The sequence below is a fragment of the Enterobacter cloacae complex sp. IR5403 genome (genome assembly GCF_049238705.1).
In the GTDB taxonomy this organism is placed as follows: Bacteria; Pseudomonadota; Gammaproteobacteria; order Enterobacterales; family Enterobacteriaceae; genus Enterobacter; species Enterobacter hormaechei_C.
In genome coordinates this window covers 1-115343 of the sequence record NZ_JBMKHP010000009.1, presented here as the reverse complement: position 1 = coordinate 115343, position 115343 = coordinate 1, and the positions used below count along the sequence as shown (strand labels likewise).

At 56.2% G+C, this 115343-nt stretch carries 95 protein-coding genes, 1 tRNA gene, 3 pseudogenes and 1 riboswitch (1 of these 100 running past the window's edge); of the genes and pseudogenes, 54 read left to right on the top strand and 45 right to left on the bottom strand.

Features of this window, described 5'->3' with window-relative positions:
* On the top strand, positions 1-710 hold the end of the coding sequence (locus ACOTW6_RS14310; RefSeq protein WP_015572372.1) for a TerC family protein. 874 nt of this gene lie to the left of the window's left edge; 710 of the gene's 1584 nt are visible here — the last part of the coding sequence; its start codon lies off the left edge, out of view; its stop codon occupies positions 708-710.
* 112 nt (positions 711-822) lie between these two features.
* Here the strand turns inward: ACOTW6_RS14310 and asmA are convergent, their stop codons facing one another.
* From asmA to udk, 3 genes are all read right to left on the bottom strand, one after another.
* The gene (gene asmA / locus ACOTW6_RS14305) at positions 823-2673 is read right to left on the bottom strand and encodes an outer membrane assembly protein AsmA (RefSeq protein ID WP_213789135.1); all 1851 of its coding nucleotides are present in this window, start codon (positions 2671-2673) and stop codon (positions 823-825) included.
* Positions 2674-2696: 23 nt separating this feature from the next.
* Positions 2697-3278 (bottom strand): dCTP deaminase, encoded by a 582-nt coding sequence (gene dcd / locus ACOTW6_RS14300; protein WP_006811250.1) that lies wholly within the window; start codon positions 3276-3278, stop codon positions 2697-2699.
* Between the two features lie 91 nt (positions 3279-3369).
* Positions 3370-4011 carry a uridine kinase gene (udk, locus tag ACOTW6_RS14295; RefSeq protein WP_000130320.1) on the bottom strand — a complete coding sequence of 214 codons (642 nt, stop codon included), beginning with the start codon at positions 4009-4011 and terminating at the stop codon, positions 3370-3372.
* A gap of 342 nt (positions 4012-4353) precedes the next feature.
* Here udk and ACOTW6_RS14290 point away from each other — a divergent pair, with 342 nt between their 5' ends.
* Positions 4354-7683 carry a diguanylate cyclase gene (locus ACOTW6_RS14290; protein ID WP_057056934.1) on the top strand — a complete coding sequence of 1110 codons (3330 nt, stop codon included), beginning with the start codon at positions 4354-4356 and terminating at the stop codon, positions 7681-7683.
* On the opposite strand, the gene alkA is transcribed toward ACOTW6_RS14290, so the two are convergent.
* Positions 7648-8520 carry a DNA-3-methyladenine glycosylase 2 gene (alkA, locus tag ACOTW6_RS14285; RefSeq protein ID WP_062932804.1) on the bottom strand — a complete coding sequence of 291 codons (873 nt, stop codon included), beginning with the start codon at positions 8518-8520 and terminating at the stop codon, positions 7648-7650. The genes ACOTW6_RS14290 and alkA overlap by 36 nt on opposite strands.
* Before the next feature lie 130 nt (positions 8521-8650).
* Here alkA and yegD point away from each other — a divergent pair.
* From yegD to yegS, 9 genes and pseudogenes are all read left to right on the top strand, one after another.
* A pseudogene (yegD, locus tag ACOTW6_RS14280) lies at positions 8651-9925 on the top strand (molecular chaperone); the annotation flags it as partial.
* 199 nt (positions 9926-10124) lie between these two features.
* The gene (locus tag ACOTW6_RS14275) at positions 10125-11324 is read left to right on the top strand and encodes an MdtA/MuxA family multidrug efflux RND transporter periplasmic adaptor subunit (RefSeq protein ID WP_062932802.1); all 1200 of its coding nucleotides are present in this window, start codon (positions 10125-10127) and stop codon (positions 11322-11324) included.
* Positions 11324-14446: an MdtB/MuxB family multidrug efflux RND transporter permease subunit gene (locus ACOTW6_RS14270; protein ID WP_032619335.1), complete on the top strand. Its 3123-nt coding sequence runs from the start codon at positions 11324-11326 to the stop codon at positions 14444-14446. The genes ACOTW6_RS14275 and ACOTW6_RS14270 overlap by 1 nt, the downstream gene beginning before the upstream one ends.
* A complete protein-coding gene (gene mdtC, locus ACOTW6_RS14265) occupies positions 14447-17524 on the top strand; it encodes a multidrug efflux RND transporter permease subunit MdtC (protein WP_121478780.1) in 3078 nt (1025 codons plus the stop codon).
* Positions 17525-18940 carry an MFS transporter gene (locus tag ACOTW6_RS14260; RefSeq protein WP_121478779.1) on the top strand — a complete coding sequence of 472 codons (1416 nt, stop codon included), beginning with the start codon at positions 17525-17527 and terminating at the stop codon, positions 18938-18940.
* Positions 18937-20340 (top strand): two-component system sensor histidine kinase BaeS, encoded by a 1404-nt coding sequence (gene baeS, locus ACOTW6_RS14255; RefSeq protein ID WP_062932799.1) that lies wholly within the window; start codon positions 18937-18939, stop codon positions 20338-20340. Before ACOTW6_RS14260 ends, baeS begins: the two co-directional genes overlap by 4 nt.
* Complete coding sequence (gene baeR / locus ACOTW6_RS14250; RefSeq protein WP_015572364.1) at positions 20337-21059, top strand: two-component system response regulator BaeR; 723 nt, start codon at positions 20337-20339, stop codon at positions 21057-21059. The genes baeS and baeR overlap by 4 nt, the downstream gene beginning before the upstream one ends.
* A gap of 211 nt (positions 21060-21270) precedes the next feature.
* Complete coding sequence (gene yegQ, locus ACOTW6_RS14245; RefSeq protein ID WP_022651495.1) at positions 21271-22632, top strand: tRNA 5-hydroxyuridine modification protein YegQ; 1362 nt, start codon at positions 21271-21273, stop codon at positions 22630-22632.
* A gap of 248 nt (positions 22633-22880) precedes the next feature.
* A complete protein-coding gene (yegS, locus tag ACOTW6_RS14240) occupies positions 22881-23780 on the top strand; it encodes a lipid kinase YegS (protein ID WP_062932798.1) in 900 nt (299 codons plus the stop codon).
* A 57-nt stretch (positions 23781-23837) separates the two neighbouring features.
* On the opposite strand, the gene fbaB is transcribed toward yegS, so the two are convergent.
* The gene (gene fbaB / locus ACOTW6_RS14235; RefSeq protein WP_000129585.1) at positions 23838-24890 is read right to left on the bottom strand and encodes a class I fructose-bisphosphate aldolase; all 1053 of its coding nucleotides are present in this window, start codon (positions 24888-24890) and stop codon (positions 23838-23840) included.
* A gap of 248 nt (positions 24891-25138) precedes the next feature.
* On the opposite strand from fbaB, the gene ACOTW6_RS14230 reads away from it, so the two are divergent.
* From ACOTW6_RS14230 to ACOTW6_RS14220, 3 genes are read left to right on the top strand one after another with little or no spacing between them, the layout of a single operon-like run.
* Positions 25139-26416: a nucleoside permease gene (locus ACOTW6_RS14230; protein WP_121478777.1), complete on the top strand. Its 1278-nt coding sequence runs from the start codon at positions 25139-25141 to the stop codon at positions 26414-26416.
* Positions 26413-27417, top strand: a complete 1005-nt coding sequence (locus ACOTW6_RS14225; protein WP_047053424.1) for an ADP-ribosylglycohydrolase family protein — start codon at positions 26413-26415, stop codon at positions 27415-27417. Before ACOTW6_RS14230 ends, ACOTW6_RS14225 begins: the two co-directional genes overlap by 4 nt.
* Positions 27414-28367, top strand: a complete 954-nt coding sequence (locus tag ACOTW6_RS14220; protein WP_121478776.1) for a PfkB family carbohydrate kinase — start codon at positions 27414-27416, stop codon at positions 28365-28367. The genes ACOTW6_RS14225 and ACOTW6_RS14220 overlap by 4 nt, the downstream gene beginning before the upstream one ends.
* Here the strand turns inward: ACOTW6_RS14220 and ACOTW6_RS14215 are convergent.
* From ACOTW6_RS14215 to thiM, 3 genes are read right to left on the bottom strand one after another with little or no spacing between them, the layout of a single operon-like run.
* A complete protein-coding gene (locus ACOTW6_RS14215; RefSeq protein WP_003859242.1) occupies positions 28341-29087 on the bottom strand; it encodes a GntR family transcriptional regulator in 747 nt (248 codons plus the stop codon). The genes ACOTW6_RS14220 and ACOTW6_RS14215 overlap by 27 nt on opposite strands.
* Positions 29088-29129: 42 nt before the next feature.
* On the bottom strand, positions 29130-29930 hold the full coding sequence (gene thiD, locus ACOTW6_RS14210) for a bifunctional hydroxymethylpyrimidine kinase/phosphomethylpyrimidine kinase (protein ID WP_045327814.1): 801 nt from the start codon (positions 29928-29930) through the stop codon (positions 29130-29132).
* Positions 29927-30697 (bottom strand): hydroxyethylthiazole kinase, encoded by a 771-nt coding sequence (gene thiM, locus ACOTW6_RS14205; RefSeq protein ID WP_121478775.1) that lies wholly within the window; start codon positions 30695-30697, stop codon positions 29927-29929. Before thiM ends, thiD begins: the two co-directional genes overlap by 4 nt.
* A gap of 35 nt (positions 30698-30732) precedes the next feature.
* Positions 30733-30829, bottom strand: a riboswitch (TPP riboswitch).
* A 377-nt stretch (positions 30830-31206) separates the two neighbouring features.
* On the opposite strand from thiM, the gene ACOTW6_RS14200 reads away from it, so the two are divergent.
* Complete coding sequence (locus ACOTW6_RS14200) at positions 31207-32334, top strand: PAAR domain-containing protein (protein ID WP_062932784.1); 1128 nt, start codon at positions 31207-31209, stop codon at positions 32332-32334.
* Positions 32324-32587, top strand: a complete 264-nt coding sequence (locus ACOTW6_RS14195; protein ID WP_062932783.1) for a hypothetical protein — start codon at positions 32324-32326, stop codon at positions 32585-32587. The genes ACOTW6_RS14200 and ACOTW6_RS14195 overlap by 11 nt, the downstream gene beginning before the upstream one ends.
* Before the next feature lie 143 nt (positions 32588-32730).
* Here the strand turns inward: ACOTW6_RS14195 and ACOTW6_RS14190 are convergent.
* Positions 32731-34059 (bottom strand): annotated as a pseudogene (locus tag ACOTW6_RS14190) (integrase).
* 805 nt (positions 34060-34864) lie between these two features.
* On the opposite strand from ACOTW6_RS14190, the gene ACOTW6_RS14185 reads away from it, so the two are divergent.
* The 4 genes from ACOTW6_RS14185 to ACOTW6_RS14170 all read left to right on the top strand — a co-directional run bounded on the left by ACOTW6_RS14185 (position 34865) and on the right by ACOTW6_RS14170 (position 39778).
* The gene (locus ACOTW6_RS14185) at positions 34865-35965 is read left to right on the top strand and encodes a YadA C-terminal domain-containing protein (protein ID WP_062932782.1); all 1101 of its coding nucleotides are present in this window, start codon (positions 34865-34867) and stop codon (positions 35963-35965) included.
* A gap of 196 nt (positions 35966-36161) precedes the next feature.
* Positions 36162-36605, top strand: coding sequence for a hypothetical protein (locus tag ACOTW6_RS14180; protein WP_062932781.1), 444 nt, complete (start codon positions 36162-36164; stop codon positions 36603-36605).
* Between the two features lie 311 nt (positions 36606-36916).
* Positions 36917-38293: a diaminobutyrate--2-oxoglutarate transaminase gene (locus ACOTW6_RS14175; protein WP_015572345.1), complete on the top strand. Its 1377-nt coding sequence runs from the start codon at positions 36917-36919 to the stop codon at positions 38291-38293.
* Positions 38294-38311: 18 nt separating this feature from the next.
* On the top strand, positions 38312-39778 hold the full coding sequence (locus ACOTW6_RS14170) for a pyridoxal phosphate-dependent decarboxylase family protein (RefSeq protein WP_062932780.1): 1467 nt from the start codon (positions 38312-38314) through the stop codon (positions 39776-39778).
* A gap of 44 nt (positions 39779-39822) precedes the next feature.
* On the opposite strand, the gene ACOTW6_RS14165 is transcribed toward ACOTW6_RS14170, so the two are convergent.
* Genes ACOTW6_RS14165 through ACOTW6_RS14155 form a run of 3 tightly spaced genes read right to left on the bottom strand, consistent with a single transcriptional unit; the run spans position 39823 to position 43609 of the window.
* A complete protein-coding gene (locus tag ACOTW6_RS14165) occupies positions 39823-42021 on the bottom strand; it encodes a polysaccharide biosynthesis tyrosine autokinase (protein WP_121478774.1) in 2199 nt (732 codons plus the stop codon).
* Positions 42021-42470: a protein tyrosine phosphatase gene (locus tag ACOTW6_RS14160; protein WP_062932778.1), complete on the bottom strand. Its 450-nt coding sequence runs from the start codon at positions 42468-42470 to the stop codon at positions 42021-42023. Before ACOTW6_RS14160 ends, ACOTW6_RS14165 begins: the two co-directional genes overlap by 1 nt.
* The gene (locus ACOTW6_RS14155) at positions 42470-43609 is read right to left on the bottom strand and encodes a polysaccharide export protein (protein ID WP_062932777.1); all 1140 of its coding nucleotides are present in this window, start codon (positions 43607-43609) and stop codon (positions 42470-42472) included. Before ACOTW6_RS14155 ends, ACOTW6_RS14160 begins: the two co-directional genes overlap by 1 nt.
* A gap of 480 nt (positions 43610-44089) precedes the next feature.
* Between ACOTW6_RS14155 and ACOTW6_RS14150 the strand changes: the two genes are divergently transcribed.
* Together ACOTW6_RS14150 and ACOTW6_RS14145 are read left to right on the top strand one after the other, a co-directional pair.
* Positions 44090-44422, top strand: coding sequence for an RcnB family protein (locus tag ACOTW6_RS14150; protein ID WP_003859260.1), 333 nt, complete (start codon positions 44090-44092; stop codon positions 44420-44422).
* Entirely contained in the window at positions 44373-44852 is a 480-nt protein-coding gene (locus ACOTW6_RS14145; RefSeq protein WP_047053607.1) for a GNAT family N-acetyltransferase, read from the top strand. Before ACOTW6_RS14150 ends, ACOTW6_RS14145 begins: the two co-directional genes overlap by 50 nt.
* 89 nt (positions 44853-44941) lie before the next feature.
* Here the strand turns inward: ACOTW6_RS14145 and apbC are convergent, their stop codons facing one another.
* A complete protein-coding gene (gene apbC, locus ACOTW6_RS14140; RefSeq protein WP_121478773.1) occupies positions 44942-46051 on the bottom strand; it encodes an iron-sulfur cluster carrier protein ApbC in 1110 nt (369 codons plus the stop codon).
* A gap of 137 nt (positions 46052-46188) precedes the next feature.
* Here apbC and metG point away from each other — a divergent pair, with 137 nt between their 5' ends.
* Entirely contained in the window at positions 46189-48222 is a 2034-nt protein-coding gene (gene metG, locus ACOTW6_RS14135) for a methionine--tRNA ligase (RefSeq protein ID WP_015572338.1), read from the top strand.
* A 47-nt stretch (positions 48223-48269) separates the two neighbouring features.
* On the opposite strand, the gene ACOTW6_RS14130 is transcribed toward metG, so the two are convergent.
* The 3 genes from ACOTW6_RS14130 to ACOTW6_RS14120 are packed head-to-tail and all read right to left on the bottom strand — an operon-like array spanning position 48270 to position 51185.
* Positions 48270-48740, bottom strand: coding sequence for a DUF1456 family protein (locus tag ACOTW6_RS14130; RefSeq protein ID WP_062932775.1), 471 nt, complete (start codon positions 48738-48740; stop codon positions 48270-48272).
* A gap of 46 nt (positions 48741-48786) precedes the next feature.
* On the bottom strand, positions 48787-49506 hold the full coding sequence (btsR, locus tag ACOTW6_RS14125; protein WP_022648676.1) for a two-component system response regulator BtsR: 720 nt from the start codon (positions 49504-49506) through the stop codon (positions 48787-48789).
* A complete protein-coding gene (locus tag ACOTW6_RS14120; protein WP_023314534.1) occupies positions 49500-51185 on the bottom strand; it encodes a sensor histidine kinase in 1686 nt (561 codons plus the stop codon). The genes btsR and ACOTW6_RS14120 overlap by 7 nt, the downstream gene beginning before the upstream one ends.
* 218 nt (positions 51186-51403) lie before the next feature.
* On the opposite strand from ACOTW6_RS14120, the gene mlrA reads away from it, so the two are divergent.
* Positions 51404-52144: an HTH-type transcriptional regulator MlrA gene (gene mlrA / locus ACOTW6_RS14115; protein WP_017693055.1), complete on the top strand. Its 741-nt coding sequence runs from the start codon at positions 51404-51406 to the stop codon at positions 52142-52144.
* A gap of 69 nt (positions 52145-52213) precedes the next feature.
* Positions 52214-52327, top strand: coding sequence for a protein YohO (locus tag ACOTW6_RS14110; RefSeq protein WP_017383372.1), 114 nt, complete (start codon positions 52214-52216; stop codon positions 52325-52327).
* Here ACOTW6_RS14110 and ACOTW6_RS14105 read toward each other — a convergent pair.
* The 5 genes from ACOTW6_RS14105 to bglX form a co-directional block, all read right to left on the bottom strand.
* Positions 52302-53039, bottom strand: a complete 738-nt coding sequence (locus tag ACOTW6_RS14105; protein ID WP_017383373.1) for an ABC transporter permease — start codon at positions 53037-53039, stop codon at positions 52302-52304. The two genes, ACOTW6_RS14110 and ACOTW6_RS14105, sit on opposite strands and share 26 nt — an antisense overlap.
* Positions 53023-53973 carry an ABC transporter ATP-binding protein gene (locus ACOTW6_RS14100; protein ID WP_039270368.1) on the bottom strand — a complete coding sequence of 317 codons (951 nt, stop codon included), beginning with the start codon at positions 53971-53973 and terminating at the stop codon, positions 53023-53025. The genes ACOTW6_RS14105 and ACOTW6_RS14100 overlap by 17 nt, the downstream gene beginning before the upstream one ends.
* Complete coding sequence (locus ACOTW6_RS14095; protein ID WP_219240911.1) at positions 53966-55123, bottom strand: ABC transporter permease; 1158 nt, start codon at positions 55121-55123, stop codon at positions 53966-53968. The genes ACOTW6_RS14100 and ACOTW6_RS14095 overlap by 8 nt, the downstream gene beginning before the upstream one ends.
* Before the next feature lie 12 nt (positions 55124-55135).
* Entirely contained in the window at positions 55136-56053 is a 918-nt protein-coding gene (gene osmF / locus ACOTW6_RS14090) for a glycine betaine ABC transporter substrate-binding protein OsmF (RefSeq protein ID WP_062932773.1), read from the bottom strand.
* 136 nt (positions 56054-56189) lie between these two features.
* Positions 56190-58487: a beta-glucosidase BglX gene (bglX, locus tag ACOTW6_RS14085; protein WP_062932772.1), complete on the bottom strand. Its 2298-nt coding sequence runs from the start codon at positions 58485-58487 to the stop codon at positions 56190-56192.
* Positions 58488-58676: 189 nt separating this feature from the next.
* Here bglX and dld point away from each other — a divergent pair, with 189 nt between their 5' ends.
* A complete protein-coding gene (dld, locus tag ACOTW6_RS14080; RefSeq protein ID WP_062932771.1) occupies positions 58677-60434 on the top strand; it encodes a D-lactate dehydrogenase in 1758 nt (585 codons plus the stop codon).
* Between the two features lie 102 nt (positions 60435-60536).
* The gene (locus ACOTW6_RS14075) at positions 60537-61091 is read left to right on the top strand and encodes a GNAT family N-acetyltransferase (protein ID WP_047053393.1); all 555 of its coding nucleotides are present in this window, start codon (positions 60537-60539) and stop codon (positions 61089-61091) included.
* Positions 61092-61187: 96 nt separating this feature from the next.
* Here the strand turns inward: ACOTW6_RS14075 and pbpG are convergent, their stop codons facing one another.
* Together pbpG and ACOTW6_RS14065 are read right to left on the bottom strand one after the other, a co-directional pair.
* Entirely contained in the window at positions 61188-62111 is a 924-nt protein-coding gene (gene pbpG / locus ACOTW6_RS14070) for a D-alanyl-D-alanine endopeptidase (RefSeq protein ID WP_015572329.1), read from the bottom strand.
* 167 nt (positions 62112-62278) lie between these two features.
* Positions 62279-62866, bottom strand: coding sequence for a Yip1 family protein (locus ACOTW6_RS14065; protein ID WP_003859296.1), 588 nt, complete (start codon positions 62864-62866; stop codon positions 62279-62281).
* Between the two features lie 157 nt (positions 62867-63023).
* Here ACOTW6_RS14065 and ACOTW6_RS14060 point away from each other — a divergent pair, with 157 nt between their 5' ends.
* Positions 63024-63596 carry a DedA family protein gene (locus ACOTW6_RS14060; protein WP_058648604.1) on the top strand — a complete coding sequence of 191 codons (573 nt, stop codon included), beginning with the start codon at positions 63024-63026 and terminating at the stop codon, positions 63594-63596.
* A gap of 44 nt (positions 63597-63640) precedes the next feature.
* Here ACOTW6_RS14060 and ACOTW6_RS14055 read toward each other — a convergent pair whose 3' ends face one another.
* The 3 genes and pseudogenes from ACOTW6_RS14055 to dusC form a co-directional block, all read right to left on the bottom strand.
* Positions 63641-64405 (bottom strand): SDR family oxidoreductase, encoded by a 765-nt coding sequence (locus ACOTW6_RS14055; protein WP_003859301.1) that lies wholly within the window; start codon positions 64403-64405, stop codon positions 63641-63643.
* 50 nt (positions 64406-64455) lie between these two features.
* Positions 64456-65873, bottom strand: a pseudogene (mdtQ, locus tag ACOTW6_RS14050) (multidrug resistance outer membrane protein MdtQ).
* A gap of 331 nt (positions 65874-66204) precedes the next feature.
* The gene (gene dusC, locus ACOTW6_RS14045) at positions 66205-67140 is read right to left on the bottom strand and encodes a tRNA dihydrouridine(16) synthase DusC (RefSeq protein WP_213789133.1); all 936 of its coding nucleotides are present in this window, start codon (positions 67138-67140) and stop codon (positions 66205-66207) included.
* A 168-nt stretch (positions 67141-67308) separates the two neighbouring features.
* Between dusC and ACOTW6_RS14040 the strand changes: the two genes are divergently transcribed.
* From ACOTW6_RS14040 to sanA, 4 genes are all read left to right on the top strand, one after another.
* The gene (locus tag ACOTW6_RS14040; protein ID WP_023295055.1) at positions 67309-67704 is read left to right on the top strand and encodes a CidA/LrgA family protein; all 396 of its coding nucleotides are present in this window, start codon (positions 67309-67311) and stop codon (positions 67702-67704) included.
* Positions 67701-68396: a CidB/LrgB family autolysis modulator gene (locus tag ACOTW6_RS14035; RefSeq protein ID WP_015572322.1), complete on the top strand. Its 696-nt coding sequence runs from the start codon at positions 67701-67703 to the stop codon at positions 68394-68396. The genes ACOTW6_RS14040 and ACOTW6_RS14035 overlap by 4 nt, the downstream gene beginning before the upstream one ends.
* A 128-nt stretch (positions 68397-68524) precedes the next feature.
* On the top strand, positions 68525-69409 hold the full coding sequence (gene cdd, locus ACOTW6_RS14030; RefSeq protein ID WP_121478771.1) for a cytidine deaminase: 885 nt from the start codon (positions 68525-68527) through the stop codon (positions 69407-69409).
* 127 nt (positions 69410-69536) lie between these two features.
* Positions 69537-70247 carry an outer membrane permeability protein SanA gene (gene sanA, locus ACOTW6_RS14025; protein ID WP_003859314.1) on the top strand — a complete coding sequence of 237 codons (711 nt, stop codon included), beginning with the start codon at positions 69537-69539 and terminating at the stop codon, positions 70245-70247.
* Between the two features lie 126 nt (positions 70248-70373).
* Here sanA and mglC read toward each other — a convergent pair whose 3' ends face one another.
* The 7 genes from mglC to ACOTW6_RS13990 all read right to left on the bottom strand — a co-directional run bounded on the left by mglC (position 70374) and on the right by ACOTW6_RS13990 (position 78567).
* Positions 70374-71384 carry a galactose/methyl galactoside ABC transporter permease MglC gene (mglC, locus tag ACOTW6_RS14020; protein ID WP_003859318.1) on the bottom strand — a complete coding sequence of 337 codons (1011 nt, stop codon included), beginning with the start codon at positions 71382-71384 and terminating at the stop codon, positions 70374-70376.
* A gap of 15 nt (positions 71385-71399) precedes the next feature.
* Positions 71400-72920, bottom strand: a complete 1521-nt coding sequence (gene mglA / locus ACOTW6_RS14015) for a galactose/methyl galactoside ABC transporter ATP-binding protein MglA (RefSeq protein WP_003859320.1) — start codon at positions 72918-72920, stop codon at positions 71400-71402.
* A gap of 79 nt (positions 72921-72999) precedes the next feature.
* Positions 73000-73998, bottom strand: coding sequence for a galactose/glucose ABC transporter substrate-binding protein MglB (gene mglB / locus ACOTW6_RS14010; protein ID WP_017383382.1), 999 nt, complete (start codon positions 73996-73998; stop codon positions 73000-73002).
* Between the two features lie 295 nt (positions 73999-74293).
* Positions 74294-75316, bottom strand: a complete 1023-nt coding sequence (gene galS, locus ACOTW6_RS14005; protein WP_121478770.1) for an HTH-type transcriptional regulator GalS — start codon at positions 75314-75316, stop codon at positions 74294-74296.
* A 155-nt stretch (positions 75317-75471) separates the two neighbouring features.
* Positions 75472-76629, bottom strand: coding sequence for a DUF418 domain-containing protein YeiB (gene yeiB / locus ACOTW6_RS14000; RefSeq protein WP_047053376.1), 1158 nt, complete (start codon positions 76627-76629; stop codon positions 75472-75474).
* A gap of 18 nt (positions 76630-76647) precedes the next feature.
* Positions 76648-77316, bottom strand: a complete 669-nt coding sequence (gene folE, locus ACOTW6_RS13995) for a GTP cyclohydrolase I FolE (RefSeq protein WP_047053374.1) — start codon at positions 77314-77316, stop codon at positions 76648-76650.
* Between the two features lie 102 nt (positions 77317-77418).
* Entirely contained in the window at positions 77419-78567 is a 1149-nt protein-coding gene (locus ACOTW6_RS13990; protein ID WP_121478769.1) for a YbfB/YjiJ family MFS transporter, read from the bottom strand.
* Between the two features lie 137 nt (positions 78568-78704).
* Here ACOTW6_RS13990 and fghA point away from each other — a divergent pair, with 137 nt between their 5' ends.
* Together fghA and ACOTW6_RS13980 are read left to right on the top strand one after the other, a co-directional pair.
* On the top strand, positions 78705-79532 hold the full coding sequence (gene fghA / locus ACOTW6_RS13985; protein ID WP_213789132.1) for an S-formylglutathione hydrolase: 828 nt from the start codon (positions 78705-78707) through the stop codon (positions 79530-79532).
* Between the two features lie 268 nt (positions 79533-79800).
* Positions 79801-81786, top strand: coding sequence for a ligand-gated channel protein (locus tag ACOTW6_RS13980; RefSeq protein ID WP_121478767.1), 1986 nt, complete (start codon positions 79801-79803; stop codon positions 81784-81786).
* 54 nt (positions 81787-81840) lie between these two features.
* On the opposite strand, the gene ACOTW6_RS13975 is transcribed toward ACOTW6_RS13980, so the two are convergent.
* Positions 81841-83310, bottom strand: a complete 1470-nt coding sequence (locus tag ACOTW6_RS13975) for an amino acid permease (RefSeq protein WP_006811308.1) — start codon at positions 83308-83310, stop codon at positions 81841-81843.
* 170 nt (positions 83311-83480) lie between these two features.
* Positions 83481-84347 carry a DNA-binding transcriptional regulator YeiE gene (gene yieE, locus ACOTW6_RS13970; protein WP_003859337.1) on the bottom strand — a complete coding sequence of 289 codons (867 nt, stop codon included), beginning with the start codon at positions 84345-84347 and terminating at the stop codon, positions 83481-83483.
* Between the two features lie 97 nt (positions 84348-84444).
* On the opposite strand from yieE, the gene ACOTW6_RS13965 reads away from it, so the two are divergent.
* Positions 84445-85491, top strand: a complete 1047-nt coding sequence (locus ACOTW6_RS13965; protein ID WP_121478766.1) for a YeiH family protein — start codon at positions 84445-84447, stop codon at positions 85489-85491.
* A gap of 64 nt (positions 85492-85555) precedes the next feature.
* Complete coding sequence (gene nfo / locus ACOTW6_RS13960) at positions 85556-86413, top strand: deoxyribonuclease IV (RefSeq protein ID WP_121478765.1); 858 nt, start codon at positions 85556-85558, stop codon at positions 86411-86413.
* Positions 86414-86488: 75 nt separating this feature from the next.
* On the opposite strand, the gene fruA is transcribed toward nfo, so the two are convergent.
* From fruA to fruB, 3 genes are read right to left on the bottom strand one after another with little or no spacing between them, the layout of a single operon-like run.
* Positions 86489-88174, bottom strand: coding sequence for a PTS fructose transporter subunit IIBC (fruA, locus tag ACOTW6_RS13955; protein WP_015572312.1), 1686 nt, complete (start codon positions 88172-88174; stop codon positions 86489-86491).
* A gap of 16 nt (positions 88175-88190) precedes the next feature.
* Entirely contained in the window at positions 88191-89129 is a 939-nt protein-coding gene (gene fruK, locus ACOTW6_RS13950; protein WP_006811313.1) for a 1-phosphofructokinase, read from the bottom strand.
* Entirely contained in the window at positions 89129-90259 is a 1131-nt protein-coding gene (gene fruB / locus ACOTW6_RS13945; protein ID WP_121478764.1) for a fused PTS fructose transporter subunit IIA/HPr protein, read from the bottom strand. The genes fruK and fruB overlap by 1 nt, the downstream gene beginning before the upstream one ends.
* Positions 90260-90334: 75 nt before the next feature.
* Here fruB and ACOTW6_RS13940 point away from each other — a divergent pair, with 75 nt between their 5' ends.
* Both ACOTW6_RS13940 and setB read left to right on the top strand, forming a co-directional pair.
* Entirely contained in the window at positions 90335-90514 is a 180-nt protein-coding gene (locus ACOTW6_RS13940) for a hypothetical protein (RefSeq protein WP_139152746.1), read from the top strand.
* A gap of 103 nt (positions 90515-90617) precedes the next feature.
* A complete protein-coding gene (gene setB / locus ACOTW6_RS13935) occupies positions 90618-91799 on the top strand; it encodes a sugar efflux transporter SetB (RefSeq protein WP_015572310.1) in 1182 nt (393 codons plus the stop codon).
* Here the strand turns inward: setB and ACOTW6_RS13930 are convergent.
* The gene (locus tag ACOTW6_RS13930; RefSeq protein ID WP_017693039.1) at positions 91796-92050 is read right to left on the bottom strand and encodes a YkgJ family cysteine cluster protein; all 255 of its coding nucleotides are present in this window, start codon (positions 92048-92050) and stop codon (positions 91796-91798) included. The genes setB and ACOTW6_RS13930 overlap by 4 nt on opposite strands.
* A gap of 164 nt (positions 92051-92214) precedes the next feature.
* On the opposite strand from ACOTW6_RS13930, the gene yeiP reads away from it, so the two are divergent.
* Entirely contained in the window at positions 92215-92787 is a 573-nt protein-coding gene (yeiP, locus tag ACOTW6_RS13925) for an elongation factor P-like protein YeiP (protein ID WP_003859355.1), read from the top strand.
* A gap of 116 nt (positions 92788-92903) precedes the next feature.
* Here the strand turns inward: yeiP and uxuA are convergent, their stop codons facing one another.
* Positions 92904-94094, bottom strand: a complete 1191-nt coding sequence (gene uxuA / locus ACOTW6_RS13920) for a mannonate dehydratase (protein WP_062932763.1) — start codon at positions 94092-94094, stop codon at positions 92904-92906.
* A gap of 205 nt (positions 94095-94299) precedes the next feature.
* Between uxuA and ACOTW6_RS13915 the strand changes: the two genes are divergently transcribed.
* From ACOTW6_RS13915 to yejF, 9 genes are all read left to right on the top strand, one after another.
* Positions 94300-95766 (top strand): mannitol dehydrogenase family protein, encoded by a 1467-nt coding sequence (locus tag ACOTW6_RS13915; RefSeq protein WP_062932762.1) that lies wholly within the window; start codon positions 94300-94302, stop codon positions 95764-95766.
* A 123-nt stretch (positions 95767-95889) separates the two neighbouring features.
* Complete coding sequence (locus ACOTW6_RS13910) at positions 95890-96876, top strand: CobW family GTP-binding protein (RefSeq protein WP_062932761.1); 987 nt, start codon at positions 95890-95892, stop codon at positions 96874-96876.
* 33 nt (positions 96877-96909) lie between these two features.
* Positions 96910-97623 carry a phosphatase PAP2 family protein gene (locus ACOTW6_RS13905; protein ID WP_062932760.1) on the top strand — a complete coding sequence of 238 codons (714 nt, stop codon included), beginning with the start codon at positions 96910-96912 and terminating at the stop codon, positions 97621-97623.
* Positions 97624-98038: 415 nt separating this feature from the next.
* Positions 98039-98608, top strand: a complete 570-nt coding sequence (mepS, locus tag ACOTW6_RS13900; protein ID WP_003859364.1) for a bifunctional murein DD-endopeptidase/murein LD-carboxypeptidase — start codon at positions 98039-98041, stop codon at positions 98606-98608.
* Positions 98609-98735: 127 nt separating this feature from the next.
* Positions 98736-100289 (top strand): cyclic di-GMP phosphodiesterase, encoded by a 1554-nt coding sequence (locus ACOTW6_RS13895; RefSeq protein WP_062932759.1) that lies wholly within the window; start codon positions 98736-98738, stop codon positions 100287-100289.
* Positions 100290-100364: 75 nt separating this feature from the next.
* Positions 100365-102170, top strand: a complete 1806-nt coding sequence (locus ACOTW6_RS13890) for an extracellular solute-binding protein (RefSeq protein ID WP_121478763.1) — start codon at positions 100365-100367, stop codon at positions 102168-102170.
* Positions 102171-102179: 9 nt separating this feature from the next.
* On the top strand, positions 102180-103274 hold the full coding sequence (locus tag ACOTW6_RS13885) for a microcin C ABC transporter permease YejB (protein WP_047732602.1): 1095 nt from the start codon (positions 102180-102182) through the stop codon (positions 103272-103274).
* Positions 103274-104299 (top strand): microcin C ABC transporter permease, encoded by a 1026-nt coding sequence (locus tag ACOTW6_RS13880; protein WP_023324979.1) that lies wholly within the window; start codon positions 103274-103276, stop codon positions 104297-104299. The genes ACOTW6_RS13885 and ACOTW6_RS13880 overlap by 1 nt, the downstream gene beginning before the upstream one ends.
* Position 104300: 1 nt before the next feature.
* Positions 104301-105890, top strand: coding sequence for a microcin C ABC transporter ATP-binding protein YejF (gene yejF / locus ACOTW6_RS13875; protein WP_121478761.1), 1590 nt, complete (start codon positions 104301-104303; stop codon positions 105888-105890).
* Between the two features lie 3 nt (positions 105891-105893).
* On the opposite strand, the gene ACOTW6_RS13870 is transcribed toward yejF, so the two are convergent.
* The 3 genes from ACOTW6_RS13870 to rsuA all read right to left on the bottom strand — a co-directional run bounded on the left by ACOTW6_RS13870 (position 105894) and on the right by rsuA (position 108437).
* Positions 105894-106238: a YejG family protein gene (locus ACOTW6_RS13870; RefSeq protein ID WP_017383399.1), complete on the bottom strand. Its 345-nt coding sequence runs from the start codon at positions 106236-106238 to the stop codon at positions 105894-105896.
* A 276-nt stretch (positions 106239-106514) separates the two neighbouring features.
* Entirely contained in the window at positions 106515-107714 is a 1200-nt protein-coding gene (locus ACOTW6_RS13865; protein WP_003859373.1) for a Bcr/CflA family multidrug efflux MFS transporter, read from the bottom strand.
* Between the two features lie 15 nt (positions 107715-107729).
* Positions 107730-108437: a 16S rRNA pseudouridine(516) synthase RsuA gene (gene rsuA, locus ACOTW6_RS13860; protein ID WP_045341042.1), complete on the bottom strand. Its 708-nt coding sequence runs from the start codon at positions 108435-108437 to the stop codon at positions 107730-107732.
* Positions 108438-108588: 151 nt separating this feature from the next.
* On the opposite strand from rsuA, the gene ACOTW6_RS13855 reads away from it, so the two are divergent.
* Together ACOTW6_RS13855 and rplY are read left to right on the top strand one after the other, a co-directional pair.
* Positions 108589-110349 (top strand): DEAD/DEAH box helicase, encoded by a 1761-nt coding sequence (locus tag ACOTW6_RS13855; protein ID WP_213789131.1) that lies wholly within the window; start codon positions 108589-108591, stop codon positions 110347-110349.
* Positions 110350-110474: 125 nt separating this feature from the next.
* The gene (gene rplY, locus ACOTW6_RS13850) at positions 110475-110759 is read left to right on the top strand and encodes a 50S ribosomal protein L25 (protein ID WP_003859376.1); all 285 of its coding nucleotides are present in this window, start codon (positions 110475-110477) and stop codon (positions 110757-110759) included.
* A 51-nt stretch (positions 110760-110810) separates the two neighbouring features.
* Here rplY and yejK read toward each other — a convergent pair whose 3' ends face one another.
* Positions 110811-111818, bottom strand: coding sequence for a nucleoid-associated protein YejK (gene yejK, locus ACOTW6_RS13845; RefSeq protein WP_017383403.1), 1008 nt, complete (start codon positions 111816-111818; stop codon positions 110811-110813).
* Between the two features lie 134 nt (positions 111819-111952).
* Here yejK and ACOTW6_RS13840 point away from each other — a divergent pair, with 134 nt between their 5' ends.
* The 3 genes from ACOTW6_RS13840 to ACOTW6_RS13830 all read left to right on the top strand — a co-directional run bounded on the left by ACOTW6_RS13840 (position 111953) and on the right by ACOTW6_RS13830 (position 114110).
* On the top strand, positions 111953-112180 hold the full coding sequence (locus tag ACOTW6_RS13840; RefSeq protein WP_001135586.1) for a YejL family protein: 228 nt from the start codon (positions 111953-111955) through the stop codon (positions 112178-112180).
* A 19-nt stretch (positions 112181-112199) separates the two neighbouring features.
* On the top strand, positions 112200-113960 hold the full coding sequence (gene yejM, locus ACOTW6_RS13835) for an LPS biosynthesis-modulating metalloenzyme YejM (protein WP_047719280.1): 1761 nt from the start codon (positions 112200-112202) through the stop codon (positions 113958-113960).
* A gap of 73 nt (positions 113961-114033) precedes the next feature.
* A tRNA-Pro gene (locus ACOTW6_RS13830) sits at positions 114034-114110 on the top strand.
* A gap of 66 nt (positions 114111-114176) precedes the next feature.
* On the opposite strand, the gene ACOTW6_RS13825 is transcribed toward ACOTW6_RS13830, so the two are convergent.
* Positions 114177-114437: a DUF2534 family protein gene (locus ACOTW6_RS13825; protein WP_006811332.1), complete on the bottom strand. Its 261-nt coding sequence runs from the start codon at positions 114435-114437 to the stop codon at positions 114177-114179.
* A gap of 202 nt (positions 114438-114639) precedes the next feature.
* Here ACOTW6_RS13825 and eco point away from each other — a divergent pair, with 202 nt between their 5' ends.
* Positions 114640-115149 (top strand): serine protease inhibitor ecotin, encoded by a 510-nt coding sequence (gene eco / locus ACOTW6_RS13820; RefSeq protein WP_063863634.1) that lies wholly within the window; start codon positions 114640-114642, stop codon positions 115147-115149.
* The last annotated feature ends 194 nt before the right edge of the window (positions 115150-115343 follow it).

Genomic DNA, 115343 nt, shown 5'->3' with positions numbered 1-115343 from the left:
AGCGCGTGCTTAACCTCAACCAGCGCTCGGTGAGCAGTATCATGACCTCCCGCCATGACATCGAGCATATTGACCTGACGGCGCCGGAAGAGCAGATCCGCGCCCTGCTGGATAAAAACCAGCACACCCGGGTGGTTGTCACCGGCGGTGAAGAGGAAGAAGAGCTGCTGGGCGTCGTACACGTGATTGACCTGCTTCAACAGCAGCTTCACGGCGAGCCGCTCAACCTGCGGGCGCTGGTGCGCCAGCCGCTGGTGTTCCCGGAAGCGCTGCCGCTGCTCTCCGCGCTGGAGCAGTTCCGCAACGCGCGTACCCACTTCGCGTTTGTCGTTGATGAGTTTGGTTCTGTGGAAGGGCTGGTGACGCTCAGCGACGTGATGGAAACCATCGCCGGTAATCTGCCTAATGAGGTGGATGAGATCGATGCGCGCCACGATATTCAGAAAAACGCCGACGGCAGCTGGACCGCCAACGGCCACATGCCGCTTGAAGATCTGGTGCAGTTCGTTCCGCTTCCGCTGGACGAGAAGCGCGAATACCACACCATTGCCGGTTTGCTGATGGAATATCTGCAACGTATTCCGCAGCCGGGCGAAGAGGTTCAGGTGGGGGATTACATGATCAAAACCTTGCAGGTAGAGAGCCATCGCGTGCAGAAGGTGCAGCTGATACCGCTGCGCGGTGAAGATGAGATGGATTTTGAGGTGTAGGTAAAAGCAAAACGGCAACCTCGTTGCCGTTTTTAGTGTTTGCGCCCTCTCCCCGTGGGAGAGGGCCGGGGTGAGGGCATCAGGCCGCACATGCCACCCGGCACAACAGCCATCACAGCTTATCGAGCAGCTTTTTCACGTCCTTACCTGACTGAGACTCTTTATTGCGGTCCGCCCAGTCATTCAGCCGACGTTTCGCTTCATCCTGAAGGTGCTTACGCAGGATCTGATCGACCTGTAAACTGTAATTCAACTCCTGCCATTTTCCGTACACGCGCAGCGGTATCGGCGTCTCTTTCAGGAACTCAACAAGCTGTCCTTCGCCTTCCCAGCCAGCCTTCACGCGGACGTTGAAGCGGGTGTCTGCCGTCTCTTTCACCAGATCCAGCGCGCCGGTTCCGGTCAGGGCCAGCAGTGACGACGTCCCCTGCATGTCGTCCAGCGAGAGCTGACCGTTGTCGAGGGCAAGCTCACTGGTAAAGCTGTCGAGACGGGTTGCGCTGTCGTAGTTTTCATTCGCTTTCACGCTGCTGCTGCGCTCTACCGCCTGCTGCACCAGCTGCTGGAAGTTCAGCCCTTCAATGCGCGAATCTTTCAGCTCAACGTGCGCCTGCCCCTGCCAGCTACGACGGAAGGCGTCCGCATCAATCTTCGTACCAGAGAAATCCCCTGCCAGCGACAGCTGCCCCGTGAGGGCAATCGGGTAATTAAAGGCTTTCAGGATGGAGCCAATCTCAACGTTTTCCAGACGCGGCTGGAACGCGGCGCTGGCAACGTCGTTGCGTACATCCAGCGTGCCCGGCAGGGAGAGGTTCCCTGCTCCCATTTTTCCGCTGAGCTCGGAGATGACCAGAAGGCCGTTGTGGTTGGACATCTGGCTGCTGACGTCAGTGAAATCAATTCCACGCCAGCGCACGCTGTTCGCTTTCAGCAGAATGTCGGCGGTAAATCCGCGCAGGCCATTGTAGTCAGGCAGATCGAGATTTGAGGAGATCACCGGACGCGACTGTGTGACCTGGCTTTGCCCCTCCTGCGCGACTCCCTCATCGGTCGCGTTCACCGGTTGGGGCGCAAGCAGGTTCTCGAGGTTCAGCTTGTCGAATTGCAGATCCAGCACCCACTTAGGTTTCTCATCAAGCGTGACGCTCGCCTGCCCCTTCAGGGCACTGTCGTTGGCCTGGAGGTTGAGCGCGTTCAGTTCGAGCTGTTTGCGCTCTTCATGCCACACCGCCTGCATCGTGCCCTGGCCGACAATCCCCTTCGCGGGTAAATCCGCGCCGGTCAGCTGCCAGTTGAGCTGCTGAACGTCCGCCGTCAGCTGGTGCGGATAGTCAGAGGCGTTCACGTTCGCGTTCATCGACAGGTTGAGATCGCGCTGATTGCGGTTGATCCGCCCGGAGAACTCCATGGTGGCGTGATGGTTGGCGTCCTGCTCCATTCTGAGGTTGATATTGCGTACGGTGATCTGTTCGTCATCCTCATGCTGGAAAACCAGCACGCTGTCAGCCACTTTCAGATTACCAATATCGAACGACCAGCCGGTGTCAGAGGGGACGTCAGGCAAGGTGTTTTCACGCGGTGCGACCGGCGCATCCGCCTGACGAACGGCTTCGGTTTGCGGCGTAAGCTGAATCACCGCCCCTTTCAGCATCACCTGTTCTACCTGGAGCTGATGGGATAAAAGCGGGATGAGCGCGACATCAAGACGCATGTTATCCGCCGTGACCAGCGGCTGCGCGGCGCCCGGCGCGGTGAGAGACATACGTCCGGAGAGAATGCTGAGCTGAGGCCAGACGTGCCAGCGCAGCGGCCCGTCCAGCTTGAGTTCATACCCGCTGCGCGCTTCCACCTGCCGCACCATATAGGCCCGGAAGTCATTCGGGTTAACCAGCAGCACCAACGCTGAAAGGCCAGCCACCAGCACCACCAGCAAAATCATCAGCGTTGTCAGAACTCTTCTCATGGCTTCCTCAGTGAACTCACAGATCAGTCTTTATCGATACGACTGGCAACCGCACCCTGCTGGTCGCGATATTTTGCGTCCTGACGGCGGTTATAAGGACGGTCTGCCGGGCCGGTCAGCGGTTCAAAGCTCAACGCACCGATCATCATTCCCGGACGAAGCGCCAGCGGCAGTTTACCGGCGTTAAAGAACTCCAGCACGATACGGCCAGACCAGCCCGGATCGATACGGTGCGCGGTGACGTGCACCATCAGGCCCAGACGCGCCAGGGAAGAGCGTCCATCAAGCCAGCCGACCAGATCCGCAGGCAGCGTGACCGATTCAAAGGTCACCGCCAGCGCCAGTTCGCCAGGATGGAGATAAAACGCCTCTCCTTCTTCGATGACGATTTCGTCGCTCATGACGCGATCCAGCGCCGCGCTGACTTCGTCTTTCGGCCCGCTGAGGTCGATAAACGGTGCCGTGTGGCCGCTGAAGGTGCGGAATTTATTCCCCAGACGCACATCGACGGTCACGCCGTTAATACGCTCAACCGGCGGACGCGGGGTGATAGACAGGCGGCCTTCATCCAGCCAGGCTTCTATATCGCGGTCACAAAGACGCATGGCACTTTCTCCTTTCGTACATCGCGCCCTGAAGCCTTACGGCGTCAGGGCAAAACCAGGTTATCTCTGAACGGTACACAATTCACACGGCTTATTCAAAAAACTGACTGATTTTCGCTTTTAAGATATCAATGGCAATCCGGTTTTTACCGCCGCGAGGCACGATAATATCGGCGTATTGTTTCGAAGGCTCAATAAATTGCAGGAACATCGGGCGAACGGTTTTCTGATATTGCGCCATTACGGAGTCCATGGAGCGGCCGCGTTCATTAACGTCGCGTTTAATACGCCGCATCAGGCAGATATCCAGCGGGGTATCGACGAAAATCGAGAAGTTCATTGATTCGCGCAGACGGGCGTCGGTGAGCAGCAAAATCCCTTCAAGGATAATCACCTTCTTGGGCTCGATGCGGATCGTTTCCTGAGTGCGGGTATGTTCCACGTAGCTGTAGACGGGCAGCTCAATCGCCTCGCCGCGCTTCAGCGCTTCCAGATGCTGGAACAGCAGGCTGTGATCCATCGCACTGGGATGGTCGTAGTTGGTTTTTACGCGCTCTTCCATCGAGAGATGGGATTGATCTTTGTAATAGCTATCTTCGGGAATAACACCGATATGCTCATCACCCACTTGTTCACGCAGTTCGCGATAAAGCGTACTGGCAATAAGACTTTTACCTGAAGCCGATGCGCCGGCGATGCCTATGATGACGCACTGATGAGACTTATCAGTCATAAATTTAGCGACCTGATTAACCTGGATGTAAGGAAGGACGACGCCGGAGCGTCAAACGCGGCAATTATAGGGATTTCGGGGACGTGATACCAGTCGAATGCGCAGGTTATGCGAGGCGGGCTGAAAAGCGCCGTTTCACGCCTTTAGCGAAATTTTTACGCGCGGTTTTTCGCCATTTCATCACCCTTCTTCGCAGAGTAACTATTTTATAAGTCTATGAAGTCAAAATCTGACCACTCAGCATATGAATTGTAAAATGTTTGTACTAGCATAAACCAAATTAATAATTTCACGCGTCCGGACCTGGCTCCTGACAACATGGCGTCCCTGGATAGAGCGGTAATGAATAAACAATACCAGCGGGTTTTGGTTACTACCCCACATCCTTTACTGCGGCTTGTCTGTCTGGGTCTGGTCACGTTCATCTTCACCTTATTTTCCCTCGAGCTGACTCGCTTCGGTACGCTGCTGGCGCCATTATGGTTCCCGACTTCAATTATGATGGTGGCGTTTTACCGCCACGCGGGAAAAATGTGGCCCGGGATTGCCCTCGCCTGCTCCTTTGGCAATATCTTTGCCTCGTGGATGCTCTTCTCATGGGCATCGCTCAACATCACCTACACGGCGATCAATATCATTGAGGCCACGGTTGGCGCGCTGTTACTGCGTAAACTGCTCCCCTGGTATAATCCGCTGCAAAACCTCAACGACTGGGTCCGGCTTGCCCTCGGCAGTGCCCTGGTGCCGCCGCTGGTGGGGGGCGTACTGGTTCATTTTCTGGTGCCGAGCGCGGAGCCGCTGCGTAATTTCCTTGTCTGGGTACTTTCAGAGGCCATTGGCGCGCTGGCGCTGGTGCCGTTAGGTCTGCTGTTTAAACCGCATTACCTGCTGCGCCACCGCAACCCGAAACTGCTGCTGGAAACGCTGGTGACCCTGGTCGTCACGCTGGTTCTTAGCTGGACGGCAATTACCTGGCTGCCGTGGCCATTCACCTGCATCATCGTTCTGCTGATGTGGAGCGCGGTACGTCTGCCGCGTATGGAAGCGTTCCTGATATTTTTATTCACCATCATGATGGTATCCCTGATGATGGCGCGAAATCCGCTCTCCATGACGCCCTCCACCATGATCGTCACCTTCAATGCGCCGTGGCTCCCCTTCCTGATGATGCTGCTCCCCGCCAACATTATGACGATGGTGATGTATGCCTTTCGGGCCGAGCGTAAACATATTACGGAAAGCGAAGAACGTTTTCGCAATGCGATGGAGTATTCCGCGATTGGTATGGCGCTGGTGGGCATTGAGGGCCAGTGGCTTCAGGCTAACAAGGCGCTGTGCAATTTCCTCGGTTACAGCCAGTCAGAGCTTCAGTCGCTCACGTTCCAGCAGTTAACCTGGCCGGAAGATTTAAATACCGACCTGGAGCAGTTGCAACAGCTGATTCACGGCGAGATCAACACCTACAGTCTCGAAAAACGCTACTACACCCGTAGCGGCGAGGTGGTGTGGGCGCTGCTGGCCGTCTCCGTTGTGCGCCATGCCGACGGCACGCCGCTCTACTTTATTGCCCAGATTGAAGACATCAACGATCTGAAACAGACCGAGTGGGTGAATAAGCGTCTGATGGAGCGTATCACCCTCGCTAACGAAGCCGGTGGCATCGGGATTTGGGAGTGGGATCTCGAGCCGGACGTGATCAGCTGGGATAAACGGATGTTTGAGCTGTACGAGATCCCCCCGCACATTAAACCCACCTGGCAGCTCTGGCATGCGGCCATGGTGCCTGAAGATCGTACGCACGCCGAACAGGTCCTGCGTGAGTCACTCCAGGCCAGGGTGCCTTTCAAGCTGGAATTTCGCATTCGCGTCAAGGATGGCATTCGCCACATTCGTTCGCTGGCGAACCGGGTGCTGAACAAACAGGGCGAAGTGGAGCGGCTGTTAGGCATCAACATGGATATGACCGAGGTGAAGCAGCTGAACGAGGCGCTGTTCCAGGAAAAAGAGCGCCTGCATATCACCCTCGACTCCATCGGCGAAGCGGTGCTGTGCACCGACATCGACATGAACATCACCTTTATGAACCCGGTCGCCGAGAAGATGAGCGGCTGGTCGCAAAGCGAAGCGCTGGGTCAGCCCGTTCTGAAGGTGCTGCACATTACCTTCGGCGAGAACGGTCCGTTAATGGAAAACATCCACAGCGGCGATATGTCCCGTACCGATATCGAACAGGATGTGGTGCTTAACTGCCGCAATGGCGGCAGTTTCGACATTCATTACAGCATTACCCCCCTCAGTACTCTGGAAGGGCACACCATCGGCTCGGTGCTGGTGATTCAGGACGTCACCGAGTCGCGCAAAATGCTGCGCCAGCTGAGCTACAGCGCTTCCCATGACGCCCTGACCCACCTGGCGAACCGCGTCAGCTTTGAAAACCATCTGAAGCGTCTGTTGCAGACGGTACAGGAGACCCATCAGCGTCACGCGCTGGTCTTTATCGATCTTGACCGTTTCAAGGCGGTGAACGATACGGCAGGCCACGCGGCGGGCGACGCTCTCCTGCGCGAACTCTCTTCACTGATGCTGACCATGCTGCGCTCCAGCGACGTGCTGGCGCGTCTGGGCGGCGACGAGTTTGGCCTGCTGCTGCCGGACTGCAACGTCGAAAGCGCACGCTATATTGCGGGCCGGTTGATCGACGCCATCAACAACTATCATTTTTCCTGGGAAGGACGCCTGCACCGCATTGGCGCCAGCGCGGGGATTACGCTGATTGACGACACCAATTACCAGGCTGCGGAAGTGATGTCGCAGGCTGATATCGCCTGCTACGCCTCGAAAAACAGCGGGCGCGGCGTGGTCACCGTCTACGAACCCCAGCAGGAGCGGATCCACAGCACGCGCAGCATGATGTCGCTGGATGAGCAGTGGCACATGATTAAAGATAACCATCTGCTGATGATCGCCCGCAGCGTCGCCTCGCCGCGCATTCCCGAGAGCAGTAGCTTCTGGCTGATTTCCTTGCGGCTGTGGACCAGCCAGGGGGAAGTGCTGGAAGAGCATGCCTTCCGCGCCGGGCTGGCGGAGCCGGAGCTGCTGCACGCCCTGGACCGACGGATATTCAGCGAATTTTTCCGTACCTATGCCGCACAGGTGGCGGCCAAAGGGATGGGCGTCGCGCTGCCGCTCTCAGAGGCGGGTTTAGCCAGCGTCACGCTGGTGGATGAGCTGCTTGACCTGATCACCAAAGGACCGCTGCCGGCGCGGCTGCTGCATCTGGCGATCGCCGCTGATGTGCTGAGCAATACGGATGAAAACGTGCAGCAGGGTCTGCAAAAGCTTCGTCAGGCTGGCTGTCGCGTGGTGCTGACCCGGGTCGGACGCGATATGAACGTCTTCAGCCAGCTCAGCGCCAACACCGCTGATTATCTGCTGCTGGATGCAGACGTGGTGACCAACGTCCACGGCAATCTGATGGATGAGATGATGGTGACAATCATTCAGGGCCACGCCCAGCGTCTGGGCATAAAAACCATTGCCGGGCCATGCCATCAGTCGATCATGATGGATACGCTATCGGGCATCGGCGTTGACTTCATTTACGGCGACACCATCGGGGAAGCGCAGCCGCTTGATCTACTGCTGAATACCAGCTATTTCGCCATCAACTGACGGCGACCAGCCGTCGGTGTACCAGATATGTAACAGCGCATACGAGCGCCACGGCTGCCAGCGCTCGGCGTAGCGACGGATCTGCGCGGGCGTCATACCGGCAAAGCGCTGTTTAATCAGATAGTCATCCGGCAGGAAAACATCCTTCGCCTGCCAGCCGCGCAGGGCCAGGTAATTCGCGGTCCAGCGCCCGATGCCGGGGCGCTGCTGTAGCGCCTTCATCCCGGCCTCAACGTTCTCAGGCGGGAACAGCGGGAATTCACCGTCCACCACCGACTGCGCCAGATGAATCAACGACTCCGCACGCCTGAGCGGCATCCCGAGGGCTTTCAACGCCAGCGGATCTGCCGCGGCCAGCACCTCTGGCGGAGGAAAGCAGAGATAGCCCGGCGCATCCTCAATGGGTTCACCGCACAGCGCCACCACCCGAGACGCCAGTTTTGCCGCCATCGCCACGCTCACCAGTTGTCCGAGAATGGCGCGCACGCCCTGCTCGTAGGCATCCATCGCGCCCGGCAAACGTAAGCCCGGCCGCGCCGCGCCGAGATCGCCCAGGGTCTGCGCAATGTGCAGCGGGTCGCAATCGAGGTCAAACAGGCGGGAGATGCGGTCGAGGCAGATATCCGCCACCGGGATCAGGCCAGGACTGAGCGACACCGCCAGCGTATGGGTTGCGCTGTCGGGCGTAGCCCGGAAAACGCCCTGGTGCCCGGCATAGCCAAAACTGCGCTCGTAGTAATCCGCCGTAACGGTCTCAACCCCCGTGACCGCACGCGCGGCAAGAAAGCCAAACATCCACGACCAGTCATAGGGCGGTTGCCAGTTCAGGGTGTACATTGTCTCTCCTTTTGTATTTACCTCAGCATAAACCGAAAGATCGCGTTGCGCCTTGCTTTCATATTCCTGTTGTCGCCTGGCAGACATTTCGCTAAAGTCTCGCCCCTTCTCACCGGCATGGGGATTTATTGTGTTTATTGGATTCGACTACGGCACCGCAAACTGCTCGGTTGCGATAATGCAAAACGGACAACCGCAGCTCCTGAAAATGGAAAACGGCAGTACGCTGTTGCCGTCAATGCTTTGTGCGCCCACGCGTGAAGCGGTGAGCGAGTGGCTGTTCCGCCATCATCAGGTTCCGGCCACGGCGGCAGAGACCCAGGCGCTGCTGCGCCGTGCGGTCAGCTTTAACCGCGAGGAAGATATCGACGTTACCCCGTCCAGCGTGCAGTTCGGCCTCTCTTCCCTCGGGCAGTACATTGACGATCCGGAAGAGGTCTACTTCGTTAAATCACCGAAATCATTCCTCGGCGCCAGCGGCCTGAAGCCGCAGCAGGTGGCGATGTTTGAAGATCTGGTCTGCGCAATGATGCTGCACATCCGCAATCAGGCGCAGTCCCAGGTGCCGGATGCCATCACCCAGGCGGTGATTGGCCGTCCGATTAACTTTCAGGGGCTGGGCGGCGACGAAGCCAACCAGCAGGCGCAGGGGATCCTTGAGCGTGCAGCGCACCGGGCAGGCTTCCGTGACGTGGTGTTCCAGTATGAGCCGGTTGCGGCGGGGCTGGATTTTGAGGCCACGCTGACGGAAGAACAACGGGTGCTGGTAGTGGACATCGGTGGCGGTACGACGGACTGTTCATTACTGCTGATGGGTCCCCAGTGGCATCACCGTCGCGATCGTGAAAACAGTCTGCTGGGGCACAGCGGCTGCCGCGTGGGCGGGAACGATCTGGATATTGCCCTGGCCTTCAAGAGCCTGATGCCGCTGCTCGGTATGGGCGGTCAAACCGAGAAAGGCATCGCCCTGCCGATCCTGCCGTGGTGGAACGCGATTGCCATCAACGATGTGCCTGCGCAGAGTGATTTTTACAGCACCGCGAATGGCCGTTTCCTCAACGATCTGGTGCGTGATGCGCAGGATGCAGAGAAGGTCGCGCTGCTGTATAAGGTGTGGCGTCAGCGCCTGAGCTACCGGGTCGTGCGCACCGCCGAAGAGAGCAAAATTGCCCTTTCCGATCGTCCAGAGCATGCGGTTTCGCTGCCGTTTATCAGTGACGATCTGGCTACGGCAATCACCCAGGAAGGGCTGGAAATGGCGCTGACTCAGCCGCTTCAGCGTATTCTGGAGCAGGTGCAGTTGGCGCTTGAGAACGGCAAAGTGAAGCCGGACGTGATTTACCTGACCGGCGGTAGCGCCCGTTCGCCGCTGATCAAGAAAGCGCTGGCAGAACAGCTGCCGGGTGGCGGCTTCGCCTTACCCGGCCTACAAGATCTTCCAACCGTAGGCCGGGTAAGCGCAGCGCCACCCGGCGAAGGCGAAACAGCGCGCCACACTCAGACAATTCCCGACAGTCTTCCATATTTCCTCCATTTTTCCGCTGTGTTAGCTGACTAAACTAGTATCATTCCCCGAAAGAGTTTCAGGATGAGAACGTATAACGATGAAAGGCAGTAACAAATCCCGCTGGGCAATCGCCGTTGGTCTGATTGTGGTGGTCCTGGCCGCCTGGTACTGGCACAGCCAGTCCGCGAACTCCACGGCACCTGCTGGCGCTAATAGCCCCTCACAACGCTCAACGGGCGGCGGGCGCCACGGTATGCGCGGCGGTGCGCTGGCACCGGTGCAGGCGGCAACGGCGGTGAATAAAGCGGTGCCTCGTTATCTCTCCGGGCTGGGAACCATCACTGCCGCCAATACCGTGACGGTACGTAGCCGCGTGGACGGTCAGCTGATGGCCATCCACTTCCAGGAAGGTCAGCAGGTGAAAGCGGGCGATCTGCTGGCGGAAATCGATCCAAGCCAGTTTAAGGTAGCCCTGGCGCAGGCGCAGGGGCAGCTCGCGAAAGACAAAGCCACCCTCGCCAATGCCCGCCGCGATTTAGCCCGCTATCAGCAGCTGGTAAAAACCAACCTCGTGTCGCGCCAGGAGCTGGACACCCAGCAGTCTCTGGTCAGTGAATCTCAGGGCACCATCAAGGCCGACGAAGCCGCGGTCGCCAGCGCCCAGCTCCAGCTCGACTGGAGCCGGATCACCGCACCGATTGAGGGCCGCGTGGGCCTGAAACAGGTTGATATCGGCAACCAAATCTCCAGCGGCGATACCACGGGCATCGTGGTGATCACCCAGACGCACCCTATCGATCTCGTCTTTACCCTGCCGGAAAGCGACATTGCGACGGTGATACAGGCGCAGAAGGCCGGAAAAGCGCTGGTGGTTGAAGCCTGGGATCGCACCAACAAGCAGAAGCTGAGCGAAGGTTCGCTGCTGAGCCTGGATAACCAGATCGACACCACCACCGGCACCATCAAGCTAAAAGCACGCTTCAACAATCAGGACGATGCCCTGTTCCCGAATCAGTTCGTCAACGCGCGAATGCTGGTCGCGACCGAAGAAAACGCGGTGGTGATCCCGACGGCGGCCCTGCAAATGGGCAGTGAAGGCAACTTTGTCTGGGTGCTGAACAGCGAAAACAAGGTCAGCAAACATCTGGTGAAAACCGGCATCCAGGACAGCCAGACGGTGGTGATCAGCGCCGGGCTGTCCGCTGGCGACCGCGTCGTCACCGACGGTATTGACCGGCTGACCGAAGGGGCGCAGGTCGAGGTGGTGGAAGCGCAGGATACAGGAGCAAAAGCCTGATGCAGGTCTTGCCGCCGAGCTCTACAGGTGGGCCATCACGCCTGTTTATCTTACGTCCGGTTGCGACGACCCTGTTGATGGTGGCGATCCTGCTGGCTGGGATCATTGGCTACCGTTTTCTGCCCGTGTCGGCGCTGCCGGAAGTGGACTACCCGACCATTCAGGTTGTCACCCTCTATCCGGGCGCCAGTCCGGATGTGGTGACGTCCGCCATCACCGCCCCGCTGGAGCGTCAGTTTGGCCAGATGTCTGGCCTGAAGCAGATGTCCTCCCAGAGCTCCGGCGGCGCTTCGGTCGTCACGCTTCAGTTCCAGCTCACGCTGTCGCTGGACGTCGCCGAGCAGGAGGTGCAGGCCGCGATTAACGCCGCCACTAACCTGCTGCCGTCTGACCTGCCGAATCCACCGGTTTACAGCAAGGTCAACCCGGCGGATCCGCCGATCATGACCCTTGCCGTCACCTCCTCCGCCATGCCGATGACCCAGGTGGAAGACATGGTTGAAACCCGCGTGGCGCAGAAGATTTCGCAGGTGACCGGCGTGGGGCTGGTGACGCTGGCGGGCGGTCAACGCCCCGCCGTGCGCGTCAAACTGAATGCCCAGGCCATTGCCGCGCTGGGGTTAACCAGCGAAACCATCCGCACCGCCATCAGCAGCGCCAACGTCAACTCAGCGAAGGGGTCGCTGGACGGCCCGACCCGCGCGGTCACGCTCTCCGCCAACGACCAGATGCAGTCCGCCGATGAGTACCGTCAGCTGATCATTGCCTACCAGAACGGCGCGCCGATCCGCCTGGGCGACGTAGCCACCGTCGAACAAGGCGCGGAAAACAGCTGGCTCGGGGCGTGGGCCAATAAGCAGCAGGCGATAGTCATGAACGTTCAGCGCCAGCCGGGCGCGAATATTATTGATACCGCCGACAGCATTCGCACCATGCTGCCGCAGCTGGTGGAAAGCCTGCCAAAATCGGTCAGCGTGAAAGTGCTCTCTGACCGCACCACGAATATTCGCGCGTCAGTGACCGACACCCAGTTCGAGCTGATGCTGGCGATTGCGCTGGTGGTGATGATCATCTACCTGTTCCTGCGCAACGTCCCGGCAACCATCATTCCCGCCGTCGCCGTGCCGCTCTCGCTGGTCGGAACGTTCGCGGTGATGGTGTTTCTCGACTTTTCGATTAACAACCTGACGCTGATGGCGCTCACCATCGCCACCGGGTTTGTGGTGGACGACGCCATCGTGGTAATCGAGAACATCTCGCGCTATATCGAAAAAGGTGAAAAGCCGTTAGCCGCCGCGCTGAAGGGCGCGGGGGAGATTGGCTTTACCATTATCTCGCTCACCTTCTCGCTGATTGCGGTGCTGATCCCGCTGCTGTTTATGGGCGATATCGTCGGGCGGCTGTTCCGCGAGTTTGCCGTGACGCTGGCGGTCGCCATTCTGATCTCTGCCGTGGTGTCGCTGACGCTGACGCCGATGATGTGCGCCCGCATGCTGAGCCACGAGTCCTTGCGCAAGCAAAACCGCTTCTCGCGCGCCTCCGAGCGGATGTTCGAGCGCATTATCGCCGCCTACGGCCGCGTGCTGGCAAAAGTGCTGAACCATCCGTGGGCGACGCTCGGCGTGGCGCTCGGCACCCTGGCGCTCAGCGTCATGCTGTGGATTTTCATTCCGAAAGGCTTCTTCCCGATTCAGGACAACGGCATTATTCAGGGCACGCTTCAGGCGCCGCAGACGGTCTCCTTCGCCAACATGGCGCAGCGCCAGCAGCAGGTGTCTGAGATCATCATGAAAGATCCGGCGGTGGAAAGCCTGACTGCCTACGTGGGCGTGGACGGCACCAACCCGTCGCTCAACAGCGCGCGCCTGCAAATTAACCTTAAACCGCTCGATGACCGCGACGATCGCGTCAACGCGGTAATTGAGCGCCTGCAAAGCGCGGTGGCGCGCGTGCCGGGCATTGAGCTGTATCTGCAACCGATCCAGGATTTAACCATTGATACGCAGGTGAGCCGCACGCAGTACCAGTTTACGCTCCAGGCCACCTCGCTTGAGGCACTCAGCACCTGGGTGCCGCAGCTGGTGGACAAGCTGAAAGCACTGCCGCAGGTTTCTGACGTCAGCAGCGACTGGCAGGATAAAGGGCTGGCGGCGTACGTGAACGTCAACCGCGACACCGCCAGCCGTCTGGGCATTACCATGTCCGACGTGGATAACGCCCTGTATAACGCCTTTGGTCAGCGACTGATCTCCACCATTTACACCCAGGCCAACCAGTATCGCGTGGTGCTGGAACATAACACCGAGAACACGCCCGGGCTGGCCGCGCTGGACACGGTGCGCCTGACCAGCAAAGACGGCGGGATTGTGCCGCTCAGCGCCATTGCCAGCGTGGAAGAGCGTCACACCCCGCTGTCGATTAACCATCTCGATCAGTTCCCGTCCACCACCATTTCGTTCAACGTGCCGGACGGGTATTCCCTTGGCGAAGCGGTGGAGGCCATTCTGGGCGCGGAGAAAGAACTCAGCTTCCCGTCAGATATTCAGACCCAGTTCCAGGGCAGTACGCTGGCGTTCCAGGCCGCGCTGGGCAGCACCGTCTGGCTGATTGTCGCGGCGGTGGTGGCGATGTATATCGTGCTTGGCGTGCTGTATGAGAGCTTTATCCACCCGATCACCATCCTCTCCACCCTGCCGACGGCGGGCGTGGGGGCGCTGCTGGCGCTGATGCTGGCGGGGAGCGAGCTGGACGTCATTGCGATCATCGGCATCATCCTGCTTATCGGCATCGTGAAGAAAAACGCCATCATGATGATCGACTTTGCGCTGGCCGCCGAGCGCGAGCAGGGTATGGCGCCGCGCGAGGCCATTTACCAGGCCTGTCTGCTGCGTTTTCGTCCGATCCTGATGACCACCCTCGCCGCCCTGCTGGGCGCGCTGCCGCTGATGCTGAGCACCGGCGTGGGGGCCGAACTGCGCCGTCCGCTGGGCATCGGGATGGTGGGCGGCCTGCTGGTAAGCCAGGTGCTGACGCTGTTTACCACGCCGGTTATCTACCTGCTGTTTGACCGTCTGGCTCTGTGGACGAAAAGTCGCTTCCCGAAACGTGAAGAGGAGGCGTAAGTGAAGTTTTTCGCCCTCTTCATTTACCGTCCGGTGGCGACGATTTTACTCTCCATCGCTATCACCCTGTGCGGCGTGCTGGGCTTCCGGCTGCTGCCGGTGGCCCCGCTGCCGCAGGTCGATTTCCCGGTGATTATGGTCAGCGCCTCGCTGCCGGGTGCATCGCCGGAAACCATGGCGTCATCGGTGGCGACGCCGCTTGAGCGCTCGCTTGGGCGAATTGCCGGGGTTAACGAGATGACCTCCAGCAGCTCGCTGGGCAGCACGCGCATCATTCTGGAATTTAACTTCGACCGGGATATCAACGGCGCGGCGCGTGACGTGCAGGCCGCGATTAACGCCGCCCAAAGCCTGCTGCCGAGCGGCATGCCGAGCCGTCCAACCTACCGCAAGGCCAACCCGTCCGACGCGCCGATCATGATCCTGACGCTCACGTCAGAGACCTACTCCCAGGGCGAGCTGTACGATTTTGCCTCCACCCAGCTGGCGCAAACCATCGCCCAGATTGACGGCGTGGGCGACGTGGACGTCGGCGGCAGCTCTCTGCCCGCCGTGCGCGTGGGGCTGAATCCGCAGGCGCTGTTTAACCAGGGCGTGTCGCTGGACGACGTGCGTTCCGCCATCAGCAACGCCAACGTGCGTAAGCCGCAGGGCGCGATTGAGGACAGCAGCCACCGCTGGCAGATCCAGACCAACGACGAGCTGAAAACCGCCGCCGAATATCAGCCGTTGATTATTCACTACAACAACGGCGCGGCAGTGCGCCTGAGCGACGTCGCCAGCGTCACCGATTCGGTGCAGGACGTGCGTAACGCCGGGATGACCAACGCCAAACCGGCGATTTTGCTGATGATCCGCAAGCTGCCTGAAGCCAACATCATCCAGACGGTGAACAGCATCCGCGCGCGCCTGCCGGAGCTTCAGGAAACCATTCCGGCGGCCATCGACCTCCAGATTGCTCAGGACCGCTCCCCTACCATCCGCGCCTCGCTTGAGGAGGTAGAGCAAACGCTGATCATCTCCGTCGCGCTGGTGATCCTGGTGGTGTTCCTGTTCCTGCGCTCGGGGCGCGCCACGCTGATCCCGGCGGTGGCGGTCCCGGTATCGCTGATAGGCACCTTTGCCGCCATGTACCTGTGCGGCTTTAGTCTTAACAACCTGTCGCTGATGGCGCTGACGATTGCCACCGGGTTTGTGGTGGATGACGCCATCGTGGTGCTGGAAAATATTTCGCGTCATCTGGAAGCGGGCATGAAGCCGCTCCAGGCGGCGCTTCAGGGGACGCGCGAAGTGGGCTTCACGGTCCTGTCCATGAGCCTGTCGCTGGTGGCGGTGTTCCTGCCGCTGCTGCTGATGGGCGGCCTGCCGGGGCGACTGCTGCGCGAATTTGCCGTCACGCTTTCCGTCGCCATCGGTATCTCCCTGGTGATTTCGCTGACGCTGACGCCGATGATGTGCGGCTGGATGCTAAAGCGCAGCCAACCGCACTCGCAGCCGCGCAGGAAAGGCTTTGGCCGCGTCCTGATGGCGATGCAGTCCGGCTACGGCAAATCGCTGAAGTGGGTGCTGAACCACACGCGTCTTGTCGGGCTGGTGCTGATCGGCACCATCGTGCTCAACGTCTGGATGTATATCACCATCCCGAAAACCTTCTTCCCGGAGCAGGATACCGGCGTACTGATGGGCGGTATTCAGGCGGACCAGAGCATTTCGTTCCAGGCGATGCGGGGCAAACTGCAAGACTTTATGAAAATCATCCGGGAAGATCCGGCCGTGGATAACGTGACCGGCTTTACCGGCGGCTCGCGCGTTAACAGCGGGATGATGTTTATTACCCTTAAGCCGCGCGGTGAACGTCACGAAACGGCGCAGCAGATCATTGACCGCCTGCGGGTGAAGCTCGCCAAAGAGCCGGGGGCGAATCTCTTTTTGATGGCCGTTCAGGATATCCGCGTCGGCGGACGACAGGCTAACGCCAGCTATCAGTACACCCTGCTCTCGGATGACTTAGCCGCCCTGCGCGAGTGGGAGCCGAAGATCCGTAAAGCGCTGGCCGCGCTGCCGCAGCTGGCGGACGTGAACTCCGACAGCCAGAACAACGGCTCGGAGATGGCGCTCACCTACGATCGCGAAACCATGTCCCGCCTGGGCATTAACGTTGAAGCGGCCAACAGCCTGCTTAATAACGCCTTCGGGCAGCGTGAAGTCTCCACCATCTACCAGCCGATGAACCAGTACAAGGTGGTGATGGAAGTTGATCCGCGCTATACCCAGGACATCAGCGCGCTGGACAAAATGTTTGTGATCAATAATGACGGCAAGGCGATCCCCCTGTCGTACTTCGCCAGCTGGCAGCCGTCGAACGCGCCGCTGTCGGTGAACCACCAGGGGCTTTCCGCCGCCTCGACCGTGTCGTTTAACCTGCCAACCGGCTCGTCGCTGTCTGAGGCCAGCGACGCCATAAACCGCGCCATGACCCAGCTCGGGGTGCCCTCCTCCGTGCGCGGCAGCTTTGCCGGCACGGCGCAGGTGTTCCAGGACACCATGAACTCGCAGGTCATTTTGATCCTGGCGGCTATTGCCACGGTGTATATCGTGCTGGGCGTGCTGTACGAAAGCTACGTGCATCCGTTGACCATTCTCTCCACGCTGCCTTCTGCGGGCGTGGGGGCGCTGCTGGCGCTGGAGCTGTTCGGTGCCCCATTCAGCCTAATCGCGCTCATCGGGATCATGCTATTAATAGGTATTGTGAAGAAAAACGCGATTATGATGGTCGACTTTGCCCTGGACGCCCAGCGTAACGGCAACCTGACGCCGGACGAGGCGATATTCCAGGCCTGTCTGCTGCGTTTTCGCCCGATCATGATGACCACCCTGGCCGCGCTGTTCGGTGCCCTGCCGCTGGTCATATCCGGCGGTGACGGCTCTGAACTGCGCCAGCCGCTGGGGATCACGATTGTCGGCGGCCTGGTGATGAGCCAGCTGCTGACGCTCTACACCACGCCGGTAGTCTATCTGTTCTTTGACCGCCTGCGGCTGCGTTTTTCGCGTAAAAAGAGAACCACGGTGACCGAGTAAATGACCGACCTACCCAGTAACGTTCGCTGGCAATTGTGGATCGTCGCGTTCGGCTTCTTTATGCAGTCGCTGGACACGACCATCGTGAACACCGCCCTCCCCTCGATGGCGAAAAGCCTGGGGGAGAGCCCGCTGCACATGCATATGGTGATTGTCGCCTACGTGCTGACGGTCGCCGTAATGCTGCCTGCCAGCGGCTGGCTGGCGGATAAAGTCGGCGTGCGAAACATCTTCTTCACCGCCATTGTGCTGTTTACCACCGGGTCGCTGTTTTGCGCCCAGGCCAATACCCTCGACCAGCTGGTGATGGCGCGCGTGCTACAGGGCGTCGGCGGCGCGATGATGGTGCCCGTCGGGCGGTTAACGGTGATGAAAATTGTTCCGCGCGCACAGTATATGGCGGCGATGACCTTCGTCACCCTGCCCGGTCAGGTCGGCCCGCTGCTTGGCCCGGCGCTGGGCGGTATTCTGGTGGAGTATGCCTCCTGGCACTGGATCTTCCTGATCAACCTGCCGGTCGGTATTATCGGCGCGATTGCCACCCTGACGCTGATGCCGAACTATAAAATGCAGACCAGGCGCTTTGATTTCGTTGGCTTTATCCTGCTGGCGGCTGGCATGGCGACGCTCACCCTGGCTCTCGACGGGCAAAAAGGGCTGGGGATCTCCTCCCTGTCGCTCGCCCTGCTGGTGGTGCTGGGGATCACCGCGATTCTCTGGTATCTGTGGCATGCCAGAGGCAACGCTAACGCGCTGTTCAGCCTGAATCTGTTCAGGAATCCCACCTACCGTCTTGGTCTCTTCGGCAGCTTTGCCGGACGCATCGGCAGCGGCATGTTGCCGTTTATGACGCCGGTGTTTTTACAGATTGGGATGGGCTTCTCGCCGTTCCACGCCGGGCTGATGATGATCCCGATGGTGCTCGGCAGCATGGGGATGAAGCGTATTGTGGTGCAGGTGGTGAACCGCTTTGGCTATCGCCGGGTGCTGGTGGCCGCCACGATCGGGCTGGCGCTGGTCTGCCTGCTGTTTATGGCCGTGGCGCTGCTGGGCTGGTACTACATTCTGCCGCTGGTGCTGTTCTGCCAGGGGATCATCAACTCCATGCGCTTCTCGTCGATGAACACCCTGACGCTGAAAGATCTGCCGGACGAGCTGGCGAGCAGCGGCAACAGCCTGCTGTCGATGATCATGCAGCTCTCCATGAGCGTGGGAGTCACGGTCGCCGGATTGCTGCTCGGCATGTACGGTCAGCACCATCTCAGCGCCGACACCCCCGTCGCGCATCAGGTCTTTTTATACACTTACCTCAGCATGGCGGTAATTATCGCCCTGCCCGCTTTTATCTTTGCCAGAGTACCGAATGACACGACCAAAAACGTCGTGATCCGACGCGGCAAAAGGAGTGCACCATGAAATTCTGGCGTCCGGGGATCACCGGCAAGCTTTTTGTGGCGATTTTCGCCACCTGTATCGTCCTGCTGATTACCATGCACTGGGCGGTGCGGGTCAGCTTTGAGCGCGGCTTTATTGACTACATTAAGCACGGTAACGAACAGCGATTACAGGGCTTAAGCGACGCGCTGGGCGAACAGTATAGCCTGCACGGTAACTGGCGTTTTCTGCGCAATAACGATCGCTTTGTGTTTCAAATCCTGCGCTCGCTGGAGCACGATAACGACGACGACCGTCCGGGGCCGGGCATGCCGCCGCACGGCTGGCGCACCCAGTTCTGGGTGATTGACCAGGAGATGCGCGTGCTCGTAGGCCCGCGCGCTCCGGTACCGCCGGACGGTACAAAGCGCGCCATTACCTCGAACGGCGCCACGGTGGGCTGGGTTATCGCCTCGCCGGTCGAGCGGCTGACGCGCAACACCGACATTAACTTTGACCGCCAGCAGCGTCAGACCAGCTGGCTGATTGTCGCGCTCTCAACCCTGCTTGCGGCGCTCGCCACCTTCCCACTGGCGCGCGGCCTGCTGGCGCCGGTTAAGCGCCTGGTGGAAGGCACGCATAAGCTGGCGGCGGGTGATTTCTCGACCCGCGTGGACACCCGCAGCCAGGATGAACTGGGCAAGCTGGCGCAGGACTTCAACCAGCTCGCCAGCACGCTGGAAAAAAACCAGCAGATGCGCCGCGATTTTATGGCCGATATTTCGCACGAGCTGCGCACCCCGCTGGCGGTGCTGCGCGGCGAGCTGGAGGCGATTCAGGACGGCGTAAGGCAGTTCACCCCCGAGTCCGTGGCCTCGCTACAGGCGGAAGTCGGCACGCTGACCAAGCTGGTGGACGATCTGCATCAGCTTTCCATGTCCGACGAAGGCGCCCTGGCCTACCAGAAAGCCCCGATCGACGTTATAAATATCCTTGAAGTCGTGACCGGTGCCTTCCGCGAACGCTTCGCCAGCCGTGACCTGAAAATCAACCTCTCGCTGCCGGACAGCGCGGTGGTATTTGGCGACAGGGATCGCCTGATGCAGCTGTTCAATAATTTGCTGGAGAACAGCCTCCGCTACACCGACGGCGGCGGCGCGCTGCATATCTCCGGCAGGCAGGAAAACGGGCGCTTTGCCCTGACCTTTGCGGACTCTGCCCCTGGCGTGAAGGATGCGCAGCTGGAAAAACTGTTCGAGCGCTTCTATCGCACCGAAGGTTCACGCAACCGCGCCAGCGGCGGTTCCGGCCTCGGGCTGGCGATTTGCGTTAACATTGTGGAGGCCCACGGCGGCACCATCCGCGCCGCCCATTCGCCTTTTGGCGGGGTTAGCATTACAGTAGAGTTACCTCTGGAACGGGATTTATCGAGGGAAGCATGACCGAGTTACCGATTGACGACAACACACCGCGTATTTTGATCGTGGAAGACGAGCCTAAACTTGGGCAACTGCTGATCGACTATTTACGCGCTGCGAGCTACGCGCCAACGCTTATCAGCCACGGCGACCAGGTGCTGCCCTACGTGCGCCAGACGCCGCCGGATCTGATCCTGCTGGATCTGATGCTGCCGGGTACCGACGGCCTGACCCTGTGCCGGGAAATTCGTCGTTTCTCCGATGTGCCCATCGTGATGGTGACGGCCAAAATCGAAGAGATCGACCGTCTGCTGGGGCTCGAAATCGGCGCCGACGATTACATCTGCAAGCCTTACAGCCCGCGGGAGGTGGTCGCTCGGGTGAAAACCATCCTCCGCCGCTGTAAGCCACAGCGTGAATTGCAGGTGCTGGATGCGCAAAGCCCGCTGATCGTCGACGAAAGCCGCTTCCAGGCGAGCTGGCGCAGCAAACTATTGGATCTCACCCCAGCGGAGTTCCGCCTGCTGAAAACGCTCTCCCACGAGCCGGGCAAAGTGTTTTCCCGCGAGCAGCTGCTCAACCATCTGTATGACGATTACCGCGTAGTGACCGACCGCACCATCGACAGCCACATCAAAAACCTGCGCCGCAAGCTGGAGGCGCTGGACGCCGACCAGTCGTTTATTCGCGCGGTGTACGGCGTGGGGTATCGCTGGGAAGCGGATGCGTGCAGGATTGCCTGACAAAATTCTCCCCTCACCCTAACCCTCTCCCCAAAGGGGCGAGGGGACTAAAATACCCTCTCCCCTTTGGGGAGAGGGCTGGGTGAGGGGTAAGGACGCTTTACCTCTCTTCCCCGCAGCGCTACAATGCCCGCCCTTAAAGTGGGGGATCTCCCCTTACCGCTGCACCAGGTGTATGCGGATCTGACCTGTCATCAGAACGAGAACAAACATGTTTAAACCGGAACTCCTTTCCCCGGCGGGAACGCTGCAAAATATGCGTTACGCTTTCGCCTATGGTGCCGACGCCGTCTACGCGGGCCAGCCGCGCTACTCGCTGCGCGTGCGTAACAACGAATTCAACCACGAGAATCTTCAGCTCGGTATCAACGAAGCGCATGCCCTGGGCAAAAAATTCTACGTGGTGGTGAACATCGCGCCGCACAACGCCAAGCTGAAAACGTTCATTCGCGACCTGAAGCCGGTCGTGGAGATGGGGCCGGACGCGCTGATCATGTCGGACCCGGGTTTAATCATGCTGGTTCGGGAGAACTTCCCGGAGATGGACATTCACCTCTCGGTGCAGGCTAACGCCGTCAACTGGGCAACGGTGAAATTCTGGAAACAGATGGGGCTGACCCGCGTCATTCTGTCCCGCGAGCTTTCGCTGGAAGAGATCGAAGAGATCCGTACCCAGGTGCCGGATATGGAGATCGAAATCTTCGTTCACGGCGCACTGTGCATGGCCTACTCCGGCCGCTGCCTGCTCTCTGGCTACATCAACAAGCGTGACCCGAACCAGGGCACCTGCACCAACGCCTGCCGCTGGGAATATAACGTTCAGGAAGGCAAAGAGGATGACATCGGTAACATCGTGCATAAACACGAGCCGATCCCGGTCACCAACGTTGAGCCAACGCTGGGTATCGGCGCGCCTACCGACAGCGTGTTTATGATCGAAGAAGCCAAACGTCCGGGTGAGTACATGACCGCCTTTGAAGACGAGCATGGCACCTACATCATGAACTCCAAAGATCTGCGCGCCATCGCGCACGTCGAGCGTTTAACCAAGATGGGCGTACACTCCCTGAAAATCGAAGGCCGCACCAAGTCCTACTACTACTGCGCCCGTACCGCACAGGTGTATCGCAAAGCCATCGACGATGCCGCCGCCGGTAAACCGTTCGACACCAGCCTGCTGGAAACGCTGGAAGGTCTGGCGCATCGCGGCTATACCGAAGGTTTCCTGCGTCGTCACACCCACGACGACTACCAGAACTACGAGCATGGCTATTCGATTTCTGAACGCCAGCAGTTTGTAGGCGACTTCACCGGCGAGCGTAAAGGCCCGCTGGCCGCCGTCGCCGTAAAAAACAAATTCACTAAAGGCGACAGCCTGGAGCTGATGACGCCGCAGGGCAATATGAACTTCCGCCTGGAGCATCTGGAAAACAAAAAAGGTGAGGCGATTGAGGTCGCACCTGGCGACGGCCATGTGGTCTGGCTGCCGGTTCCTGAAGAGGTGGAGCTGGAGTTTGCGCTGCTGATGCGTAATTTTGAAGGTGAAAATACCCGAAATCCACACGGCAAATAGTCAATCAACGGGATTTTTTCACGCTGGGATAATTCTTAGAATCGGATCACATACCGCTTCGTTCAATACGGGTATTATCCCCCCGCTGAAAAACATAACCCATAAATGCTAGCTGTACCAGGAACCACCTCCTTAGCCTGCGTAATCTCCCTTACGCGGGCTTATTTTTTGCCTTTCATCCTGTTCTTACCCGCTTTTTCCTTCTCTGGGATACACTCTTTCTATAGTTAAAAAAGGGAGCAACCCGGATGGCAACCTATCCAGACAGTTTATTAATTCTCAATGGCAAAAGTGCAGGCAACGATCTGTTGCGCCAGGCGATCACCGAATTGCGTGAAGATGGCGCGCGCATTCACGTGCGGGTGACCTTTGAAAAAGGTGATGCGGCACGCTATATCGACGAAGGCATCAGGTTAGGCGCTGAAACCATCATTTCCGGCGGCGGCGACGGAACAATCAACGAGATCGCTGGCGCGCTTATTGACCTCGACACAGCACATCGCCCGGTGATGGGCATTTTACCGCTCGGTACCGCCAATGATTTTGCCACCAGCGCCGGTATACCTGACGATTTAGGCAAAGCGCTGCAACTGGCTATCCTCGGGAAAGCGACCGCCGTCGACATTGCGCAGGTGAATGAAAGAACCTGCTTTATCAATATGGCGACGGGCGGTTTCGGCACGCGGATCACCAGCGAAACGCCGGAAAAGCTGAAAGCCGCGCTGGGCGGCGTCTCGTATCTCATTCACGGCCTGATGCGCATGGACACCCTCAAGCCCGACAGCTGTGAAATCCACGGTGAGAACTTCCACTGGCAGGGCGACGCGCTGGTGATTGGTATCGGCAACGGGCGTCAGGCAGGCGGCGGACAGCAGCTTTGCCCGGAAGCGCTGATTAATGACGGTCAGCTACAGCTGCGCATTTTTACCGGCGACGGGCTCCTGCCTGCGCTGTTTACGACGCTGACGCAGCCAGAGGAGAGCCCCAATATCATCGACGGGAAATCCGCGTGGTTTGAAGTGATCGCCCCACACGGCATGACCTTTAACCTCGACGGAGAGCCGCTCAGCGGCGAGCGATTCCGCATTGAGGTCTTGCCCGGCGCGTTGCAGTGCCGGTTGCCGCCGGACTGCGTGCTGTTGCGCTGATGTTTGACAGGGTGCGCGATAATGCCCTCTCCTTTGAGGGAGAGGGATACGGTGGCGTCAGGCAATCGTGACTTTACTGTCCAGATAGACATCCTGAACCGCATTAATCAGCTTCACGCCGTCGGCCATGGACTTTTTAAACGCCTTACGGCCGAGGATCAGCCCCATACCGCCCGCACGTTTGTTAATCACCGCCGTGCGCACCGCGTCGGTCAGATCGGTTTCACCGCCTGCCGCACCACCGGAGTTAATCAGCCCGGCGCGGCCCATGTAGCAGTTCGCCAGCTGGTAGCGCACCAGATCGATCGGGTTGTCGCTGGTCAGCTTGCTGTAGACACGGTCGTCGGTATAGCCAAAATTCACCGCCTTATAGCCGCCGTTATTCTCGGCCATTTTCTGCTTCACGATGTCCGCGCCGATGGTTGCCGCCAGGTGGTTTGCCTGACCGGTCAGATCCGCTGATACGTGGTAATCCACGCCGTCTTTTTTGAACGACGCGTTACGCAGATAGGCCCACAGCACGGTCACCATCCCCAGCTCGTGCGCGCGCTCAAACGCGGCAGAGATCTCTTCAATCTGACGGCGCGACTGTTCAGAGCCGAAATAGATGGTCGCCCCGACCGCGACCGCGCCCATGTTGAACGCCTGCTCGACGCTGGCGTACAGCGTCTGGTCGTATTCAGTTGGGTAGCTCAGGGTTTCGTTGTGGTTCAGCTTGACGAGGAACGGAATGCGGTGAGCGTAGCGGCGGGAAACGGAGGCCAGCACGCCATACGTCGATGCCACACAGTTACAGCCCGCCTCAATCGCCAGCTCGACAATGTTTTTCGGGTCAAAGTAGAGCGGGTTAGCAGCAAATGACGCTCCCGCCGAGTGCTCTACGCCCTGGTCAACGGGCAGAATGGAGAGATACCCGGTCCCACCCAGACGGCCGGTATTGTAAAGCGTCTGCATGTTTCGCAGTACGGCAGGCGGACGGTTGTTGTCGACCATGACGCGGTCTACGTAATCATGGCCAGGCAGATAAAGCTGGTCGGCTGGAATGGTCATACAACGATGCTGTAAAAGGCTGTCGGCGTCTTTGCCAAGCAGTTGCGCAATATCAGTCATAGTGATGCTCCCGTAAGTCCGACATGATGTCGGAGCGTGTGATCCAAGCCCACGTTTTTGCAGGCAGACTAAGCCTGGTACCGACTTAACCTATTTTCCACCATTTGCAACTTTTTTAAGCACAATCTGCTGGCTCGTTTCGTGTACAACATTTTTGTTACACTGATCAAACAATCGCCTTAAAGGTATTTAAAAGGTATTATCACATGGTATGTTACATGCGTACCTCTGACATGCAGGATTAAAAAATGAAAACGAAAGTCCAACTGTCATTCATGATGTTCGTTGAATGGTTTATCTGGGGCGCATGGTTTGTGCCGCTGTGGCTGTGGTTGAGTAAGAGCGGGTTCACCGCAGGGGAAATTGGCTGGTCGTATGCCTGTACCGCGATTGCCGCGATCCTCTCTCCCATCCTGGTCGGCTCGCTGACGGACCGTTTCTTCGCCGCCCAGAAAGTGCTGGCCGTACTGATGTTCGCTGGCGCGATTCTGATGTATTTCGCAGCACAGCAAACCCAGTTCAGCACCTTCTTCCCGCTGCTGCTGGCCTACTCCCTGACCTATATGCCGACCATCGCGCTGACCAACAGCATCGCCTTCGCGAACGTCGATGACGTAGAGGCTGATTTTCCGCGCATCCGCGTGATGGGCACCATCGGCTGGATTGCCTCCGGCCTGGCGTGCGGCTTCCTCCCGCAGATGTTGGGCTATAGCGACATCTCTGACACCAATATCCCGCTGCTGATGACCGCTGCCAGCTCCCTTCTGCTTGGCATTTTCGCGCTGTTCCTGCCGAATACCCCGCCGAAGAGTACCGGCAAGCTGGATTTCAAAGTGATGCTGGGGCTGGATGCGCTGATCCTGTTGCGCGATAAAAACTTCCTGGTGTTCTTCTTCTGCTCGTTCCTGTTCGCCATGCCGCTGGCCTTCTACTACATCTTTGCCAACGGCTATCTCACCGAAGTGGGGATGAAAAACGCCACCGGCTGGATGACCCTCGGCCAGTTCTCTGAAATCTTCTTCATGCTCGCCCTGCCATTCTTTACCAAACGCTTTGGTATTAAGAAGGTCTTGCTGCTGGGCCTGATCACCGCCGCCATTCGCTACGGTTTCTTTGTTTACGGCGGCGCCGAGCAATACTTCACCTACGCCCTGCTGTTCCTCGGCATTCTGCTGCACGGCGTAAGCTATGACTTCTATTACGTCACCGCGTACATCTACGTGGATAAAAAAGCGCCCGTGCATATGCGTAACGCGGCGCAGGGCTTGATCACGCTGTGCTGTCAGGGCTTTGGTAGCCTGCTGGGTTACCGTCTCGGCGGCGTGATGATGGAAAAAATGTTCGCATATAAAGAGCCGGTGAATGGGCTGACCTTCAACTGGGCCGGAATGTGGACGTTTGGTGCAATCATGATTGTGGTGATTGCCGTGCTGTTTATGCTGTTTTTCCGCGAATCGGATAAAGAGATCACCGCAATTGAGGTGGTTGATGGCGATACCGCGCTGACACGAGGGGAAGTTAAATGAAACAAGACCGTATTCTCGGTGCTCTTTACGGGCAGGCGTTAGGGGATGCGATGGGGATGCCGTCGGAGCTGTGGCCGCGCAAGCGGGTGAAAGCGCACTTCGGCTGGATCGACCGTTTCTTACCCGGCCCGGCTGAGAATAATGCCGCCTGTTACTTTAAGCAGGCCGAATTTACGGATGATACGTCGATGGCGCTGTGCCTGGCCGACGCGATTATCGAATGCGACGGGGAAATTAACCCTGACGTTATCGGTAAGCATATTCTGGACTGGGCGCTGGATTTTGACGCGTTCAATAAGAATGTGCTCGGCCCGACCTCCAAAATTGCCCTGAACGCCATCCGTGACGGCAAGCCGGTGAGCGAGCTGGAAAACAACGGCGTCACCAACGGGGCGGCGATGCGCGCCTCCCCGCTGGGATGTCTGCTGCCGGCCACGCGTCTGGCGCACTTTGTGGAACAGGTTGCGTTAGCCTCCAGCCCGACCCATAAATCGGATCTCGCCATCGCCGGTGCGGTGGTGATCGCGTGGGCGGTTTCACGCGCTATCGACGGCGAGCGCTGGCAGAACATCGCCGATGCCCTGCCAGGTATTGCCCGTGCGGCGCAGGAGGCGAAAACGACCACCTTCAGCGCATCGCTTTCCGCTCGTATTGAGCTGGCCCTGAAAACCGTGCGCGAAGCCAACGGTACCGAGTCCGCCAGCGAGCAGATCTATCAGCTTATTGGCGCGGGCACGAGCACCCTTGAGTCCGTTCCGGCGGCGATTGCGATGGTCGAACTCGCGGGCACCGATCCGAACCGCTGCGCGGTGTTATGCGCCAACCTGGGCGGTGATACTGACACTATCGGCGCGATGGCAACGGCCATCTGCGGCGCGCTGCACGGTGTTCAGGCCATTGATCCGGCGCTCAAAAACGAACTTGATGCCGTAAACCGGCTCGATTTCGGCCACTACTGCGAAAAACTGCTGCACTTCCGGGAGCACAGGGAGGGCGTATGAGTGCTTTTGCCCGCCGTCTCGAAACCCTTCACGCCACGCGCCCCGTAACGGTGCTCGGCGCGGCGGTCATCGACGTGATTGCCGACGCCTACGCCCTGCCCTGGCGCGGGTGTGATATCGAGCTGAAGCAACAGGGAGTGAATATTGGCGGCTGCGCGCTGAATATCGCCATCGCCCTGAAGCGGCTCGGCATTGCTGCGCAAAATGCCCTTCCCGTCGGCCACGGCGTGTGGGCCGATATTATCCGTAACGCTATGGCAAAGCAGGATCTGCACAGCGCCGTGGAAGCGGAAACGGGCGATAACGGCTGGTGCCTGGCGCTGGTGGAGCCTGACGGTGAACGGACCTTTATGTCGTTTAGCGGTGTGGAGAACCAGTGGCAGCCGCGCTGGCTGGGCGGATTAAGCGTGCCGGCAGGGAGTCTGATCTCTTTGTCCGGCTACCAGCTGGCGTCCCCCAGCGGTGAGCTGCTGACGGCCTGGCTGGAAAGTCTTCAGGATGTGACGCTCTTTATCGATTTCGGTCCGCGCATCGCGGATATTCCCGACCCGCTGATGGCACGCATCATGGCCTGCAAACCGATCGTCTCGCTCAATCGTCAGGAGGCGGAATTTGCCGCCGAATGGCTTGGCGTGAACGTGGAAGAGCTCGGCCCACGGTGGCAGCAGAGGTTTGGCGCTGCGCTGATCGTACGCCATGATAAAGACGGGGCGGTCTGGTATGACGGTGACGCTTCCGGACACGTTCCGGCGTTTCCTGCTACCGTAGTCGATACCATCGGCGCGGGTGACAGCCATGCGGGAGGTACCCTTGCCGGACTGGCCGCAGGATGGTCACTGCCAGAGGCGGTGCATCTTGGCAATGCCGTAGCCGCCTGGGTAGTCAGCCATCGCGGTGGCGACTGCGCCCCCACGCGCGAGGCCCTACTCCTCGCACACAAAGACGTATAGGTCGCTGCGACAGTAGCTGATGCTGTACTCAATTGGCCGGTGCTGTTGATCGAGCGCGACTTGCTTGATCACCAGCACCGGTATCTTATCGTCCATCTTGATATGCGCCTGAAACTCGCTGTCCGGCATCCGGGCGCTGACGCGGGAACGGGTGCGCTGCGGAAAGATATTCTGGCTGCGGAAGTAATCGTAAAGCGAGACGCCGATGTCGTCCGGGTTGGGGATTAACCCTACCGGTACCCAGGACTCCTCTATTGATACCGCATCGTCATCCACGTAGCGGATGCGCTTAAGCAGAAATACATCGCTGTCCGGCGCAAGGGAGAGGTGGCGGGCGATCTCCTCCGGACATTTCACGACGCGTTTATTAACCCACAGCGTGTTGGGCGTTTTGCCCCGCAGCACCACCTGCTGAGAAAACCCGCGCGCCTCTTTTAGCGAATATTCAAAGATATTGTTGATTTGCGTACCGTATCCACGCGCGCGGGTGACGACGCCGGCCTCTTCCAGCGCCTGCATCGCTTTACGCACCGTAATGCGCGACACACCGGCCAGCTGGCTCAGATCGCGCTCGCCCGGCAAAATATTACCGTGCGCGAGCACGCCGCTGCGTACCGCGTTTTTAACCGTTTCGGCAAATTTCAGGTACAACGGCGTGTTGTCCGGTGCGGCAATTCGTTCCTTGAGCTGAGCAATTAACCGGGTATGCGCTTGTTCCATCTCTGTTTTTCTCTGGCATGAGGTTTCATGCCAGTATACGGCTTACCACCATGCATGAAAATGGTGAACCGGCCCAATACCGTGACCCACTTCCAGAGAATCGGCTTTTGCCAGCGCGCCCGAAAGCCAGATCTTCGCCTCCTGTACCGTATCCGCCCAGTTCGCGTTTCGGGGACGTAGCGCCGCCAGCGCCGCCGAGAGCGTACAGCCCGTGCCGTGGGTGTTTTTGGTCTGTACCCGCGGGGCGGTGAAACGTTGCGCGCCATCGCGGGTGAAGAGCCAGTCCGGGCTTTCTGCATCATCAAGATGACCGCCTTTCATTAGCACCGCGCGACACCCCATCGCCAGCAGCGCATTGCCCTGCTCTTTCATCTCACGTTCGTTTTGCGCGTGTGGCGCGTCCAGCAGCGCGGCGGCCTCAGGGAGGTTTGGCGTGATCAGCGCCACCTGCGGCAGCAGCTTTTTACGCAGGGTATCGACGGCAGAGGCGGAGAGCAGCGGATCGCCGCTTTTGGCCAGCATCACGGTATCGAGCACCACGTTTTTTATCTGATAACGTTTGAGACGTTCAGCGACCGCTTCAACAATGTCCGCCTCTGCGAGCATGCCGATTTTGGTGGTGTCGATGCGTACATCGCTGAATACCGAATCCAGCTGTGCGGCGACAAAATCCGGCTCAATGCGATATACCGACTGTACACCGCGCGTGTTTTGCGCCACCAGCGCGGTGATAACCGAGCATCCGTAAGCGCCGAGCGCAGAGAAGGTTTTCAGGTCTGCCTGGATCCCCGCTCCGCCGCTGGGATCGGTTCCCGCAATAGTCAGGGCATTAATGCGTGTCATACCAGCTCCTCCAGCGCGTAAAGCGCATCCAGAAACGCCGGAGCAAAGCTGCCGGGGCCGCGGCTTTGAGTCAGGGCAACTGACCCTGCGCGCTTCATGAAGCCGCAGGCAGCCGTCGCGTTATCAAGCCTGTCGCCAGGCAGCGAGCAGCAGGCGGCGACGATCGCCGAGAGCGCACAGCCTGTTCCCACCACGCGGGTCATCAGCGGGTCGCCGCCCGCGACCGTACGGGTTCGCTGGCCGTCGGTGATGTGATCCACTTCTCCCGTGACGACTACAACGGCGTGGGTCTGGCGGGCGAGCGTCTGCGCTGCGGTCAACGCGCTCGCCGCCGTATCGGTGGAATCCACTCCGCGCCCGCCCGCACTCATTCCGGCAAGGGCGAGGATTTCGGAGGCGTTTCCACGAATGGCCGCAGGTTTGAGGGGCAATATTTGCTGGCAAAAGCGGGTGCGGTACGCCAGCGCGCCAACCGCAACCGGATCCAGCACCCAGGGTGTGCCCGCGGCTGCCGCGCTCTCAATGGCCCGACGCATCGACTGGGCGCGCGGCGCGGTGAGTGTACCCACGTTGATGAGCAGAGCATCGGCAAGCGCGGCAAACTGTTCCGCTTCCTCGGCTTCGATCACCATTGCCGGGGAAGCGCCCAGCGCGAGCAGAACGTTGGCGGTGAAGGTCTGCACGACATCGTTGGTCATACAGTGCGTGAGCGGGGAACGGGTTCGGAATTGATGTAAAACGTGTGAGTCGAGCAGGTCAGGCTGCATGGTTTCGCTCCTGCCGTGCGTGAAGAAGCGATGACCGGGTAGGCATCTGACTTCCCTACGCTGGCATTATCCAGATCAGGTAATACGGGTATTTCTCAGCCTTCACAAAGAAGGGCACCCCGAGTCATGTACTGCAAAATCAAAAGCTTGCGATTAATGCTCCTCATTAATCCCTGATCAGGATAGTAATGCCAGCGAGAAGTCTTGTAAACGGCAAAAGCGGCCCTTTTGGGTCATGTGTGACAGGTTGAGTGACACAATGTGTGCCATGTAGAATGCTCTTAAGTCGTCAACTACAGCATTTACTTGTTCACGTTGGTGACTCGCTCGCAATCCTGCCCATACTCTCGCACTTTCCAGACTGAAGACAACGAAAAGTAAACTTTACTTAACTAAAATTTCAGTCTCACTAACCATCTATCACTTTGTTACAACTGCTCATTTACTCGCCAGCACCAAAAGCCTACACTTTCCCTAAGGATTTCAAACCAATACAAGGATAAAAATAAATGGCTATTGGTCACTTCTTATTCAGGGGCGATAAGACTGCTTGCGGTGGTCGGATTATTGAAGGATGTACCGATCATCAGTTTTTCGATAAAGACATGGCCTGTGAAGGGCATAAAGTGACGTGTGGCAAACATGCGGGTAGATTCCGCATAGCGGGAGGGCTTGAAAACCAAGACATACACGGTAAAAGGGTAGCCGGAACACTGCACAGCCGTAGCTCTTGCCCCTGCAAATCACGTTTTATTCCGTCCATCTTCGACACTTATGAATTTTCTAAAGAACCAGCGGAAGCCGAAACCGCCCAATCTCACATCGTTGAATTTCCCGTTCTCCCAGGCCCGATTGCAGATCCTAAAACTGATAGCTTCGCTGACACCTGCAAACCAACAGATAACCGGCTATTGAATGGCGTTTACATCTGGACTGAAACAACAAGTGCAGGTCATGCTTTCGTTTCGGTGCATGAGAATAACTCGATCTACCTTTACACCTATGGACGCTATGGACGCACAGACAGAAGCACGCTAACCGGGGATGGGATTTTAGACTTCTTCCAAGATGAAGATGCACGGAAGTATTACCGTTACGAACTTTATGAAATGGGTGCTCGTGCATTTCGGATTGATGATGCTGATCCTGAATTAATCCGTAAGTTCTTCGAAAAATTATGGAATAACGGTGTATCACCGATTCAAACACCAAAGATGCAGGACGGCACAATACGTAGAGGCCGCACGATTGATAAGTATGACGTAACAGGGAATAACTGTACTACTCACTCAGTCGAGGGGATCAAGTTTGCTGGTTCAAAGGTATTCGAACACGGTTACACCTCCACGACTACACAGCTACCAATCGACATAGAAGAAGATTTCACTATCCCGGTATCACTGCAAAGTTACCTTGAAACAAAGAGTGCAGATTACTCCTCAATGCTCGTCGTCGAGATGACAAGTACGTTCAAGCAGCAGTATCCAAACATTGAGAACAAAAGCCCTCAACCAATGGGGGGAAGTGCAAAAATCCAACAAGCGGCGGCTGATTCTGCTGCCGTTGCTGGCTCAACTTCTCCATACTCAGGCGGCACAGTAGGCGGATCGTTGGGAAGTACATACGATGATGAATAAGATGTTCTGGATCAGGTGGGTGAGTATTGCGCTGATCTGCATAGCGTATTACGTTATCGTGCTGTATTTCGATCTGGTCTTCGCACTTAACTTTTCAGAGACAATGAGCCAAGGCGGGGAGTTTGCGCCTTCTCAATGCACCTGGTTTGTTAAGGAACTATCGCAAAATCACTCTGATTCAGCGTTGGCCTCCATTGTTGGTTTCGCTGTTTGCGTACCTCTGATCCTGCTCATCTTCAAGAAGGTGAGATGACCGCCAAAGGCTGGAGGCCTCCAGCCTTTTCCCCTTACCCTTTCCCCACTTTTAGATAATAGAAGCCATAAAGCCCGTTGGTGGTAAGACAACGCGCGGAGCCGTTAAGATTCCCAACACAAGCCGTCAATCACATAAGAAACTCAGAACAAGGGGAACGTATGCAGGTAGCGCCTAGTGATTCCTGAGCCGCTTTTCTCATGTCCTACCACTTGTTGCAAGTGCGCCAGATTACCAACCCAGCCAGCTAATCAGGTTGAGATCATAGTGTGCCTAAAGCTATGCACCAGGCGGCGCTGCCCATAATCATCCAGATACGAATACCAAGCTGATCGCGGACATCGGCTAAAACTTTGCCGATCTTCAGCATATTCTTACCCGACACAGGCGAGAAAATCTTCTCTTTCCATTGACGGTTTGCAAAATCGAGGCCCCCCCACTCGATCAGTTTGGGATGGATCACTACCTGCCTTGTAGCATTCTCAGTTTTACCCTGCCCTCCTTCCGCGATCAGGAGATAGTGTCGCTGGCTGTCTTCATCAAATTTAATGTGTGATTTCTCCAGCTTGGCGATCTCCCCTCTTCTGGCTCCCGTATACGCCAACAACAGAGTAATCCACTTCTGCCAGCCGTCAGGCTGCTTGAGCGCCCACCCCACAAACTTTCTCATTTCTGCTGCACTGTATGTTCCAAACCTCGCTTTCGACGGTGCAGCGACTACTCCATCAGTCGGAGACTTCTCCAGAATATCTTTATTGTCAGTCAGAAAGGTTTTGAACAGCGATTTATAAATCTTCAAATGCTTATGGATAGACTCAGCGCCAACCAAATCTTCAGGCGGAACATCGAACATCATCACACTCGATCAATTGCTGAACAGTCATCGACCGATAAGGCTGTACAACACGCTTCGGCAAGTTTTCAACAACTTCCATCACCTGCTTGATGTCCTGCTTGGTGATCGTCATTACATCTGTTGATGCACCGAGGACAATGAACATGACTTCCATAAAGCGCTCATTGGCCTGTGAAATTGCCTTCGTCCAGTTTTGGGCTTTCTCCTTTTTGTACATATTCCAAGCGCCAGCCAGCGTTAACACATCCTTTGACTGTGCTTCTGTTTGTTCTTCCTCATCTTCTGAAGGCGCAACAACCTCACGGAATTCCTGAACAACTATCGGCTGAAGATTGCTCCTTTCATCACTGAGAAATTGTTGAACCAGCCAGTGTTCATTCTGTTGCTTTAAGCGGTTGCTGAAATCAGAAAGACGTTGACCAAACTGATCCGGGTGAATGGTTCCACGTTTGACTAATGGAATGGCTGGAGATGCAAATGACATCAAGAGTTGCGCGTGGCTGTGGCTATCTGTCTCTAACGACCGACGGAAATATTTATGACCCGACAGGCAAAAGCTGGCGTAGTAGATCCCGTTACGGATGATGGTATGATTGATCGGTGGGAGTGACAACATAACAAAATGAAGAGAAAAAACCGTGCAAGCCTTTGATTTATACCTTGGATAATCGCCAGGACTACGCTGGCATTATCCAGATCAGGTAATACGGGTATTTCTCAGCCTTCACAAAGAAGGGCACCCGAGTCAAATTAATTGCAAAATAATCAGTTACATAAAAAGGATATGTAGGTGCTTAGTGTAACCACGGCTGTAGGCAGGGCGCAAGATGTTTCGTTTTATCTAAGCAGTAATCACACCTGAAACCATCTAACTATATTGAGATTATCTTCTTTAACTCCCCTGTTCTGAATCTCACCTGGTACGTCATATATAGCCGCATAATGCTTCTCTTATCTGTTAGTTAACATTTCCCTGATGACTGCCTGGTTTTATTTCTGTCTCTAAACTGACGAATTCAATGTAAACTTTCAGTTTTATACACTCACACTTTCAAGTGAAATCATAGCCCAAAACTAACAAAGGAGATATATTGAATGAAACACCAAATTTAATTGAAATAAAATTTCATTCTTATCATCAACTTACTTAGAAACATAAAAAAAGAACATCAATAACCTATTGTTTTTAAATAGATAATTAAAAATTAAGTATATTAACCCTCTTTTGTCCATTCAAAGAAAACTTGATTTAAATCAATATTTTTAGGTGCAAAATAACTATAGTTCAGCAATGAAATTAAATAAATATAAATAACTTTACAAAACCTTAAATACTTAAACTTACCCGTTTTGCTCTGCTCAACCAAACGTAAGCTTAACGCTAGTGTTATTTAATCTTTCTAATAATGTGAGCCTTTAAAATGAAATCTGTAAATAAATCAGCCATTGCTGTCATTGGTGCTCTGTTTGCTAGTATCGTTAGTAGTGTTAACGCTGCTTCTGCTGTTCTTTATGATGAAAACAACCCTGCTTCTGGTTATCACCTGAATGGTACAGATAACCGTGTCTATGATTTAGATGTTATTGAGGGTGATAATAATCGCCAGGATATCCAGATTCACAACCTGCAAGGCGATCGTGACAATCTGCAAGCCTCTATTGATTCCACTAATACTAACGTTGCGGGTAATACGTCATTACTGAACCAGACGATTACTGATGTGAATAACATCAATGCAGATCTGCAAGCTAACAAAACGTTGTTAAGCGCTGGCATTAGCACCGCACAAACCACCGCTAATGATGCCGATAGCACCGCTCATACTGCGTTAGCTGCTGCTGGTAATACTCAAATCACCGCAGACAACAATGCAAAAAATATTGCTGCTGTGGCAGATCAAACACGTATCAATAGCGGGTTAATCAGTATTAACGATACCCGTATCACTGCACTTGAGAATGCGCCTGTGCCGAAAGATGGTAAAGATGGTAAAGATGGTGCAAAAGGTGATGTAGGCGCTACTGGTGCTCAAGGGATGCAAGGCATCCAGGGTATTCAGGGTGTAGCAGGCACTAACGGTGCCGATGGAAAAGACGGTAAAAACGGCGTAACAACCACCATCACGAAGAAAGAAGTTGATACAACCACTATCAACAAAGTTAAATTGCTCAATACTCAAACGGCGGCGCAAGCTGCTGATCTGAAAGCCGCTCAACATGCATTCGCACAAGCACAATCTTCAAGCAATGCTCAATTCAAAAACCTGAAAAATGAAGTTGATGATAACAAGAAAGAAGCGCGTGGCGGTGTTGCCTCTGCTATCGCTATCGCTTCCATGCCACAAGTTGAGAAAGAGCAGTCTGTCATGTTCTCTGCCGGTGTGGGTTCATTTAAAAATGAGCAAGCTATCAGCGTAGGAGCATCTTTCCACGCAGGCGATCACGCTGTAATCAAGGCGGGTATAAGTGATTCTACAAACAGCGATCTTGCTATGGGTGCAGGCATCGGTATTGGCTTTTAAATAAAATACCTAAAACCTCCATAATATGAGATGTATAACTTAACAAATATTCGACATTACCCTTTTATTAATTAAATAGAGCATGCTCAAGCACATTTTTATTTCAGCTGCCCTGTACCTGATGCTCATTTCGGTCGGGATATGGATCGGCATCATGTACGTTTCTTATTATTTGTGTCGTTTATAAGGCGATAAAATGAAAAAATTAGTGATGTTAGTCATAAGTACTGCCGTGCTTGCAGGTTGTGTCTCGCCTGCGCACGCCATAAACGCCCATTATCGTGCTCAATTAGAGCGTTCGGGATGCACGCAAATTAGCGCTGGCGATGGCTCTTGCGATATCAGCAAAACCAAAGCGGAAAACGCGGCACAACACGAACCAGCGACATCCATTCACGATCCCCTGCGTGAAGCCTCGTTCTCGTCGGACACGGTTAACGCCACGCTTTCTAACGGCTTTTTTAGCGCTACCGTTAACGGCAAGAAAGCCAGCGTGAAACGTCTGAATGCGAATTTCTATGAGATCCGTGGTAACGGTTTTGTGATATCGCTAAGCCTGGATGAAAACGGTATTTCGGACGCATCGTGGAATAAAACGAAGGGACGCGAACACGGCGTTTTACGCGTTAGTCAGAAATAAACAGCGTAAGGAGGCGCTCCGCCTCCTTTTCGCTTGCCAATCGCACGATATGCCACACTCTTTTGTCTGATTTTACAATGCTGACAAAACATACGTAAGCTGCTGTTTTTATTTAGTATAAAGTGCAATCTTCCCTATACAAACGGCGTTCTTCCCTGCCCTGTGCCCTGTGTCACAAAACAGTAAACAAATTAACCATTGAGCCCGGTGACAAAAGGCTCTATATTGGCGGCGTTTTTTTCAGGCCCCATCTGTTTTTTAACTTTTTATTCAATCGTGGCTCATAACGAAGCGGCGGTTGTAGGAGTGATATGATGACGGATAAAGTCCGTATTGACACCGTAGATGCCCACAAAAGCAACGAAACCTATCTGGCCCGTCAGGCCGAATTTGAATCTAACGTCAGGAGTTATCCGCGCAAACTGCCTTTAGCGATCACGAAAGCAGAAGGCGTGTGGATCACCGATGCAGATAATAAAGAATACCTTGACTGTTTAGCTGGCGCAGGCACCCTCGCGCTTGGCCACAATCATCCTGATGTGCTAAAAAGCATCCAAAATGTCATTACCAGCGGCTTGCCGTTACATACCCTGGATCTGACCACGCCGTTGAAAGACGCGTTTTCAGAATACCTTCTCTCTCTGTTGCCTGGTCAGGGCAAAGAGTACTGCCTGCAATTCACTGGCCCGTCCGGGGCTGACGCCGTTGAAGCGGCGCTGAAGCTGGCAAAAAAAGTAACCGGTCGTAGCGGTATCATCAGTTTCTCTGGTGGTTACCACGGTATGACCCACGGCGCACTGTCCGTCACCGGCAACCTGTCTCCGAAAGAAGCGGTTGACGGTATGATGCCAGAAGTCCAGTTCATGCCTTACCCACACGAGTACCGTTGCCCACTGGGTATCGGTGGTGAAGCGGGCGTGAAGGCGCTGACCTACTACTTCGAAAATCTGATTAACGACGTCGAAAGCGGCGTGCGTAAACCTGCCGCGGTGATCCTCGAAGCCGTTCAGGGTGAAGGTGGCGTGAACCCGGCACCTGTTGAGTGGTTGCAGCGCATCCGTAAAGTCACTCAGGAACACGGTATCCTGCTGATCCTCGACGAAGTCCAGGCTGGCTTTGCCCGTACCGGTAAATTCTTTGCCTTCGAACACGCTGGCATTGAGCCAGACATCATCGTGATGTCTAAAGCAGTTGGTGGCGGTCTGCCGCTGGCCGTGCTCGGTATCAAAAAGCAGTTCGATGCATGGGCGCCAGGTCACCATACCGGTACTTTCCGCGGCAACCAGCTGGCGATGGCAACCGGTCTGACGACGCTGAAGATCCTGAAAGACCAGAACATCGCGGGCAAAGTAGCTGCACAGGGCGAATGGCTGAAAGGCCAGCTGAAAGAGATGGCGAAACGCTATCCGGTGATCGGCCACGTTCGCGGTCTGGGCATGATGATCGGTATTGAAATCGTTAAGCCACATGAAGCGGCCGACCACATGGGTTGCTTCCCGGGCGATGGCGAGCTGTCTGCACTGATCCAGAAAAAATGCTTCGAAGCGGGCCTGATTCTGGAGCGTGGCGGCCGTAACGGTATCGTTCTGCGTCTGCTGCCTTCTCTGCTGATCAGCGATGACGAGCTGAAAGTCTTCCTGGATAAATTCGAGCAGGCACTGCTTGCTGCGGGCGTTAGCCCGGCGTAACCGGAGTTGTTGAATACGATGTCTGATTCAAACCCAATTTTGTTCTCCTCTGCGCAGAGCATTGACGCTTACCAGCAGGCGATTGAACAAAGCACTCAGGCTGTGATGCAGTGGCTGAAACAGCCTGAGATGTACCAGGGCAAAACGGTCGCGGAGCTGCGCGACCGTATTAAGCTGGATTTCAACCCGAAAGGGCTGGGCAACGAAGCGGCGATTGAACGCGCCGTGGAGTTCTTCCTGAAAGACAGTTTGTCCGTTCATCACCCGCAGTGCGTGGCGCACCTGCACTGCCCAAGCCTGGTAGTTAGCCAGGCGGCGGAAGTGCTGATTAACGCCACCAACCAGAGTATGGACTCCTGGGATCAAAGCCCGTCCGCAACCATCATCGAGATCAAGCTGATCGAATGGCTGCGTACCCGCGTGGGTTATCAGGCTGGCGACGCAGGCGTCTTCACCAGCGGCGGCACCCAGAGTAACCTGATGGGGCTGATGCTGGCGCGTGACGCGTTCTTTGCGCGTCAGGGCCACTCGGTTCAGCAGGATGGTCTGGTGGGCGATCTGCGCAAAATTCGCGTGCTGTGCTCTGAAAACGCCCACTTCTCCGTGCAGAAAAACATGGCGCTGATGGGTCTGGGCTACCAGTCCGTGGTGCAGGTGAAAACGGACGAATTTTCCCGCATGGATCTCACCGATCTGGCGGCGAAAATCGAACAGTGCAACGCGAACGGCGAGCAGATCCTGGCGATTGTGGCCACGGCCGGTACGACCGATGCGGGTGCTATCGATCCACTGCGTGCGATTGCTGAGCTGGCTGCAAAACACAATATCTGGGTGCACGTTGATGCGGCCTGGGGCGGCGCGCTGCTGATGTCTGAGCAGTATCGTCACTACCTGGACGGTATCGAGCTGGTGGATTCCGTCACCCTGGACTTCCACAAGCAGTTCTTCCAGACCATCAGCTGCGGCGCGTTCCTGTTGAAAGAAGCGCGTCACTATGAGCTGATGCGCTATCAGGCGGCCTATCTTAACTCTGAGTTCGATGAAGAAGCGGGTGTACCTAACCTGGTCTCCAAATCTCTGCAAACCACGCGCCGTTTCGACGCGCTGAAACTGTGGATGAGCCTGGAAGCGCTGGGTCAGGAGCAATACGCGGCAATCATCGATCACGGCGTGACGCTGGCGCAGCAGGTTGCGGCTTACGTGAAAGAGCAGTCTGCTCTGGAACTGGTAATGCAACCCCAGCTGGCAAGCGTACTGTTCCGCTTCCGTCCGCAGGCGCAGATGGATGACGCCGGTATTGCCCTGCTGAACCAGAAAATTGGCGATGCGCTGCTGGAGTCTGGCCGTGCAAACGTCGGTGTGACCGAGCATAACGGTATCACCTGCCTGAAGCTGACCCTGCTGAACCCAACCGTAACGCTGGAGGACGTAAAAGTCCTGCTGTCTCTGGTTGAGCGTACCGCGCAGGAAGTGATGGCGAAGTAATGCTTATCCCTCTCCCACCCGGGAGAGGGATTGTTTTTCCCGCGCTAACGCCTTTCCCCTTTTTTCCTCGAAGCATAACCGTATTCATACTGGCTGTACCCCGAGCTGTAATACAGCGCTGCGGATTTAACAATATCGTTGAGGATTGTGCCGCTGACCTTCACGCCAACGAGCTGTAGCCGTTTAACGGTATTCTCCATCTCTTTCACGCTGGTTTTATCGAAACGGGCAACCATTAGCGTTGTTCCGGCGGCTCTGGCGACCAGCGCGGCATCGGTGACGGCCAGGACCGGCGGTGTGTCAATGATGACGATGTCATATTGCGCGTTAACCCAGGACATGACGGAAAGGAATCGTTCGCTTAACAGCAATTCTAACGGGCGCAGGGGTTCCGGTCCGCAGGTGATGACGTCAATCCCCGCTTTTTCAGCATGCTGAATGACCTCCGCTAAGTCGCGTTTCCCTTCGAGCAGGCAGGACAATCCGTGGCGGTTCTCCAGGCCAAAAATATTATGAACATAGCCCTGGCGCATATCCGCATCAATAAACAGCACCCGCTGACCGCTCTGCCCGGCGATGGCCGCCAGATTCGTCGCCACCAGCGTTTTTCCGCAGTCCTGCGTGGGGCCAGAAATCATCACAATGCGGTTCTCAGCCTCCATCATGGTGAAATGCAGACTGGTCCGCAGCCCGCGTACCGCCTCAACAAACATATCAGCAGGGCGATCGACGGGCAGGAAAGGCACATCCGAGGTCTTGTGTTTCCAGCTACGAGAAAACGGATTTTTTCTGCGCAACTGCGTTTTACTCCACAGCCACTGTGAACGTGGCAACGTAGCCAGAACCGGCATCCCCTGCGCTTCCAGCTGTTCGGAAAGCGTGATCCCACGTTTGAACGCCTGACGTACCAGCACGGTCCCCATTGAGAACATTAGCCCGAAGAGCGCACCAAGAACGATGATTAACGCTTTACGCGGCTTTATCGGGTCCGGCAGCGTAACCGCCTCATCAATGATCCTCACGTTCCCGACCGCGCTGGAGCGGGAAATATTAAGCTCCTGCTGACGCGTCAATAGCTGTAAATAAATCGTGCGGCCCGACTCAACATCGCGGCTCAGGCGTAAAATCTCCTGCTGCGTGGAGGGCATAGCTGACACACGGTTATTCAGACGATCCCGTTCCCGCTCAAGGGTCTGTCTCTTTTCATGCAATGCACGATAGGTCGGGTGACTCTTTTTAAAGAGCTGGGAGATCTCTGCCTCCCGGAACGTCAGTTCATTTAGCTGATTCTCCACGTTAACAACCTGATCCAGCACGGATTTTGCCTCTAAAGACAGGTCCACCGAGTCGCGCTGCGCCCTGTAGGTATTCAGCCTCGCTTCAGCCTGATCCAGATCCGCTCTGATTTTCGGCAACTGCGCCTGTAAAAAAGCCAGACTACGAGAATCCTGAGCCTCCTGGCGCGCGATATTTTGCTGGAGATAATTGTCAGCAATCGCATTCAGCACCCGGGCGATGTTGTCAGGATCTTCGCCCGTCAGGGTTAAGGTCACGATACCGCTCTGTTTCTCCGACTCCGCAACCGTGAGACGCTTCTTCAGCGCGTTGATCGTCTCAAGCCGCGTCAACGACTTAAGCGAAAATTGCGTGCCTGGCTCAGCCTCAATCGACGTCACCAGCAGAACGATCCCTTGCGTAACCAGCGTTTTCCCAACCCGACCCTCTGCCTCAATGTTTTCGCCCGTCAGGTGATATTTTCCCGCTTCCTGTACGGTCAGCGTAAGCTCTTGCGCGTTGCCTTCCACCTGCGGGATCTGGAGTTCGCCTAACGTGATTTTGCCCTGCTCACGCCCTTGCAGGCGCTGCCAGAGACGTCCCACAACAGGCAAAACGCGCGGCTTTGCCTGCTGCGTCAGGCCTAATTTGTCAACGGTCTCGCCGAGGATCATGCGTGATTTCAGCAGTAAAATTTCAGGGGCAACATCCGGCGAAACATCGGTGCCCAGCTGGCTCAAACCTTTGAGCAGGCTGTTATCCTGTCTGCTTTCTATTTGCACCATGGCATCCGCCTGATAAACAGGGGGCGTAACCCAGGCATAGAGACCGGCGCATAGGGTGAACAGGAACGTCACGCACAGAATCATCGTGCGGTGGTCGATCATCTCGACGAGCAAACGAACGAGATCGACTTCATGTTGTTGCGGTGCCGCTGCACCATAATTGTCTGTTGTGTAAGACGACATTATTGCTTCATTCCTTTCTGACCTAAACGACGTGCCCATTCCTGGCTGGCTTTACCCAATAACCCGAATACATATTCAAACGCCTCCCGGCTTTTACGGTAGGGATCGGGGATATCCTGCGGCTCCAGCCATTGCCCAAAAAGCAGCGACTTTCCCCTGCTCTCCGGCGCCATGGCCGCAATGAAGCGAAGATGTTCCGGCTCCATCACCAGGATAAGATCGGATTCCTGCATCAGATTGCGTGTCAGCCGGCGCGCCACATGACCGTCGAGGGAGATCCCATGCCGCCAGGCCACGTCCTGGGCGCTGTCATCCGCCGGGCGCCCCTCAAGCCCGTATATCCCCGCCGAGGCGATATGTCTGTCGGGCAGGTGCTGGCGTAAAAGCCGCTCCCCAATCGGAGAACGGCAGACATTTCCGGTGCAAACCACGAGTATTGATTTGAACATTATTGCGGCCACGATCTGATGTAACGAACCGTTTCGGTAAGGTCATGCACCCCGCTGATAGTCGGAACAAGCTGTGATATCACGCGATTCCAGCGGGACAGTGGTGCAGTGGTGACATAGACAATGTCATAAGGCTCAAGCTGAAACTCGGTGCCTAACACCATGGCTGATGCGTCCTGAGCATTGAGCTGGTAGATGTTGGCGATTTTCTCTGAACGCTCGCTTTTCGGCAGCGAACGAATGACAAAAATGCCGGTGGCATCGGCCATATTCTGGTTCAGCCCACCCGCATTGCCCAGCGCTTCGGCCAGGGTCATGCCGCTGCGATCCATTTTCAGCGTGCTCTGTTTAACGACCTCGCCCATGACGAACACTTTCAGCGCATCGTTACGGGGGACAAACAGAATATCGCCGGGATAGAGCAGCTTATTTTGGGTGAGATCGCCATGCTGCATCAGCGCATACAGCGAGAGGCGCGTATCCTTCCCATTATGCGTCAGCACGACATTGCGCCAGTCCGCGTCGGCAGAGAGCCCCCCTGCGGCGTTAACGGCATCCATCACCGTTAACGGGATATTGGTGATCGCCTGCTGCCCCGACTTCACCACCTCGCCCGTCACATAGGCTTTTTGCGAGCGGAAAGAGGCGACGCTGACGTCCACCTGCGGGCTTTCAATGACATTGTTCAGCCGGGCCGTGATCTCCTCGCGTACCCGTGCGACCGTTTTGCCTGCCACCTGCAATTTACCGACATAAGGATAGAAAAGTGTACCGTCGGCATTAACCCAGTTACCGGTGTCACTGGCGCTACGATACTGCCCCGCCGGAGTTGTCAGTTCAGGGTGATCCCAGACGGTGACGGTCAAAATATCCCCAACGCCGATACGGTATTCCCAGCTTTTGACCTGTTCATCCAGCTTAGGATTTGCCTGAGATTTCAGGACCGATGGCCGCAATTTTTCAATTAACGAAGGCGTAAGAGGATAAACATCAATCCGTTTCTCCAGACGATCGTTTGCATCTTCTGTGGTCATGACCTGTTTTCCAGCAAGATCCAGATGCTGACCCGGTGAAAATACGCAGCCAGATAACGGCGTAATAATTAAAAACAATATCGAAAAGACTGTTGTGTTTTTCATTGAGTAAAAATATCTTTTTATAGTATTGATTATCGAATACGTAATGAAATGGTGATTTCCATTCTAAAACAATCCTTTACTGTCAAATTAATTAACAGTGATGGCAGTAATATTTAAAAAACCACAGCATCCCTGCGGCCTGGCTTTAACAGCCCTGCATCGTCTGACTTACGGGTTAGGAAAGAGGGTTTCGGGCAATCTTAAATGTTCTATTCGTTTAATGCATGCCTGGATCTTTGTAAATTTGCTTTGAAAATGTTTTTTCAGAATTAATTAATAAACCAATAATTATGTTATCTGCATAAGCCAATATTTATTCATCGAAGAAATATTTAATGCCGGTTGCGACTACACAAAACCGTGCGCTTTTGTTACATTTTTTGCAAACTCACCCTGTGAGGATACTTAAAATGAACTGTCTGCCATCCGTTTACGGATCTGCACACAAAAAGTATCAGTAACGATATGACTGGAGAAAAAATGGCTAAGCGTAAATTGTTGCTTCTGGGTGTATTAGTGTCACTGGCGGGGGCCGCGCACGCTGCACCGCAAGCGTCGACAGCGCCTTCCGGCATCAAGGCCTATGAAGAACAAGAGTTTATTGCCGATTTTACGAAGTTCAAAATTGGCGACACCGCGCCCGCGCAGTATCAGACGCCCGAGTACACCATCAAACAGTACCAGTTGCGTAACCTTCCTGCGCCCGATGCCGGCACACACTGGACCTACATGGGTGAAAATTATGTTCTGATTGGCGATGCCGATGGCAAAATCTACAAAGCCTATAACGGAGATATCTTCTATCACCGCTGATACGATCCTAATCCGTCCGTGGCAGGAGAGTGATCGCCCTTTCCTGCGCACGCTCTTCCTCCACGCTCGGCGTGAAGCCTGGCCGTGGCTGGACAGTTCTGCGTGGCAGCTTGAAGATTTTGACGCGGCAACCCTGGACGAAGAGATTTGGGTGGCGGAGCAGGATGGGCACCGACTTGGCTTTGCCTCAGTCTGGACGAACGATAATTTTCTGCACAACCTGTTTGTCGATCCGCAGTATCAGAGCCTGGGAGTGGGTCATTTGTTACTGGAACAGGTACAGAAGACGTTTACCAGCACGGGTTCACTCAAGTGTCTGGTGAAGAATGAGCGGGCGGTTGCGTTTTACCAGCGCCACGGCTGGCACATTGAGGCGACGGGAGATTCTCCGGACGGAGAGTATTATTTGATGCACTATCGGCTTGGGTAAAGTCAGGTGGCGCTACGCTTACCTGACCGACAAAATCGAGGTAGGCCGGGTAAGGCGAAGCCGCCACCCGGCACTAACGCGCAGAGGCGTTACACCGCGCGGAAGGCGATTTCACCCGGAATGACTTCGCCCTGCCAGTAAAGCTGCGCCGCAACGCGCCCCGCCAGTTGACGATAGATTTCCGTGAATTCGCTATCCGGACGGCTGACCACCGTCGGCTTACCGCTATCCAGATCTTCACGCAGTGTGATATGCAGCGGCAGTTGCCCCAGCAGTTGCGTGTGGTATTGCGCCGCCAGCTTTTCGGCGCCACCGGTACCAAAGATAGGCTCATGGTGCCCGCAGTTGCTGCAAATGTGCATGCTCATGTTCTCGACGATACCCAGTACCGACACCTCCACCTTCTCGAACATGACGATGCCTTTTTTGGCGTCGATCAGCGCGATATCCTGCGGCGTGGTGACCACGACGGCGCCGGTAACCGGAATGTTCTGCGCCAGCGTCAGCTGGATATCACCGGTGCCCGGCGGCATGTCCAGCACCAGATAATCGAGGTCAGGCCACATTGTTTCCTGCAACATTTGCAGCAGCGCCTTGCTGGCCATCGGGCCACGCCAGACCATTGCGTTATCGTCAGTGACCAGATATCCAATGGAGTTGGTCGCCAGACCGTGTGCTACGATCGGCGCCATGTGGGTGCCGTCCGGCGAGGTTGGACGCTGGTTTTCCGCCCCCAGCATGTTTGGAATGGACGGGCCGTAGATATCCGCATCCAGAATGCCGACTTTCGCCCCTTCTGCCGCCAGCGCAAGCGCCAGGTTCACGGCGGTCGACGATTTACCCACCCCGCCCTTGCCAGAGCTGACGGCGATGATGTTCTTCACGCCGTTAACGCCCGGCTGATTTTTCACGCGCTTGAGCGTGGCGATGCTGTGGCTTAGCTTCCAGTCAATTGCTTTTGCGCCAGTAATGCGCAGCAGCTCAGAGCTGGTTTGCTCTTTCAGGGCATCAAAGGCGCTGGTCCAGACGAACGGCATCTGTAGCTCGATGTGCAGCGTATCGTCCAGCCATGCGACGTGATGAAGCGCTTTCAGCGTCGTGAGATTGTGCTTCAGGGTTGGATGCTGAAAATTAGCCAGCGTCCCGGCGACCATTGCTCGTAAGGCTTCCGGTGATTTGGCCTGGGATTGAGAACTCATCCCGACTCCTTTGTTCTTGTGAATAAGACCTTAGACAAACAAGTTTACCTGAAAGGCCGCGGTTTGTGCTTACTTAATAATGCCCCTTTTGGTAATATCGAAAACCCTTTTCACAGTTAAAAGAAGTAATGCCTACTATGACTCAAGTCGCGAAAAAAATTCTGGTAACGTGCGCCCTGCCGTACGCCAACGGCTCAATCCACCTCGGCCACATGCTGGAGCATATCCAGGCTGATGTCTGGGTCCGTTACCAGCGAATGCGCGGCCACGAGGTGAACTTCATCTGTGCGGACGATGCCCACGGCACGCCGATCATGCTGAAAGCGCAGCAGCTGGGCATTTCCCCGGAACAGATGATCGCCGAAATGAGTCAGGAGCATCAGACTGATTTTGCTGGCTTTGACATCAGCTATGACAACTATCACTCCACGCACAGCGACGAAAACCGCGAGCTGTCAGAGCTGATCTACACCCGCCTGAAAGAGAACGGTTTCATTAAAAACCGCACCATCTCTCAGCTGTACGATCCGGAAAAAGGCATGTTCCTGCCGGACCGTTTCGTTAAAGGCACCTGTCCGAAATGTAAATCCCCGGACCAGTACGGCGATAACTGCGAAGTGTGCGGCGCGACCTACAGCCCGACCGAGCTTATCGAACCGAAATCCGTGGTTTCCGGCGCGACGCCGGTGATGCGTGACTCCGAGCACTTCTTCTTCGACCTGCCGTCGTTCAGCGAAATGCTGAAGGCGTGGACCCGCAGCGGTGCATTGCAGGAGCAGGTCGCGAACAAAATGCAGGAGTGGTTCGAATCCGGTCTGCAACAGTGGGATATCTCCCGCGATGCGCCCTACTTTGGCTTCGAAATCCCGAACGCGCCGGGCAAATATTTCTACGTCTGGCTGGATGCGCCGATTGGCTACATGGGGTCGTTCAAGAATCTGTGTGACAAGCGCGGCGACACCGTCAGCTTCGACGAATACTGGAAAAAAGATTCCGATGCCGAGCTGTACCACTTCATCGGTAAAGACATCGTTTACTTCCACAGCCTGTTCTGGCCAGCAATGCTGGAAGGCAGCAACTTCCGCAAGCCGACCAACCTGTTCGTACATGGCTACGTAACGGTTAACGGCGCGAAGATGTCTAAATCTCGCGGGACGTTTATTAAGGCCAGCACCTGGCTGAACCACTTTGACGCAGACAGCCTGCGCTACTACTACACCGCGAAGCTCTCTTCCCGCATCGACGATATCGACCTGAATCTGGAAGATTTCGTGCAGCGCGTGAACGCGGACATCGTCAACAAGGTGGTGAACCTGGCGTCCCGTAACGCAGGTTTTATCGCCAAACGCTTTGACGGCGTGCTCTCTGCCGAACTGGCCGATCCTGAACTGTATAAAACCTTCACCGACGCCGCCGCTGCGGTTGGCGAGGCCTGGGAAAGCCGTGAATTCGGTAAAGCCATTCGCGAAATCATGGCGCTGGCAGACGTGGCCAACCGCTATGTGGACGAGCAGGCGCCGTGGGTAGTGGCGAAACAGGAAGGTCGTGACGCCGACTTGCAGGCGATCTGCACCATGGGTCTGAACATGTTCCGCGTGCTGATGACCTGGCTGAAGCCGGTTCTGCCGCAGCTGGCAGCCCGCGCGGAAGCATTCCTGAACACCGAACTGACCTGGGATGCTATCCAGCAGCCGCTGCTCGGCCACAAGGTGAACACCTTCAAGGCGCTGTATAACCGCATCGAGATGAAGCAGGTTGATGCGCTGGTGGAAGCATCCAAAGAAGAGGTGAAAGCGGCTGCCGCACCGGTGACCGGCCCGCTGGCAGACGATCCGATTCAGGAGACCATCACCTTTGATGATTTCGCCAAAGTCGACCTGCGCGTGGCGCTGATCGAAAACGCGGAGTTCGTGGAAGGCTCTGACAAACTGCTGCGCCTGACGCTGGATCTGGGCGGCGAGAAGCGTAACGTCTTCTCCGGCATTCGTTCCGCGTATCCCGATCCGCAGGTGCTGATTGGTCGTCAGACCGTGATGGTGGCAAACCTGGCGCCGCGCAAAATGCGCTTCGGCATCTCTGAGGGGATGGTGATGGCCGCAGGCCCGGGCGGGAAAGATATCTTCCTGTTAAGCCCTGACGAAGGCGCGAAGCCGGGTCAGCAGGTGAAATAACAAAAAAGCCGGAGATAATCTCCGGCTTTTTTTTGCCCGGCTTAAAATCACCCCTTCTGGTTATGCACCCGCTGCGTCAACCCACGCAGGAAATAACGCAGAAACTGATCCCCACACTCGCGATAATTCTTATGATCCGGCGCGCGCATCATGGCGGTGATTTCCGGCATCGACACGCGAAATTTCTGCTCGGTCATGAGCGCCAGAATGTCGTCAGTTTTCAGGGAGAAAGCAATACGCAGCTTTTTCAGCACCGTGTTGTTATTCACCCGACGCTCCAGCGCCAGCTCAGGCGCAGATTCATCTTTGCCGCGCTTGTCGTAGATCAGGCCGTTCAGAAAGCCCGACAGAATTATGTCCGGGCAGCGAACAAAACCCTCTTCGTCTTCTTTGGTCATCCAGGTGTCGAACCCGGCGGACGTGGATTCCATGTCGGAGAGCGCAAGGATGCGCACCATGTCATTATTGTTCGCTTTCAGGGTGTAGCGCAGGCTACGAAGAATATCGTTACTTAGCATAGAGCCTTCGAATGTCGATGATGCAATGGCGCGCAGTGTACCAGTTTTACAGCCCTATCGCCTCTTTCAAACTTTTCAGGTAGCGACGACTGACGGGAACGGTTTGCCCGGCACGTAACACCAGCTCGGCCTGGCCGTTATCTTCCAGACGGATCTCCTTCAGGTGCGCCATGTTCACCAGATACTGACGATGGCAGCGGATCAGCGGCGTGCGGCTCTCCAGCGTGCGCAGGGTCAGCTCGGTAAAGCCTTCGTTGCCTTCAGCGCTGGTGACGTATACTCCGCTCAGACGGCTGCTGACAAAGGCAACGTCGTCCATTTGCAGGAGGTAAATCCGGCTGTGCCCGGTACAGGGGATAAATTTCAGGGGCTGCTGATGCTCCGGCAGCAGCGTCACGTCCTGCGCGGTACGCTCCTGGCGCAGACGGGTCAGGGTCTTTTCAAGCCGTTTCTCTTCAATCGGCTTCAGCAGATAATCAAACGCGTGCTCTTCAAACGCCTTTACCGCGTACTCATCAAAGGCCGTCAGAAAGACGATATAGGGACGGTGCTCCGGGTCGAGCATGCCGACCATCTCCAGCCCGCTGATGCGCGGCATCTGAATATCGAGGAATAGCACGTCCGGGCGCAGTTTATGCACCGCACCGATGCCTTCGATGGCATTGGCACATTCCCCCACAACCTCGATATCACTCTGCTCCTGCAACAGGACACGCAGGTTTTCTCGTGCTAACGGCTCATCATCAACAATCAGCACTCTTAACATGCGTTCTCCTCCAGCGGCAATCGTAAGGTAATTCGGGTATAGCGATCTGGCTCACAGGCGACGGTGATACCGCAGTCATCGCCAAAATGGGCGCGCAGGCGTTTATCCACCAGGCTCATGCCCAGACCGCCTGACGCGGAAGCTTCATACAGCCCCGCGTTGTCTTCAATATCCAGCACCAGATGGTGGTTAAAACGGGAAGCGGAAATCATAATCTCTCCGGTTCCCAGCAACTGCGAGGTCCCATGCTTAATGGCGTTCTCCACAATCGGTTGCAGGGTAAAAGCCGGAAGATGCTGATACGCCAGCTCGTCCGGGACGGATAACGACACCTGTAAACGTGACTGAAAGCGCGCTTTTTCAATTTGCAGATAGGCGTTTACGTGCTCAATCTCGTCCGCGAGGGTGACGATCTCCGAGGGACGCTTCAGGTTTTTGCGGAAAAAGGTCGACAGAAATTGCACCAGCTGCGCGGCCTGATCGCTGTCGCGGCGGATCACCGCCTTCAGCGTGTTGAGCGCGTTAAACAGGAAATGCGGATTCACCTGAGCGTGCAGGAGCTTAATTTCTGACTGCGTCAGCAGCGCTTTTTGCCGTTCATACTGCCCCGCCAGGATTTGCGCCGAAAGCAGCTGGGCGATCCCCTCCCCCAGCGTGCGGTTGATGGAGCTGAACAGGCGATTTTTGGCTTCGTAAAGCTTAATGGTACCCATAACGCGCTGGTTTTCGCCCCGCAGGGGAATGACCAGCGTAGAGCCGAGTTTGCACTGCGGATGCAGGGAACAGCGGTACGGCACTTCATTTCCGTCGGCATACACCACTTCACCCGTTTCAATAGCGCGCAGGGTATAGGCCGATGAGATCGGTTTCCCCGGCAGATGGTGGTCGTCGCCGGTGCCGGTAAACGCCAGCAGCTTTTCGCGATCGGTAATCGCCACAGCTCCGATATCCAGCTCTTTATACAGCACCTGCGCCACCTTCATGCTGTTCTCCTCGTTGAATCCCTGCCGCAGGATCCCTTCCGTCGACGCCGCAACTTTTAAGGCGGTGGCAGAAAATGCCGAGGTGTATTTTTCGAACATGGCGCGTTTATCGAGCAGAATGCGCATAAACAGCGCCGCGCCTACGGTATTGGTGACCATCATCGGTGCGGCAATGCTGCTGACCAGATGTAACGCATCGTCAAACGGGCGCGCAATCAGCAAAATGATCGCCATCTGCGCCATTTCCGCCACGAAGGTAATCGCCCCTGCGGTAAAGGGACTGAACACTTTATCCGGGCGACCACGCTTAATCATATAGCTGTGGACGAGACCACCGAGCAGCCCTTCGACAATGGTGGAGATCATGCAGCTCAGCGCCGTCATACCGCCCATCGAATAGCGGTGCAGGCCGCCGGTTAACCCCACCAGACCGCCGACAACCGGGCCTCCGAGCAGCCCGCCCATTACCGCGCCGATGGCGCGCGTATTGGCGATGGAATCTTCGATATGGAGACCAAACCAGGTCCCCATAATGCAGAATATGGAAAATACGACGTAGCAGAGGAATTTGTGCGGCAGACGGACGGTGACCTGCATCAGCGGAATAAACAGGCGAGTTTTGCTCATCAACCAGGCGATGACAAGGAACACGCACATCTGCTGAAGCAACAGCAGCACCAGATTAAACTCGTACATACTCACAAACCGCACATTCTAAAAACGCGTAACATACACTGGTGGCGATGAACTTTCTTTGAAACGTGCCAAAAAAGCGATAAATCGTGTCCGTCATCACACCTTTTGCCGGAGATAACCTGTCTTTCGTATAATTTGTACAAAAAAGAATCAAATCTTCCTGGTTCCGCAAAGTGGGTCTACAGTTAAGCTGGGGACGCGCAAGCCTGGGGGCGAAAATGGCGCTTTACACAATAGGTGAAGTGGCACTCCTGTGTGATATCAATCCCGTTACGCTACGGGCGTGGCAGCGACGGTATGGATTGCTTAAGCCGCAAAGAACGGACGGCGGGCACCGCCTGTTTAACGATGCGGATATTGACCGGATCCGCGAGATCAAAAGCTGGATCGACAACGGCGTACAGGTCGGCAAGGTAAAATCGCTTCTGAGCCAGGACGATCCCGATACGCAGCTTCTCTGGCGCGAACAGCAGGAAACGCTGCTGAGGCTGTTGCAGAGTGGCAATTTGCAGCGTCTGCGCGGCTGGATCAAAGAACAGGGTCGAGACTACCCGGCGCAAACCCTGATCACCCATCTTTTTATTCCCCTACGGCGTCGGCTTCAGTGTCAGCAAACCACCCTACAGGCGCTGCTCAGCATGCTTGATGGCGTGCTGATTAACTATATTTCCGTCTGTCTTGCCTCAGCGCGGAATAAAAACAGCAAAGATGCGCTGGTGATCGGCTGGAACGTACACGATACCACCCGGCTGTGGCTCGAAGCCTGGATTGCCACCCAGCAGGGCTGGCGCGTTGACGTGCTTGCCCACTCCCTGGCCCAGCTCAGGCCGGAACTGTTTGAGGGACAGACGCTGCTGGTCTGGTGCGGCGAAGTCCCCTCCGCTTCCCAGCAGCAGCTCCTGACGGAATGGCGCGAACATGGTTATCCCGTTTACTCGCTGGGGCCAAATGCGTCGTAACGGCATTTAATGGTTCATTAACAGCTGCGCTTCACCGTATAATTGTTCCGTTAACAACAGGAGCACATGATGAAGGCAACGAAACTGGCCGTAATTACCCTTTTTGCACTGATGGCCATCAGCGGTATCGGTGGCGTTATGCTTGCAGGTTATTCATTTATTGTTCGCGGCGGTGTTGGCTGAGGTATCCGGCCAGGCGTTCAAACAGGCGATCCACCACAATCGCCGCCAGCGCAACCAGAACCGCTCCCTGAATAATGTAAGCCGTATTAAACCCGCTTAACCCGATAATGATCGGCGTTCCCAGCGTATTGGCTCCGACCGTCGAGGCGATGGTTGCCGTACCAATGTTGATAATCACGGACGTTCGCACGCCAGCGATAATCACCGGTGCGGCCAGCGGCAGTTCGACCTTCACCAGCCGCTGCCAGGCGCTCATCCCCATCCCTTCCGCTACGCTCAGCACCGATGCAGGCACCGCCGCAATCCCCGCCAGCGTCCCTTGCAGAATGGGCAACACGCCGTACAAAATCAGCGCAATGATGGCAGGCTCCTGCCCAAAACCGATCGCCGGCACGGCAATCGCCAGCACGGCCACCGGCGGGAAGGTCTGCCCCGTTGCGGCGATGGTCTCCACCAGCGGACGGAACTCCCTGCCCGCAGGCCGCGTCACCGCAATACCGGCGCCTGTGCCCAGCACGATGGCAATCACGCTTGACACCGCCACCAGCCAGAAGTGCGCCAGGGTGAGATTAACAAAGCTCTCCTGCTGGTACACCGGGCGCGGCAGCCCGGGAATAAGCGCATTAAACAGCGCCGCGCTGTGCGGCATCAGGTAGAGTAAGGCGATAAACAGCCCTGTCAGCCAGAGTAACGGATCACGGACCCACTTCACGCGTCACCTCCCCCGCCAGCAGATCGCGAAAATGGATCGTCCCGCATGGCGTCCCCTGCCCGTCCGCAACGGGTAATACCTCGCACTGCCGGGCGACAAACGCCGACAGGGCATCGCGCAGGCTCATCCCATCGTGCAGCGGTTCACCACCGATTTGCGCATCCTGCGGACGCAGATAGTCCCTGACGGTACGCAGCGAGAGCAGCCTGACGCCCAGCTCGCTGCGGCCAAAAAATTCACGCACAAAATCGTTTGCCGGCGAGGTTAACAGCTCAAGCGGCGTTCCCTGCTGGACGACTTCGCCGTGATCCATCAGTACCAGACGGTCGGCCAGCCGCAGCGCTTCGTCGATATCATGGGTCACCAGCACGATGGTGCGCCCAAGAATACGGTGGATACGGCTCATCTCCGCCTGAAGTGCGCCGCGGGTGACCGGATCCAGCGCGCCGAAGGGCTCATCCATCAGCAGCACCTGCGGGTTAGCGGCCAGCGCGCGCGCCACCCCAACCCGCTGCTGTTGTCCGCCGGAAAGCTGGTGCGGATAGCGGTCGCGAAGCGACGCGTCCAGGCCCAGCAGCGCCATCAGCTCGTCGACACGCTCATTGATCTTCCCCCGGGACCATTTTTCCAGCTGTAGCACGGTGGCAATGTTCTGCGCCACCGTCCAGTGGGGAAACAGGCCGATGGACTGAATGGCGTAACCCATACGCCGCCGCAGCTCCAGCACCGGCAGGCTGCGGATCTCCTCTCCGGCAAAGCGAATCGTCCCGCTGTCATGTTCCACCAGCCGATTGATCATCTTCAGCGTCGTCGATTTTCCCGACCCCGACGTCCCGATCAATACCGAGAACGCCCCCTCGGCAAAATGCAGATTGAGGTGGCTTGCCGCCGGACGGCCCGCAAAGGTTTTACTCACATCATGAAATTCAATCATTGGCTCTTCTCCTGAGCAGCGCGAGCCACAGGGCAAACAATGCATCCAGTACGACCGCCAGCGCAATCGTGGGCACAACGCCCAGCAGCACCAGATCCAGCGCGCTGCTCAGCAGCCCCTGGAACACCAGTGCCCCAAAGCCGCCCGCCCCAATCAGCGCGGCAATCACCGCCATCCCCACGGTTTGCACCGTCACCACCCGCAGGCTGCGAACCAGCAGCGGAAGCGCAAGCGGCAGCTGTATTTTCCAGAAACACTGGCGCGCGCTCATCCCCATCGCATGGGCGCTTTCCAGCACGTCGGGCGGAACCTGGCTTAACCCCGCCACCACGCCGCGCACCAGCGGCAGCAGCGCATACAGCACAAGGGCGATAAGGGCAGGCGTCAGCCCGGTTCCGGCAATGCCTGCCGCGGCCAACGCAGGGAAGGATTTCACCAGACCGGCGAGGGGGGCAATCAGCAGGCCAAACAGGGCAACGGAGGGGATGGTCTGAATAACGTTGAGCACGGTAAAGACGGCGCCCTGGCGGCTGGGATGCCGGTAGCACCCGATGCCCAGCGGCATGCCCAGCAGCAGCGCCGGGATCAGCGTCCCAAACAGGATCGTCAGATGTTGCGCCAGCGCGTTGTCAAACACCTCCTGGCGGTTGACGTACTCTTTTAACAGCGAGAGTTGATTCAGATCGCCACTGAAGAGGATCAGCAGAGGGATAACCCAGAATTGCGCGTTCAGCAGCCAGCGCCAGACGGGTAGCGGCGTGAGACGGCGAATGGCATCGCTACAGACCAGCAGACAAAGTGCCAGCCACAGCCACAGCCCGCTGCCAATCGACGTGCGCGCCAGCGGGCTTTCAACCGAGGCCATCTGCGTTGCCGCCTGTCCCGCGCTCCAGAACAGCACGATAAACAGCGCTTCGCTGAGCAGAAGCGTCAGCCACAGGGCGGTACGCCCCGGCCAGAAGGCTAAGGCAACAGTACTCGCCAGCGCCGCGCCCAGAAGCAGTGGCGTAAATGACCAGATCTGCCAGAGCGCGCGCGGTTCGCCCGACACCAGACGGTTTGGCGCGACATTCACAAAGGGTAACGCGACCGCCGCAATGGCCACACAGGCCAACAGCAGCAGGACGCGGTTATGGCATTTTATTGGCACAGCCTTGTCCCGTTACTTCACAAGCCCTTGTTGTTTCAGGAAGTCGGCAGCCACCTTTTTGGCATCCAGCCCCTCAACGGCAATGCTGGCATTCAGCTGTTGCAGCGTTTTCGCATCCAGTTTTTCAAACACCGGTTTGAGCCATTCCGCAATATCCGGGTAGGCTTTCAGCACCGCCTCGCGCACGACCGGGGTTGGGGCGTAAATCGGCTGAACGCCTTTTGGGTCGGTCAGGGTTTGCAGGCCAAGCGCAGCGACCGGGCCGTCGGTGCCGTAGGCCATCGCCGCGTTGACGCCGGAGGTTTGCTGCGCCGCCGCCTTGATGGTCACCGCCGTGTCGCCGCCCGCCAGAGAGAGCAGTTGTGCCTGATCGAGCTTGAAATCATAGGCTTTTTCAAACGCTGGCAGGGCGTCAGCGCGCTCGATAAACTCTGCCGAGGCCGCGAGCTTAAACTCGCCCTTCTCTTTCAGGTAGCGGCTGAGATCGTCAAGCGAGGTGAGCTTGCCTTTCTCGGCGATATCTTTACGCACCGCGATGGTCCAGGTGTTGTTGGCCGGTGCCGGGGTAAGCCAGACCAGCTTATTTTTTTCCGCGTCCAGCTTTTTGACTTTTTCGTACCCGGCTTTGGCATTTTTCCAGGCCGGATCGTTTTCATCCTTGAAGAAGAAGGCCCCGTTGCCGGTGTATTCCGGGTAGATATCCAGCTCGCCGGAGGTGATGGCACCGCGCACGACAGGTGTGGTGCCAAGCTGTACTTTATTGACCGTTTTCACGCCGTGGCTTTCGAGTACCTGCAAAATGATATTGCCGAGCAACGCGCCCTCGGTATCAATTTTGGAACCCACCTTAACCGGCTCTGCGGCCTGTAGCGGCATGCTCAGCGCCGCCAGAAGCACCGCCGATCCTGTTATCCCCTTAATCATCGTCATTCTGCTTTCCTCATTATTTTGTGGCCTTTTTCATAGGCTTGAGAGAAAAGCGTAGCTTAAAACAGCGAATTTAACCGTTTTTCGTACAAGATGAGAGGCATCCCCCGCCAGGCGGGGGATGGGGAGGAAGGTAAGATTATTGCAGTTCGAATTCGGCTTTGTTCACGCGGGCGGAATCCACGCCGATGAAGACGTTGAATTTGCCAGGCTCGGCATCGTATTTCATCTGCTGATTCCAGAACTTCAGCGCATTCACGTCAATCGGGAAGCTGACCGTTCTGGTTTCGCCCGGTTTCAGGTTGACCTTCTCGAAGCCGCGCAGCTGTTTCACCGGACGGCTCATGGAGGCCGTGACGTCCTGAACGTACATCTGGATCACCGTCGCGCCTTCGCGTTTCCCGCTGTTGGTCACCTCCACGCTGGCGGTCACTTTGCCGTCACGCTTCAGGGTCGGCGCCGACATTTTGACGTCAGACACCTTGAAGGTGGTGTAGCTCAGGCCATAGCCAAACGGATAGAGCGGGCCGTTAGCTTCGTCGAAGTAACGGGACGTGTACTTGTTCGGCTTGTCGGCGTTGTACGGGCGACCGGTGTTCAGGTGGCTGTAGTAAACCGGGATCTGCCCGACGGAGCGCGGGAAGGACATCGGCAGCTTGCCGGACGGGTTGTAATCGCCAAACAGCACGTCGGCAATGGCATTACCGCCTTCGGTACCGGCGAACCAGGTTTCCAGAATGGCGTCAGCCTGCTGATCTTCTTTCACCAGCGCCAGCGGACGCCCGTTCATCAGCACCAGCACCAGCGGCTTGCCGGTGGCTTTCAGGGCCGCGATCAGATCGCGCTGGCTCTGCGGAATGGTAATATCGGTCCGGCTGGAGGCTTCGTGCGCCATCCCCTGCGCTTCACCCACCACCGCGACCACCACGTCGGACTGCTTCGCGGCGTTAACCGCTTCGTCGATCATCTCTTTCGGCGTGCGCGGATCCACCTTCACCGCTTCCTCGTACTGGTTGAGGAAGGTCACGATGTCTTTATCGTCGGTGACGTTCGCGCCTTTGGCGTAAACCACTTTTGCATTATCACCCACGGCGCTCTTAATGCCGGTCAGCACCGTAACGGATTGATCCGCCACGCCTGCGGCGGACCAGCTGCCCATGACGTCACGCTTGCTGTCGGCCAGCGGACCGACCACGGCAATGGTGCCGGATTTCTTCAGCGGCAGCGTGTCGAGACGGTTTTTCAGCAGTACCAGGCTTTCGCGCGCTACTTCCCGGGCTTCTTTACGGTGCAGACGGCTTTCGGCGTTGGTGTCCGCCGGGTCTGAATCCTTCGGCCCCAGATGGCTGTACGGATCGTTAAACAGCCCCATGTCATATTTCACGTTCAGCACGTGGCGGGCGGCGTCGTCCAGCTCTGCCATCGTCACTTTGCCGCTCTTCACCAGCCCCGGCAGGTATTTGCTGTAGTACTCATCGCTCATGCTCATGTTGATGCCGGACTTGAGCGCCACGCGTACCGCATCTTCCGGGTCAGACGCCGTGCCGTGTTTGATCAGCTCTTTAATCGCGCCATGGTCAGACACGGTGATGCCCTTGAAGCCCCACTGGTCGCGCAACACGTCTTTCAGCAGCCACGAATCGGAGGTGGCGGGCGTGCCGTTGAGAGAGTTCAGCGCTACCATCACCGCCCCGCTGCCCGCATCCAGCCCTGCCTTGTATGGCGGCATGTAGTCGTTAAACAGGCGCTGTGGGCTCATGTCGACGGTGTTGTACTCTTTACCACCCTCCACCGCGCCGTAGGCGGCGAAGTGCTTGACGCTGGTCATCACCGAGTAACGATCTGCCGGACTTTTGCCCTGCATCGCTTCCACCATGGTTTTGCCCATCGTGGCGGTTAAATACGTGTCTTCCCCGAAGCCCTCCGAAGCGCGGCCCCAGCGCGGATCGCGGGAGACGTCAACCATCGGCGCCCAGGTCATGTTCAGGCCGTCGTCTGCGGCTTCATATGCCGATACGCGCCCGACGGTTTTCACCGCATCAAGATTAAAAGAGGAGGCTAAGCCGAGGCTAATCGGGAAGACGGTACGCTGGCCGTGCACCACGTCATAAGCGAAGAACAGCGGGATTTTCAGGCGGCTCAGTTCCATCACCTGATCCTGCATCTTGCGGATATCCTGGCGGGTGACGGTGTTAAAGATGGCCCCTACCTGCCCGTCTTTGATCATCTCGCGAATGGCTTCTTTCGGGTTATCCGGGCCGACGCTGATCAGGCGCAGCTGGCCGATTTTCTCATCGACCGTCATCTTTTTGAGTAAATCCGTGACAAAGGCGTCGCGGGCTTCGGGCGTGAGCGGGTGATTACCAAACAAATCCTCTGCCAGCGCAGGTTGCAGCGCCAGGCTGACGGCGACACCTACAGAACATAGCCATTTCATGTTGTTATTCTCTCTCATCAATAACCGCGGGAAGCACCCGGCCAGACCGTGCGAAAAGCGCAGTGTGCCACAAAGCCTGAAAACCTTGCAGGGTTATTCTCTGATTTTTCTCATGAATACCCGACCGCTCAACGGCTAATCGCGCTATGCTTTACAGCGAGAAATTTGCCCCACCACAAGGAGTGGAAGATGTCTTCTGTTCGAACTGACGATAACACTACATTTATTAACGAACTGTCGCGCCTGGTTGGTCACTCTCACCTGCTTACCGACCCGGCCAAAACCGCCCGCTACCGTAAGGGCTTTCGCTCCGGCCAGGGCGACGCGCTGGCGGTGGTCTTCCCCGGTACGTTGCTCGAACTGTGGCGCGTGCTCAGCGCCTGCGTTGCGGCAGACAAGATTATTTTAATGCAGGCTGCGAATACCGGCCTGACCGAAGGCTCCACGCCGAACGGCAACGATTACGATCGTGACATCGTGATTATCAGCACCCTGCGCCTCGACAAACTGCACCTGCTGGACAAGGGCGAGCAGGTACTCGCCTTCCCCGGCACCACGCTTTACTCGCTGGAAAAGGCGCTTAAGCCTCTGGGACGCGAACCGCACTCGGTGATCGGCTCATCGTGCATTGGCGCCTCGGTGATCGGTGGGATCTGCAATAACTCCGGCGGCTCGCTGGTGCAGCGCGGCCCGGCTTACACGGAAATGTCGCTGTTCGCCCGTATCGATGAAAACGGCAAGCTGACGCTGGTTAACCATCTGGGGATCGATCTGGGCGTAACGCCAGAGCAGATCCTCAGCAAACTTGACGATGACCGCGTGAAGGACGAAGACGTTCAGCACGATGGCCGTCACGCGCATGACCACGATTACATCACCCGCGTGCGCGATATCAATGCCGATACGCCGGCGCGCTATAACGCCGATCCGGATCGCCTGTTTGAATCCTCCGGCTGCGCGGGCAAGCTGGCCGTTTTTGCGGTACGCCTCGATACCTTCCCGGCAGAGAAAAAGCAGCAGGTGTTTTACATCGGCACTAATCAGCCGGAGGTGCTGACGGAGATCCGTCGTCATATTCTGGCCGAATTCACTCACCTGCCGGTGGCGGGCGAGTATATGCACCGGGACATTTACGACATCGCCGAGCGCTACGGCAAAGATACCTTCCTGATGATCGACAAGCTCGGCACCGACAAAATGCCGTTCTTCTTCACCATGAAGGGCCGCACCGACGCGATGCTGGAGAAAGTATCGCTGTTCAAACCGCACTTCACCGACCGCTTTATGCAGAAGCTGGGCAACGTCTTCCCGGCACATTTACCGGAGCGGATGAAGACCTGGCGCGACAAGTATGAGCACCACCTGCTGCTGAAAATGGCCGGGGACGGCATTGCCGAAGCGCAGAGCTGGCTCACCGAATTCTTCAAAACCGCCGACGGGGATTTCTTTGCCTGTACGCCGGAAGAAGGCAGCAAAGCCTTCCTGCACCGCTTCGCCGCGGCGGGTGCTGCTATCCGTTATCAGGCGGTGCATTCCGAAGAGGTGGAGGATATTCTGGCGCTGGATATCGCCCTGCGTCGCAACGATACCGAGTGGTTCGAACATCTGCCGCCGGAGATCGACAGCAAGCTGGTGCATAAGCTCTATTACGGCCACTTTATGTGCTATGTCTTCCACCAGGATTACATCGTCAAAAAAGGGGTTGATGCACACGCGCTGAAAGAACAGATGCTGGCGCTGCTGCACGAGCGTGGCGCGCAATATCCTGCCGAGCACAACGTGGGACACCTGTATAAAGCGCCGGAGACGCTTAAACAGTTTTATCGCAAAAATGACCCTACAAACAGTATGAACCCCGGCATTGGTAAGACAACGCGGAAGAAATACTGGAAAGAGAGTGCCGAAACAGAGGAGCACAATACGCAAGCCTCTGATGAACTCATATAGCCAAATTTAAGAGATTGTTAAGCTCTCCTCAAACGTACTAGAGTATCTGCCTGTTGCCAGAGAAACGTTTCTCTGGCTTTCCAAACAAGGAGCGGGCAGAACATGTCGGCTGTAGAAACTTTCCCCGAAACTGAAATCGAGGTGCGCGACGCCCTTCCTGACGATGCGCATGCCATCTCGGCGATATACGCCTGGCATGTGCTTCATGGCCGTGCGTCCTTCGAGGAAGTTCCTCCCACCGTCGATGAGATGCGTCAGCGGATGAAGAGCGTGACCGACAGCGGTTTACCGTGGCTGGTTGCGCTGTATCGCGGCATTGTTGTCGGCTACTGCTACGCCACGTTTTATCGTCCACGCCAGGCCTACCGGTACACCCTTGAGGAATCCATCTATGTGGATGCCAGCACTACCGGGCGCGGGTTTGGCTCGGCCTTACTCCAGGCACTGATCGCCCGTTGTGAACAAGGACCCTGGCGGCAGATGATTGCCGTGGTTGGTGACGGGCAAAATAATCCCGGGTCGTTACGGCTGCATAAAAAGCACGGTTTCGAGATGGTGGGTCAGCTCAGAAGTGTGGGATATAAGAAAGGCGACTGGCGGGACACGGTAATTATGCAGCGTCCGCTCAACGACGGGGACTGGACGCTGCCTGAGTAAACGCAGTGCGGTCTGGTGCCCTCACCCCGGCCCTCTCCCACAGGGAGAGGGAGAAAACATAAAAAACGGTAACATGCGTTACCGTTTTGCTTTTTCCTAATCGTTCTGCGCCGTCGCCATCTGTTCCGCTTTCTGCTTTTTATACGCCAGCGCTGAAGCCGGCACCGGCTGTACTTTCCCGGTTTCAATCCAGGTACGCAGGCGGCTGGCATCCGCAAAGTGGGTATATTTGCCGAAGGCATCCATCACCACCAGCGCTACTGGCTTACCGTTAAACACGGTGCGCATCACCAGGCAGTGCCCTGCCGCATTGGTGAATCCGGTCTTGGTTAACTGAATATTCCAGTTATCGCGATACACCAGATGGTTAGTGTTGCGGAACGGCAGCGTATACGCCGGGTTCGAGAATGTCGCCATCTCCTCACGCGTGGTGCTGAGCTGACCGATCAGCGGGTATTGCTTACTGGCGATCAGCAGCTTTGTTAAATCACGCGCCGTCGAGACGTTATGGATCGACAGACCGGTTGGCTCCACGAAATGGGTATTTTTCATCCCCAGCGCTTTGGCTTTGGCGTTCATCGCGCGGATAAACGCGTCGTAACCACCAGGATAATGGTGAGCAAGGCTTGCCGCCGCGCGGTTCTCAGAGGACATCAGCGCCAGCAGCAGCATATTTTTACGGCTGATTTCACTGTTCAGACGCACGCGAGAGTAGATCCCTTTCATCTCTGGCGTGTGGCTGATATCCACCTTCAGCTTTTCATCCAGCGGCAGTCGTGCATCAAGCACCACCATCGCGGTCATGACTTTGGTTATGGAAGCGATCGGGCGCACCAGATCCGGGTGACTGGCGTAGATCACCTTGTTGGTATTCAGGTCTACGATCATCGCGCTGCCGGACGCAATCTGGGGTTGCGCAGCAGCGGTGGCGACTGCGGTCGTTTTGGCGATGGCTGGCGCGGTAGCGGAGACGCCCAACAGCAGCGCTAGACTAAGGAGTGACACTCGAAATTTCAGCATGATGAGACTTCTGATAATGATTCACGCACGTTATGACGTACACCGCCTGTGTCGACGGATAAACACAGGCTGGCTTCGGCATCATAGCGGTCACCGTGCGTTGTCGCCAGCGGAGAATCATAACCAGATGCTGCATTGCTGGCATTTACGCCAGCAATGCAGGGAGCTTAGAAGAGACGGTATCCATAACCCCAAAGAATAACTGTCAGGGCCAGTAGCGCCTCAAGGACCAGCACGCCGATGGCAAGCGTAGAGCTGGAGAAGCTCAGGCCCTCTTCTTTATTGATATTGAGGAAGGTTGGCACCCCTACATACAGCAGATAACCGGTGTAAAAGAGGGCAACCGTACCGATCAGCGCGCACAGCCAGACCAGTGGATAGAGCGCGACAATACCGCTTAAAAACAGCGGGGTCGCGACGTATCCGGCGAAGACCATACAGTGTGCCAGCGACGGGCGCTGCGGATAGTTGCGCGCCATCCAGTGGATGACCCGCCCCATCACCGCCACCCCGGCCAGCATCAGGCCATAAAACAGAATGGCCAGGTACAGCCCGGTAAACCAGGAAAGCTGAACCACGGTGCCGTCACCAAAGTTCCAGCCTATTTGCGTCGTACCAATAAACGCGCAGACCACCGGCACCGCTGCCATCAGCAGGACATGGTGGGTATAGTGATGCGCGACCGTTTCGTTCTCGTTACGGATCACCTGCATTTCACGATCGGGATGGGAGAAAAGTCCCCAGACATGGTTCATAACGCCCCCTTGTTGTCGGCCCGTCAGCGATAGCTTAAGTATAATGCAGGCTTTAGATTATTTTATGTACAGTGGGAAATTTCCGTTGATTGCCGCGCGGTTAATGGATGGGGTATATGATTAACGCAGGCACAGTAAGGGAGACGACGTTTACGTCATGGATATCAACGGTCTTATTGAACAATATGGATACGCCGCGCTGGTGATCGGCAGCGTGGCGGAAGGCGAAACCATCACGCTGCTGGGCGGGGTGGCCGCACACCAGGGATTGCTGAAATTCTCGCTGGTGGTCGCCGCCGTCGCGTTGGGCGGTATGATTGGCGATCAGCTGCTCTACTTCCTGGGGTTGCGCTTTGGCCCGACCCTTTTGCAACGTTTTGCCAGGCATCAAAAGAAAATTCGCCGTGCTCAGCGGCTTATCCAGCGACGTCCGTGGCTGTTTGTGATTGGCACCCGCTTTATGTACGGCTTTCGCATCATCGGGCCAATACTGATTGGCGCGAGCCGCTTACCGCCGAAAATCTTCCTGCCGCTGAACATTCTCGGGGCGATTGCCTGGGCGCTGATTTTCACCACGCTTGGCTACGTGGGTGGCGAAGTGATAGGCCCGTGGCTGCATAACCTCGATCAGCATCTTAAACACTGGGCCTGGTTGATCCTGGTTGTTGCGGTGGTGATTGGGGTCCGGCTGTGGCTCAAGCATCGTGAAAAGCGGCGGGATGAAGAGTGAGTGCGGCCTGCTGCCCTCACCCTACCCCACAGGGAGAAGGGTATCTACCCTTCCGGCTTAAATTGCGGATTCGCCAGCATAAAACCGCCGTCGACGATAAACGACTGCCCGGTGGTGTAGCTGGCGTCGCTGTCACACAGCCACGCCACCAGGCTGGCAATTTCTTTGGTATGCCCTGGCCGTGCCAGCGGGATTTCCGGCATTGAGCCTTCTTTCACTTCGCTGTCGTCCATATCATTCATCGGCGTGGCGATCGCACCAGGCGCAACGGCGTTCACCAGAATCTTATGTTTAACCAGTTCCAGCGCCATCGACTTTGTTAACCCGCCCAGCGCATGTTTGGCCGCCGTATAGGCGCTGGCGTCCGGCAATGGCGTATGTTCATGCACCGAGGTGATGTTCACGATTCGCCCCCCTTCCCCCTGCTTTACCATCTGACGCGCCGCGATTTGCGAGCAGAGAAACGCGCCGTCCACGTCAACGGTGAATATGTGCCGCCAGTCGTCAAACGACAGGTCCAGAAATGGCGCTTTATTCATCGCCCCGGCATTGTTAACCAGCACATCCAGCCGCCCGAAACGCGTAATCAGGGTTTCAATGGCCTTTGCGCCTTCCGGCAAATTGCTTAAGTTGAGTTGAATGGCCTCGGCACGCTGCCCGCGCGCTTCAATTTCACGGCAGGTTGCCAGCGCCCCTTCCTCATCTGAATGCCAGGTCACCCCGATATCAAACCCGCGCTCGGCCAGCATCAGGGCCGTCGTTTTGCCAATTCCTGAATCCGATGCGGTAACAATTGCGACTCGCGTCATACTCACCTCCTGAAAATCTGCAAAGAGGTAAGTATAGATAATGCGCAATGTTAGCCGTGATGATATCCACCACCGAGCGCGGAGGTGAGCTGGAGCGTGGCATCCACGTACTGACCTTTCAGCATCAACCCGGCAATACGCTCTTTGAGCGCCGGAATTTTTGCTTCACTTACCCGGGAGCCGGCAATGATCCCCGCGCTGAAGCGCGCCTGTGCCAGCGCAACGACGCGCGCCGCATCTTTTTCGATCTGCTGCTGGTGTTGATTTTTGGCGGTCAGCGTTTCCACTTCGCTGGCTGTCCGGGCAACCTGGTTTACGGCATCTACTACAGCCTTGTTGTAGTTCGCCACGGAGAGGTTGTTTTGCGCCTGGGTGATATCCAGGTTCGCATTCAACCGACCGCTGTCAAAAATTGGCAGCGTCAGCCCGGCGGTTACGCCCATTTGCTGCGCAGATGAGCGGAACAGGTCGCTCAGGTGCAATGCATCCTGCTGCAAGAACGCCATCAAGTTGATGTCAGGGTAGAACGCGGCTCTGGCGGCATCCACTTCGCTCATGGATGCTTCGATATACCAGTGCGCCTCCTGCAAATCCGGGCGACGAGCCAGCAGTTCATAACCGAGCGTTGACGGCAGCGATGCCTCTGCGTCAGGTAAGGCATGCCGGGCGAGCGTGACTGAAGGGGTATTAGTCAACGCATTCAGACGCGCCTCAATGGCCTTCATTTTGCCGTGCACGTCAGCGAGCTGTTCATCGGTTTTGCTGGCATTGATATCTGTTTCAACGCCTTCCACCGAGGAGGTAATGCCGTGCTGATAAAATCACGATCGGCACCGATGATATTTTCCTGCTCCCGTTTGATTTGCGCGAGCACGTCACCCACCGCGGCCTCGGTCTGCCAGTCCCAGTACAGCCGCGCGACGCTGCTGGCGAGCAGCTGGCGGGTCTGCTCCAGCTCCGCTTTTTGCGCATTCACCTTACCGATGCGGGCCTCAATTTGGGCACGGTTTTTACCCCATAAATCCAGATCCCAACCCGCCGTCAGACCAAAGGTGCCGTTGGTGTACCAGGGGCCGGTGGTCCCCGCCGCCGGGTCGGTCAGGGCGAATGGCCCCATCAGCCCCTCTGCCGACATCTTTTGCCGTTCAACATCTGCGGAAAAATCAAGCTGTGGACCTTCAGCCGCGACAGCGGCTTTCGCCTGTGCTTCCGCCAGGGTGATACGCTGACGGGCAATTTGCATATCTGGCGCATCCGCCAGCGCTTTAGCGATCAGCGCGTTGAGCTGGGGGTCGTTAAAGTCTTTCCACCATTCGCTTTTTGGCCAGTCGGCATGACGCAGTTGGGTATTTACAGCGGCGGCGGCGGCTTGCGTTTTCACTGGAGACACCGTGGCATGCTCCGGCGCGCAGGCGGCCAGCATAAAAATAAGAGGAGCACTCAGAGATAAAGTAAGAGAACGTTTCATTACGCCATGAACTCAAAAAAATAAAGGCGCAACTTACGCTTACTGACGTTCCATTTTTTAGTAACGCGTGGCAATCCGCATATTGTTATACATTTTCATATCCGGAAATTTATTCCCCAAGAAAATGATTTAAATTCATGTATTCATGCTAATTATAAATTGACTGCTACACTTACTTCGACAGACATACGCAGGAGAGGCGAATGAAAATATTATTGTGGGTTATTTTGATTATATTTCTGATAGGGCTGCTGGTGGTAACCGGCGTATTCAAAATGATTTTCTGATTCTGTTGCCCGGCTCCGCGCCGGGCAAACGCTTTACACTTCGCTCAGGACTTCGACTGGATCACCCGGGCAATATCCGCAGACGTCTGTAACGTACGGATCTCCTGAAATAATCCCAGCGCGTCGTCGTACTCTTTACGCAAATAACTCAGCCACTGTTTAATGCGTGCGACGTGATACAAGCCGGTATCGCCCTGCTTTTCCAGCCGCGTGTATTTTTGCAGTAGTTTCACCACATCCGCCCACGGCATCCGCGGCTCATTATATTTCACCACCCGGCTGAGGTTCGGCACGTTCAGCGCACCGCGGCCAATCATCACGGCATTACAGCCGGTCTCTTTGAGGCAGGCCTGTGCGCTCTCGTAATCCCAGATTTCGCCGTTGGCAATCACCGGGATCGTAAGCCGTTTGCGGATCTCGCCAATCGCCTGCCAGTTAATGCGCTCGGCTTTATAACCATCCTCTTTGGTTCGCCCGTGCACCACCAGCTCGGTGGCGCCCGCCTGCTGCACCGCGTCAGCAATTTCAAACTGCTTATCGTCGCTGTCCCATCCCAGACGCACTTTGACCGTTACCGGCAGGTGCGATGGCACCGCCTCACGCATGGCCTTTGCGCCGCGATAAATCAGCTCCGGATCTTTAAGTAGCGTCGCCCCCCCGCCGCTGCCGTTGACCAGCTTTGAAGGACAGCCGCAGTTAAGATCGACGCCGTACGAGCCAAGCGCTACCGCGCGGGCGGCGTTTTCAGCCAGCCACTCAGGATATTGGCCGAGCAGCTGGACACGCACCAGCGTACCGGACGGCGTGCGGCTCTGACGATGCAGTTCCGGGCAGAGACGATAAAATGATTTTTCTGGCAGCAACATATCGACCACGCGCAGAAACTCCGTCACGCAGAGATCGTAATCGTTTACCTCGGTAAGCAGGTCGCGCACGAGAGAGTCGAGCACGCCTTCCATCGGGGCCAGTAAAACACGCATTCTGAGTACCTGTGAAAAAAGACGCGCTATAGTAGCTGCTCTCTATGTATGTTGAAAGCCCGGCGTTCCATTGCGGAATGTCTGGTATGCCCAAAATTCATGATGTGATCCGTGGCACATTTTCAGGTTTAATTGTATGATGAATACGTCTCAGCAAGGACTTTCACCATGAGCAAATCACTGAATACTATCTGGCAATACCTTCGCGCCTTCGTCCTGATTTATGCCTGCCTGTACGCCGGTATTTTTATCGCTTCGCTGCTGCCGATTACGATACCCGGCAGCATTATCGGCATGCTGATCCTGTTTGTGCTGCTGGCATTACAGGTGCTGCCCGCGAAATGGGTCAACCCAGGGTGCTTCGTTCTCATTCGCTATATGGCTCTGCTTTTTGTGCCTATCGGCGTTGGGGTTATGCAGTATTACGATGTGCTTAAAGCGCAGTTCGGCCCGATTGTGGTCTCCTGCGCCATCAGTACGCTGGTGGTTTTCATGGTCGTCAGCTGGAGTTCACACATTGTGCATGGCGAACGTAAGGTCGTCGGGGAGAAAACAAAAAAATGATGGCGAATATCTGGTGGTCCCTGCCGTTAACCCTGGTGGTGTTCTTTGCTGCGCGTAAGCTTGCGGTGCGTTTCAAAATGCCGTTGCTGAACCCGCTGCTGGTCGCCATGGTGGTGATTATTCCTTTTCTGCTGCTCACCGGCATTCCTTATGAGCGTTACTTTGCCGGGAGCAAGATCCTCAATGATTTGTTGCAGCCTGCCGTGGTGGCGCTGGCGTTTCCTTTATATGAGCAACTGCATCAGATCCGCGCGCGCTGGAAATCCATCATTACCATCTGCTTTGTGGGTAGCCTTGTTGCGATGATCACCGGCACCTCGGTGGCCTTATTGATGGGCGCGTCGCCGCAGATCGCCGCCTCTATCCTGCCTAAATCCGTCACCACGCCGATTGCCATGGCCGTGGGCGGCAGCATCGGGGGCATTCCGGCCATTAGCGCCGTGTGCGTGATTTTTGTCGGTATCCTGGGCGCGGTGTTTGGTCATACGCTGCTGAATATCATGAAAATTCGGACCAAAGCGGCACGCGGTCTGGCGATGGGTACCGCCTCGCACGCGCTGGGCACCGCACGCTGCGCGGAACTCGATTATCAGGAAGGAGCATTCAGCTCGCTGGCGCTGGTGATCTGCGGGATTATCACTTCCCTGGTCGCGCCGTTTATCTTCCCGATTATTCTGGCAGTCATGGGCTAAAATTTGCGATGCGTCGCGCAAATTTCATTTTCATTTCATAAGTTGCACACATAATGAGACTTGGATCACATATAAAGGCCGTACGGCTCCGTACACTACCGATCCATTAACCTTGATGAGGCAACGTCATGCATCCACGTTTTCAAGCTGCTTTCTCTCAGCTTGCAGAGAATTTGCAATCAGCCCTGGCTCCGGTTCTGGCGGATGTGCATTTCCCCGCCCTGCTGACGGCAGATCAGGTCACGACCCTTAAACAGGCAACGGGGCTGGACGAAGACGCGCTGGCTTTCGCCATGCTGCCCCTGGCGGCTGCCTGCGCCCGCGCTGACCTTTCCCATTTTAACGTAGGCGCAATTGCGCGCGGCGTGAGCGGGACCTGGTACTTCGGCGGAAACATGGAGTTTCTCGGTGCGACCATGCAGCAAACCGTCCACGCGGAGCAGAGCGCCATCAGTCACGCCTGGCTACGCGGCGAAAAAGCCCTGCGCGCCATCACCGTCAACTATACCCCTTGCGGCCACTGCCGCCAGTTTATGAATGAGCTGAACAGCGGTCTTGAACTGCGTATCAACCTGCCGGGACGCGCACCGCATACGCTGGGTGATTACCTGCCGGATGCTTTCGGCCCGAAAGATCTTGAGATCAAAACCCTGCTGATGGACGAGCAGGACCACGGTTATGCGCTCTCGGGGGATGAGCTGAGCGAAGCGGCCATTGCCGCTGCCAATAAAAGCCACACGCCATACAGCAAATCTCCAAGCGGCGTCGCCCTTCAGTGCCGCGACAGCCGCATCTTCACCGGCAGCTATGCAGAGAACGCCGCGTTTAACCCGACGCTGCCTCCGCTCCAGGGTGCCCTGAACCTGCTTAGCCTGAACGGGTATGACTACCCGGATATTCAGCGTGCAATCCTGGCTGAAAAGGCCGATGCGCCGCTGATCCAGTGGGACGCGACCGCAGCCACGCTGAAAGCGCTGGGCTGTTCAACCATCGACCGCGTGCTGCTGGCATAATCTGTTCGGCGGGCAGCGTTGCCCGCCAGTCTGACGAAAAACCCCTCAGTTGAATCGCTGTTTCTTGCGCTAACCAGGCGGGTACAGTACCCTGAGGGAAATTTCATCATCGGTACGAGCCATCTGCATGTTAAAGCGCGTGTTTTACAGCCTGTCTGTCCTGGTCGGCATACTGCTGTTGATCGTGCTGGGTCTCGACCGCTGGATGAGCTGGAAAACAGCCCCCTACATTTTTGATGACCTACAGGATCTCCCCTACCGTCAGGTTGGCGTGGTGCTTGGCACCGCCAAGTATTACCGCACCGGCGTCATAAATCAGTATTACCGGTATCGTATTCAGGGCGCGCTGAACGCCTATAACAGCGGCAAGGTGAACTATCTGCTGCTGAGCGGCGATAACGCGCTGCAAAGCTATAACGAGCCGGTGACGATGCGCAAAGATCTGATTGCCGCAGGCGTCGACCCGGCTGATATCGTGCTCGACTACGCCGGATTCCGCACGCTTGATTCCATCGTGCGTACCCGCAAGGTGTTCGACACCAATGATTTCATCATCATTACCCAGCGTTTCCACTGCGAGCGGGCGCTGTTTATCGCCCTGCATATGGGCATTCAGGCGCAGTGTTATGCGGTGCCATCGCCAAAGGATATGCTGAGCGTGCGCGTACGTGAGTTTGGCGCTCGTTTTGGCGCGCTGGCTGACCTGTACTTATTCAAACGTGAACCGCGCTTTTTAGGCCCGCTGGTGCCGATCCCAACGATGCACGAAGTGCCGGAGGATGCGCAGGGTTATCCGGCGGTAACGCCAGAGCAGTTGCTGGAAATTCAGAAGAAGTAATAACTTTGTCGGGTGGCGGCTTCGCCTTACCCGACCTACGATCGCGATTTTGTAGGCCCGGTACGCGTCGCGCCACCGGGCAAAAAAAGGCCCGCTACGTGAGCGGGCCTTTTCATTCTGAAGATCTTACTTCTTACGCGCGTACTTCAGTGAATCCAGCGCAACCGCGAAGATGATGATGGCGCCCTTGATGATGTACTGCCAGTACGGGTTCACGCCGATGTAGGTCAGGCCGTAGTTGATAACGGTGAAGATGATCACACCGGTCACCACGCCCAGCACGGTCCCCACGCCGCCGCTGAAGGAGACGCCGCCAACCACGCAGGCCGCAATCGCATCCAGTTCATACATAAAGCCGAGGTTGTTGGTTGCAGAGCCGATACGGCCTGCTTCCAGCATCCCGCCGAAGGCGTAGAACACACCGGACAGGGCATAAATCATCAGCAGGTTCAGAGCCACGTTGACCCCGGAGACTTTCGCCGCTTCCGGGTTACCGCCGATAGCAAAGATGTTTTTACCGAAGCGGGTTTTGTTCCACAGGATCCAGACGAACGCCACGGCAATCAGCGCATAGAAGGTGATGTAGGAGAGACGGAAGCTGCCCAGCGCAACAAACCCCTGCGTGAAGGTCGAGAAGCCGCTGTCGAAGCCAGAGATTGGAGACGCGCCGACGAAATCGTAGTACAGGGAGTTGATACCATAAACGATGATCATCGTGCCCAGCGTGGTGATGAATGGCGTCACGTTCAGGTAAGCAATGATGATGCCGTTAATCAGGCCAATTACCGCGCCGATGGCGCACACGATCAGGATCACCACGAAAATCGGCATGGTCGCCATCTCCGGGAACACCTTGTTGGCGTTTTCCATCGACTGCAACAGGGTTGCCGCAATGACCGCCGCCAGACCCACCTGGCGCCCTGCCGAAAGGTCAGTCCCCTGGGTAACGATAAGCCCCGCCACGCCAAGCGCGATAATAATACGGACGGAAGACTGGGTCAGAATGTTACTCAAGTTCAGCAGACTTAAGAACGTAGGGTCCTGGAAAATAATAATCGCCAGCAAGACTAAAAGAACAACGTAAATACCGCCTTCTTTCAGATAAGTGAGAAAACTTTTTTTATTTAACGCACTCATGAGGAGCCCCTGATCTTAAAGGTGCAAAGACGCAAGACGCAAAATTTCGTTTTGCGTTGTCGTTTTGGTTTCAACAATACCGGCAACGAGACCATTGCTCATAACCAGAATACGGTCTGTGATCCCTAACAATTCCGGCATTTCGGAAGAAATAATAATGATCCCTTTATCTTTTTTCGCCAGCTCGGCGATCAGCTGGTAGATCTCAAATTTTGCACCCACGTCGATACCGCGCGTAGGTTCATCCAGCATCAGAATTTCAGGCTGGGTTAATAGCCAGCGACCAATAATGACTTTCTGCTGGTTCCCTCCCGAGAGTGAGCCAATTTGCGTGCGGTGGCCCGGCGTTTTCACGCGCATGGAGTCAATCACCCACTGGGTATCGCTCTTCATGCGGGAATTATCCAGCAGCCCGACTTTGTTTTTGTAATTGCGAATATTAGAAATTAACGAGTTAAAGTTAATATCCAGATAAGCGTAAATACCGGTGGAACGACGCTCTTCCGTCACCAGCGCAAAGCCATTATTAATGGCTTCGTTGGCGTTGTGGTTGTTGATCTTCTTACCGTGCAGCGTAATGGTGCCTTCGGCTTTCTCACGGATACCAAACAGGGTTTCCACGATATCGGTGCGCTTAGCGCCCACCAGCCCTGCGATACCAAGGATCTCCCCCTTGTGCAGATCGAAAGAGACATCGCGGATAGACGGCTGACGCAGCGAGGTCAGGTTACGCACCTCCAGAATCACTTCGCCTGGCTTGTTTTCTTTATCCGGGAAGCGCTGGTTCAGGGAACGGCCAACCATCATGGCGATAATCTTGTCCATGTCCAGCCCTTCCAGCGGCTGGGTGGCAATCCACTGGCCGTCGCGCAGGATGGTGATTTCATCGCACAGCTGGAAGATCTCTTCCATTTTATGTGAGATATAGACAATGCCGCAGCCGCGATCTTTCAGCTTACGAATAATGGTAAAAAGGTGGTTAACCTCTTTTTCCGTTAATGACGATGTCGGTTCATCCATGATCACGATTTTCGCATCATAGGAGAACGCTTTGGCAATTTCGATCATCTGCATCTGGGAAACGGATAATGTCCCGACGCGGGCGCGCGGGTCGATATCAATATCCAGCTCATCAAAAATGGCTTTGGTGTCGCGATACATTTTATCCTGATCGACAAAGACACCTTTGGTTGGATAACGACCCAACCACATATTATCCATAACTGAACGTTGCAGAACCAGGTTTAATTCCTGGTGTACCATCGAGATACCGTTCTCCAGCGCTTCTTTCGCTGAATGGAAGTCGATCTCTTTTCCCTGAAAAAGAATGCTGCCAGAATCTTTTTGATAGATCCCAAAAAGGCATTTTAATAATGTTGATTTACCCGCCCCGTTTTCACCCATAAGTGCATGAATAGAGTGAGGACGAACTTTTAAATTAACATTATCGAGCGCCTTAACACCGGGGAATGACTTGTTGACACCGGTCATTTCCAACAAGTATTCACCGGACGACTGAGTAGTTGTGCTGACCATAATTATACCTTGTTGGCCTCGCATATCGCGTTATAAAAGGGCGCAACGAATTGCGCCCAGTGAAGACAATGCAGATAACTTATTTACCGATAAACTCAGCCAGGTTGGACTGGTCTACGCCCACGTAAGGAACGCGAACGATTTTGTTGTCAATTTTCCAGTTAGTCCCGTCAGCGGCGCCTTTACCATCGGCCAGGTTTTTCGCCAGATCGAAGGTGGCTTTCGCCTGGTTGTTGGCATCGTTCAGTACGGTACCGGCCATCGCGCCAGATTTCACCAGCGCCAGCGCTTCTGGCAGGGCATCCACACCGAATACAGGAATGGCGGATTTGTTGTGGGCTTTCAGCGCTTCTACCGCCCCCATTGCCATTGCATCGTTGTTGGCGATGACCACTTCAATTTTGTTGGCGTTAGGGCCGGACAGCCACGCATCCATCTTATCTTTCGCCTGAGCGGTGTCCCACATTGCGGTGTCTAACGCCAGCTGCTGGGTTTTCAGGCCCTTGTCGTTCAGCTCTTTAATAACGTAGGTGGTACGTGCTTCAGCATCCGGATGGCCCGGTTCGCCTTTCAGAAGAACGAACTGAATCTGACCATCTTTGTTCAGATCCCAGTTTGGGTTCGCCGCCCAGTGTTTCGCAATCAGATCGCCCTGGATAATCCCGGACTCTTTGGAGTCGGTACCCACGTAATACGCTTTGTCGTAGCTGTCCAGCGCCTTACGGGAAGGTTCTTTGTTGAAGAAGACAATTGGCACGTTCTGGCCGCGCGCTTTCTCGATCACCGTACCTGCCGCAGCCGGGTCAACCAGGTTGATAGCCAGCGCTTTCACGCCTTTTGCCAGAAGAACGTCAATCTGATCGTTCTGTTTGGACTGGTCATTCTGGGAGTCATTCATCAGCAGCTGCACGTCTGGCGCTGATTTAGCATCTTTTTCAATTGCTTTACGCACAACGGACATGAAGTTGTCGTCGTATTTATAGATAGTCACGCCAATACGGGTATCCGCTGCGTGTGCTGCTGCGCCAAAAAGCATGCTTGCCATGACAGCAGACAGAGTCAACACCTTCTTATTCATGGTATCTCCGGTTTTTTTTATGCAGGGTAGTTCTTGTGGAAAACGGTCGGCGGGCAGATGTTAATAAAACGTTACTGATCGCCGAAGTTCACTTATAAAATGTCCAGCTTCCGTGTTCGGTAACGCTCCAGAAATGCGTTTTATTCGTTGTTTGAGGCATTCTGGTAACGGTAAAAGTGAATAATCACCGTTACATTGTGTTTCAGCCCCTAAAACGCTGACATCATAGACAGCGGCTTGTTAAGATACTGTGAATTTACTCACAGATTGAAAACGGTTACATCACGTGATGTTTTCAGTTAGTGATCGGAGCCACAGTTTGCCGGATAGCGACCGAATGGCGGCGTACTAAAGTCGGCATAAAACAATGCGTTGCGTCAGGATCTAACAGCCCTGCCGCCCCCTGTAACGCCAGCTCTGTCGCCAGTTTCGCCATCGACGCAATGGGGTAACGCACTGTTGTCAGCTGCGGATCGGTGTAACGGGCAATGGGGATATCATCAAAACCGATCAGCGATAAATGCTGCGGCACCGCAATGCCATTATCTTTCAGCGCGGTAAGCGCACCTGCCGCCATGCTGTCGTTATAGGCAAACACGGCCGTCAGCTGAAGATTACGCCCCAGCAGTTCCACCATTGCCGCTTCACCGCCCTGCATGTCCGGCGAACCGGTACCTACCCAGCTTTCCAGCGGCGCGATGCCCTGCTCTTTCAGGGCGTTTTGCCAGCCCTCGCGGCGCATCATGTCGTCTTCAATACCGTGGCTGGAGGCCAGATAACCAATGCGCTGATGGCCGTTGCTGATGAGCATCCGCGTCGCCATCATCGCGCCGCTGCTGTTATCCAGACCGACGCAGCGGTGCGCGTAGCCGGGGACGATACGGTTGATCAGCACCATGCCGGGGATCTGCTCCATAAACCCGGCCAGCTCTTCATCGCTCAGGGCTTTAGAGTGCACAATCAGGGCGTTACAGCGCTGGCGGATCAGTACCTCAATGGCATAACGCTCTTTTTCAGCCTCGTGATAGCTGTTGCCAATCAGCACATATTTCTGGTGCTGCTGGGCAACGACGTCCACCGCTTTGACCAGCGCGCCGAAGAAGGCGTCCGACACGTCCATCACCACTACGCCAATGGTATCGCTGACCTGCGTCGCCAGCGCCTGGGCATTGGCGTTTGGCCGGTATCCCAGTTGGGTCACGGCTTTCATTACGGTTTCACGCGTTTCAGGGCTGACCAGCGCACTGTTGTTCAGCACGCGGGAGACAGTAGCAACAGAAACACCCGCCTGGCGGGCGACGTCACGAATGGTGATCATATTCACCACCCTTTAAAGGATTGCAGCAACTCACAGACACCCCCTGTGTTTAGCAAGGTGGCTATTCTGGCAGCGAGAGAGAGGAGACTACGTGAAGAAGCTCACACAGATGAAAACGCTTACATCCGTTTTGTTAATGATTGTGATCCAGATCGTTATCTGGATGTATTACGCAATGACACGCCCGAAGCACGGGCGGTTAACCGTCGCCATGCCCATTCCAGCGGGCCCTGGCGGAAAAAACGCAGCCAGACAACCGAAAACACCACGTTAACAATCCAGACCGGAATAACAAACGCCAGCAGCGTCAGGCGGTCGAATTTCATAAACAGGCCGAATCGGTAGAAAAGCGTGGTGCATATCAGCGTTTGCAGAATGTAATTGCTTAACGCCATCCGTCCAACACAGGCCACCGCACTGACGATCCACAGGCGAGAAAGCTGGGGCCAGAAGCCATAGATCAACGCCGCATAGCCAATGGTCTGGAACGGCGCGCTCAGTTCGCGCGGCACCTGCAACAGGAACGCACACCAGCGGTAATCCCATTGAAGATGCCACTGCATCATCACCGCCGGGAGGTTGATGATCACGCCGAGCAGCACCAGCCCTGCTCCCGTGCGACGATAGTGTCGCAGGCTAAATTCCCCTTTCAGCCAGCCGGTGCGCATCAGGGCTGCGCCCATCAGCATCATCCCCGCCAGCTGCCAGCCGTATTGCGCGCCCAGCGCCAGCAGGTTATCGCCGAGCATATCGGCCCGGTTGCCTATCGCTTCCATGCCGCCTTTCAGCTTCCAGAACTGCTCATATTGCAGGTTGGCCGCATCCGGGACCCATGAACGACGGGTGGAATCATCGGCAATCATGCCAAGCAGCAATAACACGGCCAGTCCCATGACATAGAGCATCACGCCGGTGTTAAACAGGCTTTTCACACCGGGCGCGTCGCGGATCAGCCGCCAGCAAATCAGGCCCACCAGACCATACGCGAGCAGGATATCGCCGTCCCAGAAAAGTAGCCCATGAATAAAGCCGAGGATAACCAGCAGCGTTAAACGCGACTGGATCCAGCGCGTACCGCGTTTGAGGAGAAGCTGAAGTCCCGCGCCAAACAGAAGCGCAAAGAGGGTCAGGAATTTAACCTGTGCAAAGAGATCGAGGATTGCCCACGTCCAGGCGTCGCTGCGCGTGATGTCGCCATACCACGCAGGATTCAGATAGGCGGCCTTCGGCAGGCCGAAGGCGCTGATATTCAGCAGCAGGATACCGAGAATGGCGACGCCGCGTACAAAATCGAGCGTGACGTTTCGCTCCATGGTCCCTGCCCTGTCTGATTAGTTGTGGTGACGCACGGCGCGCAGGAACTCCTGGCGGGTGTTCTGGCTCGATTTGAACAGGCCGCCCAGCGAAGTGGTGGTGGTTGCGCTGGTTGCATCACGCACGCCGCGCGCTTTCACGCAGTAGTGCACCGCGTCGATCGACACCGCCACGTTGTTAGTACCCAACAGAGTTTGCAGTGCGGTCAGGATCTGCTGCGTCAGACGTTCCTGCACCTGCGGACGCTGGGCAAAGAACTGCACGATGCGGTTGATCTTGGACAGGCCAATGACCGTATCTTTTGGAATATAGGCCACCGTCGCTTTACCATCGATGGTCACAAAGTGATGCTCGCAGGTGCTGGTCAGCGTGATATCGCGTACCGTCACCATCTCATCGACCTTCATCTTATTTTCAATGACGGTGATTTTCGGGAAGTTCGCGTAATCCAGGCCGGAGAAAATTTCGTCGACGTACATCTTCGCGATGCGGTGCGGCGTCTCCATCAGGCTGTCGTCGCTCAGATCGAGATTCAGCAGTTGCATGATCTCCGTCATATGGCCGGCGATCAGACGCTTGCGGGTATCATTGTCCAGTTCCTGCACGGGCGGGCGCAGTGGCGTTTCAAGACCGCGCGCAACCAGCGCTTCATGGACAAGGGCTGCTTCTTTACTGAGTGATGACATTCTTTTCTCCTGCAGGTGTGGCGTCTTTTGCCCTCGTTGTGGCAAAAGTGTGCGCTCATTGTGCGTGAGGCGACGCACATAATCCAGTATTCACGACGATAATTATTGCAATTGCTGTTGCCTTTCAGCCTGACGGTTCCAGACTAACGCTCCGCCAACGAACAGCGCGATCCCCGCCAGCCCCAGCGCAGGTTCCAGCCGGTGCGTGAGCCAGGTCGACAGTGCCGACGTGACCGGACCCACCAGCTGACCAATGGCATACCCGGTGGTGAGCAGTCCCGCCATATAACGCGTATGGTCTGGCGCCAGCTCGCGACCGTACAAAAGAGAGAGCTGCACGGCGCAGAGGAATCCGCCGCCTACCAGTAGCCCACCCGTCAGCAAGCCGCCTATGCCCGGCAGCAGCCAGGCCGCCAGCACGCCAATCCCCTGTAACCAGAGAACTATCGCCAGCCTGCGGTTAGCGCTTGATGTATGCCGCAGGGCAATACTGAGCGCAATTCCCACCACCGAGGCGGCGCCAAATATCGGCCAGACAAACTGGGCAAACAGGCTGCCGGGAAAACGCACCGCCGCCATTTGCGATAAAAAGGTCGCCGGGAGGATATAGCCGAATCCTGCCAGGCTGTAGCTCCAGACCAGACGCCTGAGATCCGCAGTCAGCAGCAACGGCTCAGGCGCGGTACCAGGGCGATGAAGCTGACCCGCGCGCGGCAGGTAGCGCGCCACCAGCACAATCAGCACCAGCGCCAGTACGCCGTAGATTTGCCATGCCGCCCCGGCGGACAAGGTTTTCGCCTGAATATAGACCGCCAGCAGGCCGCTCAGGGCAATGCCTGCCCCGGGTCCGGCAAAGACGGCCGCACTTAGCCCCGGTTTGCCCAGCTGCCCCAGCCGCTCGTTGGTCCAGGCGGCAATCAGCACCATCGACCAGCCGCTCATGCAGCCAATCACAAAGCGCAGCAGGCCGTGAACGACGGCATTCTCTGCCGCCGCGGAGAGCAGCGTCAGCGCCACCGCGCCAATGATGCCAAGCCAGAGACGTGTTTCAACGAAGCGATGGGCGCGCATGGCATCCCATGCCCCTACCAGATAACCCAGATAGTTCATTGCCGCCACCAGCCCCGCGCTGGTGAGCGTGAGTTGCCCGGCGGCCATCATCAGCGGCACCTGAGGCGTGAAGGCGAAGCGCCCTATCCCCATCGCCACGACCAGAACCACAAATCCGCTGAGCGCGATACGCAGCGCCATGATCGCTCCAATTGTTAAAGAAAAGTAAATTAATGATGCAACATCTCGCCGTCCTGCGAAAGTGAAAGTTGCTCACAGGTCAATGAAAACTCTGTATTATGCGTTTTATGAATAGTCTTTCGTATAAGGAGCCCTGCATGGAACTGCTCGAAGAGCATCGTTGTTTTGAAGGTCGACAGCAGCGCTGGCGGCACGACTCCACCGCGCTGAATTGTGCTATGACGTTCAGCATTTTCCTGCCCCCTGCGGACAATCCACCGGTGCTGTACTGGCTTTCAGGCCTGACCTGCAACGACGAAAACTTCACCACCAAAGCGGGTGCCCAGCGTATTGCCGCCGAACTGGGCATTGCGCTGGTGATGCCAGATACCAGCCCGCGTGGCGATGACGTGGCCGACGATGCCGGTTACGATTTAGGTAAAGGCGCCGGATTTTATCTCAACGCCACCGAGCAGCCGTGGGCGAGCCATTACCGCATGTATGACTACATTCGCGATGAACTGCCTGCCCTGGTGCACTCTCAGTTCGCGGTCAGCGAGCGCTGCGCGATAAGCGGACATTCAATGGGTGGCCACGGGGCGCTGATAATGGCGCTGAAAAATCCGGGGAAATACACCAGCGTGTCCGCATTTGCGCCGATTGTTAACCCAACGCAGGTGCCATGGGGGCAAAAAGCTTTTACGCACTATCTGGGTGAAGATGCAGAAAAATGGCAGGAATGGGACAGCTGCGCGCTGATGCTGGCAAGCCAGCCAGAAGACGCTATCCCGATGCTGGTGGATCAGGGTGATGCCGATCAGTTCCTCGCCGGGCAGTTACAGCCTGCGGTGCTGGCGGAAGCCGCGCGCCAGAAGGACTGGCCGCTGACGCTGCGCATTCAGCCGGGATACGACCACAGCTATTACTTCATGGCGTCCTTTATTGAGGATCATCTCCGCTTCCATGCGGAGCATCTGTTCAGGTAAGTTCCGCCTTTTGCCCGGTAGCGCCTCCTGCCTGCCGGGTCATTCCCCTCCCCCTCTTTACATACTTCTATCCTCTTGAATCCAGCCTGTTTTCCGTCGCCCTCACTCAAACACAAATGATTTCAATTATCATTTGTGTTTACAATTCTACATTCTTTTGTACAATTCCAGGCTCTTCTCCATCTCAAAGAGTTCTTACAAGACAAAATCATACAGTTCTCAGGGTTATCCCGATGGAGTTTTATTCATTTATATACGGAATGTACAAATGACAATACCGCGCATTAAGCTCCTGGCCGTCGCCATTGGCGCTGCCACATGTTCCCCCTTCGTTCACGCAGCCGATCAGGACACCGTTGTCGTCACCGCGACGGGTTTTGAACAAAAAATCCAGAATGCCCCCGCCTCCATCTCTGTGATTTCAAAACAGCAGATTGAAGATAAAGCCTACCGTGATGTTACCGATGCCCTGAGAGACGTCCCGGGCGTTGTCGTCACTGGCGGCGGGAGCAGCAGTGATATCAGTATTCGCGGCATGGCCTCTCAGTACACCCTGTTCCTGGTGAACGGCAAACGCGTCAGTACGCGAAGCACCCGCCCCAACAGCGACAACTCGGGTATTGAACAAGGCTGGCTGCCGCCGCTGGAGTCCATTGAGCGCATCGAGGTCATCCGCGGCCCGATGTCCTCGCTTTACGGCTCCGATGCGATGGGTGGCGTCATTAACGTCATTACCAAAAAAGTCTCGAACACCAAAGCCTGGACCGGTTCGTTGCATGGCGATGCAACCTTCCAGGAAAACCATGATTCCGGCGATATCTTCCAGACCAACGCCTACGCCTCTGGTCCCCTGATCGACGGACTGCTGGGCGCAAAAGTGACGGGGCTGTTGTCACGCCGCGCCGAAGATAAAATCGTGAACGGCTATAACGAGCAGAAAATGCGTAACGGTGGCATTACGCTGAACTTCACGCCGGACGAGAAGAACGATTTCGACCTCGACTTTGCTCGCGAGCTTCAGGACAGAAACAGCACCCCGGGGATGTCGAAAGCGGCTGAAACCTGCCGGGGAACGACCTGTAAGCCAAATACCAAAAGCGACTCGCGCTATGAGCACACGACCTACTCGTTAACCCACAGTGGTTATTACGACGACTTCAATACCACCAGCTATATCCAGCAGGAAGAGACCAATAATCCAGGTCGCGAAATGCGCTCCTATAACACCACCTTCAACAACCAGAACCAGATTTTCCTCGGCGATCATACGTTGACCCTCGGCGGGCAGTATCGCTATGAGAAACTGCGCGACAACGGTAATCAGCTGGAAGCAGCTGACGGCCTGAACAAACTGACGCGCTGGAGCTGGGCCCTGTTTGCCGAAGATGAATGGTCAATGACGGAAAGCTTTACGTTGACCGGCGGCCTGCGTATGGACAAAGACCAAAACTACGGTACTAACTGGACGCCGCGCGGTTACGGCGTATGGCACCTGGCCGATCAGTGGACGTTAAAAGGCGGGGTTTCTGCGGGCTATCGTGCGCCGGATCTGCGTCAGTCGTCTGCCAGCTGGGGCCAGGTAACGGGTGGCGGCCGTCTAGACGGTATCATCGTCGGCAACCCGGATCTGAAACCAGAGAAGAGCCTGAGCGAAGAGCTCGCCCTGCTCTGGGATAACAACGATAACCTCAATGCCGGGGTGACGCTGTTTAATACCGACTTCAAGGACAAAATTACGGAAGTTCGCCGCTGTAACAGCAGCGCCGATCCTGCCTGTACGATTGGCGATCACAGCTATGATTTCGTCAGCGATCGCGTCAACGTGGACAAAGCCAACATGCGCGGCGTGGAGTCCTCCTTCGGGTGGAAGATCACGCGCGATGTGAACTGGACTGCAAACTACACCTATACGGAGTCTGAGCAGAAGAGCGGCCAGTTCTCCGGCAAACCACTGAACAAAATGCCGAAACACATGTTCAACACCACCCTGGACTGGCAGGCGACACCCGATGTCGGTTTCTGGAGCCGTCTGAACCTGCGCGGTAAAACGTCTGAGTACCTGAGCCGCACGTCAATGTCCCAGGGTACGCCGTCCTACACTCAGGTTGATGTCGGTATGCGCTACAACGCCAACAAAAACCTGCTGGTTACTGCCGGTGTGTATAACGTGCTTGATAAGCAGATTGACTACGATACGTATGACACCGTGCTGGATGGCCGTCGCTATACCGTTGGCATGACCTACAGCTTCTGATCTGCCCATAAAAAAGCCCGCTCAACTGAGCGGGCTAAAAGAGAGGAAGTGCGGTTATTGTTTAAATCGTTCCGGGAAATCCATTTCACTGTAGCGAACGAAGCGTGTTCCTTTCGTCAGTTTGTAGCCAAACCAGATGATCAGGAACAGCGGAATGCCAATATAGGTGGCCGTGACGGCGCCCCAGTCAATGGTGTCCGCAAGGAAGGCCTCATAGTTCTGACCCAGGGTAATGATCAGGCACAGAACGAAGGCGAAGATCGGCCCCAGCGGGAAGAACCCTGACCGGTACGGCAGATTATTCAGATCATGCCCCTGCTTGACGTACCCGCGACGGAAACGGTAGTGGCTGATGGCAATGCCCAGCCAGGCAATGAAGCCCGTCATACCAGAGGTGTTAAGCAGCCACAGGTAGACCGTCTGGTTGCCGAACATGGAGGTCAGGAAACAGAGACCCGCAATCACCGTGGTCGCATACAGCGCGTTGCGTGGCACGCCACCGCGAGACAGTTTCGAGAAAATACGCGGCGCTTTACCGTCGCAGGCCAGGGTGTAGAGCATACGAGTGGAGGCGTACATCCCGGAGTTACCCGCAGACAGTACCGCCGTCAGGATCACCGCGTTCATCACCGCCGCCGCAGAGAGCAGACCCGCGTGCTGGAAGACCAGCGTGAACGGGCTGACGCTGATGTCTTTTACGTCGTTACGCAGCAGGCTTGGGTCGGTATACGGAATGATCAGGCTGATAATCAGGATCGCGAACACATAGAACAGCAGGATACGCCAGAACACCTGACGCACCGCGCGCGGAATGTTCTTCTCCGGGTTTTCGGATTCACCAGCCGCAATACCAATCAGCTCCGTGCCCTGGAAGGAGAAGCCGACAATCATCGCCACGCCAATCATCGCCGAGAAGCCCCCGGCAAACGGCGCATCGCCTATCGTCCAGTTGCTCCAGCCCGCCGGTTCAGCCCCTTTGAAAATACCAACGATCATCGCCACACCGACGACGATAAAGATGATGACGGTTGCCACTTTAATCAAAGAGAACCAGTATTCCGCTTCGCCAAAGCCGCGCACGGAGATGTAGTTCAGCAGGAAGATGACCGCCAGGAACAGGGCGCTCCAGATCCAGCCTGGCGTGTCCGGGAACCACCAGGTCATTACCAGCTGTGCGGCGACGAGGTCAACGGCGATGGTCACCGCCCAGTTGTACCAGTAGTTCCAGCCCAGCGCGAAGCCGAAGCCTTCCTCAACGTATTTTTGTCCGTAGGTCGAAAACGAACCAGACACCGGCATGTATGCCGCCAGTTCACCCAGGCTGGTCATCAGAAAGTAGACCATCAGGCCAATCAGGATATAAGAGAATAATGCCCCACCCGGGCCGGCTGCCGAAATTGTTGCGCCAGAGGCAACGAAAAGACCCGTACCGATGGAGCCGCCAATGGCGATCATCGTCAGGTGACGCGCCTTAAGTGCGCGACGTAGCGCGGGCGCTTCTGTGGTTTTAGTTTCTGAAACCATGTGAAAATGCTGTCCATTCAATAAATGAGGCGCGATTGTAGCAGACGATCTGCGTTGCTTCCGGCAGAAATGCTCAGTTATAAGAGAGCTTCATGACTCGGCCAGGATTATAAGTAAAGCATAATTTTTCCCTCTCTCCTTTGGGGAGAGGGCCAGGGTGAGGGGCGCTTTTACATCTCGCAGTAACGCAGAAAACGCTGGAGCGAGCTGGAAAGGTGTTTCTGACGATGATGGATGCACCACAGCGTGCGCACCAGCTTCGGCAGCGGAACGGGGATCTCAACCAGTGAGCCGGTTTCCAGCTGTTCGGCAATCACCCGTCGGGAAAGACAGCTAATGCCCAGGCCATGACGCACCGCATGCTTAATCGCCTCGGAGTTACCTAACTCCATCCCTAACTGGAACTGCGGCAGATGGGACAGCAGCAGATAATCGACAATCTCACGCGTGCCGGAGCCCTGCTCTCGCAGGATCCACTGCGCCTGCGCCAGACGCTCCAGCGTCACCTCGCCCTGGAGTAAAGAAGAAGCCGGGGAGGCAAACACCACCAGCTCATCCTCCAGCCAGGGTTCCGCAATGATATCCACGTTATGGCACGGCCCTTCGATAAGCCCGATGTCCACGCGGAAATCGATCACCGCGTTGATCACGTCCTGGCTGTTGCCGACGCTCATTTCCAGCGGCAGGGTCGGAAAATCCCGGCGGTAGCGGGCAATCACTTCCGGCAGGATGTAGTTACCGATCGTGCTGCTGGCGTAGACACGAATAGCGCCGTTGTCCTCGCGGAACAGCTGTTCGATCTCCGTCGCCTGCTCCAGCAAGGCCAGGGCACGCGGGTACAGCAGGCGGCCATGTTCGTTCACCACCAGCCGCTTGCCTACCCTGTCGAAAAGCTGGACGCCCAGTTGCCCTTCAAGATCGGTCAAGGCCGCGCTAACGGCGGACTGCGAGAGCGCCAGCATTTGTGACGCCTGGGTTGTCGAGCCGCTTTTCAGCACCTCGGCAAAAACTTCCAGCTGACGCAATGTAATGTGCATGGTTGCTTACCACTTATAAAGATTGATTATAAATATATAATCAATTTTATTTTTAAGCCAGAGCGCCGTAACCTTTAGCCAGACAAAGGAGAAGGTTATGTCAGAAATCACCTTACAACATCATCGTACAGTGTGGCACTTCGTGCCGGGTCTCGCGCTCAGCGCCGTCGTCACCGGCGCGGCCTTATGGGGCGGTAGTATTCCGGCGGTCGCCGGTGCAGGTTTCAGCGCGTTAACGCTGGCCATTCTGCTCGGCATGGTGGTCGGGAACACCGTTTACCCGCACATCTGGAAATCCTGCGACGGCGGCGTGATTTTCGCCAAGCAGCATTTATTACGTCTCGGGATCATCCTTTATGGCTTCCGTCTCACCTTTTCGCAGATTGCGGATGTGGGTGTCAGCGGGATTGCCATTGACGTCCTGACCCTTTCAAGCACCTTTTTACTGGCGTGCTTTATCGGCCAGAAGATCTTTGGCCTGGACAAACAGACCAGCTGGCTGATCGGTGCGGGCAGCAGCATCTGCGGCGCGGCGGCGGTACTGGCAACAGAACCCGTCGTTAAAGCCGAAGCCAGTAAAGTCACGGTTGCCGTCGCAACGGTAGTTATCTTCGGTACGCTGGCGATCTTCCTGTATCCGGCCATGTATCCGCTGGTGGCGCACTGGTTTAGTCCGGAAACCTACGGCATTTATATCGGCTCAACCATGCACGAAGTGGCGCAGGTGGTGGCGGCAGGTCACGCCATTAACCCGGAAGCCGAAAACGCGGCGGTCATTGCCAAAATGCTGCGCGTGATGATGCTGGCGCCGTTCCTGATTTTCCTGGCGGCCCGTGTTAAACAGCTGGCTCCGGCTGGCGGCAACGAGAAGAGCAAAATCACTATTCCGTGGTTTGCCATCCTGTTCATCGTGGTCGCTGTCTTCAACTCTTTCCACCTGCTGCCAAAAGCGATGGTGGATATGCTGGTGACGCTTGATACCGTACTGCTGGCGATGGCCATGGCGGCACTGGGGGTCACCACTCACGTCAGCGCGCTGAAAAAAGCCGGTGCGAAACCGCTGCTGATGGCGCTGGTGCTGTTCATCTGGCTGATCGTTGGCGGCGGTGCGATTAACCTTGCGGTACACAGCCTGTTGGCATAAACCATCTCGTCCTTCTCCTGTTAACCCGTTATCATAGGCATTTCGGGTTAACAGGAGTCTTTTTATGAAATATGTTGGAGCGCACGTCAGCGCTGCCGGTGGCCTTGCGAACGCCGCCATTCGCGCCGCCGAAATCGAGGCGACCGCTTTCGCCCTGTTCACCAAAAACCAGCGCCAGTGGCGCGCAGCTCCCCTCACCGCGGAAGTGATTAATGACTTCAAAGCCGCCTGTGAGAAATACGGCTACGGGCCTGGCCAAATCCTTCCCCATGACAGCTATCTGATTAACCTCGGCCACCCGGTTGCCGAGGCGCTGGAAAAATCCCGCGAAGCGTTCCTGGATGAAGTTCAGCGCTGTGAACAGCTGGGGCTGACGCTGCTGAACTTCCATCCCGGCAGCCATCTGATGCAGATTGACGAAGACGCCTGTCTGGCGCGCATTGCCGAGTCAATTAACATCACGCTGGATAAAACCCAGGGCGTGACGGCGGTGATTGAGAATACCGCGGGTCAGGGCAGCAACCTCGGCTTTAAGTTTGAGCATCTGGCGGCGATCATCGACGGCGTGGAAGACAAATCCCGCGTGGGCGTGTGCATTGATACCTGCCACGCGTTTGCGGCCGGTTATGACCTGCGCACAACCGAGGCCACAAAAAATACCTTCGAGGAGTTCGAGCGTGTTGTCGGTTTTAAATACCTTCGCGGTATGCACTTAAACGATGCGAAAAGCGCGTTCGGCAGTCGCGTTGACCGCCATCACAGCCTGGGCGAAGGCAATATCGGCCACGATGCGTTCCGCTTTATCATGCAGGATGCCCGCTTCGACGGCATTCCAATGGTGCTGGAAACCATCAATCCGGATATCTGGGCGGAAGAGATTGCCTGGCTGAAGGCGCAGCAAACCGCTGAACAGACGGCATAAAAAAAGCCGGGTGCGTAACGCGCCCCGGCTCTTTTTGCAGGTCGGGTCAGGCGAAGCCGCCCCCCGACACCGCTTTTAGGCTGCTTTTGCGACCACTTCCGCTTCCGGGCGCTTCAGCACCGCGTAAGACAGGCCTGCCACCAGCGTACCGGCAACAATCGCCAGCAGATAACCCAGCACCGGCGTGATGGCGCCAGGGATCAGCAGGACGAACAGACCGCCGTGCGGCGCCATCAGTTTCGCACCTACCGCCATGGAGATAGCCCCCGTCACCGCACCACCCACGATACAGCACGGCAGAACACGCATTGGATCGCGTGCCGCAAACGGGATTGCGCCTTCGGTGATGAAGCACAGGCCCAGCACCAGCGCCGCTTTACCGCCTTCCTGCTGCGCTTTATCGAACTTACGGCGGGCAATAATCGTCGCCAGACCGAGCGCCAGCGGAGGCACCATACCGGCCGCCATGATCGCCGCCATCGGCGCGTAGGTCTGGGTACTCAGCAGGCCAACGCCAAACGCATATGCCGCTTTGTTCACCGGACCACCCATGTCGGTACACATCATACCGCCGAGGATTGCGCCCAGCAGCACCGCGTTCGCCGTCCCCATGGTTTGCAGCCAGTGGGTCAGACCTTCCAGAATGCCCGCGACTGGCTTACCAATCAGGTAAATCATCGCCAGACCGACCACCAGGCTGGAAATCAGCGGGATGATCAGGATAGGTTTCAGCGCCTCCATACTCTGCGGCAGCTTCAGCTTCGAGCTGATCAGCTTCGCCACATAACCGGCGAGGAAACCGGCAATGATACCGCCGATAAAGCCAGAACCAGTGCTCACGGCGAGCATACCGCCGATAAGACCCGGCGTCAGACCCGGACGGTCAGCAATGGAAAAGGCGATAAAGCCCGCCAGCACCGGCACCATCAGCGCAAACGCGGAGCCGCCGCCAATCTGCATCAACGCGGCCGCCAGCGTGCCCGGCTCTTTAAACGCCTCGATACCAAAGGCGAAGGAGAGCGCAATACACAGGCCGCCCGCCACCACCATCGGCAGCATGTAGGATACGCCGGTCAGCAGGTGACGATACGCGCCCGCAGACTCTTTTTTCCCTTCAGTCGCAGTTTTAGCCGCACCGGTTGCCTGATACGGTTTGGCCTCTGCCAGCGCCTTATCAAACTCCTGCGCGGTCTTCTTCAGCGCCAGGCCGGTAGAGGTACGGTACATCGGCTTGCCGGCAAACTTCGCCAGATCCACTTCGATATCCGCCGCCACAATCACCAGATCGGCTTCCGCCACCTCTTCCGGCGTGATGGCATTGCCCGCACCAACAGAGCCGCGGGTTTCAACCTTCACCCACCAGCCACGTTTTTTCGCTTCGGTTTCAATGGCTTCAGCCGCCATAAAGGTGTGCGCCACACCTGTCGGGCAGGCCGTTACCGCAACAATGCGTTTCGGCCCAGCGGCGGCAACCGGCGCCGCCTCCACTGGTGCGCTGTAAACCGTAGCATGACCTTTTGCTTCGCTCAGAAACAGTTCAGGGTGTGCCACCGCGCGATTAATATCACCCAGCCACACTTTTTTGCCGTTCAGGGCGCTGTCCGCGGGGATTTTGTCGCCCAGAACAATCGCCATTTCAGCATCACCCGGGTTATCAATGATATCCAGGTGCGCTTTTTGTGCCGCCGCGCCCAGCAGGGTCTTCGCCATATAGGCACGAGCCTGTCCGAGACCGGAGTCAATGATCAGCAGCGTTTTCATTATTCCTCTCCTGCTGTTAGTTAAAAGGTTTTAAGTCAACGCGCGCCATCATCGCGGCTAACTGGGTACGATCGGTAATACCGACATTGCTCTGGCTCACGGCCAGGGCCGCAACGGCGGTAGCAAGACGTAAGGTATGTTCGCTGGATTCGCGCATCAGCAGACCGTAGATCAGACCGCCAACCATCGAATCCCCGGCACCTACGGTGCTGACCACCTCCATTGAAGGCGGTTTGGCAATCCATTCCCCGGAGGCGTTAACCCACAGGGCACCTTCTGCACCCAGCGAAATCACCACATGAGCGATACCCTGCTCGCGCAGCGCATGGGCAGCGTCAATCACATCCTTTAATTCTGGCAGCTTACGGCCCGCCCAGATCTCCAGTTCGCGGCGGTTAGGCTTAACCAGCCATGGCGAGGCTTTCAGACCGGCGACCAGCGCGTCGCGGCTGCTGTCGAAAATAATGCACGGGCACTGGCTGCGCAGGCGCGTCATCCAGTCGGTGAACGCTTCCGGGCTGACGCCGGACGGCAGACTGCCGCTGACGCACACCATGTCAAACTGGCCCAGCCAGCTCAGGGAATCGGCAACAAAGCGCTCCCAGTCAGCCGGGGTCACTTCGAAGCCGGAGAAGTTCAGATCGGTCACTTCACCGTCTTTCTCGGTCAGCTTAACGTTGATGCGGGTACGGCCCTGCACAACCTGAAAACGGTTAGCGATGCCCAGTTCACTGAACAACTGCTGAAAACCGTCTTGGTTGTCTTTACCGAGGAAACCGCCAACGGTGACGTCGATGCCGAGATCTTTCAGCACCTTCGCCACGTTAATCCCTTTCCCTGCGGCATGCAGGCCGGTCGTCCGCACCAGGTTAACTTCGCCACGCTCAATTTCCGGGCAGAAGCCCACCAGATCGTAAGCCGGGTTCAGCGTAATGGTCGCAACACGTCTGCTCATTATGCGCCCTCCCCCAGACCGGCCGCGATGGCGTCGCCAATCGCTTTCAGCGCCTGTTCAGCATCCGCACCCTGCGCGGTAAAGCGCAGACGATGGCCTTTCTTCACGCCCAGCGCGACAACTTTCATCAGGCTGCGCCCGTTGGCTGGTTTACCCGAACCGTCCAGATTGGTCACGGTGATCTCACTTTCAAATTGTTTAATGGTGTTCACCAGCATGGTGCCCGGACGGGCATGCAGGCCGTGTTCGTTACGCACCACGTACTCTGCACTCAGCAGGTCATCCGTCAGCGCATCGTCGCTGGTCAGCAGGGCCAGCACCGTCGCCGCGTCTGCGCTCAGCAGTTTTTCAGCTTTATTGTTCAGCAGCAGATCGCCCAGACGCTTCAGCACGGAAACCGGCTGATCGTCCGCCATGGCAACCGTTACCAGCATCGCGGCGCGTTCGCCGTCTGTCTCAAAGGCAACCGCAGCACGGCTGACCGCGATAGCGCTACGCAGGTTGCCTTCAGCACTGTCGTTCAGCCAGATGCCCTGACCCAGGTTTAATGGCTTATCATTGATGGCGCGCGTCACAAAAATGGTATCCGCCGCTCCCACTTCTTTCAGGCGGGCCGCGTTAAGCGCCTGGAGCGTCAGCAAATCGGACGCAACGACGTCCAGCGTCAGGGTTTCATTATCCAGCTTCAGCGCTTCGCTCTGTTTTTCGCCCATCAGCAGGGCACGTAGCTCTTCAGCAGTGGTGGCGGATTTAAGCTGTTCCGCGACGGCATCATCACTCAGCACGTGCGTCAGCTGACGCAGCAGGCCCAGGTGTTCGTCACCGCTGGCCGCGATGCCAATCGCCACGTAAGCCACCTGACCCTCGCCCCACAGCACGCCCTGCGGGAACTGGAAGACCTGCACGCCGGTTTTCAGCACCTGATCGCGGGTGTCCGTGGTGCCGTGCGGAATTGCAATACCGTTACCGAGGAAGGTGGAGGTCTGCTGTTCACGCGCCAGCATGCCGTTGACGTAGCCGTCAGCCACGTTGCCAGCCTGCACGAGCGCAGCGGCGACCTGGCGAATAGCCTCTTCTTTATTTCCGGCCTGTTCGCCCGGGTGAATATCCTGAACAGATAACTGGAACATGATTCTCCTCTCCTGCTGAAATTGAATCGTTTCAGCTTAACTGAGAAAATAAGCGCTAACCTGCTTCGTCAGGACATGCAAGATAGCGCTGAAACGTTTCAAGAAGTCTTGTCTTTTCTACAAAAGGTTGCAAGAAAAGTTACATTTCTTGTTGCAGAATTTAGAAGTGCAGCACATTTCTTCTTCAGTCGGGAGGTTTTTGCTGATGTTCAGCAAACAGGTTCAGCACGCTTCAGCGAAACGGCGATAAACTGAAATGCTATTTTGATTTATTGTGGCAATCTTGATTTTGCCCTCTGTTTATTTAATGACAGGCGGCGTAAACTCCGCCTCTCTCTGTTACTCGCAAAGACTGAACATGCATAACACCCCCGCTGCCGCCTCACCAAAGCCTTTTGATTTGACGTCAACGGCGTTTTTGATCGTTGCTTTTCTCACCGGTATTGCCGGTGCGTTACAAACGCCTACGCTGAGCCTGTTTCTGACCAACGAAGTCCACGCCCGCCCGGCGATGGTTGGCTTCTTCTTCACCGGGAGCGCCATCATCGGCATTTTCGTCAGCCAGTTTCTTGCCGGGCGTTCAGACCGCAAAGGCGATCGCAAAAGCCTGATCGTTTTTTGCTGCCTGCTCGGGGTGTTTGCCTGCCTGCTGTTTGCCTGGAACCGTAACTACTTCATTCTGCTGTTTGTGGGCGTCTTCCTGAGCAGTTTCGGCTCGACCGCCAACCCGCAGATGTTCGCCCTTGCCCGCGAGCATGCCGACCGCACCGGGCGGGAAGCGGTGATGTTCAGCTCAATACTGCGCGCGCAGGTGTCGCTGGCGTGGGTGATTGGCCCCCCGCTCGCCTACGCGCTGGCGATGGGTTTTGGCTTTACGGTGATGTACCTCAGCGCAGCCGTGGCCTTCGTGGTATGCGGCGCAATGGTCTGGTTCTTTCTGCCCTCCATGCGCAAAGAGCCGAAAGTGGCGACCGGTACGCTGGAAGCTCCACGACGCAACCGCCGCGACGCGCTGCTGTTATTCATTATCTGTACGCTGATGTGGGGCACCAACAGCCTCTATATCATTAATATGCCGCTATTTATTATTGATGAGCTGCATCTGCCGGAGAAGCTGGCCGGGATCATGATGGGAACCGCCGCGGGGCTTGAGATCCCCACCATGCTGATTGCGGGCTATTACGCGAAGCGCTTCGGCAAGCGCTTTTTGATGCGCGTCGCCGCCGTAGCCGGGCTGCTTTTTTATGTCGGTATGCTGACGGTTCATACGCCAGCCCTGCTTCTGGCTTTACAGCTGCTGAACGCCATTTACATCGGCATTCTGGCCGGTATCGGCATGCTCTACTTCCAGGATCTGATGCCGGGTCAGGCAGGCTCTGCCACCACCCTTTATACTAATACCACCCGCGTGGGCTGGATTATTGCAGGCTCACTGGCGGGCGTTGTGGCTGAAATCTGGAACTATCATACGGTGTTCTGGATTGCGCTGGTGATGTGCGTCCTGACGCTGAGCTGCCTGACGCGAATCAAAGACGTTTAAGGTGCGGTGAGCGCTTCCAGCTCAAGCAGATAAGTGATGGCCTGCTGGCGCGTACTGCCGCACATTTCAGCGGTTGGCTGAAGCCCGGAGCACACCTTCGGGCGCAGAGGCGAGCCAAAGATCATGCACAGGTTAGCGTCAGAGAGCTGAACGCAGCGGGTATTGGCAGGCTTGCCCTCCGGCATGCCTGGAATGGGGCTTGAGATGGACGGTGCGGTACAGCACGCGCCACAGTCGGAACGACAATCCATACATGCTCTCTGTTGGTGGCAGATGCCCGCGCAGTCGGGCATTGCGCGCACAGTAACACCTTTTATGTATTGATAGCAAAACCCACGAATTCCGCTTGCCTGAAAGGCCGCGCGCGAGTAATTTGGCGCGATATTTTTTACCTCCCGTAAACAGGATTACTGTAATGCCAAGAGCGAACGAAATTAAGAAAGGTATGGTACTGAATTACAACGGCAAACTGCTGATTGTGAAAGATATCGACATTCAGGCACCCAGCGCCCGTGGCGCAGCAACGCTGTACAAAATGCGTTTCTCTGATGTCCGCACCGGCCTGAAAGTGGAAGAACGTTTTAAAGGCGACGATATCGTCGATACCGTGACCCTGACCCGTCGCTACGTTGATTTCTCCTACATCGACGGCAACGAATACGTGTTCATGGATAAAGAAGATTACACCCCGTATATCTTCACCAAAGATCAGATCGAAGAAGAGCTGCTGTTTATTCCAGAAGGTGGAATGCCGGACATGCAGGTGCTGACCTGGGATGGCGTGCTGCTGGCGCTGGAGCTGCCGCAGACGGTTGATCTGGAAATTGTTGAAACGGCGCCGGGCATCAAAGGCGCGTCTGCAAGTGCGCGTAACAAACCGGCTACCCTGACTACCGGTCTGGTCGTACAGGTGCCAGAATACCTGTCAGCGGGCGAGAAAATCCGTATCCATATCGAAGAAAAACGCTATATGGGTCGTGCTGACTGATTGCGGCGTTTGCCGGGTGGCGGCTGCGCCTTACCCGGCCTACAAAAACACAAAAACCGGCCTCAGAGCCGGTTTTTCGTAGGCCCGGTAAGCGTAGCGCCACCGGGCGATCAGGCTTAAAGAAGTTCAGGATACTTCGTCATTTTCAGCGCCAGCTCGATACCGCGCACTTCCGCCATCCCTTTCAGACGGCCAATTGCCGAATACCCTGGATTCGTTTTCTTGCGCAGATCGTCCAGCATCTGGTGCCCGTGATCCGGACGGAACGGGATAGGACGCACATCGCCCGCCTGCTTACGACGTACCTCTTCAGCGAGAATGGCATCCACCACCGCAACCATGTTCACGTCGCCGCCAAGATGGGCTGCTTCGTGGAAGGTTTTCGGGTTCTCTTCACGGCAGGTTGCACGCAGGTGGGTGAAATGAATGCGATCGCCGAAGGTTTCGATCATCCGCACCAGATCGTTATCCGCCCGCACCCCATACGAGCCCGTACACATGGTAAAGCCGTTGTAGATGCTGTCGACCGTCTCTTTCAGCCACTGCATATCTTCAATCGTAGACACGATACGCGGCAGGCCGAGGATAGGACGCGGTGGATCGTCCGGATGAACCGCCAGCCGCACGCCGACTTCTTCTGCCACCGGCACGATAGCGCGCAGGAAGTGCGCCATGTTTTCACGCAGCTGGTTTTTATCGATATCGCCATATTCCGCCAGGCGCGCGCGGAACTGATCGAGGGTATAGCCCTCTTCCGCCCCCGGCAGGCCCGCGATAATATTGCGAACCAGCTTCTCAATGTCCGCTTCACTGGCGGCATTGAACCACGCCAGCGCCTGCTGTTGCTCTTCGGCAGTGTAGTCTGCTTCCGCCCCCGGACGCTTCAGAATGTGCAGCTCGAAAGCCGCAAAAGCGATTTGATCGAAACGCAGCGCCTTCGAACCATCAGCCATTTCATATTCCAGGTCGGTACGCGTCCAGTCCAGAATCGGCATAAAGTTGTAGCAGACGGTATCAATACCACAGGCTGCCAGGTTGCGAATGCTCTGCTGATAATTCGCAATCCAGGTATCACACTCACCGGAGTGGGTTTTGATATCTTCGTGAACCGGAATACTTTCCACAACAGACCAGGTTAACCCCTTCTCTGCCAGCTGAGCCTGACGCTTTTGGATTTCCTCCACCGGCCACACCTGACCGTTCGGAATATGATGCAGCGCCGTGACCACACCCGTTGCGCCAGCCTGACGCACATCATCAAGAGAAACCGGATCGTTCGGCCCGTACCAACGCCAGGTTTGTTCCATTTCCCCACCCTCTCAAGTTGTTATACCAATATGTGTTACTTCAATGACGACTACCATACATGTTTAATCGAGGTGGTCAATACAGCGCGCGACATTGATTGATCAAACTCACATAACAGGGATATTTACGGCTTACCAATTTAATTTGTTGTCATATAACTTTACACTGGCATTGTTAATTAATGGTTAATCAGGTGTGTATTACATGAAGACTATTGCCTCCACCGCGCTTCCTGCTCATGTCCAGCAGCCCCGCTACGATCGCGAGCAGTTACGCTCCCGCATCGTCCATTTCGGTTTTGGCGCGTTCCACCGGGCGCATCAGGCGTTGTTAACAAACCGGGTACTGAATGCCAGGGGAGGCGACTGGGGAATTTGTGAGATTAGCCTCTTTAGCGGCGATGTCCTCATGCGCCAGCTCCGGGCGCAGGATCATCTGTTTACCGTGCTGGAGAAAGGCGCCGAAGGCAATCAGCCCATTATTATCGGTGCGGTAAAAGAGTGCCTGAACGCCAAACTCGACTCGCTGGCAGCCATTATTGAGAAGTTCTGCGAACCGCAGGTGGCAATTGTCTCCCTCACCATTACCGAAAAAGGCTACTGCATCGATCCGGCGACGGGAAAACTGGATATGCAGAACAGCCGCATCCTGCACGATCTTGAGCACCCGTCTGAGCCGCATTCCGCGCCGGGTATTCTGGTCGAAGCGCTTCATCGCCGCCGCGAGCGCGGCCTGCCGGCGTTTACCGTGCTCTCCTGCGACAATATTCCCGACAACGGCCACGTGGTGAAGAATGCCGTTCTCGGCATGGCCGGAAAGCGTTCCGCAGAGCTGGCAGCATGGATCGAGGCGCACGTGAGCTTCCCTGGCACCATGGTCGACCGAATCGTGCCCGCCGCCACCGACGCCTCACTCGCGGAAATCACCCGGGAACTTGGCGTTGAAGATCCCTGCGCCATCAGCTGTGAACCGTTCATTCAGTGGGTAGTGGAAGATAACTTTGTCGCCGGACGTCCGGAGTGGGAGGTGGCAGGCGTACAGATGGTTGAGGATGTCCTGCCCTGGGAGCAGATGAAGCTGCGGATGCTGAACGGCAGCCACTCCTTCCTGGCGTATCTGGGCTACCTTGCCGGCTACGCGCACATAAATGAATGTATGCAGGACGACAGTTTCCGCGAGGCTGCCCGCAGGCTGATGCTGAATGAGCAGGCCCCTACGCTGCGCATCACCAACGTTGATCTGACAGCCTATGCTGACAGCCTGCTTGACCGCTTCGCCAACCCGGCCCTACAGCACCGCACATGGCAAATCGCCATGGACGGCAGCCAGAAGCTGCCTCAGCGCATGCTGGATGGGATCCGCGTGCATCTTGAGCGTCACACCGCCTGGCCATTACTGGCGCTGGGGGTGGCGGGCTGGATGCGCTACGTCAGCGGTACGGACGAACAGGGCAACGCCATTGACGTACGCGATCCGCTGAGCGACAAGTTTCAGGCCATTGTCGCTACCAGCAGCGACGCAGAACGCGTTAGCGCCCTGCTGACGTTAAATGAAATCTTTGGCGACGACCTGCCGCAAAACCCTGTCTTTGTCGAAGCAATCACCAGCGCGTACCAGCGCCTCGTCCGGCTCGGCGCGCGCCAGGCCGTTATCGAAACGTTAAAAATTTAGCGATTATTGCGTTTAAGGCGAACGGTTTTGTGCTCCGTTCGCCCTTCCTCTTCTCAATGCCCGATTTTTTCGTCAGGATGATAGATAGTTGTTACTACATCACAATTATTTATCGGAGCGCACGTGACCAAAACCAACCTGATCACCGGTTTTCTCGGCAGCGGTAAAACTACGTCCATTCTGCATTTGCTGGCCAATAAAGACCCGGCGGAAAAGTGGGCCGTGCTGGTCAACGAATTTGGCGAAGTGGGGATCGACGGCGCGTTGCTCGCTGACAGCGGCGCGATGGTGAAAGAGATCCCGGGCGGGTGTATGTGCTGCGTGAATGGTCTGCCGATGCAGGTAGGGCTGAATACGCTGCTGCGTCAGGGCAAGCCGGACCGGTTGCTGATTGAGCCTACCGGGCTGGGTCATCCTAAGCAAATCCTTGATTTACTGACCGCCCCGGTATACGAGCCGTGGCTTGAGCTGCGTGCGACGCTTTGCCTGCTCGACCCCCGCCAGCTGCTGGATGAAAAAGCAATCAATAACGACAATTTCCGCGACCAGCTCGCCTCGGCAGATATTATCGTGGCGAATAAATCCGATCGCGCGACGGCTGAGAGTCAGGCCGCGTTTGAGTCCTGGTGGCAGAAGGCTGGCGGTGGACGTCAGTATGTGCAGACCACCCAGGGCAACATTGATGGCGCCCTGCTCGACCTTCCCCGCCTCAACCAGACGCAACTGCCTGCCAGCGCAGAGCATTCGCATAGCCACGGCGCGAAGCAAGGTCTGGCTGCACTGAGCCTGCCGGAGCATCAGCGCTGGCGTCGCAACCTGAACAGCGGTCAGGGGCACCAGGCCTGCGGGTGGATCTTCGATGCCGATACGGTTTTCGACACCATTGGTATCCTGGAGTGGGCGAGACTAGCGCCGGTTGAGCGGGTAAAAGGGATCATGCGCACCCCGGATGGCCTGGTGCGCATTAACCGTCAGGGCGAGGATTTCTTTATTGAAACCCAGAACGTTGCGCCACCCGACAGCCGGATAGAGTTAATTAGTGCGGTTAATACCGACTGGAATGCCCTCCAGTCAAGCCTGTTGAAGCTTCGTTTAAGTTTGGGCGGCTAACGTTGCCCCTGATTTCACACATTGCTGAAGACTATGACGACTCGACTTCCTGCTATTTTATTGCTCAACGCTGCCGGTCTGGCGATCTTTTTCTCCTGGTATATCCCGGCGGATCACGGTTTCTGGTTCCCGCTGGATTCCGGGCTGTTCCACTTCTTTAACCAGGCTCTGGCGAAGAGTGAGGCCTTCCTGTGGCTGGTGGCGATCACCAATAACCGCGCGTTTGACGGCTGTTCGCTGCTGGCAATGGGCTGTCTGATGCTCTCTTTCTGGCTGAAGGAAGACAAAACGGGTCGTCGCCGTATTCTGATTATCGGTCTGGTGATGCTGCTGGCTGCGGTGATTATCAACCAGCTGGCGCAGCATCTGATGCCGGTTAAACGCGCCAGTCCGTCGCTCTCTTTCCCGAATATTAACCGCGTCAGCGAGCTGCTTCATATTCCAACCAAAGACGCCTCGAAGGACAGTTTCCCGGGCGACCACGGTATGATGCTGCTGATTTTCGCAGGCTTCATGCTGCGCTATTTTGGTAAAAAAGCCTTCGCCATCGCCCTGGTTATTGTGGTGGTATTTGCATTCCCGCGGGTGATGATTGGCGCGCACTGGCTGACAGATATCGCCGTAGGCTCCCTCACGGCGGTGTTAATTGGTTTACCGTGGGTGCTGATGACCCCCCTGAGCGATCGCATAATAGACATTTTTGATCGCTATCTTCCCGGCAAATTTAAACAAGCTGGAAACAAATAAATAACGAAAATTAACACCATTCATCAGGGATCGTTTTCGATCCCTGAGTCACTTCTTTCCGGCGTCATTCAACGCTGTCATCATCCCGTCATACTATTCGTGATAAAAATGAAGCAATTGCAGGGATTACCGGTATGAATGGCGGCATTTTGAGCAATTCCGCGCTGTAACTTTGTGTATCACATTTTCTTATAAAAAAACGGACTTTTTTGCTCGCAATACCCCGTGCAATCGGTTAACCTCGAACTCGTTTTGCCCCACTGAGATAATTATTATCATGGTGAATAATTTTGTGCGTTGAGCCACAGTTTTCACCATAAAGAATTGTCTCATTGTGAACAGATAATTAGTCTCGTCACGGTTGGCATTTTTATAACGATATTTTCGTTAAGGACTTCAAGGGAAAACAAACAAAATGGTCAAATCTCAACCAATCTTGAGATATATCTTGCGGGGGATCCCGGCGATTGCAGTGGCGGTTCTGCTTTCGGCATGTAGTACAACGAACACCGCGAAGAATATGCATCCTGAGACGCGTGTTGTGGGAATGGAAGATTCCTCTTCACTGCAAGCCTCTCAGGATGAATTTGAAAATATGGTACGTAATCTCGACGTTAAGTCGCGTATTATGGATCAGTATGCTGACTGGAAAGGCGTGCGTTACCGTCTGGGCGGCAGCACCAAGAAAGGTATCGATTGTTCCGCGTTCGTACAGCGTACGTTCCGTGAGCAGTTTGGGTTAGACCTTCCGCGTTCTACTTATGAACAGCAGGAAATGGGCAAATCCATTTCGCGCACTAAACTGCGCACGGGCGATTTAGTCCTGTTCAGAGCGGGTTCAACCGGTCGACACGTTGGCATCTATATCGGTAACGATCAGTTTGTCCATGCTTCCACCAGCAGTGGTGTGACGATTTCCAGCATGAACGAACCTTACTGGAAGAAGCGCTACAACGAAGCTCGCCGCGTTCTGAGCCGTAGTTAATATTGCTGTCGTATCGTTGGTTATCCCTTGGCTGGCGATACGATAAAAAAAGCACTGCTCCGGCAGTGTTTTTTTTTGCCCGTTACACTGATAGCTATCCAGCGGCATTTCAGGAATCACGACATCTATGTTTACCCGCTACTTCTCCAGCAACCGCAAGATACTGTTTATCAGTTTCCTTACGGGGTTATTCACTGCCCTGCTTCTGGGAGCATTACAGTTTTACTGGAGTTACCACAAGCGAGACGTCAGATTCGATACCCTTATTACCGATTTAAGCGTCTATATGGAGAGCTATTTCGATGAGCTCAAAATGTCGATTGATACGCTCCAGCCACTCACGCTGAACAGCTGCGAGGAAGTGAGTGCCGCCCTGACCTCCCGGGCGGCCTTTAGCATCAACGTGCGCGCCTTTTTGCTGGTCAGGGATAAATACGCCTACTGCTCTTCCGCCACCGGCCCGATGAATGTCCCCCTGCAAGCGCTTATTCCTGAACTGCACATCAATAAACAGGTTGATATGGCGCTCCTGCCGGGCACCCCCATGATGCCGGACAAGCCCGCGATTGCCATCTGGTATCGCAACCCACTGGTGAAAGACGGCGGTGTGTTTACCTCCGTAAATCTCAACCTGACCCCGTACCTTCTCTACACCTCAAGACAGGATGAGTTTGCCGGTATTTCCATCATTATTGGCGATTATGCGTTATCAACCCATTCCGGAACGCTGGTCCCTGCGCGTGATTTGCCTGATATCCCGGTCCGTACCGCCACGCTGAAAAATGTACCTCTGACCATCCATGTTTATGCGGAAGCCTGGACGACCGATGAAGTGCTGTACGCCCTGTTTTTCGGCCTGGTCTGCGGGATCGCGGCGGGCCTGTTAAATTTCTATATTCTTACTATCCGTCTTAATCCGGGGAAAGAGATCCTCACGGCCATCAAGCGCGACCAGTTTTACGTGGTCTATCAACCCGTCGTGGATGCGCAGTCGCTCAAAATGACCGGGCTGGAAGTCCTGATGCGCTGGAAGCATCCGGTGATGGGAGAAATTCCACCGGATGCCTTTATTAATTTCGCTGAAGCGCAGAAGCTGATTGTCCCGCTGACGCTGCATCTTTTTGACCTGATTATCCGCGATGCCCCTGTCCTGCAAACGGTGCTCCCGCCTGGGGCCAAGTTTGGGATCAACATCGCGCCCGGGCATCTGCATGCGGAAAGCTTTAAAGAGGATATGCGCGCGTTTGCCACCGCCCTTCCGCCCGATCACTTCCAGATTGTGCTGGAAATAACCGAGCGCGACATGATCAACCACCGCGAGGCTAACCAGCTGTTCGAATGGCTGCACGAAGAAGGTTTTGAAATCGCCATCGATGATTTTGGCACCGGCCACAGCGCGCTGATCTATCTGGAACGCTTCACGATGGATTACCTGAAAATTGACCGTGGCTTCGTGAATGCCATCGGGACTGAAACCGTCACCTCGCCAGTGCTTGACGCGGTGCTGACGCTGGCAGAACGTCTGAATATGATAACCGTCGCCGAGGGTGTTGAAACGCCGGAGCAGGCGGCGTGGCTACGCGAGCATGGCGTGAACTATCTTCAGGGCTACTGGATTGGCCGCCCGATGCCGCTGGAGCAGTTCAGGACGTGGCAACCCGACATCACGCTCGGGGAATAATTTCACAATCACGGCGCTGTCCCTTATTATTCTGTTCAACCGAGCCTGCCTGTGAACAAAGGGATCCGCCGCACTATGATTATGCGCGTTGTGTTGACGCTGTTGGCGCTGGTGAGCCTGTCGAGCCAGGCGCAGACCATCAAAGAGAGCACGGCCTTTGCCGTCATTGGCGAGCCGAAGTACGCGGTTAACTTTAACCACTACGATTACGTTAACCCCGCCGCCCCGAAAGGCGGAAACGTGACGCTTTCCGCCACGGGAACGTTTGACAACTTTAACCGCTTTGCCCTGCGCGGCGTAGCGGCAGCGCGTACCGAATCCCTCTATGACACGCTGTTCGTCACCTCCGACGACGAGCCCGGCAGCTATTATCCCCTGGTCGCGGAGAACGTGCGTTACGCCGATGATTTCAGCTGGGCAGAAATCGCGATTAATCCGCGGGCGCGTTTTCACGACGGTACGCCGGTTAGCGCCCGTGACGTGGCGTTCACCTTTCATAAATTTATGACCGAAGGCGTGCCGCAGTTTCGTCTGGTGTACAAGGGCACCACGGTGAAAGCCATCGCCCCGCTGACCGTGCGAATCGAACTCCCTGAGCCGAACAAAGAGAATATGCTGAGCCTGTTCTCCCTGCCCGTCATGCCCGAATCCTTCTGGAAAAATCATAAGCTGAGCGATCCCCTCTCTACCCCGCCGCTGGCCGGAGGGCCGTATCGCATTACCGACTGGCGAATGGGCCAGTACGTGATCTATTCCCGGGTGAAAGATTACTGGGCAGCCACGCTGCCGGTAAACCGGGGCCGCTGGAACTTCGATACAATCCGCTACGACTACTACCTGGATGATAACGTGGCCTTCGAGGCGTTTAAGGCAGGCGCGTTTGATTTACGTGTCGAGAACAGCGCCAAAAACTGGGCGACCCGGTATATCGGAAAAAATTTCGCGAAAGGCTATATCGTTAAAGACGAACACAAAAACGAATCCGCGCAGGACACGCGCTGGCTGGCGTTTAATATTCAGCGCCCGGTTTTTTCCGATCGTCGGGTGCGTGAAGCCATTACCCTGGCGTTTGATTTCGAATGGATGAACAAGGCGCTGTTTTACGGAGCCTACAGCCGGGCGAACAGCTATTTCCAGAATACTGAATATGCCGCCCGTGATTATCCCCACGCGGACGAGCTGGTTTTGCTGGCGCCAATGAAAGCGGAGCTCCCGCCGGAGGTGTTCACCCGCGTATTTGAACCGCCCAAATCCGACGGAAACGGGTTCGACCGGGACAACCTGCTGAAAGCCAGCAACCTGCTGGATGACGCTGGCTGGGTGCTGAAAAATCGGCAACGGGTTAATGCACAAACCGGCAAACCGCTCAGCTTCGAACTGCTGATTGCCTCCGGCGCAAACGATCAGTGGGTGCTGCCATTTAAGAAGAACCTTGCCCGGCTTGGCGTTACCATGAATATCCGCCAGGTCGATATGGCCCAGTTGACCAACCGCAAGCGCAGTCGCGATTACGACATGATGCAGACCCTGTGGGCCGCGCAGCCGTGGCCAAGTTCAGATCTGCAAATCTCCTGGGCATCGGGGTATATCGACTCCTCCTACAACGCCCCGGGCGTAAAGAGCCCGGTGATTGACGCGCTGATTGCAAAAATTGTCGCCGCTCAGGGCGATAAGAAAAAGCTTCTGCCGCTTGGCCGCGCGCTCGATCGGGTATTAACCTGGAACTATTACATGCTGCCGATGTGGTATATGGGCGAAGATCGCGTGGCCCGCTGGGATAAATTCTCCCTGCCTGCCGTTCGCCCGGTTTATACCCTCGGCTTTGACACCTGGTGGTATGACGTGAATAAAGCCGCAAAATTGCCCGCAGAGCGGCGTTAAGGAGTAACGATGGGCGCTTATCTTATCCGCCGGCTGCTGTTAGTGATCCCGACGCTGTGGGCCATCATTACCATTAACTTTTTTATCGTCCAGATCGCCCCCGGCGGTCCGGTGGACCAGGCAATTGCCGCAATAGAATTTGGTCACGCTGGCGGCATGCCGGGCGGCGGCGGTGAAGGAATGGGGGCCAGCCATGCCCGGACGGGCGTGGGCAACATCAGCGAAAGCCACTACCGGGGCGGTCGCGGACTGGATCCGGAGGTGATCGCCGAGATCACCCATCGCTATGGTTTTGACAAGCCGCTGCACGAGCGTTATTTCAGGATGCTCTGGAATTATGTCCGTTTCGATTTTGGCGACAGCCTGTTTCGCAGCGCCTCGGTGTTAACCCTGATCAAACAAAGCCTGCCGGTTTCCATCACGCTCGGACTGTGGGGGACGCTGATTATTTATCTGGTCTCCATTCCGTTGGGGATAAGGAAAGCGGTCTACAACGGTAGCCGTTTCGATATCTGGAGCAGCACGTTCATTATCATCGGCTATGCTATCCCGGCGTTTCTGTTTGCCGTGCTGCTGATTGTCTTTTTCGCCGGCGGCAGTTATTTCGACCTCTTCCCGCTGCGCGGGCTGGTCTCCGCGGATTTCAGCACCCTGCCGTGGTATCAGAAAATCACCGATTACTTCTGGCACATCACGCTTCCGGTGCTGGCGACGGTCATCGGCGGTTTTGCGGCGCTTACGATGCTGACCAAAAACGCCTTTCTTGATGAGATCCGCAAACAGTACGTCGTCACCGCGCGCGCCAAAGGCGTCGGTGAAAAGCAGATCATGTGGAAGCACGTTTTTCGTAACGCCATGCTGCTGGTGATTGCCGGTTTCCCCGCCACGTTCATCAGTATGTTTTTTACCGGCTCGCTGCTGATAGAGGTGATGTTCTCGCTCAACGGATTAGGGCTGCTGGGCTATGAGGCCACCGTCTCCCGTGATTATCCGGTGATGTTTGGCACACTCTACATTTTCACCCTGATCGGCCTGCTGCTGAACATCATCAGCGATATCAGCTATACGCTGGTCGATCCCCGTATCGATTTTGAGGGCCGCTGATGTCGCGTTTAAGCCCCGTCAATCAGGCCCGCTGGGCGCGTTTTCGCCACAACCGTCGCGGCTACTGGTCGCTGTGGATCTTCGCCGTCCTGTTCGCCTTAAGTATGTGTTCGGAACTGATTGCCAACGATAAACCCCTGCTGGTGCATTTCAAAGACCGCTGGTATGTGCCGGTGCTGACTACCTACAGCGAAAGCGATTTTGGCGGCCCGTTTGCGACGCCAGCCGAGTACCAGGATCCCTGGTTACGTGAACAGATCGCGCAGCACGGCTGGGCTATCTGGGCGCCGATTCGTTTTGGCGCGAACAGTATTAACTTCGCCACGTCCACCCCCTTCCCTTCGCCGCCTTCCGCGCAAAACTGGCTGGGAACGGACGCCAACGGCGGCGATGTGCTGGCGCGCATTCTCTATGGCACCCGCATCTCGCTCCTGTTTGGGCTGCTGCTGACGCTCTTTAGCAGCGTAATGGGCGTTGTGGCGGGCGCCGTGCAGGGCTATTACGGGGGTAAAATAGATTTATGGGGACAACGCGTGATTGAAGTCTGGTCCGGTATGCCGACGCTGTTTCTGATTATCCTGCTGTCCAGCGTGGTACAGCCTGGCTTCTGGTGGCTGCTCGGGATCACCGTCCTGTTCGGCTGGATGGCGCTGGTCGGCGTGGTGCGCGCGGAGTTTCTGCGCACGCGGAATTATGACTATATTCGCGCCGCGCAGGCGTTAGGCGTGAGCGATCGCGCAATCATCTTCCGCCACATGCTTCCCAATGCGGTGGTGGCGACCCTTACCTTCCTGCCGTTTATTTTGTGCAGCTCCATCACCACCCTGACGTCGCTTGATTTTCTTGGTTTCGGTTTGCCGCTGGGCTCACCCTCCCTTGGCGAACTGCTGTTGCAGGGCAAAAACAATCTCCAGGCCCCCTGGCTGGGCATCACCGCATTTCTCTCCGTGGCGGTGCTGCTTTCCCTGCTGATTTTTATTGGCGAAGCCGTGCGCGATGCCTTCGATCCCAACAAGGCGGTATGACATGACCCGGCCTCTTCTGAGCATAGAGAACCTGTCGATTGCGTTTTCAAAACAGGGCGAATCACGCACGGTGGTGACGGATTTATCGTTGCAGATCCAGCGCGGAGAGACGCTGGCGCTGGTCGGGGAATCCGGCTCCGGTAAGAGCGTTTCGGCGCTGTCGGTGCTGCGCCTGCTCCCTTCCCCGCCGGTCAGCTATCCGCAGGGGGATATTCTGTTCCATGGACAATCGCTGCTGAACGCTGACGAGCAAACCCTGCGCGGCATTCGTGGCAACAACATCGCCATGATTTTTCAGGAGCCGATGGTGTCGCTCAACCCACTGCATACCCTGGAAAAACAGCTCTATGAAGTGCTGTCCCTTCATCGGGGAATGCGTAAAGAGGCAGCGCGGGGTGAAATTCTGGACTGCCTTGAACGCACCGGTATCCGTAATGCGGCGAAACGGCTGAACGATTTCCCGCACCAGCTTTCCGGCGGCGAGCGCCAGCGCGTGATGATTGCAATGGCCCTGCTCACGCGCCCTGAACTGCTGATTGCCGATGAACCCACCACCGCGCTGGACGTCACGGTGCAGGCGCAAATTCTGCAACTGCTGCGCGAACTGCGCGACGAGCTGAACATGAGCCTGCTGTTTATTACGCACAACCTGAGCATCGTGAGAAAGCTTGCTGACACGGTGGCCGTGATGCAAAACGGCCGCTGCGTGGAACAGAACCGGGCATCCGCCCTGCTGAGCGCGCCTCAGCACCCGTATACACAGCGCCTGCTCGATAGCGAACCCGCTGGCGACCCGGTTCCGCTTAACGCTGACAGCGCGCCGTTGCTGAGGGTTGAGGGACTGTCGGTGTCATTCCCGATCCGCAAAGGCATTTTGCGTCGCGTGGTCGATCACAATCATGTTCTGAAAGAGATGAGCTTCGCTCTGCGTCCGGGCGAATCGCTTGGGCTTGTGGGCGAGTCCGGTTCAGGCAAAAGCACCACCGGCCTGGCGCTGCTACGCCTGATCGCCTCTCAGGGAAGCATTGTTTTTGACGGCATGCCGCTGCAAAACCTGAATCGCCGAATGATGCTTCCCGTGCGCCCGCGGATGCAGGTGGTATTTCAGGATCCAAACTCTTCGCTTAACCCGCGCCTGAGCGTTTTGCAGATTATTGAGGAGGGCCTGCGCGTCCACCAGCCGACAATGACGGCGCAACAGCGTGAAATCGACGTGATGCGGGTGATGGCGGAAGTGGGTTTAGATCCCGAGACCCGGCACCGGTATCCGGCTGAGTTTTCTGGCGGACAGCGCCAGCGTATAGCGATTGCCCGCGCGCTGATCCTCAAACCGGAGCTGATCGTGCTGGACGAGCCAACCTCTTCCCTGGACCGCACCGTGCAGGCGCAAATTCTGGCGCTGCTGAAGGGGCTACAGGAAAAGCATCGGCTGGCCTATATCTTTATCAGCCACGATTTACAGGTGGTGCGTGCGCTTTGCCATCAGGTAGTGGTATTGCGGCAGGGAGAAGTCGTTGAGCAGGGAGAGTGCCAGCGCGTATTCACCGCGCCGACGCAGGATTACACGCGCCAGCTATTGTCCGCTGACTAGCACTCAGAAAGGATATTGACCGGAGAACGGCTCGGCAATGGCCACGCCGAAGTTTTTCAGACGACAGGTGGCGGCAAACTCATCCTGGCTGTTAACAAACAGGCACGGCTCACCTTCGCATTCCAGCACGGAGCTGTCCACTTCGATGTCCGTCAGCGCCTGGCTGAGACGTTCCATGACCGGCCACGCATTTTCATCGCTCGGGCTGAGCAGCTTAAGCGCCACCAGACAATTATCCTCCCCGGTAACGCTTTGCGGAATCGGTTCAACTTTCGAACCTGCAAAACCCGTCGACCAGCGATAGCTCTGGGGCAAGCGATGGACAATGGAGAGTTGTAATGTATTCACGTTCAGATCCCCGGAAGCAAATTTACTTCACAATTTATTTACATTTATAGTAACACATCATCGCCAACCTGCACTGTTTAGCGGATTTTATAGGCGTTGCAGGCTCGCGTCGGCGCTATATGTACCCGTTTCTGCGATCTAACTCAACCTTTTTAAATACAATGATGTGACTTTTTACATAAATAGATTTTACATAAAAGAAACAAACACAGGGTAAACGAACGGAGGGTTGGTTGATATGGGTCAACAAAAAGGCCCGTCTCGGGCCTTAAGTGGTCATTTATGCGCCGTCTTTCGCGGCCGGCTGGCGTAAAGATAGAAGAGAATGGAGCAGGTCGCGCAGAGGGCAATCGCCCACAGCATCGGCCAGGCGGTATTGAACGTCGCCGTCGAGAGCAGCGCCCCGACTATCGCGCCAATCCCGAAACGGAACGTTCCTGCCAGCGACGAGGCGGTGCCCGCCATATGCGGAAATTCGTCGAGGATCACCGCCATTGCGTTGGATGAAACCATCGACACGCAGCCGACAAACGCCGCCACCCCCACCACCAGCGCCCAGAAACCGACGCCCAGCAACGCGCTCAATACCAGCCAGATAGCCATCACGAACTGGATCCACAGCCCGGCGCGGAACATATTCAGCGCCCCAACCCGCCGGACAAAGCGGCTGTTGATAATGGTCATCACAAACAGGAACACAATATTCAGCGCGAAATAGTAACCAAAATGCTGGGGCGACACATGGTTCAGTTCGATGTACACAAACGGCCCTGCGCTCAGGAACGAGAACATTCCGGCAAAGCTAAAGCCGCTGGCCAGCATATAGCTGAGCACACGCTTATGGCGAAACAGCGAGGCAAAGTTGCCTAGCGTGGTGCGAACGTGGAACTTCTGACGGCGCTCAACCGGCAGCGTTTCATCGATAAAGACGAAGATCATCACCGAGGCCAGCAGCGCGGCAATCGCCAGGATCCAGAAAATCGCATGCCAGCTGAACCACACCAGGACCGCCCCGCCCACCATGGGGGCGACCAGCGGCGCAATTGTCGTGACCAGCATGACGAACGACATCATGCGTGAGAACTCTTCCTTCGGGTAGACGTCGCGCATCAGCGCGTTAATCACCACGCTTGCCGCAGCCGCCGCCAGGCCATGGAAGAAACGCATCACAATCAGCTGATCGATACTCTGCGCCAGCGCGCAGGCCACCGCCGCCGCGGCAAATATCAATGTCCCGCCCAGAATAACCGGTTTACGCCCCAGGCTGTCGGCCATTGGGCCATAAAAGAGCTGACCGAGGGCAAAACCAAGAATGTAGGTGCTGAGCGTCATCTGCGCGCTGCCTGCCGGTACGCCAAACTGCGCGGAAATCACCGGCAGCGCGGGCAGATACATATCGATAGACAGCGGCATCAGCATGGCCAGCAGGCCAAGGATAAATACAATTTTAAACGACGAGTGTGGCCTGGTGGTCACAGGGTTCTCCTGAATTTAGCGTGAAGGCAGCCCAACGCTGGCGATCTCTTCTTCCGTCAGCGGGCGATATTCCCCTGGGGCCAGGTCTGGATCGAGTTCAATCGCGCCGATACGTTCACGATGCAGCCCCACAACGTGGTTGCCCACGGCGGCAAACATCCGCTTCACCTGATGGTAGCGGCCTTCACTGATGGTCAGACGGACGTCCGTGGGGGTGAGGATTTCCAGCACCGCCGGTTTGGTCAGATCCTTCTCATTATGCAGCTGAACGCCTTTCGCGAATTGCTCTGCCGTGTCATCCGAGACCGGAGACTCAAGCGTCACCCGATAGGTTTTCTCGCAGTGATGGCGCGGGGAGGTGATGCGGTGCGACCACTGGCCGTCATCGGTCATCAGCACCAGGCCGGTGGTATCGATATCCAGTCGCCCTGCCGCATGCAGCTTGTGCGCCACAGGTTCGTCGAGGAAGTAGAGCACCGTCGGGTGATCCGGATCGTCCGTTGAACAGACGTAACCTTCCGGTTTGTTGAGCATGAAGTAGCGCGGGCCATTCTGCTGGGTCAGTGGGTTGCCGTCATACTCCACCTGGTGCTCAGGCTGGAGTTTAAAAGCGCTGTCTTTCACAATGTCGCCGTCCACGGTTACGCGGCTGGCGCGAATTTCACGCCCGGCAATAGCGCGGCTTACGCCGAGTTGCTGAGCGATAAACTTATCAAGTCGCATGAAATCTTTTTAGCCTTAATGGTGCTGGAAGTCGGACTACGCGTCCGAAAAAGAAGCAGTCAGAAACAGTTCAGTATAATGGTCTGGTTGCGCCACTCAAGGGAAAAAGTTTCGTGGCATACTATATGCGAGTTAACTGAATAGAGAAGCCATGACGTTCACATTACGCCCCTATCAGCAGGAAGCCGTTGATGCCACCCTCGCCTGGTTTCGCAAGCATCGGGAGCCCGCCGCCATCGTACTCCCGACCGGAGCCGGTAAAAGCCTGGTGATTGCCGAACTGGCGCGCCTGGCCCGCGGACGCGTGCTGGTGCTGGCGCACGTCAAAGAGCTGGTGGCGCAAAACCACGCCAAATATTGCGCACTTGGCCTGGAGGCCGACATTTTTGCCGCCGGGCTGAAGCGCAAAGAGAGCCACGGAAAAGTGGTGTTTGGCAGCGTACAATCCGTTGCGCGCAACCTGGAACTGTTTCGCAGCGAGTTTTCCCTGCTGATTGTCGATGAATGTCACCGCATCAGCGATGACGACGACAGCCAGTATCAGCAAATCCTCACTCATCTGAGAGAGGTGAATCCTCACCTCCGTCTGCTTGGCCTTACCGCCACGCCGTTTCGTCTGGGCAAGGGCTGGATTTATCAGTTTCATTATCATGGCATGGTGCGTGGCGATGAAAAGGCCCTGTTCCGCGACTGTATCTATGAACTTCCGCTGCGCTACATGATCAAGCACGGCTACCTGACGCCGCCGGAGCGGCTGGATATGCCCGTCGTGCAGTACGATTTCAGCCGCTTACAGGCGCAGAGCAACGGGCTGTTCAGCGAGGCAGATCTTAACCATGAGCTGAAAAAACAGAAGCGGATCACGCCGCATATCATCAGCCAGATTGAAGAGTTTGCGCAAACGCGCAAAGGGGTGATGATTTTTGCTGCCACTGTCGAACACGCGCGCGAAATTACGGGGCTGCTGCCCGCCGACGACGCGGCGTTAATTACCGGTGAAACCCCCGGCCCGGAGCGCGACAGCCTGATTGAGGACTTCAAAGCTCAGCGGTTCCGCTATCTGGTGAATGTCTCCGTACTAACCACCGGCTTTGACGCCCCGCACGTCGACCTGATTGCGATTCTTCGCCCGACGGAATCCGTCAGCCTGTATCAGCAGATTGTTGGCCGCGGGCTGCGTCTGGCGCCGGGCAAAACCGACTGTCTGATCCTTGATTACGCCGGTAACCCGCACGATCTCTATTCGCCGGAAGTCGGCACGCCAAAAGGCAAGAGCGACAACGTGCCCGTTCAGGTTTTTTGCCCTGCCTGCGGGTTTGCCAACACCTTCTGGGGGAAAACCACCGCCGACGGCACGCTGATCGAACATTTTGGCCGCCGCTGTCAGGGCTGGTTTGAAGACGATGAAGGCCATCGCGAACAGTGTGATTTCCGCTTCCGCTTCAAAAACTGCCCGCAGTGCAACGCCGAAAACGATATTGCCGCCCGCCGCTGCCGGGAGTGCGACACGGTCCTGGTCGACCCGGACGACATGCTGAAAGCGGCGCTGAAGCTGAAAGATGCGCTGGTGCTGCGCTGTTCCGGCATGGCCTTACAACCCGGCGCGGATGAAAAAGGCGAGTGGCTAAAAATTACCTATTACGACGAGGATGGCGCAGACGTCAGCGAGCGGTTCCGGGTCCAGACGCCCGCCCAGCGCACAGCGTTCGAGCAGCTCTTTATCCGCCCGCATACCCGCACGCCTGGCGTGCCGCTGCGCTGGATAACCGTGGCCGATATCGTGCGCCAGCAGGCGTTGCTACGGCATCCTGATTTTGTTGTCGCCCGTAAAAAAGGGCAGTTCTGGCAGGTGCGTGAGAAGGTCTTTGACTATGAAGGACGCTTTCGCCGGGCAAACGAATTGCGCGGTTAACGGGACTTTTCGTTGATGCGCGAGCCATTTGAGTATAAAATGCCGCCCGCTTCACATCCGTGAGGCAGAACACTCACCTGCTGCTGGGTCGCCTGTAGTAGGGTTTTAAATACAGAGAGAAATCAATGTTCACTATCGAAGCAGAAGTACGTAACGTGCAGGGTAAGGGTGCGAGCCGCCGCCTGCGTACCGCAAACAAGTTCCCGGCTATCGTTTACGGTGGCGAAGCTGCTCCAGTTGCTATTGAACTGGATCACGACAAAGTATGGAACATGCAGACCAAAGCTGAGTTCTACAGCGAAGTTCTGACCATCGTTGTTGGCGGTAAAGAAGAAAAAGTGAAAGTTCAGGCTGTTCAGCGTCACGCGTTCAAGCCAAAACTGACTCACATCGACTTCGTTCGCGCGTAATCGCAAACCTGTCGAGAAAAACCCCGCGTTTGCGGGGTTTTTTTATGGCTGTTACTTACCGCCTGAGGTGCGACGCTGGAGCTGGTCGCGCAGATTCGGCGGCGTGCCTTTAATGGTCAGCGTGTCGGTGGCCGGGTCCCAGAAGATACGTTCCCCGAGCAGCATGGCATCAAAGTTAATGGTTAACCCACCGCCGCTACCGGCAAATTTCGTCAGCTGACGCAGCGTACTGCGATCCGCCGGGAAGCTCTCTTCCAGCTCATAGCCTTTTTCCGCAGTAAATTCCTGGAAGCTGACTTCGCTGACGCCTGCCAGCTCTTTGGACAGCGACTCCAGCTCAATCTCTTCCCCGGCCTGTAACTGCTCGTTGCAGTAGCTGTAAACCTGCTGACGCACGTTTTGACGCTCAGATTTATCAAGCTGCGCCTCAGCCGTAAAGTCATCCACCGCCTGGAGGAGACCTTTGTTCTGCGCTTTGGCATTCAGCCCTTCGCTGGCGCCGAGGAAATCCATAAAGAAATCCGCCACTTTGCGGCCCACCCGGCCTTTAAGGAAGGTCAGGTAGCGCGTTGATTCCGGGTTGGTTTCCCATTCGGTTAAATCGATACGCGCCACAATATCCGCATGGTTGATATCCAGGTAGTGCGTTGAGCTGATATCCAGCTGCTCGTTCACGCGCATGCTGCTTAAGTTATTCAGCACGGTGACCAGCAGATACTCTACCGCCAGATAGCGGTAGTGGCAGAACAGGACGATACCGCCATCGGCGAAGGGATATTTCGCCAGTTCGTCACGCAGACGGCCTGTAGCAGCGCGGCTGAATGCCAGGAAATCCTCTTCGCCCTGACGTTGCAGGCGCAGGCTATCCGCCAGTTCGCTCTCTTCGCTGAACAAGCCATAGGCTTTATTTTTCGCGCTGTAGACGCGATGCAACTCCGCCATCATCTCGACAACGGTAGGCGTTGGTTCCAGTAACGAATCGCGCAGCACCACTTCAAGGGTTTGCTCATCACGCTTGATAAGCTGGTGCAAGGCAATCTGGTTGATTTCCAGACTCATGATAAACTCTCCTTTTAGACCGGGCGGTATTCAACCACCACCAACGCATGTGTGCAACAGAAGATAAAAAAGGGGAAAAAAAGCTGTTGCTACGGTAATATGTCGCCCTTCTCTCAACAAACTGATTTTGATTTATGCCACAACATTCCCGCTACAGTGACGAACACGTTGAACAACTGCTCAGTGAGCTGGTCAACGTACTGGAAAAACATAAAACGCCAACCGATCTCTCCCTGATGGTTTTGGGAAATATGGTTACCAACCTGATCAATACCAGCGTTGCTCCGGCTCAGCGTCAGGCGATCGCCAAATCTTTCGCCCAGGCTTTGCAGTCCTCCGTTAGCGACGACCAGGCACACTAAGGGAAACGAACAACAGTTTATGGTGACGAATCGTCAGCGCTACCGTGAAAAAGTCTCCCAGATGGTCAGCTGGGGGCACTGGTTTGCCCTGTTCAACATTCTGTTGGCGATGGTGCTCGGCTGCCGTTATCTGTTTGTGGCGGACTGGCCAACCACGTTAACCGGGCGCATCTACTCATGGATGAGCCTTGTTGGTCACTTTAGCTTTCTGGTCTTCGCCACCTATCTGCTGATCCTGTTCCCACTGACGTTTATCGTCATGTCGCAGCGGCTGATGCGCTTCCTGTCCGCCATTCTTGCGACGGCGGGCATGACGCTGTTGCTGATCGACAGCGAAGTCTTTACCCGGTTCCACCTGCACCTGAATCCTGTCGTCTGGGAGCTGGTGATTAACCCGGATCAGAACGAGACCGCGCGCGACTGGCAGCTGATGTTTATCAGCGTGCCGATAATCCTGCTGATCGAAATGCTGTTCGCCACGTGGAGCTGGCAAAAGCTCCGCAGTCTGACCCGACGCCGCCATTATGCGAAGCCCGTCGCGGCGCTCTTTTTCGCCTCATTTATCGGTTCGCACCTGATGTATATCTGGGCAGATGCGAACTTCTATCGCCCGATTACCATGCAGCGCGCGAACCTGCCGCTCTCCTATCCGATGACGGCGCGTCGTTTCCTCGAAAAACACGGCCTGCTGGACGCGCAGGAGTATCAGCGTCGTCTGGTCGAACAGGGTAATCCGGAAGCGGTCAGCGTGCAGTATCCCCTGAGCGATTTGAAATATCGCGACATGGGGCGCGGTCAGAACGTGCTGCTGATTACCGTCGATGGCCTGAACTATTCCCGCTATGAGAAGCAGATGCCAGCGCTGGCTGAATTCGCTGAAAACAACATCGTATTCACTCAGCATATGAGCTCCGGTAATTCGACCGACGCGGGTATTTTCGGCCTGTTCTACGGCATTTCACCGAGCTATATGGACGGCGTGCTGTCGGCCCGTATTCCGGCGGCATTGATTACCGGGCTTAATCAGCAGGGCTACCAGCTGGGGCTGTTCGCCTCTGATGGTTTCAACAGCTCGCTGTACCGCCAGGCGCTGCTGTCTGATTTCTCACTGCCCGCCGCGCAGAGCCAGTCTGACGATCGGACCGCTGACCAGTGGATAGACTGGCTGAAGCGCTATGCGCAGGAAGATAACCGCTGGTTCTCCTGGGTTGCGTTTAACGGCACAACGCTTGATGACAGCAATCAGAAAGGCTTCGCGCGCCGCTATAGCCGTGCGGCGGGTGATGTCGATGCGCAGATCGGTCGCGTGCTGACCGCACTGCGCGACGCGGGTAAGCTGGACAATACGGTCGTGATTATCACGGCGGGGCATGGCGTGCCGCTCGGCGACGAGGCGAAGGGCATGGACTGGTCGCGTCCGAACCTGCATGTTCCCCTGGTGATCCACTGGCCGGGCACTCCCGCGCAGCGCATCAACATGCTCACCGACCATAAGGACGTCATGACCACGTTAATGCAGCGGCTGCTGCACGTCAGCACACCGGCCATTGAGTACTCGCAGGGACAAGACCTCTTTAGCGCCACGCGGCGTCATAACTGGGTCACGGCTGCTGGCGGAAACACGCTGGTGGTGACCACGCCGACGTTGTCCCTGGTGCTGAACAGCAACGGCAATTACCAGACGTATAACCTCGAAGGCGAGAAGCTGAAAGACCAGAAACCGCAGCTCAGTTTGCTGTTGCAGGTGCTGACAGACGAGAAGCGCTTTATCGCTAACTGATTATTTATGAATCAGTTAGCGTTGCTTGCCCCTTGCATTCAAAAAGGAATCGAGTAGTATTCCTTTTATGCGTCGGCACGTAGCGCAGCCTGGTAGCGCACCGTCATGGGGTGTCGGGGGTCGGAGGTTCAAATCCTCTCGTGCCGACCAAAACTACACAAAAAAACCAGCCGCTTATGGCTGGTTTTTTATTGCCTGTAACCGCATGCAGAAGAGTCAGTGCTTTTCACGCCCACCGAGAAAGAAAATCCCCAGCGGAATCGCCAGCAGCACGGTGAACACCAGGCTGTAAACAAAGATCATCGCCGATTGCAGGACAAACATGCTGGTTGTCCAGGCAGAGAGCGGGATGTTGTACTGCTCAATCACACCGACAATGGTTGCTCGCCCCACGCATGCAGCAGCAATCATAAACACAACCAGTAACGCCAGCAGGAACTTGCGGCCTTCAGGTGTCTTCAGTTTTTCCCGTACCATCTCCCCTCCCTTTACAGATGAATAACAATAATTAACGCGTAAAATAACACGATTGCCGCACCGACTCCAACACAGCATTAAACACCAATAAATGAACACAAAAGCAGTGCATTACTCCGTTTAAAATGAAAATGTGAGTAAATTACGCCAACCATTCACGTACATTATGTTAGTCTTTCCAGGATCGTTTTAACAAAAAGGAATGACAGTGAAAAACGCACCTAAATTTGCCATCGCCCTCATCGCCGCTGCGTGCGCCAGCAGCAGTGCTTTCGCCAGCGAAACCCAGAAAGAGCAGCCGCTGGAAAAAGTTGCTCCGTATCCGCAAGCGGACAAAGGGATGAAGCGCCAGGTTATTCAGCTCCCGGCTCAGCAGGATGAAGCAAATTTCAAAGTTGAGCTGTTAATCGGCCAGACGCTGGAAGTGGACTGCAACCAGCATCGTCTGGGCGGCCAGCTGGAAAGCAAAACGCTGGAAGGCTGGGGCTATGACTACTATGTCTTCGACAAAGTAACCTCGCCAGTCTCCACCATGATGGCGTGCCCGGACGGCAAGAAAGAGAAGAAATTTATTACCGCGTATCTGGGTGATAACAGTCTGCTGCGCTATAACAGCAAGCTGCCGATCGTCGTATACACGCCGGAAAACGTGGAGGTGAAATATCGCGTATGGAAGGCGGATGAGACGGTAGGACAAGCGGTAGTTCGTTAAAAATAAGTCGGGTGGCGCTCACGCTTACCCGACCTGGAAAGGGTGCGTTCTGGTGCCCTCACCCCAACCCTCTCCCACCGGGGAGAGGGTTCCCCAGTAATTTGAAAGCAAAAGCGATAACGTTGCCTCAGAATAACTGAGGGCTTTCAGCGATGCCTCGGTCCGGCTGTAAATCGCTGAGGCGTTTCCTGTAG

Excerpts from the sequence above, each read along its gene's own strand:
- asmA (WP_213789135.1), bottom strand. The coding sequence starts at position 2,673 with ATGAGAAGAGTTCTGACAACGCTGATGATTTTGCTGGTGGTGCTGGTG.
- dcd (WP_006811250.1), bottom strand. The coding sequence starts at position 3,278 with ATGCGTCTTTGTGACCGCGATATAGAAGCCTGGCTGGATGAAGGCCGC.
- udk (WP_000130320.1), bottom strand. The coding sequence starts at position 4,011 with ATGACTGATAAGTCTCATCAGTGCGTCATCATAGGCATCGCCGGCGCA.
- ACOTW6_RS14290 (WP_057056934.1), top strand. The coding sequence starts at position 4,354 with ATGAATAAACAATACCAGCGGGTTTTGGTTACTACCCCACATCCTTTA.
- alkA (WP_062932804.1), bottom strand. The coding sequence starts at position 8,520 with ATGTACACCCTGAACTGGCAACCGCCCTATGACTGGTCGTGGATGTTT.
- ACOTW6_RS14275 (WP_062932802.1), top strand. The coding sequence starts at position 10,125 with ATGAAAGGCAGTAACAAATCCCGCTGGGCAATCGCCGTTGGTCTGATT.
- ACOTW6_RS14270 (WP_032619335.1), top strand. The coding sequence starts at position 11,324 with ATGCAGGTCTTGCCGCCGAGCTCTACAGGTGGGCCATCACGCCTGTTT.
- ACOTW6_RS14260 (WP_121478779.1), top strand. The coding sequence starts at position 17,525 with ATGACCGACCTACCCAGTAACGTTCGCTGGCAATTGTGGATCGTCGCG.
- baeS (WP_062932799.1), top strand. The coding sequence starts at position 18,937 with ATGAAATTCTGGCGTCCGGGGATCACCGGCAAGCTTTTTGTGGCGATT.
- baeR (WP_015572364.1), top strand. The coding sequence starts at position 20,337 with ATGACCGAGTTACCGATTGACGACAACACACCGCGTATTTTGATCGTG.
- yegQ (WP_022651495.1), top strand. The coding sequence starts at position 21,271 with ATGTTTAAACCGGAACTCCTTTCCCCGGCGGGAACGCTGCAAAATATG.
- yegS (WP_062932798.1), top strand. The coding sequence starts at position 22,881 with ATGGCAACCTATCCAGACAGTTTATTAATTCTCAATGGCAAAAGTGCA.
- fbaB (WP_000129585.1), bottom strand. The coding sequence starts at position 24,890 with ATGACTGATATTGCGCAACTGCTTGGCAAAGACGCCGACAGCCTTTTA.
- ACOTW6_RS14230 (WP_121478777.1), top strand. The coding sequence starts at position 25,139 with ATGAAAACGAAAGTCCAACTGTCATTCATGATGTTCGTTGAATGGTTT.
- ACOTW6_RS14225 (WP_047053424.1), top strand. The coding sequence starts at position 26,413 with ATGAAACAAGACCGTATTCTCGGTGCTCTTTACGGGCAGGCGTTAGGG.
- ACOTW6_RS14220 (WP_121478776.1), top strand. The coding sequence starts at position 27,414 with ATGAGTGCTTTTGCCCGCCGTCTCGAAACCCTTCACGCCACGCGCCCC.
- ACOTW6_RS14215 (WP_003859242.1), bottom strand. The coding sequence starts at position 29,087 with ATGGAACAAGCGCATACCCGGTTAATTGCTCAGCTCAAGGAACGAATT.
- thiD (WP_045327814.1), bottom strand. The coding sequence starts at position 29,930 with ATGACACGCATTAATGCCCTGACTATTGCGGGAACCGATCCCAGCGGC.
- thiM (WP_121478775.1), bottom strand. The coding sequence starts at position 30,697 with ATGCAGCCTGACCTGCTCGACTCACACGTTTTACATCAATTCCGAACC.
- ACOTW6_RS14200 (WP_062932784.1), top strand. The coding sequence starts at position 31,207 with ATGGCTATTGGTCACTTCTTATTCAGGGGCGATAAGACTGCTTGCGGT.
- ACOTW6_RS14195 (WP_062932783.1), top strand. The coding sequence starts at position 32,324 with ATGATGAATAAGATGTTCTGGATCAGGTGGGTGAGTATTGCGCTGATC.
- ACOTW6_RS14185 (WP_062932782.1), top strand. The coding sequence starts at position 34,865 with ATGAAATCTGTAAATAAATCAGCCATTGCTGTCATTGGTGCTCTGTTT.
- ACOTW6_RS14180 (WP_062932781.1), top strand. The coding sequence starts at position 36,162 with ATGAAAAAATTAGTGATGTTAGTCATAAGTACTGCCGTGCTTGCAGGT.
- ACOTW6_RS14175 (WP_015572345.1), top strand. The coding sequence starts at position 36,917 with ATGATGACGGATAAAGTCCGTATTGACACCGTAGATGCCCACAAAAGC.
- ACOTW6_RS14170 (WP_062932780.1), top strand. The coding sequence starts at position 38,312 with ATGTCTGATTCAAACCCAATTTTGTTCTCCTCTGCGCAGAGCATTGAC.
- ACOTW6_RS14165 (WP_121478774.1), bottom strand. The coding sequence starts at position 42,021 with ATGTCGTCTTACACAACAGACAATTATGGTGCAGCGGCACCGCAACAA.
- ACOTW6_RS14160 (WP_062932778.1), bottom strand. The coding sequence starts at position 42,470 with ATGTTCAAATCAATACTCGTGGTTTGCACCGGAAATGTCTGCCGTTCT.
- ACOTW6_RS14155 (WP_062932777.1), bottom strand. The coding sequence starts at position 43,609 with ATGAAAAACACAACAGTCTTTTCGATATTGTTTTTAATTATTACGCCG.
- ACOTW6_RS14150 (WP_003859260.1), top strand. The coding sequence starts at position 44,090 with ATGGCTAAGCGTAAATTGTTGCTTCTGGGTGTATTAGTGTCACTGGCG.
- ACOTW6_RS14145 (WP_047053607.1), top strand. The coding sequence starts at position 44,373 with ATGGCAAAATCTACAAAGCCTATAACGGAGATATCTTCTATCACCGCT.
- apbC (WP_121478773.1), bottom strand. The coding sequence starts at position 46,051 with ATGAGTTCTCAATCCCAGGCCAAATCACCGGAAGCCTTACGAGCAATG.
- metG (WP_015572338.1), top strand. The coding sequence starts at position 46,189 with ATGACTCAAGTCGCGAAAAAAATTCTGGTAACGTGCGCCCTGCCGTAC.
- ACOTW6_RS14130 (WP_062932775.1), bottom strand. The coding sequence starts at position 48,740 with ATGCTAAGTAACGATATTCTTCGTAGCCTGCGCTACACCCTGAAAGCG.
- btsR (WP_022648676.1), bottom strand. The coding sequence starts at position 49,506 with ATGTTAAGAGTGCTGATTGTTGATGATGAGCCGTTAGCACGAGAAAAC.
- ACOTW6_RS14120 (WP_023314534.1), bottom strand. The coding sequence starts at position 51,185 with ATGTACGAGTTTAATCTGGTGCTGCTGTTGCTTCAGCAGATGTGCGTG.
- mlrA (WP_017693055.1), top strand. The coding sequence starts at position 51,404 with ATGGCGCTTTACACAATAGGTGAAGTGGCACTCCTGTGTGATATCAAT.
- ACOTW6_RS14110 (WP_017383372.1), top strand. The coding sequence starts at position 52,214 with ATGAAGGCAACGAAACTGGCCGTAATTACCCTTTTTGCACTGATGGCC.
- ACOTW6_RS14100 (WP_039270368.1), bottom strand. The coding sequence starts at position 53,973 with ATGATTGAATTTCATGATGTGAGTAAAACCTTTGCGGGCCGTCCGGCG.
- osmF (WP_062932773.1), bottom strand. The coding sequence starts at position 56,053 with ATGACGATGATTAAGGGGATAACAGGATCGGCGGTGCTTCTGGCGGCG.
- bglX (WP_062932772.1), bottom strand. The coding sequence starts at position 58,487 with ATGAAATGGCTATGTTCTGTAGGTGTCGCCGTCAGCCTGGCGCTGCAA.
- dld (WP_062932771.1), top strand. The coding sequence starts at position 58,677 with ATGTCTTCTGTTCGAACTGACGATAACACTACATTTATTAACGAACTG.
- ACOTW6_RS14075 (WP_047053393.1), top strand. The coding sequence starts at position 60,537 with ATGTCGGCTGTAGAAACTTTCCCCGAAACTGAAATCGAGGTGCGCGAC.
- pbpG (WP_015572329.1), bottom strand. The coding sequence starts at position 62,111 with ATGCTGAAATTTCGAGTGTCACTCCTTAGTCTAGCGCTGCTGTTGGGC.
- ACOTW6_RS14065 (WP_003859296.1), bottom strand. The coding sequence starts at position 62,866 with ATGAACCATGTCTGGGGACTTTTCTCCCATCCCGATCGTGAAATGCAG.
- ACOTW6_RS14060 (WP_058648604.1), top strand. The coding sequence starts at position 63,024 with ATGGATATCAACGGTCTTATTGAACAATATGGATACGCCGCGCTGGTG.
- ACOTW6_RS14055 (WP_003859301.1), bottom strand. The coding sequence starts at position 64,405 with ATGACGCGAGTCGCAATTGTTACCGCATCGGATTCAGGAATTGGCAAA.
- dusC (WP_213789133.1), bottom strand. The coding sequence starts at position 67,140 with ATGCGTGTTTTACTGGCCCCGATGGAAGGCGTGCTCGACTCTCTCGTG.
- ACOTW6_RS14040 (WP_023295055.1), top strand. The coding sequence starts at position 67,309 with ATGAGCAAATCACTGAATACTATCTGGCAATACCTTCGCGCCTTCGTC.
- ACOTW6_RS14035 (WP_015572322.1), top strand. The coding sequence starts at position 67,701 with ATGATGGCGAATATCTGGTGGTCCCTGCCGTTAACCCTGGTGGTGTTC.
- cdd (WP_121478771.1), top strand. The coding sequence starts at position 68,525 with ATGCATCCACGTTTTCAAGCTGCTTTCTCTCAGCTTGCAGAGAATTTG.
- sanA (WP_003859314.1), top strand. The coding sequence starts at position 69,537 with ATGTTAAAGCGCGTGTTTTACAGCCTGTCTGTCCTGGTCGGCATACTG.
- mglC (WP_003859318.1), bottom strand. The coding sequence starts at position 71,384 with ATGAGTGCGTTAAATAAAAAAAGTTTTCTCACTTATCTGAAAGAAGGC.
- mglA (WP_003859320.1), bottom strand. The coding sequence starts at position 72,920 with ATGGTCAGCACAACTACTCAGTCGTCCGGTGAATACTTGTTGGAAATG.
- mglB (WP_017383382.1), bottom strand. The coding sequence starts at position 73,998 with ATGAATAAGAAGGTGTTGACTCTGTCTGCTGTCATGGCAAGCATGCTT.
- galS (WP_121478770.1), bottom strand. The coding sequence starts at position 75,316 with ATGATCACCATTCGTGACGTCGCCCGCCAGGCGGGTGTTTCTGTTGCT.
- yeiB (WP_047053376.1), bottom strand. The coding sequence starts at position 76,629 with ATGGAGCGAAACGTCACGCTCGATTTTGTACGCGGCGTCGCCATTCTC.
- folE (WP_047053374.1), bottom strand. The coding sequence starts at position 77,316 with ATGTCATCACTCAGTAAAGAAGCAGCCCTTGTCCATGAAGCGCTGGTT.
- ACOTW6_RS13990 (WP_121478769.1), bottom strand. The coding sequence starts at position 78,567 with ATGGCGCTGCGTATCGCGCTCAGCGGATTTGTGGTTCTGGTCGTGGCG.
- fghA (WP_213789132.1), top strand. The coding sequence starts at position 78,705 with ATGGAACTGCTCGAAGAGCATCGTTGTTTTGAAGGTCGACAGCAGCGC.
- ACOTW6_RS13980 (WP_121478767.1), top strand. The coding sequence starts at position 79,801 with ATGACAATACCGCGCATTAAGCTCCTGGCCGTCGCCATTGGCGCTGCC.
- ACOTW6_RS13975 (WP_006811308.1), bottom strand. The coding sequence starts at position 83,310 with ATGGTTTCAGAAACTAAAACCACAGAAGCGCCCGCGCTACGTCGCGCA.
- yieE (WP_003859337.1), bottom strand. The coding sequence starts at position 84,347 with ATGCACATTACATTGCGTCAGCTGGAAGTTTTTGCCGAGGTGCTGAAA.
- ACOTW6_RS13965 (WP_121478766.1), top strand. The coding sequence starts at position 84,445 with ATGTCAGAAATCACCTTACAACATCATCGTACAGTGTGGCACTTCGTG.
- nfo (WP_121478765.1), top strand. The coding sequence starts at position 85,556 with ATGAAATATGTTGGAGCGCACGTCAGCGCTGCCGGTGGCCTTGCGAAC.
- fruA (WP_015572312.1), bottom strand. The coding sequence starts at position 88,174 with ATGAAAACGCTGCTGATCATTGACTCCGGTCTCGGACAGGCTCGTGCC.
- fruK (WP_006811313.1), bottom strand. The coding sequence starts at position 89,129 with ATGAGCAGACGTGTTGCGACCATTACGCTGAACCCGGCTTACGATCTG.
- fruB (WP_121478764.1), bottom strand. The coding sequence starts at position 90,259 with ATGTTCCAGTTATCTGTTCAGGATATTCACCCGGGCGAACAGGCCGGA.
- ACOTW6_RS13940 (WP_139152746.1), top strand. The coding sequence starts at position 90,335 with ATGCAAGATAGCGCTGAAACGTTTCAAGAAGTCTTGTCTTTTCTACAA.
- setB (WP_015572310.1), top strand. The coding sequence starts at position 90,618 with ATGCATAACACCCCCGCTGCCGCCTCACCAAAGCCTTTTGATTTGACG.
- ACOTW6_RS13930 (WP_017693039.1), bottom strand. The coding sequence starts at position 92,050 with ATGGATTGTCGTTCCGACTGTGGCGCGTGCTGTACCGCACCGTCCATC.
- yeiP (WP_003859355.1), top strand. The coding sequence starts at position 92,215 with ATGCCAAGAGCGAACGAAATTAAGAAAGGTATGGTACTGAATTACAAC.
- uxuA (WP_062932763.1), bottom strand. The coding sequence starts at position 94,094 with ATGGAACAAACCTGGCGTTGGTACGGGCCGAACGATCCGGTTTCTCTT.
- ACOTW6_RS13915 (WP_062932762.1), top strand. The coding sequence starts at position 94,300 with ATGAAGACTATTGCCTCCACCGCGCTTCCTGCTCATGTCCAGCAGCCC.
- ACOTW6_RS13905 (WP_062932760.1), top strand. The coding sequence starts at position 96,910 with ATGACGACTCGACTTCCTGCTATTTTATTGCTCAACGCTGCCGGTCTG.
- mepS (WP_003859364.1), top strand. The coding sequence starts at position 98,039 with ATGGTCAAATCTCAACCAATCTTGAGATATATCTTGCGGGGGATCCCG.
- ACOTW6_RS13895 (WP_062932759.1), top strand. The coding sequence starts at position 98,736 with ATGTTTACCCGCTACTTCTCCAGCAACCGCAAGATACTGTTTATCAGT.
- ACOTW6_RS13890 (WP_121478763.1), top strand. The coding sequence starts at position 100,365 with ATGATTATGCGCGTTGTGTTGACGCTGTTGGCGCTGGTGAGCCTGTCG.
- ACOTW6_RS13885 (WP_047732602.1), top strand. The coding sequence starts at position 102,180 with ATGGGCGCTTATCTTATCCGCCGGCTGCTGTTAGTGATCCCGACGCTG.
- ACOTW6_RS13880 (WP_023324979.1), top strand. The coding sequence starts at position 103,274 with ATGTCGCGTTTAAGCCCCGTCAATCAGGCCCGCTGGGCGCGTTTTCGC.
- yejF (WP_121478761.1), top strand. The coding sequence starts at position 104,301 with ATGACCCGGCCTCTTCTGAGCATAGAGAACCTGTCGATTGCGTTTTCA.
- rsuA (WP_045341042.1), bottom strand. The coding sequence starts at position 108,437 with ATGCGACTTGATAAGTTTATCGCTCAGCAACTCGGCGTAAGCCGCGCT.
- ACOTW6_RS13855 (WP_213789131.1), top strand. The coding sequence starts at position 108,589 with ATGACGTTCACATTACGCCCCTATCAGCAGGAAGCCGTTGATGCCACC.
- rplY (WP_003859376.1), top strand. The coding sequence starts at position 110,475 with ATGTTCACTATCGAAGCAGAAGTACGTAACGTGCAGGGTAAGGGTGCG.
- yejK (WP_017383403.1), bottom strand. The coding sequence starts at position 111,818 with ATGAGTCTGGAAATCAACCAGATTGCCTTGCACCAGCTTATCAAGCGT.
- ACOTW6_RS13840 (WP_001135586.1), top strand. The coding sequence starts at position 111,953 with ATGCCACAACATTCCCGCTACAGTGACGAACACGTTGAACAACTGCTC.
- yejM (WP_047719280.1), top strand. The coding sequence starts at position 112,200 with ATGGTGACGAATCGTCAGCGCTACCGTGAAAAAGTCTCCCAGATGGTC.
- ACOTW6_RS13825 (WP_006811332.1), bottom strand. The coding sequence starts at position 114,437 with ATGGTACGGGAAAAACTGAAGACACCTGAAGGCCGCAAGTTCCTGCTG.
- eco (WP_063863634.1), top strand. The coding sequence starts at position 114,640 with ATGACAGTGAAAAACGCACCTAAATTTGCCATCGCCCTCATCGCCGCT.